A 115343-nucleotide genomic window follows, 5' to 3' on the forward strand; every position below is an offset into this window, starting at 1 on the left:
CTGAGAGGGAGTAATACCTGTTGTATTCTTAAACTGTGTACTAAGATGTGCTACACTGGAATAGTTAAGCTTATGAGCAATCTCGGTAAGATTAAGCTTATTATTGATAATCAATTCTTTCGCATATTCTATTTTCTGTAGAATAATGAAATTTTCTATGGAAGTATAAGCTACTTCAGAAAACAGATTTGATAAATAACCATAACTATGGTTCAATTTTTCTGAAATATAAATAGATGCTTTAACGGCAACAATATCTTTAGAAAATACCAATTCTACAATAGCATCTTTTATTTTCTGTACCAATGCTATCTTTTGGCTTTCTATAATTTCGATACCATAATCTTCAAGATTTTTCTTAAAAATAGTATGTTGTTCTTGGGTAAATGCTTCGTAAAATTCGACTTCCCCAAAATTTAATAATCTATATTTTAAGCCTTGTTCCTTAAGTTTTTCATCCAACACTTTTTTACAAAGAGCATTGAAATCAAATTTCACGTACATTTTCATCCTAGTATAAGTGTGTTAATTATTTTGTAAATATAATATTTTATTTCATATAAAAGTGAAATAGGTTAAAAAATTTAAAATAAAATTCACAAACGCAAAAAACTCCTGTATTAATGAATACAGGAATTTAAACACTAAGGATGAAAAAAATATACTGATAAAAGCTAACAGCTTAAAACCAAGTATATGAATGTATTATTTTGAAGTGATTTGGTTCTACTGCAAATATCAAGCTTATATACAGGTCACCCGTTATAGAATTATAAGATAATGTTACAGAATTATAAGTCTATTATTTGTGAATTATAAACTCCATGAGATAGTCGTCCATCACGAAATTATTTCCAATATCAAAAACCCCTTCATCATATATTTTATATCCTTGGGATTCATAGAATTTTCTTGCTGCATTAAATTTATTCACATTCAGGATAATTCTATTATCTCCATTTTCAAGTGTTTTCCCGGCTAGAAATACTAGTGCTTCTTTTCCAAACCCTTTTCCTTTACTTTCAGGAACAAGATAAATTCTGTGAAGCTTTGTGGTTTGATTTTCGTAACCGTGTTCATAGCCAACAAATCCTTCAGGCGAATCATTAACTTCATCTAATATTAGATAATAATGATACTTTGGATTCTTCAGATGATTCGAAATTTCATCGGCTGAATACATTGTACTAAGCATATAATCCATCTGTTCTTCTGAAAGAATTTCTGCATAAGCATTTTCCCATGACCTTCTTGCCAAATCCTGTATAAGAGGAATATCTTTTTCAGTTGCTTTAATTAATTTCATGTCTTTTTATGATTAAAAAAAGTGAAAAGCCGAAGCCTTTCACCTTATGTTATTTATTACTAATAAGAACAAACATTTTATCGACTCATAAATTGATAATCAGTTTACTCAGCTTTCTTAAATATTGATCATTTCTGCTTTTATCTTGGCATACAATCCTTCAGAAGCTGGAACAAGTGGAAGTCGCAAAAAGTTTTTAATAATTCCTTTTTCAGTTAAAATAACTTTAACTCCACATGGGTTTCCTTCAGCAAAAATTAAGCGCGTAATCTCAACGAGTTTGTTATGAATCTTGTAAGCTTCTTTCACTTTTCCTTCAAAAGCTAACTGCACCATTGTTGAAAATTCTTTTGGATAAGCCTGCCCTATTACAGAGATCACTCCATCTCCTCCTGCCAGTGTAACAGGTAATGCATATTCATCATCTCCTGATACCAGTGAAAAACCTTCCGGTTTTTTTCTTAATATATCAAAATACTGAAGAATATTAGGTGCTGCTTCCTTAATCAAGATTAAATTTGGGTACTCCTTTGCTAAACGGAGTGTTGTCTCAGCTTCAATATTCTGTCCCGTTCTGGAAGGCACATTATAAATGATAATTTTTTTTCCTGTAGATGCCAGCACTTTATAATGCTGATAAAGCCCTTCCTGATTAGGCTTATTATAATATGGTGAAACGGATAAAATTGCCTCAAAAGCAGACACATCTGTTTCTTCAATTTGTTTTTTTACTTCTAGGGTATTATTTCCCCCAATTCCTAAAACTAAAGGAAGGCGTTTATTATTTACCTTAATGATATGATCTATAACCTGTTTCTTCTCTTCTTCAGAAAGTGTTGCAGCCTCAGCTGTAGTTCCCAAAACAACTAAATAATTGGTTCCGTTCTCAATATTGTATTCAACAAGTTTTGTTAAACTATCAAAATCAACGGATAAATCTTCATTAAAGGGTGTTACCAAAGCTACACCTACTCCTTTTAAAATGCTCATCTGTTAGAATTATTTTTTCCAAATTTAATAATTTAGACTAAGAATTTATAATAAATAATAATGTTTTATTATACATATAATTATATTTGCATATACTAAAAGAAATTATGAAAAATAAATTCTTATTATTAGGAATTGCTTTGGTTTCCCTTACCTCTTGTAAAACAACTTCTTTACAAGTTGCAAATGTAGAAACTCAGAAAAATATTTCTATTAATAAAGAGCTAAAGAATGATGAAGCTTTTGTAAAGGTTATTGAACCCTATAAACTGAAACTGGATAAAGAGATGAATCAAAAGATCTCTCATACCAACGTAGATCTTACAAAACAGGGAGATAACAGCAATCTTGGAAATCTTTTAGCTGATTACACTTTCAGTGGAGCAGATGAATGGGCAAAGACTCATCTTAAAAAAAATGTTGATGCTGCATTAATTAACATTGGTGGAATTCGTACTTCGATTGGAAAAGGTGATATTTTACTTAAGAATGTCTACGAAGTAATGCCATTTGAAAATGAAGTGGTTATCGTTAAAATGAAAGGATCTGATCTTGAAGGTCTATTTGAATACTACGCAAAAAAACAGGTCAACAATCCTGTTTCCCATTTATACATAGAAACCGACAACGGAAAACCAGCCAAAACTTTAATTAATGGTAAAGCAGTGAATTCTAATCAGGATTACTATATTGCAACCTCAGATTATTTGGCACTGGGTGGAGATAATATGAGCTTCTTTGCAAAAGGAGAATCAATTCCTACTGGAATAAAAATGAGGGAGTTATTTATTGATTATTTCAAAAGAAACTCAGAGGTTGTACCCAACACAGATATTCGTTTAAATTTTATTGGTAAGAACTAATGGATAGAAAAAGTTTTTTAAAAGCAATAGGTGGTGGAACTTTAGCAATGGCTTTAGCTCCCAATATGATGATGGCAGAGGAATTAAAATTGAACAGTCTAACCTCGACAAACAAACTTACTATTCTTCATACCAATGATCAGCACAGCAGAATAGAACCTTTTGATGAAAGTTATACAAAGAACCCTAATCAGGGAGGGTTTGCCAGAAGAGCAAGTTTAATTCAACAGATCAGAAGCCAGGAAAGTAATGTATTGTTATTAGATTCCGGAGATATTTTCCAGGGCACTCCTTATTTTAACTTTTTCGGAGGTGAGCTTGAATTTAAATTAATGTCTATGATGAAATATGATGCATCCACAATGGGTAATCATGATTTTGATAATGGACTTCAAGGTTTTTTAAAGGTCTTGCCTAATGCTCAATTTCCGTTTATATGCTCAAATTATGACTTTAAAAATACTGTTTTAGATGGAAAAACTTTACAGTATAAAATTTTTAATAAAGATGGAATTAAAGTAGGAATCTTTGCCGTGGGAATTCAGCTAGAAGGTCTGGTGGGTAAAAAACAATATCAAGAGACCGTTTATTCTGATCCAATTGATGTTGCCCAGCATTATTCCAATTTTCTAAAAAATGAACAAAAGTGTGATCTTGTGATCTGCTTATCTCATATTGGTTATGATTATCATGATGAACCTAATAAAGTGAGTGATAAAATATTGGCTGCCAATACAGAAAATATTGATATCATTTTAGGAGGCCATACCCATACTTTTCTATCAGAACCTCAAAGTTTTAAAAACAGACAGGGCAAAAATGTTTTGGTTAATCAGGTTGGATGGGCCGGACTTTTATTAGGAAGAATAGATTTTTACTTTGACAACAACAAAAACGTACAACATATTTCTTGGAACAATCAGGTTATAGACAGCAGTATAATAGCATAATATGAAAAAACTCTCCATAATTTCCCTTGGTATTTTAGCATCCATACAATTCGCAAATGCACAGGTTATTTCGTCAAAGAAATGGTCGGATATATTCTCTTACAATAATGTGATCGCTATGAAAGAAGATCACGGAAAAATAATTGCAGCAGCAGAAAACGGACTTTTTTATTATACCATATCAACAGGTGAAATTACAAAGCTGTCTAAAGCAAATGGTCTACACGAGGTTGGTATATCTGCCTTCGACTATAATCCACAAACTAAAATAGGACTGATAGGTTATCAAAATGGTTCTTTAGATGTTGTAACTCCAGACGGGGTTACTTATGTGGTTGATATTCCTATTGCTACCGGATACAACGGAAGTAAAAAGATCAATCATATTTCTATTACTGGAGACAAGGCTGTTGTTTCAGTTGGATATGGACTTTCAATTTTTGATCTGAAGAAAAAAGAATTCAATGATTCTACATTTTTTCTTGTTGGTGGAGTTTATCAAGCGAGTAACGAGGCAACAATTGTTGGCAATAAAGTATACTGTGTAACCACTACCGGATTTAAAAGCCATGAAATGAATACTACCTTTCCGATATATTCTACATGGACTACTGAAATGCCAGGTTCATTTACGCAAATCGATTCAGAATCTGTACTAAGTTTTTCTTCTCCGACAACAGCATATCTCTACGACAACGGTGTAGCTACTCCACTTTCACAAACTTTTGGAAAAGTTAGCGATATCGTAGTAAATCCAAATAATATCATTGTAACCGATCAAGCCAGAATTTATTCATTTAATACTAATGGAAATTTCATGGGCGCTGTAAGTCTTGGTGAAGAATGTAACACAGCAACAACAGTGAACGGCAAAATGTATGGTGGATCCATATTATCAGGGATTAAGGACGAAGCCAGTAACTCATTTAAACCAGATGGTCCATATTTCAATAATGCATACAAGCTTAGTTTATATGGTGAAAATCAACTTTTAATATCAACAGGTTCCAGAGATGCAAGATTTAACGGGCCTGTAATCAATCCTAAAAACCCAGGTTTTTATTATTTTAATGGAATGCAGTGGATTTATCCATCTTATTTTATAGGAAAATCCCAAACTTTTAATGTTTTGGATGCTACTTCTAATCCTAGTAATCCTGATGAGGTTTTCTTTACCAATTACGTCTTTGGAGGGCAAGGTATTTACAAGATGAAGTATAATGCTGGTAATAAAGATTTCGATTTTACTAAATATTACGATTTAGCTGCACCTAGTGACTTTGTACGTCGTCCAGTTGGTTTAACATATGATGATCAAAATAACCTCATTGCTACTATTGCATTCATGGATACAGGTTCCATCGCAATAGCTCCCTATGATAAAGCAGCAGATAATTTCATTGTAAAAGATCTCGGTCTTTTAAGTAATGGTGTTCAAAAAGCATTATACTATGAAAATTTATTATGGATTCCCATGCCAAGAACAAATAACTTCTTGGTATATGATTATAAAAAAACACCTACAAATGTATCTGATGACACGCCTTATTTGTTAAGTCAGTCCAATGGACTTCCAACCAATTCTAACGGAAGTATTTCTGTCGCTATTGATAAGGCAGGAGACGCATGGATTGGTTCTGATAGTGGATTAAGAGTGTTCTCAAATGCTGTATCAGCAATTAAAGAACCTAATCCTGCTGTAGAACCAATTATTATTGAGCAAAATAATCTTGGAGAAGAGCTTTTTCGTGATTCTCAAATCTTACAAATAGAAGTAGATGCAGGAGATTACAAATGGATCTCTGTAGACGGCGGTGGCGTTTATTATATGTCTTCAGATGGACAGCGTACCATCAAACACTTTACTAAAGAAAACTCGCCATTACCCACCAATAGTATCACAGACATTAAAGTAGACAGGAAAACAGGAAAAGTATATTTTGTTTCCTATAGCGGAATTGTTACTTATCAGGGCGATGTGGCTGATGTAACTTCCAATTTTGGAGATGTTGTGGTTTATCCAAATCCTGTGGTATATTCTAACTTTAAAGGAAAAGTAACCATTAAAGGTTTAGCTGAGAAAACGAATATCAGAATTGCAGATGTAGCTGGAAATGTTGTTCATTCAGCAGTAGCAAGAGGTGGTTATTACGAGTGGGATCTCAATAATCAACGTGGCACGAGGGTAGCATCAGGAATCTATTTTGTATTAATGACCAATGAAGATGGTTCTGATAAGGCTACTGCTAAAATAGCTGTGGTTAATTAATGAATTCACAAAGAGCATTTTTACTTTCATTTATAAAATATGGTGAGAATGATGCGATTCTGCATTGTTTTACGGAGGAAGATGGTTTTCAGACTTATTTCCTAAAGGGGATATACTCTAAAAGAAATAAGAAAAAGGCACTGTTACAGCCGTTGAATCAACTGAATATTTCCATTAGTATGGGAAAAAGCAGCGGTATACGATCCATTTCAAAATTTGAATTGGTAAAAAATAATGATATTTATACAGATATCAAGATCAATACGGTCATCTTTTTTGTCTCAGATTTTTTAAATCAGATTCTAAGAAATGAAGATAAAAACCTGATCTTATTTTTTAGTATTGATGAATTTATAGGTAAGCTATCTTCACTAAACTATCAGTCTCATCTTATTTTTTTAATTAAAATATTAAAAATACATGGGATTACACCTCTGGTAAATGTATATGATTTTCTGGATCCAGAAACGGGAACTTTTTCACTCTCTCAGACTCATCAACTATTTAATCATGAGGTATCCTCACTCTGGAAGTCAATTATTTCTTCTGAGAATCCATATGAAATAAAGATCAATTCTTCCTTCCGGAAGGATTTCCTTGATAGCATATTGGTCTACTATCATTATCATATCAGTGATTTTAAAATACCAACTTCTTTGGAAATCATTCAGCAGATTTTTGAATAACCTGCTAAATTGTGAAATTGAAAGATCAATTTTTAAGATTTTACATCTTCAGGCTTCTCTGTTTCAGATTCTGCGATTTCTTTCTTAGGAAACTTCGGTTGAAGAATTTTTGCTATCAAGCCTGTCCATCCTGTTTGATGGGAAGCTCCTACTCCACGCCCACTATCTCCATGAAAGTATTCGTAAAACAGAATATAATCTTTAAAATCAGGGTCTGTCTGAAACTTTGGATATTGTCCATTAACAGGGCGGTTTCCATTTTCATCTTTTAAAAATATCTTGGAAAGCCTTTTACTCAAGGCATCTGAAATTTGATCCAGATTGGAATAGCTTCCACTTCCTGTTGGATATTCTACCATAAAATCTGGGCTATAATAGAAGAAAAAGCTTTGAAGGCTTTCAATAATTAAATAATTAATAGGAAACCAAATAGGCCCCCTCCAATTGCTATTGCCTCCGAATAGTCCGCTATCACTTTCCGCAGGGGTATATTTTACAGAATAGTCAATTCCATTCAGGCTAACTGCATAAGGATTCTGTTCATATACTTTAGATAATGCACGAACTCCATAATCACTTAAAAATTCATTGGCATCAAGCATTCTGCTAAGTAATCTTTTTAGACGATGTCCACGGAGGAGTGAAAGCAAATGTTTGGAATCATGCCCTTTTACTTCCCAATGAGAAACCAGAGCTGCCAGTTCAGGTTTATTTTTCAATACCCAATACATTCTCTTTTTAAAGTTCGGGAGTTTTTCAATTACCTCATCATCAATTACTTCAACAGCAAACATCGGAATAAGCCCCACTATGGTTCGTAGTTTCAGGTACATATGATTTCCATCCTTAGAGGAAATTGCATCGTAAAAGAATTCATCCTCTTCATCCCAAAGTCCAAAGTTTTCATCTCCCATATTATCGAGCGAGTGGGCTATTGAAAGAAAATGCTCAAAAAACTTCATTGCCATTTCCTCATACACATTATTATACAAGGCCAATTCCAGTGCTATCCTCATCATATTGAGAGCAAACATGGCCATCCAGCTTGTTCCATCGGCCTGTTCTAACTGTTCACCATTAGGAAGCATACTGTTTCTATCAAAAACACCTATATTATCAAGTCCTAAAAATCCGCCTTCAAAAATATTATTTCCATTATTGTCTTTTTTGTTTACCCACCATGTGAAATTCATTAATAGTTTCTGAAAAGCACTTTCCAGAAATTGCAAATCAGGCTTATCATTAAGGTATTCATCGATTTTAAAAACCTTGAAAACAGCCCAGGCATGAACAGGAGGATTCACATCACTGAAATCCCACTCGTAGGCAGGAAGCTGACCATTTGGATGCATATACCACTCAAATAGGAAAAGTTTTAACTGATACTTTGCGAAATCGGGATCAATTAATGAAAAGCTAATGGCATGAAATGCCAGATCCCAAGTAGCATACCATGGATATTCCCATTTATCGGGCATCGAAATAATATGTTCATTATTAAGATGTTTCCAATCATAATTTCTTATTTTTTCTCTGGATTTTGGAGGGTTTACTTCTCCAGGATCTCCTTTTAACCATTTTTCTACATTATAATGGTAGTACATTTTGTTCCAAAGCATTCCTGCAAAAGCTTGTCTTTGCACCATTTTTTCGTCATCAGACTGCATTCCTTTCTGAATTTCATTATAAAATTCATCGGATTCTTTTTTCCTTCCATCAAAAATTTCTTCAAAATCTTTAAATGGTTCGGTTAAGTCTTTATCAGAAATCCTGAATTCAAATGTTTTTGTTTCTTTAGCTTTAAAATTTTCATCAATAAAAAAACAAGCCTTTGTTCCAATATCATTGGGATTTATTGCTGATGAATTATTATTAATAATGAAATCATTGATTCCGTCCTTACAATATCGGGAGAGATTAGATGACTGATAAAGCCTTTCATTATTAGTCTCATTATCACAAAATAAGGTCTTCAATGACTGCTTTGCATATACATTTTTGACGTTTAGATCTTTATGATGAACCTTGATAGTTGTTGCTTCGTCAGAGCTCAATTGAGGCTTATAATCATCATATCCCCAATTCCAGGTATTTCTAAACCAAACACCAGGCATGATATTAAGAGAGGCTTCATTTTCTGATTTATTGATAATTGTTAGTTTCACTAAAATATCATTCTGACTTTCTTTAGCGTATTCAATAAAAATATCAAAATACTCATTCCGGTCAAAAATTCCTGTATCAATTAATTCATATTCTGCATCACTCTTACTTCTTTCGGCATTTGTTTTTAGCAAATCTTCATAAGGAAAAGCATTTTGAGGATATTTGTATAACATCTTCATATAAGAATGCGTGGGAGTAGAATCCAGATAATAAAAATATTCTTTTACATCTTCACCATGATTTCCCTGTCCATTACTTAGACCAAAGAAACGCTCCTTCACCATCTTGTCTTTTTTATTCCAGAAGCCTACAGAGAAAATCAGTTTCTGCCAATCATCACAGATTCCACAAATTCCTTCTTCTCCCCAACGATAAGTCTTAGCTTCAGCAGTATCATGATTGGTATAGTTCCATGCATCTCCATTCGCACTATAATCTTCACGAACGAGTCCCCACTCCCTATTGCTTACATAAGGACCCCATTTTTTCCAGGTAACATCTGAAAGCCTCTGTTTTTCTGTCATGTTGATATATTATGAATGATAAGTAATTAGATCTTAATTCTACAGTAATCTATCAGAATTAAAAGATGAGATTCTTCAATTTGTTGCTACATTTTGAATGACAAATTCTATCCTCCAGTAGAAAAACTCTCAAAAGTGGTCATTCCACCATCTACAAAAACGCTTGTTCCTGTAATGTAATCGGCCAAATCACTGGCTAAAAATGCAGCTAAGTTTCCGATATCTTCCGGTTGTCCAATTCTGTTATATGGAATGAGATGAAGAAGATTATTTAAAGCCTCAGGAGTGCTCCATGCATCCTTATTAATAGGGGTTTGAATTGCTCCGGGACAAATAGAATTAACCCGTATCTTATCAGCTCCATGCTCCTGAGCTAATGTCTGCATCAGCATTCTTATCGCACCTTTACTGGATGCATAATTAGCGTGACCAGCCCATGGGATAATTTCATGAACAGAACTGATATGAATAATTTTCCCACAAGCTTTGGAACGGGAAAGATCGATACCACGGCGTAGAAATTCTTTTATAGCTTCTCTGGCACAAAGAAATTGCCCGGTTAGATTGACACCAATTACAGCATTCCACTGATCGATGGTCATTTCTGTAAATTTAGAATCTTTTTGAATCCCTGCGTTGTTCACCAGAATATCTACAGTTCCGAATTGCGAGACTACTTCCTGAAACATTTTTACAACCTGATCTTCTTTTGAAACATCACATTGATAGGTTATCCCTTTTCCACCGGCATCAGTAATATCCTTTAAAACTGCTTTAGCCTCATCAGTAGATCTTTCTGAAGAATGATTAACAATAACCGTAGCTCCTGCCAAAGCAAGAGATTTAGCAATTCCGGTACCTATTCCGCTTGATGCACCAGTAACAACTACTACCTGATTACGAAGTGATATTTCCATATTTATTATTTGATGTTACTCAAAGTTAAGGGAAAGATCACGCTGAGAATAAGATTTTACTTTAAAATTTTCTTAAAGTTTTTTATACATGAGAAGTTGTGGCCCACTTCTGCCTATTCTGGTTTTACCATCGTATCGGTATCCTACTTTTAAATAAAGCTCATAGGCTGAGGTATTATTTTGATTCACTGCTAAAACAATTTCATCGCAATTCTTGAAATTTCTTCTGATAAAATCATCCACATGAATCATCGCTGCTTTACCAATTCCCTTTCCCTGAAAGTCGGGGTTTATAGACAGTGATCTCAGTAAAACCGAGTTTGGATTATCAGTAAGATCAAATTTATCATCACCAAAGTCCAGGGCGAAATAACCTGCAGGTTTATCGTCATCAAAAATGGTGATAGAAAAACCTTTCCCATCATTACGCTCTTTGATCCTTTCTATAGCGAATTCTGCGGTTGATGTATACTGTGATTGGATTTCATCCAGAATATAATTAACTTCAGAAAAGTCTTCTGGTTTGTAAAAGTGTAGGTTAACCATTTTTTAATGATGATAAATATCGTTATACATTACTCCTGCACGAATTTCTACAGGAAGCTTATTTTCTTCGGGAACGATCGGACAATTGTAATCATAGGCATTGTAAGCACAATAAGGCTGATATGATTGATTAAAGTCCAGAATAATAGTATTTCCTTTCGGAATTTTCAGATCCATATATTTCCCACCACCATAGGTTTCCTTTTCATTGGTTGCATCACGAAAAGGAAGGAAAAGATAATCTTTGTATTTTTCCTGCTTTAATAAGTCTAGGCTTTGATACAATGTCAGGGTATAAGGCTTTCCGTCCAATTGAAAACTAGCCTTTCCATATTCTTTGTATTGTTTTGTTTTCCCCGATGAAGTGGGAATTTCAAAAGGTTCAGAATTTTCTGTTTTAACGAAATTTGCAGTTACTCTGTATTTTAAATCAAATGGAAAGAAAGGATGTTCTTTGAAGTTGGTAAAATTATCACCGCGTAAAGGAGTTTCTTTAGAATTTAAGTATTCTTCATTAAGCTCTTTCTGAAATTTCTTTACTTCTTTCTCTTCTTTTGAAATCGTCTTTTGAGAAAAGACTAATAATGGAAATAGAAAGAGTATTAAAATATATTTTTTCATGAATATCAAAATTAAAAGAATAAAACTATGAATTTTTTAGAGGATGAACAGTATAAGTGCGGTAAAAATTGGGCAATATTTTAAATATAATTTATGACTTTTTTTGTTTTTCTAGCATGCTTTTTGAGAAATAAGGATCATGGATAGAAAGAAATTCATTACCACCAGTGCCTTAGGAATATCGAGTCTTTACTTCCTGAGTACTCATCTTCTTTTTGCATCACAGCCGAAAATTAAGAAACAAAGGAAAACATTAGAATCTCCTATCATTATTATTGGTTCCGGATATGGCGGAGCTGTCGCTGCTTTACGTCTTTGTGAAGCAGGAAAAAAAGTACTGATGCTGGAGATGGGTCTTAATTGGGAAAAATCGGGACTACCATTCTCCAATTTATTAAAGCCTGGAAAAAGTGCAGCCTGGCTAAAAAAGAAAACGATAGCTCCTTTTATGAACCTCTTTTCTTTAACTCCTTTTACAGGAGCTTTGGACCGATTGGATTTTGAACACATCAACATCTGGGTAGGAAGAGGTGTGGGTGGTGGATCCATCGTTAATGGCGGAATGGCAGTAACACCTAAGGAAAGCTATTTTAAAGAGGTTTTTCCTCAATTAGATGCTGAAAAATTTTATCAGTTTTATTTCCCTTTGGCCCGAAAAGAATTAAAGGTAAACGTTATTGATGAACAGTTTTTAAATGACTGTCCTTATTATAAATTTACAAGAGTAGGTGAAGAAGAAGCTCATAAAGCCGGCTTCAAGACCATCAGAGTTCCGAATGTATATGATTTCAAATACATGGAAAAGGAATTTAAAAATGAAGTTCCACGATCTGCTCTTAACACTGAAGTTATTTACGGAAATAATTATGGTAAGAACAGTCTTGATAAAACCTATCTCAAAAAGGCACTAGACACTGGAAATCTTGAAATCCTAGATTTACATTGTGTTGACTCTATTGAACTAAATGAAGACAAAAGCTATACGCTGCAGGCTCGTCACATCAATACTTCGGGAGATCTTGTGGCAGAAAAAGTCTTTCATTGTAAAAAACTGATATTATCAGCTGGAACCATAGGAACATTAGAGCTTTTAATGAAATCGAATTTCAGGAATCAGTTTCCTCTTGGAAAAAATGTCGGTGAGAATTGGGGCAATAACGGAAACTTTATGACGGGCAGAAACTGGGTGAGACCTTTATCCGGAGGTACCGGAGTTCAACAATCCACAATTCCAGTAGGCGGAGTTGATAATTGGGATGATAGGGAACATCCTTTCTTCACAGAGATTGCACCACTACCGATGGGAATGGACGTAGCCACTGCGTTGTATTTATTAATCAATCGCGTTGATAAAAAAGGAAAGGTTTCTTATGATCCTATTGCTAAAAAACTTGCTATTGACTGGAATGAAAGTCATACTGAAAAAATGAGAGCCAATGCTGATTATTTTATCAAAAAAATGAATAAAGCAAATGGTGGGACAAGAAGTCATTTTCTTTTTAAAAATGGTTTTGGACCTAATATATGCTACCATCCATTAGGAGGTTGTGTATTAGGCGAAGCAACGAACTCCTATGGAAAATTAAATGATCATGAAAACCTTTTCGTTCTGGATGGTTCTTTAATTCCCGGAACAATCGGAGTAAATCCTTTTGTTACTATTGTGGCTATTACCGAGTATTGTATCGAAAATTTAATCCAACAAAACGAATTTGCTTAGCCTTGTAACCTAATTTCAATCAGGTATTTTCTTACTTTATTTTCAAGCTCTTCAGGATAAACTGTATTGATCTTTGTTGCAATATCAATCCCTATTTCATGAAAGAGATCTGCATACGCAAATATTGCATTCCAGTTTTCCTCGATATTATTTCCTGAAAAAGTTGCTTCAACTTTCTTCCAGAGTTCAGGAGACAAATATCGCTTGAAAAGTCTTCCATGTTTATTGGTAGTCATATTATTCCATCCCTGTTCACTGGCAATATACCATTCCAATAGAGGAACGAAATAGTCTGTTCTTATGACATCCTCGCTCATGAATTTGGCATAGAAGATCTCATCACGCTTTAAACATTTTGCAACATAAGTTGTATCCCACCAGAAATCATTGATCAGCTGCTGAAACCTTTCGGGTGTAGGTTTCTGAATCATGATCGATTGATATGTTGGAGCTTTTAAATCTTTTGTAAGCTGATCCTTATCTACCAATACTTTATATCCCACATCCCAATCTTCAGGAAGTATTTCTTCCTGTACTTCTTTTATAAATTCAGATTTTTGATACAGCTTAAAATCAACTTTTACGTGGTCTTCATACAAAACCATTTTCATCGCATGCCTACCTTCAAAAAAAGTCTCATCTTCCTCCACCATAGAAATAGGCACTCCAAAAAGTTCAACCCATTTTTTATCGGATTCATAAGATGCCATATTTTCAAAAACTAGCTCTACATCCAGATCACTGAAATCATCAACAGGAGCGTAGGGATTCACCAATGAACTGGTTAATAAAACGACCCGGATATCCTTATTCTGTTCAGCCCAGGCTATGATCTGCTGTAGCTTCTCTTCCCTTGTTTTCATTAATAAGATTCTGAAATTTTCACCCGATATACATCCATAGAATTTCTCTTAATAGATTCCACAAAGAATCCTCCTTCTTCAGGAATAACTTCTTTAAGGTCAAAACTTTTACAGCCTTTAGGTAAACCAGAAAATATCAAAGTAAACCAAAAATCCCGCATAAAAGGAACCGGGGTCCAATCCGGAAATATAGAAATATTTTCAGCATGGATCAATTTGCTCTGATGTTCTGAACTATTATCCAGAAGATACGTTGTATTCCAAATCCTGATCAGATTACCTAAAAAAGGTGATGCCGGAAAACAACAATGCACAATGACCTGTTTCTCCTCCTCTATCTTCGTTTTAAGAGATTCCAGAAGTTCTTTAGCAATAATAGGTTTTACAATGATTTCTTCCACAGCTTTTATAGTAATTGGTAATCAGTAATGAATAGTCTGATACAAATTTATTTAAATTTAAGTTGATATGGATATTTTGAATGGATTATGATTGTGTTAAGAATTTTATTTAATGGAAAACAAAAAGCCAGCTTATATAAGTTGGCTTTTTAAATGATTATCAACTCAAAGTGATAAGCAGCGCGCACCTAAGAATTCTAAAGACAGAGACAAGATTTTTATCATCAATATCTTTTATCTAAACTAATACTCCAGCTCCAGCTTCTCCTTCGTATAATTTCTCACTTTCTCTGTAAGTTCTGGATTGCCTGCCAGCTTTTGTCCATAGGAAGGAATCATCTCCAACAATTTATCTTTCCATTCTCCATGAAGTTTTTCTCCAAAACATTTTTCAAGAACGCTGAGCATTGCATATGCTGCTGTGGAGGCTCCCGGTGAGGCGCCTAATAGAGAGGCAATCGTTCCACTTTCATTCACTACCACTTCGGTTCCGAATTCCAACTTCCCACCTTCTTTTTCATCTTTTTTAATCACCTGAACTCTTTGTCCTGCTATTTTTAATTCCCAATCTGCTTCATTTGCATCTTTTACAAATTCTCTTAAATGCTGCATCCTCTGAGCTTTGGTCATGGCAACCTGCTGAATAAGATATTTAGTTAAAGGAATATTATGCCACCATGCTCCGAATAGGGATCTGATATTTTTAGTATTGACGCTTTCAGGAAGGTCAAGATAACTGCCCTCTTTTAAAAACTTAGTTGAGAAACCTGCAAAAGGTCCGAAAAGAAGTGCCTTCTTTCCATCAATGATTCTTAGATCCAGGTGTGGAACAGACATCGGTGGTGCATCTACAGTAGCTTGGGTATATACTTTAGCCTGATGTTTTTCTACCAACTCCGGATTATGAGTGACCAACCATTCCCCTGAAACTGGAAAACCTCCATAACCTGCGCTTTCTTTAATATCCGAACTATCCAGTAATGGAAGTGCGTAGCCACCTGCTCCGATAAAAACAAAATCTGCTACCACTTCCTGTTTATGATTGTGGATCCTGTCTTTCACTTTCATTTCCCACTCTCCATTTTCTCTAGGATCGATATCTTTTACTTCATGGTATAAGAATACCTCAACATTAGAATCTTCCAATAAATGTCTTCCCATTTTTCTGGTAAGGCTTCCAAAATTCACATCGGTTCCTAAATCCATTTTTGTTGCTGCCATTACTTCAGAAGCATTCCTTTTGCTCATTACCAAAGGAATCCATTCTTTCAGTTTTTCATGATCTGTCGAAAACTTCATTCCGGAAAATAAAACAGAACCGATCATTGCATCGTGACGTTTTCTCAGGTATTCAGCGTCTTTATCACCAAATACCAAGCTCATGTGTGGGCAGGAATTGATAAAATCTTTAGGTTCCTGGATGTAGCCTTTCTGAAGCAGGTATGACCAAAACTGTTTTGAGATCTCAAACTGTTCCGCGATACTTTCCGCTTTCGAGATATCAATGGTCCCGTCTTCTTTTTCTGGGGTATAATTCAATTCGCAAAAAGCTGAATGTCCGGTTCCTGCATTATTCCAGGCTGCGGTACTTTCCTTGGCAAACCTGCCTAACCTTTCGAAAATTGCGATCTCAAGATTGGGATCAAATTCGTGGAGTAATGTAGCTAAAGTGGCACTCATGATACCACCACCTATGAGTACAACATCATATTTTGGTTTCGGTGTTCTGCTTGTAAGCAAATGTGACATAACATTAAATTTAATACTAATTTCGGGAAAAGTTTTAACAACAGGAACGTGTTTAACGATTTTAACATGTTAATTTTTAGATTGAAAAAAGTTTCAGATTTGACAAGAAAATGCAATCGAAAGTATCAATCTAAATCAATTAGCTTTAACCATTAAAGTGATATTTCATATGTAGATGTAAATCATTTTATAATCCTCAGAGTTGTAACCAATTCTCTTGCCGCAGCACTTCCAGCTCTGTTTGCTCCAATAGTGGATGCAGAGGGTCCATAGCCTACCAAATGAATCCTCGGTTCTTTTGCAACTTCGGTTGCCAATCTTCCAGACATGATGACACCACCGCCCTCTTCCTTAGGTAAAATAGCATCCAAATGTGACAGTGACGATCGGAAACCCGTATTCCAAAGAATAACATCAGCTTTTTCTTGCCTTCCATCTTCCCATTTAACGCCTTCTTCAGTGATTTCACTAAACATTGGAAATCGTTTAAGAACACCTCTTTTTTCCATATCTTTAATTTCATCAGTAACAGGCAATCCTGTTACCGAAACAACCGACATTGGTAATAATCCATTTCTCACTCGTTTGTCAACCATCGCAACCGCCAAACTCCCTGCCATATCATCAAACGGTCCTTCCCGGAATTCCGGAGGTCTTCGTGTAACCCAAGTAGTAGTGGTTATTCTTGAAATCTGATCAAGCAATTGAATCGCAGAAATACCGCCACCAACAATGATTACATGTTTTCCTTTGAAATATTCGGCATTTTTAAAGTTTCGGGTATGCAGTTGTTCACCCTTAAAAAGCTCAGCACCCGGATATTCCGGAATATAAGGATTTTCCCAAGTTCCTGTAGCATTGATGATACCTAATGCAGAAAATGCAACAGACGATGTATCAATGTAGAACCTTTCTCCATTCAAGCTCACTTTCTCAACTTTCACCGGTCGATAGACCTGTATTCCGAATTTTTTCTCGTACAAATCATAATAATGTGGTACGGCAATATTGGCTCGGACTTCAGTTTCATCTCCCTGAATAGTTTCTTCGAAAGACATTCCCGGCAAATCATGAATGCGATTTACTGTACTCAAGGTCAATGAATCCCATCGGGATTGCCAGGCACCACCGGCAAAAGGAGCAGCATCTAAAATAATAAAATCCTGACCGATTTCCAATCCCATTTTTTTGAGATGATATGCGGTAGAAAGTCCGGCTTGCCCAGCTCCAATAATTGCAATTTTTGTTTTATACCAAATTTTTCCTGCCATTTTCCCTTTTTTAACGCCAGCCCAGTTCAGGAGCAACATATTTCAAAATGGATTCAAGTACATGTACATTGTAATCAACACCCAATGTATTGGGAATTGTCAACAACAAAGTATCTGCCTCCTGAATAGCTTCATCCTGTGCCAATTCTTGAATTAGCTGTTCTGGTTCAGCAGCATAACTTCTTCCGAAAATAGCACGTTGATTTCCTTCTAAAACACCTATTTTATCAGTCCTATCTGCTTCCTGTCCAAAATAGTATCTGTCCTGATCATTGACTATGGCGAAAATGGATCGGCTCACAGAAACTCTTGGTTCCCGTGTATGTCCAGCTTTTTTATAAGCTTCTTTATATAAACGAATCTGTTCGGCTTGCTGAATATGAAAAGGTTTTCCACTTTCATCAAATTTTAAGGTGGAACTTTGCAAATTCATACCAACTTCCCCTGCCCAGACTGCAGTAGCATCTGAAGCAGACCCCCACCAAATACGGTCACGTAATCCTTCAGAATGGGGTTCTATCCGCAATAATCCGGGTGGATTAGGAAACATCGGATTAGGGTTGGGCCGCGCGAAACCTTCTCCTTTTAACAAATCGAAAAACTCCAAACCCTTAAGACGTCCCATATCTGTATCAGTTTGACCTTCTTCCAAATCATATCCGAAATATCGCCAACCATCAATAACCTGCTCAGGTGAACCTCTACTAATTCCTAATTGTAACCGACCTTCGGAAATCAAATCTGCAGCGCCAGCATTTTCTACCATATAAAACGGGTTTTCATAACGCATATCAATGACGCCTGTTCCGATTTCAATTTTTTTAGTTTTAGCACCAATAGCCGCCAACAAAGGAAACGGCGAAGCTAACTGATTAGCGAAATGATGCACCCGAAAGTATGCGCCGTCAATTCCTATTTCTTCTGCAGCCACCGCCAAATCTATGGATTGTAACAGAGTATCACCTGCTGTTTTGTTGTCATATGAAGGATGGTTTCCCCAATGTCCAAACGATAAAAATCCTATCTTTTTCATTTACCTAATTTACGAAATGTAATCTCTTGGAATATTATCATATGGTAAGTTCGAAGTGAAGCTACTTGTTGCTCATTGCAAATAAGTATCAAATATAAAGCAGACAATGTTTTCAGGTGATGAAGACAGAAATTGTTTGAATGTCTGAACTAAAGATCAACAAAGTTGTATTTTAACTAAATATCCAACAAAAAACATCAGCAAATTTGCTGATGTTTTTTGTTGGTTTATAACTTTCAAGTTGTTTTAGTTCAATTTTGCAGTCAGCTTTTTAAATTGCTTTTCAGCATTTTTCCCTTCATACAAAATCCCATAGATTGTGTCTACGATTGGCAGCTTAAGCTTTTTTTGTTTTGCTGTTTTATAAATAGAATCAGCTGCGTAATATCCTTCTGCAACCATATTCATTGATTGAATCGCAGATTTTACGGTATATCCTTTTCCGATCAGGTTTCCTAAACTTCTGTTTCTTGAGAATAATGAATATGCTGTTACCAGTAAATCACCTAAGTAAGCACTTTCATTTACATCTCTAGGTGCTTCATAGATGGCTTCCAGGAATATTTCCATTTCACGGATCGCATTTGATACAAACACAGCAGTAAAATTATCTCCATAACCCAATCCACTTGCAATACCAGCTCCGATGGCAAAAATATTTTTAAGGATCGCACTGTATTCATTTCCTAAGATATCTTTGCTGGAATGCATTTTAATAAAATCTGAATTGAAAATGCCCAAGAGCTTTTCAGATACCTCCTCTTCTACTGTGGCAACTGTAAGATAAGAAAGTCTTTCCATTGCCACTTCCTCAGCATGACAGGGTCCCGCAATAACTGCCTGATTTCTAAAACCGATCTGAAACTCATCTCTCAGATAATGTGCTACCACATCATTCACTTTAGGAATGATCCCTTTAATCGCAGAAACGAAAATTTTATCTTTATACTCACAGGTCATTTTTTCCAGTGTATCTGAAAGATAAATGGAAGGTGTTGCTAATACGACAACGTCGCATGCAGAAACCAATTCATTGATATCTGTGGTCAGTTTTAAATTTTTAAGATTGAAATTAACTGCCGTTAAATAGGTAGGATTATGTCCACGAAGCTCAATAGCTCCTTTTACAAACTCACTTCGTACACACCAATGTACTATTTTACAGTTTTCAACAAGCATTTTTACGATCGCAGTTGCAAAACTTCCACTCCCAACAACCCCTACCGAGACCTCATTATTATTCTTTTTCGGATTTGAAGATTCTGAAATTGTTTTCTTTTTCGCCATAATTGAAATGTGAACTGCAAATATATTAAAACAAAAAATTAGGATCTCTTTCACAGGCATGATAAAACCCAATTTTCTGAAAAAATTAACACTTTCATACAATTAAATAGGTAAATCGACGTTAAATATTGAAATAAGTAAATTTTAATTAAAAATAATTCACAAAACCAATTTTTAATTAAATTTGCACTCTTAATACCGTTTTAATACTAAGTGAAAGAAATATGAAGAAATTTCTAAACAGTAAAAAGAACGTAAATATCCTCTTAGGTGGACTTTTACTAGTAGTTTTTGCTCAAGGCATTTTTATAGCTAAACTATCTTCCGAAAGGGATGATAAAAAATATGAAGTGAACCTTGTAAAAATAAACACTGAAAAAGATAGTGTAGATTACTTAAAAATGAAAACTGATCTCACTTTAGTAGATCAAACCGTTGCACAGCTTAATTCATTTCTAAAATCAAAGGATGTTCCAAGTGAAAAGCTGATGTTCTTAAGTAAAGACAGTATTTCAAATTCTGTCTATCTGGCTAAACAAGCCAACCGATACAGCCAATATTTAATGGATTTACAAAAAAAACTAATGCAGGTTCCGTTAGGAATGCCTACAGATGGTTATATTTCATCCAATTTTGGAATCAGAAAAAATCCTATCCCTTTTAAAACCGTATATGCATCGGTAAAAACAAGCATGGCATCCAATTCTAAACCAACTGTTGCCGCTGCACCAAAACCGGAAGTAAAGGCAGAACCTGTTGAAAAAATCATTGAACTTACAGACAGCTACGGAAATAAAAGAGAAGTAAAAGTAATGGTTACTCCAAAAACAACCAGTAGTGCTCCTGCTCCTTCAGCAACCAGTTCTACAAAATCTGTTGCAACAACCTCTTCCTCCTCCTCATCTAAAACAGCTCCTATGGAAAGAAATAACCCACCAGCTGAAGCTGACCAGATGCAGTTTCATAAAGGACTCGATATTGCCGTTGCATATGGATCTGATGTTAGGGCTTCCGCTGCTGGAACAATTATTTTTTCAGGACAAAAAGGAGGTTATGGAAACTGCGTGATCGTTTCTCATGGAAATGGTTTAGCAACCTTATATGGACATTTATCCGAATTGATCGCTAAAGTAAATGATAAGGTAAAAGTGGGTCAGGTGATTGCCAAATCCGGAAACTCCGGACGTTCTACAGGGCCTCATCTTCATTATGAAGTACACAAAAACAATACGCCGGTAAATCCGAAATTGTTTATGAATTTATAAAAAAATAACGGCTGTCAGATGACAGCCGTTATTTTTTATTTTATATCAATTTGAATTTATTTCAGAATAGTAAGCTTTCCTTTAAAATGATTGAATGATCCATCTTTTGATGCAATATTAGTGTAGACTACATTTTTATTATAATCCTGAACGTGACTTACATTATCTCCTGTTTTAGGTTCATGCCAATATACCATAAATACATTGCTTGCCACTTCTGTAACAGTGTATTGAACAGTATCTGCAGCTCCTTTAAAAGCACCATTCGTACCTGTAAAAGACATGGTCTTATTATCTTTATAATCCAGAACAAACTTTCCAGTACCGAAATCAACTTCAACTTTTCGTCCTATGGCTGGATAAGGAGATCTTAAATCCCAGTTCATTTCGCCTAAAAATACCTTTACTCCCATTTCAAGTTCATCTTTTCCCGGAAGATCAGGATATTGAGTCACCATAAATTTTACGATCGTATCTGATGTTTTATTCTCAGTAACCGCTTTCTTATAATTCTCCAAATATCCTTTAACAAAATCCAGTGACTGAGGAGCTAAATTTAATTTTGCAAAATGTGATGGAACAACTTGCTGTGGTTGTAAAGCCTTCATAGCGTCAATTTGTCCGATCCATTTATCAATAGCTTCTTTGTTTTGTGTATCAGCCATCCAGATATGAGAATCTACTGAAACTGAAATTCCGCCCACTATTGTTTTTATTGAAGGGATCCAAATAAAGCTATGGGCAGGATCATCAGGATTTTGTTTGATCTCTATCTTATTCCCTTCTAAATCGGGAATTGAAGTCACAGCTTCTGGCACGAAAACCTCTGATGGAGCATCTCCTTTCAATTGAGGATTCCAGACTGCCAGTTTATCATCCTTCGATGCTGAAATCAGATAAGCAGTCTGAGCTGTTGAAATGATCTTTACATTCGGAAAGGCTTTTTTAATAACATCCAATCCAAAGTAAAAGTCGGGATCGCTATGTGAAATGAAAACAATTTTAAGGTTTTTTCCTGTTGCTTTTATTTCCTTAACCAATTGCTCAGCATATTGTTTCTGAAATTGAGCATCCACCAATATGGCATCTTTATCTCCATAAATAATTGTTGAAGCGATTGGGAAAATAGCCTTCGTTCCAGGATTATATACTTTGATCTTAAGATTGCCCGCTAACATTGAGCCTGTAAAACCTAACAAAATGAATAGTGATAATAATTTCTTTTTTAACATCATTATGTATTTTTAATTAATAAGCCGCTGTAAAACGTTCACGAATATGATTATTTTGCTCTAATTCATCTACTAAAGCGACAGCAACATCTTCTACTGAGAGAATACTTCTTCCATTATCATCAAAAACCGGAGTTTCCAAAGAAGTTCTGTATTTTCCTGTTCTGGCTCCTACATTTGCCTGATTCATTTCAATCGCTGGGCTAAAGAAAGTCCAGTCAAGGGTGTTATTTTCTTTGATCTTATTCAAATAATCCCTTGCTGCCGTTGCTCCCGGCTTATACGCTTCCGGGAAATCCGGTGTATCGACGATCTGAACATTATCCGGTGTGTAAAGACTTCCGGCACCACCTACAACGATTAATCTTTTAACACCTGATTTCTCAACTGCTTTTTCAATGTTCTCAGAACCTGTAAGGAAATCATTATAAAGGTTTGGATTTGTCCAACCTGCGTTATAAGTACTGATTACAGCATCACTTCCCTGTAGTCCTTGAGCCAGCTCATCAATGTTATTCACATCAATACTTTTTGCTTTTACATTGTCATTCTGTTCAACTTTAGAAGCATCTCTTACAATTGCTTCAACTTCATAACCTCTGTTTGCTAATTCTTTCACAACATGTGAACCTACAAATCCTGTCGCACCGATTACTGCTACTTTTTTCATAATATTTATTTTTAATTAAACTGTAATAACTTTTGTTACATTTATGGTTAAAAAATTTTTATGCGAATTGGTCACAGAACTCCTGTAATGATTTATCGCCCAAAAACTGAATAACCAATTTTTCTGTTTCACTGAATAATGTATTCAAATGATTATTGATCTCTTTGCCAACGGTACACGCCGGATTTGGATTTTGATTTTTCTTTCCAAGAACTTCGGTATTTTTTACCGCTGAGTAAATTTCGGAAATATTAATTGATTCGGCACTTCTTGCCAATTGGCTTCCACCTTCTTTTCCTTGTCTGCTTGTCACTAAACCAGCAGCTCTTAAAACACCTAATTCTTTACGAACAACTACAGGATTTATATTAATACTACCCGCCATCCATTCAGAAGTTAACCATTCCTGTGGACTTTCCGCCAATAAGGTCATAATATGTACTGCCGTAGCAAATCTTGTATTGTTCATTATAATTACATGACAAAGATAAAACAAATTTTTAACTGTAACAAAATTTATTACAGTTAAATTTTTCTTAAAGTACTAATTTATCCAGATCCAACAGTAAATAATTGATATTCTGATTGATCGTTCTGGTTGCAGATTGCATCTGATTAAGCATTGCCGCACGATTTTGTAAATCATCAGCACGATAAAAACCACCATCACTGAAAATAACTGATGTATCAGCCTCGTTCTGGTTATCATCAAACTGATAATGCAGCCATCTTTCCTTCATGTTCTGAATAATGGAATGCGATTCTTTATTGGAAAACTTTTTCTCAGTATACATATACCAGATAAAAGGTGGAAAATTGGGTGATTCCAACTTCTCATGCCAGACATCCCGTAGGAGATTTCTCTGATGGATAAACTCTACTTTTTTTCCTTTGGGGTTAAGTGTCGCCAAACCGAAACCTGCACCTAAAGCACCTCCGCTAATATCTATTGCACTACTCCATCCTTCATCTTTTACAATCCCGCCGGCAATTGATGCTGCTGCTCCTGCAACAATAGAGTATAAAATCAATTTGTTATTTCTGGAAGCATTAAGGTTGTCTACATAGCTTCCGATCTGAGCTACACGTTCACCTTCACAGTCGAATTCCGCAGCCACAGCATCCAATTCTGTTAAAGCAATGGTTATTTTACTGTTTATTCTCGTTTTAAGTTGTAGAACTTTAACCTGGGAACTTAATGAGGTATCTTTTTTCAGTTCCATAATTTCATGTACCTCATCCAGATTATCTAAGGCATTTAAAATAAGAATACTCTGATCGGAAAACATTCCTTTCAGTTCTTTATTTGCAGCCAAAACAGAATCAGAATTATATGATGGAAGCTTCTTGCTGTAATTATATTGAAATGGAGCTTTGCAGTAGCTATCTTTTAATGTCAGAATATTTTGTTTAATCGCTTGATTTTTCTTAGAAACACACGAAGTCAGTAAACTAAAAAAAGCAAAAAGGTAAAGTAGTTTTTTCATCCAGTATATTTTTATGCAATGAGTCAATCGCAAAAAGGCTTCCTATTTTATTCATGATAAAATATGATAACTGCTGAATTTGCAGAAAATTATTCCGCCTTATGATCAATCTAAAGTACTAATTTAAGACAAATAAAAAAATTTACCTGACATGCAGGTAAATTTTAATTCATATTTAAGGTTATCCTATTTTATACCCAATAATTCAACTTCAAAAATAAGCGTACTGTTTGGACCTATTTCTTTGCTGATCTGCTCTTCACCATATGCCAAATTAGGCGGAAGGAATAATCTCCATTTACTTCCTACAGTCATTAATTGTAAAGCTTCTGTCCATCCCGAAATCACACGATTCAAAGGAAAAGATGCCGGAGTTCCTCTTTTCACTGAACTGTCAAATACATCACCTTTGATCGTTGTTCCATGATAGTGACATTTTACGGTATCTTTTGCTTTTGGCTGAGCTCCGCTTCCCTCTGTTATGATCTCATATTGCAGACCACTTGGCAACGTTACCACACCATCTTTTTTGGCATTTTCTTCCATGAAGGCTTTTCCATCATTAAGGTTCTTTTCAGCCAATTCTTTTTTGCGTTTAAATAACATATCTGCTACTCCCATTATTTAATTTTTTTACAAAGATAAACTTTCTGAAAAACACTGAAAATCTAATGTTAAGGAGATAAAACACTAAAATAACATTATCTTAACATGCAATCCAAAACTTGGTGTTATAATTGAATTTAAAAATTAATGCCAATCCCAATACTATATAATAAGAAATTCAATGAACTGACGGAGGATGAAAAAGAACTCCTTAAAATCAATAAAAAAAGTATTTCCGATTTTGTTGAACAGTCATCTATCATAAGTGATGTAAATTATGCCACACGAAATGCGCACGCAAAAACGTATGCCGTTTTAAAAGGAGAATTTATAATAAATCGTGATCTGCCGGATCAACTACAGCCTTTCTTTGATAAAGAAAGATATGAGTTGGTTATACGGTTTTCCAATGCTCACTTGAAAATTAAGCAATCTAAAAAAGATATTCCTGCGTATGGCTTTTCAGTAAAAATAAAAGATGACAATGGCGAGGTATTAGCGAATTATCCATTGGTTAATTTTCCTCTGTTTCCGGTAAACTCTGTAAGTACATTTCTGAAACTATTTACTTCAATCAACCATTTCTTCATCAAAAAGTGGAATAATTTATTCCCACTCCTTATTCAGATTGTAAAAGCAACACCTTCTTTATTTACCTTTTCATTTTTAAAAAATATAGTCAGATTGATTGGGCAGCGGAATCATTTCTTCCTGTCATTTGACTACCATTCTATTGGAGCCTACCGATTAGGGGAATATGTGATGAAAATACAGCTCAGTCCAAAATCCGTGGAAAAGAATTTTGGCAGGAAAATGAACACCCGTGAGGCTATTGAAAGCTATTTTACAACCAATGATTATACTGCGGATGTATTCATTCAGCTCTGCTATGATTTAAAGGATCAGCCGATCAATAAGTTGAACCGGGAATGGAAAAACTCACCATTAATCAAAGTAGGAGAAGTTAAAATCGAAAAAAATTCTATACTAGAGCGTACCTGTGAAAATGAATTATTATCCTTTAATCCTTTTGAAAGCAAAACCATCTTTCAGCCTGTAGGCAAAATACAGAAACTCCGGGATGAAACATATAAGGTTTCTGTGCAAACCCGGCGTAAGATCAACAAGTTGTTGCATGGATAACCTAAGTGGAAATCCTTTCTATGATAAAATAAAAAAGCCTTACTTTTCAGTAAGGCTTTAATCGTTATTTTTCTTCTAATTTCTCTTTTTCATCTTCCTTTTTCTCCGGGAACATGATTGATAAAAGAACCGAGATCACCAATACTCCACCTACTATTCCCAATGAAATAGGAGAAGAAATATGGATCCATGGTGCAATTAACATTTTAACTCCAATAAAGGATAATATAATCGCCAGACCATATGGCAATTTGCTGAACATATGAATAAAATTCGCTAATAGGAAATAAAGTGATCTTAGTCCTAAAATGGCAAAAATATTTGATGTATAAAGAATGAAAGGATCATCTGAAATGGCAAAAATCGCAGGGATTGAGTCTACCGCAAAAAGAACATCGGTAAATTCGATAACTCCTACCACTACTAAAAGTGGCGTTGCCATTTTTATTCCATTCTGGATTGTGAAGAATTTATCACCATCATAATTATCTGAAACTTTCCAAAAGCTTTTAATTAATCTTGCTCCTGCTGTATTGCTATAGTCTTCATCATCATCGTCATCTCCGTCACCCCATGATTTAATACCTGCATAAACAAGGAATAAACCGAACAGCATCATAACAATATTAATTTTAACAGCCTCACCGAAAATATTCATTTCAGGCAAATACGTTAAGTTGATAAGACCAACTCCTGCAAAAATAAATATAGCCCTGAACAGTAATGCTCCGATAATCCCCCAGAATAAAACTTTGTGATGTAAATATTTTGGAACTTTAAAGAATCCGAAAACAAGAATAAATACAAATAAATTATCTACAGAAAGAGCTTTTTCAATCCAATATGCTGCCTGATATTGTGTAAACTTTTCTACGGCCAGAGCATGGCCATCGGATTGGTTGAAAACCCAATATACTACTCCTGAAAAAATCATGGATAATGAAATCCATACAACTGACCAGATCGTAGCTTCTTTAGATGAAACCTCGTGACTTTTTTTATTGAAAACTCCTAAATCCAGAAGTAACATGACAACAACTGTTATCGCGAATCCCCACACCAAACCTGGATGCAGTTCTAAAATACTTTGATGTTTTTCCACTTTTATTATGTGTTATTATACGATAAAAGCAATAGCTGTACAAAGTACAATTATTGCTGTTTTTTTTCTGAATGCATAGATACAATTAATTTCAATAGCAATCTTTCGAGTAATTTATTTATAAAAATAAAAACCCGACTTGTACCGAATATCAATTACTTCTAAAACAATTTCTATTTTACAGATATTTCTGCTGTACTGTCTGAATCGTTTGCTCCAATTTTTTATCCGCAGTAGGATCTCCAATCGCATTGAATTTCCATTCTCCGTTTCTCTTATAGAAAACTCCCATTACCATGGCAACGTGTCCACTAAATGATGCATCATTAGCAATATCATATTTAGCAAAAACCTCTCTTACATTGGTAGGTGTTCCTTCATAAATACGGATTGAAGCAAAAGGAATAGTTCCGAAATCCTGTCCTCTGTAGCTATTTAATACCATAGCAACATGTTCAACACTTGCATCCAACTGACTGAAATCTACAGTGATTACCTCATTATCAAGACCATCATCCCCATCTACATCTCCTGTAAGATCATCCCCACTGTGTTTTACGGATCCGTTTTTAGATTTTAAATTTCCGAAGTAGATCACTTCAGTAGCATTTTTGTTTGAGTCATATAAGATACAGCTCCCATCTAAGTCTACTGCTTCTTTTTTACTTCCGCCAAAAAAACTTTTTTTCTCTATCGCACCCCAGTTGATACCAACACAAGCTTGCGTAAGAGCCGTTCCGTTTTCTTTAGTAAGGTTAATTCTTTGACCTTTTTGTAAGTTAATAGCCATCTTTTTATGTTTAGTTATTTTTTATTGTTTGGTTAAAAGATGAATTTATTTTTCACCTATTTACCTTCTTTAATTATTCAAATTCAAATTGAGCATTGCCCTAAGAATATTGGTTTCTTCGTTAACATCAAATATTTTGCTCATAATATCAACACTTTCCAGGTTTCGCAGATAGTCTTTTAAAACGGATTCCACATCATCCGGCAACGCTCGTTTCCTTTCGTCTATGGATTCTTCCAATTCTTCATTTTTATTTTTCAGCTGATTGATAATCAAAATCTGATTGGATTCGTTTTCAGAAGTATTTAAATATGCAAGTTCATCATCGATCAGATAAAGTCTTTTCTCTTCAACATTGAAAATAAAATGTTCATCGGATTGAAAGATCTTAAACAACTCATATTCGTTCCTATCGATGCGATATCCACACATAAAGCGAACTTTAAAATTCTGTATATTAAGCTTACCCAATAGCTTTCTTTCTATCGAATAATCCTGATACTGATAAGAAGGAACCTGATGAAACTTAAGTTTCGATTCATCTGCTTCCGTTCTATAAAATTCTGCTCCATATTTTTTTTGAAAATATAAAACATCATTCCAGTTCAGGGTAAATTTGTCTTCTGTAAGATCTTTATACAAATTCTTCAGATGCTTGGAAAATATACCACTGTACATCTTCCTGTCTATTTCAAAACTATCAACTTTCTTTTCCTCAAAAGCTGAAATATATTGGTTATTGATATTGATCTCGTTAATAACAGCCAATAAATTGTTTTCCTTTTTCTTTTTAATTTTGGTCAGCAATTCTATCAGACTGTCGGTATACTGCAGATGAAAAAGCTCCAGTTTACTATAATCTAATGCTTTATTTTCATTGAATAAGTTATGTATAATATCTGTTTTAATGTAAATCGATATTATATCAACATTTTCAAAGAAGTTAGAAAGAAGCTTAAGCTTTGTTAATCTTCTTTTACTTTGAGACATTATGATTACTGCTTCATCATCCACCGGTATATCGTATTATTAACCTCTAATATTTGCTTTCAATTCGCTTTCTAATGTCTGTAGATCCTGATCCAGTTTTCTTCTGTTTTCGGTACCTTGTTTTTGGATCTGCTTCACTTCATTCAATGTATTGATCAACATTGCTGTTGTTTCTTTCAGTGTTTCAGCAGAAACAATGGTCTGCTCATTAGCTTTAGCAACATTTCTTGAATTCTGACCCAGGCGCTCTGCATTTTTTCTAAGTATCTCTTCTGTCGTAGAAGATACTTTCTGCTGAATTTCAATATTCTGCTGTTGTCTGTGCATTGCAACAGCTAAGGAAAGTTGGTTTTTCCATACTGGCAAAGTCGTTGTAAGGATAGTCTGTGCTTTCTCAGCAATAGAAACGTTATTGTTTTGAACCAGTCTGATCTGTGGAAGAGACTGCATCATGATCAAACGTACTACTTTAAGATCAGCTAATCTTCTGTCTAATCTGTTGATAAAATCTCTTTTATCAGCAATTTGATAATCGGCATAATTCTGAACATTAGCCTCCATTTCTGCAAGTTCTCCCGATGCTCTTTCCATTCTTAAATTCCCAGCAATCACAAGATCTTCAATTTGCTTGATAGAATTTACGTTACTGTCAAAAATAGTCTGTAATACAGCATTATCTTTTGTAGAAGTAATGATTCCAGCATTTACTTTATACGAGATCTGGTCGATATTATTAACGATCTTATCATACTTCGCAAATAAGTTTTCTACCTGGGTGATCATCTTTTTCATGAATGGCAAACGACTGAAAAAGCCTTTCACTTTATTGCCACCGTTGATTTCATCAACATCCACATAATTAAGTTCGACCAATAAATTATTGATCAGCTCTCCTACTTCGCCAGAATTTGATCTTCTTACATTATTTAAAAAACTATCACTTTGATTAGCTAAAGTTTTTTGAAGTTCAGAACCAAAATTCACGATAGAACCAGGATTGGTCTCATCTATAGCATTAGCTGCAGTTTCATATTTCTGAAGATCTGCACCTTGTATCTGGGTTAGATTTACATTTCCGTCTCTATCAACTAGAACCGGAGGTACTCCCTGAGCTGGTTGACTCTGCTGATTGGGCTCAAAGGTTTTAAGAGGTTCAATCGGCTGAATTGGGTCATTGGATTGATTTGATTGGTTATCCATAATAGATTATTGATAGATTGATACAAATTTTTCAAGACCATCTCTTTGTCCACTTCCTACAGCTTCAAATTTCCACTCTCCATTTCTGTTGTATATTCTTCCGAATTCAACAGCTGTTTCGATAGAGAAATCTTCATCTAATTCATATTTTAAGATTTCTTCATTCGTATCTGTATTGAAAATTCTAATGAAAGAATTTCTTACCTGTCCGAAGTTTTGTTTTCTGGATTCTGCTTCATGTATCGTAACAACTACTGTAATTTCTTTTACAGCATCATCAATTTTAGTTAAATCAATCTTGATTTGCTCATCATCTCCTGCTCCATCTCCTGTTAAATTATCACCTGTGTGAATAACTGCTTTATCCGGAGACTCAAGATTGTTATAAAAAATGAAGTGATTATCTGAAACTAATTTTTTGTTTTCTCCCAATAAAAATAAAGAAGCATCTAAATCGAAAGCACCTCCCGTAGATGTATTATTGATATCCCATCCTAAACCTACTGTGAATTTAGGTGCATTTATATTTTCTCTTTGTCCTTTCTGTAAGTTAATAGCCATAATATAATTCGGTTTGTGTTAAAGTGTTTATGTTATTTTCGTATTCTTTTATTAAATGATAATTGTTGCTGATAGCTAATTCCAGCAGATCATCCATATGTTCCTTTTTTACTTTAGACGTAAGATATTCAAAATTACTTGATTCTAACCCTAAAATATATTTTACAATTCTTGTATTGAACTGAAAACTGGGCTTTATCATGACCTCTACAATGTGCTCGACATTTTTTACAGCGTAGTAATTGAAGTAATTTTCGATAGTCGGATCAATATCAAAATTCATCAACTCAGCATAATATAAGAATATAAAATCCGCCTGTACAGCATATTCATCTAATATTTTGTTCACTGTATGTTCGTGACTTCCTGTAATTTTTATATCATCTATAAAAATACAAAGTTTTCCGCGTAAAAAATCCTTATCGATATAATAAGTATCATTGGCAATCAAATTTTTACGATCTTCAAAACTAAGATTTCCATAATCTGTGGTATAGGTATGATTACGGTTTATCTTTGAGAGAATACTTGATTTCTTTCCTCTCTGAAACAGATAAAAATCCAAGCACTTTTTAAAGTAGAAGCACAAAAAATTAGAAGCTGTAGGAATTGCCATATAAGGACTTGGTAAAATCACAATCTCTTTATCGACATTGAAAAGTCCTTCGTTATGAGAAATAAACCCATCGAATAGTTCCTTAGCAAACTTTTCGGCATAAGATTTATCTCCATACTTAAAATAACTGTATTCTGCAGGGGAAAAAGTAAACTCTTTTGCAGAATGGATATGGTGTAAACTGTACCTCTTGTTCATGTTATATTGAGTATTTAAGTAAGTGTGCATTGAAACCAAAATTTTTTGCTCCATTAAAATCAGCGATCAGATTATCACCTATGTGTAGAATCTGATGCAGTTCTAAATCTTGATTTTTAATTTTATTTTTCACTTCCTGAAAAACGATCGGATTAGGTTTTGAACAATTAATTTCATCGGAATAAATATGGAAATCGATAAATTCATCAAGGTTCTCTTCAATCAAAAATTTCCGGAGTGTTTTTCCTTTAATAAATCCCGTATTACTTAATATATTAATGGTCTTTCCCTGACTTTTAATTTCGTTAAAAAATTGATGTACATTTTCGAAGATAATAACTGGTTTATATTCGAGAAATAATTCTTCACTTTCAGTGTAAAATCTATTTAAATCATCCCTGTTTAATTCTTTTATATCAACATTTAAAGCATTTAAAATCAGCAAATAGATTTCAAAAGTATCCACATTCCCACCTATAACCTCATTGATGGTATTGCATAAATCATCATAGTATTTTACAGTTTTTGCAACCTCTTCTATGGGTCTGTTGATATTGAAAAATGAGGAGAACAGCTCAACTCTTTTTGCTTTAAATTCGGGATGAGATTTTATTAAAGTGAGCCACAGATCAAAAGAAAAATGATAGTGGTTATGGATGTCGATATCTGCTTTCAAAATGGTACCAATTATAATTTACATTAAGCTCCTCTTGAAAAAGATTGCTTATATAATTTCATGTTTTTGTCGTTAGTTTTAAGCTGAATTATTCAATTCCTTCCAAAGATAATTTTTTTAAAATTAATGTCTGTTTTTTTATAACTTTTTAAGATTTAACACTAATAATTAAGAAAAAATTGAGAAAACTAAACCACAAAAAATTGAATTGACATGAAATACTGTCCATATATATTAGTACAATATGTTCATCGTTAACCTATTGATAACCTAAAAAGACAAGGACTGTAAATATTTCACAGTCCTTGTTTGGTTATTTTTATCTTTCAGGCATCACTTTATAAGTAGGATCATCCTCAATATTAACATCAATGACTGCTTCTGCATTTTTCAATACCTTTCTACAATCCTCACTTAAATGACGCAGATGCAGTGTTTTATTAAGATCATGGTAACGTTTCGATAATTTATCCAGAGCATCAATGGCGCTCATATCAACAATTCTGCTTTCTTTAAAATCAACAATTACATCATTAGGATCACCAGCAGGATCAAATTTATCTGTGAAGGCCGTTACAGAACCAAAAAATAAGGGTCCAAATATTTCATAGTGCTTTGCTCCATCTTCGTCAATATATTTTCTAGCTCTGATTCTTTTTGCATTATCCCAAGCAAACACGAGAGCAGCAATTACAACCCCTACTAAAACTGCAAGAGCCAGATTATGCAATACAATTGTTATTAAAGCAACTACCACCCCAACAAATATATCGGACTTTGGCATTTTATTGACAATCCTTATAGAAACCCATTGGAAAGTACTTATCGCCACCATCATCATTACCCCAACCAATGCTGCCATTGGTATCTTTTCAATAAATGGAGCTCCAAATAAGATAATAATTAAAATAGTAAGGGATGCAATGATCCCCGATAGCCTCGCCCTTGATCCGGCATTAAGATTGACTAAGGTCTGTGCCACCATTGCACAGCCACCCATCCCGCCAAAGAAGCCGTTGGTAATATTTGCTATTCCCTGAGCCACAGATTCACGATTGGCATTTCCTTTAGAATTGGTAATTTCATCCACCATAGACAATGTAAGGAGAGATTCTATAAGGCCAACGCCTGCCATGATCAAAGCATATGGGAAAATAACATTCAGTGTTTCCAGGGAAAATGGGATATGGGGAATATGAAAAGAAGGAAGGCTTCCGCTAATATGAGCAATATCGGCAACTGTTTTTGTGTTAATATTAAACCCTAAAACAATTCCGAAGACCATTAAAATAGCGACTAATGAAGCTGGAACAACTTTAGTGATTTTTGGTAAAAAATAAACAATAGCTATGGTAAAAATGGTAAGCCCTGCCATAATATATAAAGAAGTCCCCTGTAGCCACTGAACGACACCATTGCTGTCCACAAATTTAAATTGCTCGACTTGAGCCATAAAAATAATAACAGCCAAACCATTCAAAAAACCGTACATGACAGGCTGTGGGATCAACCGAACGAACTTTCCTAATTTAAAGATACCCACAAGCATTTGAAAAACCCCCGCCAGTATAACAGTAGCAAACAGATATTCAACACCATGAGATTTAGCTAATGCGATCAAGACAACAACAGTAGCACCCGCTCCACCGGAAACCATTCCTGGTCTACCACCGAAAACAGCCGTTATCAACCCCATTAAAAAGGCTGCATACAAACCCGTTAACGGAGAAAGTCCCGCTAAAATAGCAAATGAAAGAGATTCAGGAATCATAGTCATTGCAACTGTAAACCCTGCAAGTAATTCATTTTTATAGTTTACCTTTTTAGAAAAATCGAAGATCTTTATATATGTACTCATAACTGTGGACAAAGGTAAATACTTGAAACATTATATACAATAATCGAATTTTCAAAATAGCATAAACGAATAAGCATTATTCGTAATAATTCATATATAAATTTATATTGTTAAAAATATAAAAATTTAACACCCTAATTTTTTCGTTAAAACCATTTTTTAACATTATTTATTACTATATCTTTTGCTTCAATTTCTATTTTCTCTATATTTGGGAACCAATAAGTTGATTATTTCTTATATATCTTTAAATTAAAATAAGATTTTACTAATTTAACTTTAATATAAAAAAGTAATCTATCAGTAGAACAAAATAAAGAGAAATTACATGAAAGCGCTTTAGATAATGTATTATTACTACTACAGTCGTAAAATCTGATATTTATAGTATTTTATTAGACGAAATGAAAAATAAATAATCGCTAAAAGCATCGATGGAAGTTGGAAGGATACTCAATTAATTCTTTAAATACTCAAAAGCCAGCAAATAGTAATGTAAAAGATTTTACAAATTTTGCATTTTACCATCATTATAGCTCAACAGCATCTGATTACATATTTCATATCATATTCTATTATCATTATCTATTTCAGAATACCAATAAAAATTGTAACACACTATTTACTTACACATATTATTAATATAAATATTTATCTTATAAATGTTATACAAAGAAATACATATAGGACAATTCATAAAAGAGCGAGTTGAAGACAAAGGAATTACAATAGAAAGGATTTGTAACTTCCTAAACAAAGATGAAGAGTTTGTTGAAAACATGCTAAATAGCAGATCGATCGACACAGAAGTTCTGTTAAGATGCAGTAAATTATTAGAGTATGACTTTTTCAGACTGTATAGTTCTCACCTTATTCTATACGCTCCACCAGCAGCAGTAAATAAGAACACCGAAAAATCCGAAAAAATACCTTATTTCAGAAAGAATATCTACACTCAGGAAATCAAAGAATTTATTATCAAAAGAATTCAGTCCGGAGAGATGAGCTTGAATGACGTAATAAAAGAATATTCCATTCCAAAAAGTACGCTTCATCGTTGGCTCCAGAAAATAGACACCCCAAATAAATAAGATATAATGCGACCAAATTACAGCAAAATTTATCATGACATGCTCAGACTTGAACATCCTGATAAATTAGAAGAACCGAAAATTAAAGAATTACTCAAAAGACTTAATACTTCAGATGATGTTCTAAAACTTAATGAAAGGCTTTTTGAACAATCAAAAGAAAGTGCAAAAAACAACCAGAAACTAAAAACATACGATAAGAAAACAATGCTGAAGCTATTGCAATATCAGAGAAAGCATGGTTTTTCTACAAGTTATATGTCAAAGAAGTATAAGATCAGCAGAACCACTATTGCGAAGTGGAAAAAGAATTTTGAAGAAGAACTCAACTAAAGTATAAGCCGGTAAATAAATATTTATCGGCTTTTTTATTCGACATTCTAAATTTTTTAAGTTATAATATCTATCACTCTTTTTTTATAAAGGAATTGGTGAAATATCATTTTTGAGGAATTGATTTATACTTTTGTTATTACTTATAACATTTAATACGACAATTATGATCAAAGGATTATATGAAACACATATTCAGGTAAGTAATTTAGAAAATGCTATTCAATTTTATACTGAAGTTTTAGGACTAAAACTAGCACATAGAGATGAAACCCGACCGATTGTATTTTTATGGGTTGGTGAAGGAAAAGAGTTTATGCTCGGCCTATGGGAACAAAAAGAAAATTTACAACCCAGGCATTTTGCTTTTTCGAGCGATAAAGAAGATATTCTGAATTATTCGGTTGATTATTTAAAAACAAGAAACCTAAAACCTTACAACTTTCTGAAAGATGGGATGGATAAGCCGATGGTCTTTGCATGGATGCCAGCTTTAGCCATTTATTTTAATGATCCGGATGGAAATAGTTTGGAATTCATCTCTATTCTCGATGGTGAAGGCCGACCTGAATTGGGTGTAATATCTTATGAAGACTGGTTAAATTATATGAATGCGAAATGAGCTTCTGTTTTCACAGAAGCCCATTTCTATAGTAATAGTTATTAGTTTTATTTTGCAAAAATCTCTTTTAGCTGAGAAACAATATTACTGTTTCCGGAAACGGTAATATCTCCAATCTTATCTGCAATCTTCTCCATAAATTCCATTTCTTTCAACTTCCACAAGACTTCATTTTCCTCCATTAGTTTCGCTGTGTTCAGTAAACTTCTTGTAGAAGCTGTTTCTTCACGACGCATGATGCTGTTGGCCTGAGCTTTTTTCTCTGCAATCAAAACCTGATTCATGATTTCCTTCATTTCTCCTGTTAGGATCACATCCCGGATTCCAGCATCTGTAGCCTTCAATCCAAGATCGTTGGCTTTATGTCCAAGATTCTCCAGAATTTCTTTTCCTACAGAATCCTTTTTCAACAGCAATTCATCTAATGTCAAAGCACCCACAAACTCGCGAAGAGCCAACTGCATCAGTATATACAATTGTTTATCATACTCTTTATTATCCATCAATGCTTTCACGATATTTTCCACTTGATAACGAACATAAAAATTGATACGAAGCATCGCTTTATCTTTCGTTAAAAGCTCCTGGCCGGCAATTTCCATTTGCTGCATACGAGTATCTACACTTTTTACTTCAACGGAAATTTCATTCACCCAAAAATAATAAGTTCCTGCATCCAGCACTTTCGTTAGCTTACCATCGATGATTAACAAACCTTTATGCTGATTAGTCACCACAAATTTTCTGGTAAGGTTTTTCAATTTTGCATTTTCCAGAATGGTTTTGGAAATCTTTTCTGTAATATCAACTTTCGTCAAGTCAGCTTTTAGAAATTCTCTGTTCATCACACCCTTCCAAATGACATATTGACCAACATGAAGTACCTCTTTAAAGATTCCGTTCTCATAAACCAATACAAGTTCACCATCTTTCACCTCCACGATTTCCAACATCGCATTTAACTCTTCATTTTTCAATAAAAGAATCAAATCGTCATTAGCTTTCAACAACGTCTTCATTTCATAGATTTCCACAAATTTACCACCAAAAACCCAGTGATTACCTTCTTTCAGGATTTCAATCAGGTTTCGGTTTTTAAATACCAAACCTACTTGGTATGCTTCAATTTGTACATTTTTTATCATCTTATTTATATTTTAAAGGTTATTAATTTTTAACAAAAGGAAAAAACTGAGGATCTCTCTTCCAAAAATGGCGGAAGTAAAGTATTTCAAAAAATTTCATCCGTTTAAGAACAGGCGTTTCAAAATTATTTTCCAATCATTCAGATCTTGGGCGTGCCCCTTGCCATTGCAAAGACAACAGCTTGGGTCGCTACGTTCACTTCTATCTTTTTTGTAAAACAAAAAAGGATATCCACTACCATCGCTCACGCAAAAACTTCCTTTTTAGAAAATGCATTCAATCGTCGTTATTCCTCAACTGAATTTTATTCTCAGAAAATATCTTTTCTTACAAGCTTTTTCAAACTGCTGATTAAACAACTGAAAAACCTCAGACTTTTCCATGGCAAATGTTTTTTAAGAGAACATCCAAAACTCGATCAAAAATAGATTTTAAGTCTATTCAAATGATACTACAGTGATCGTGTAGCGCGTCAACCATTCCGCCTTACCAATCGAGTTGGCAGTGGGATTCGAACCCACACATCATAAAGCTATTACTCTAACCTAACTGAGTTATATTCCCCAATGGAAATAGAAGGATTCGAACCTCCGACCCATAGCACATGGTAGAAGTTTTTTGGAAAACTCCTCAAACCTTCAAGTCAAGCTGGACAGAACGAAATCATGTTTCTCAACAAATTCTTCTGCAATGGTGATATACCGAAACACACAACAAGACTTCCCTGATATTTTAATTAAAGTTTATTTCTCAAAACTGTAATATTGTTTCATTTTGATAATGCAAAGTAACTGCACAAGTGCGCAGTCTATTTGCGTCATGAAATTATTTTAAAAAAAAGTGACTATTTTTAATTAAAGAGAATACGCAAATGATCACATACCGCACTATTAACTAGAATAAAACTCAAAATAACTCCGTGTATGAAGTATCATAAAAACTATCTAAAAAATAAAAGCTCCATTTATAAGAGAGCTCATTCTGAAACATTGAGAATTTTAATAATTCTGAAGGCACCAATACAAAATCTTGGCAATATTTTTGGCATCATCAACTCCTCTGTGATGAGTCCCTTCGAGCTTGAAATTCAATTCCCCTAAAGCTCTACTCATCCCTACACTTTTCCTGATAGTCGGATGCACTTCCCCAAATAATGTTTTCACATTGATATGGTCATCACCTAATGGATAATCCACATTAAACCTTCTTGCCTGGCTTTGAAGCATGTTCAGGTCATAATTGCCATAACTCGCCCAGGTTAAATCTTCAGAATCATATTCTGCTCTGAGAATATCTAATGCATCGTCAAAGAAAATACCTTCCTCATCCAACATTTTTTGAGTAATTGTAGTAAGTTCCGTACAAAAAGGGCTTACTTTGGAATATTGGGGTTTTACTAAAATCCCTTCATTCTTTGAGATCTTACCGGTTTTCGCATCCATGATGCAAACGCCGATTTCGATGATCTCACTTTCCTGACCTTTAGGGGGTCGGTCATCCCAACACGTGGCTTCAAGGTCTATAATTAATATATTGTCTGTTGTTTTCATTGTTTTAAAAATTGCTTGTTTAATAATTACTCCAAAATCTTTCTCAAAATTTTGGCAGCGTTGTAAGCATCGTCAGCTCCACTGTGATGATTTCCTTCAAATTCCATTTTCAAATAATCCAGGGCTCTTTTTAGACCCATCATTCTTGGAAGACTAAAATGGTCTTTAAATTCATCCATCACATTAAGATAATCGTAAGAAAAAGGAATTTCTATTCCAAGCCAATCACATTGTTCAAAGATTTGCTCCTTATCAAAATTTCCAAAGCCAGCCCAGGTTAATAAGGCTGGATTGTACTCGTCAATGATTTTTTCACAGGCTTCTTCAAAATAGATTCCTTTTTCTTCTATCAGTTGTGGCGTAATTCCCGTCAGTTTTGTACAAAATTCATTGATTTCAGACCTCTCGGGAATTACATATACACTTTGCTTCTTAGAAATCTCTTTTGATGTTAAGTTCAATAAGCAAATTCCTATTTCTATAATATCGACTTTTTGCCCAATGGGAATTCTGTCATTTTCCCAACACGTCGCTTCCAGGTCGATAATTAATATTTCATTTGTTGTTTTATTTTTCATACTACATAGTTTTTCTAATATCATTTACATTTTGTTACTCAATTGATAAGTGGGATGAATTTGGAAAAGAAATATCCAGGAAAGAAATACTTTTAAAAGTCTATGCAAAGAAAAACCACAAGTACGCAATCTTTTTACGTGATATAAAAAAGTTCCGGTAAAAAATTACCGAAACTAAACTTTAAGATTTTTTATTAGCTTTTTTAAAATTTTCTAATAGGTTAAGAATATTCTCCTTCCCAACCGGGTTCATGGAATGGCTGTAAAACTCCGGTAGGTCCAGCCCGTTATCCATACAATATTCAATCAGCCACTTGGCACAATCATAACCTGTCTTTTCAGTAAAATCTAAAGAATTCTGCTCCAGATAATGGATATCTGCAAGGTCATGATCAAAAGAGATCATCTCTGGAAGTCCTTTCTCCATAATTCTGTTGATAAACTGTTCGTAATTCCGAACTATATCCCAATCTTTCTCTAAGAAAATATCCTGTTTTGTATAATAATAGGCTTCGATCGGATATCTGATATCATCCAGAAACAAAAGCTTTTTTGCCATTTTCATAGGTTGAATATCTGAGATTACAATTACACCATCATATCAGCGCAGTTGGAACTTGCAAAAGCATGTGGCTTAGCTTTAAAAACATATCCCATTCCCAGAATATATCCCATTGCATCTTTTAATGCAACATTGGATTTAAATTCAGGATCCGTATTGATATCTGCGTGTACTTCCATTTCCACCCCGTAAGTATCCAAAATAGAACAGATAGCATACGCAATTTCTACAGATTTGTTCACTTCATTCAGCATTCGTTCTTTGATACTGATGGTTTGTACTTCTCTTTGTTTTCTAATAAAAGTAAACGCTCCTTTTCCTTCGCGAATAAATACCACTGCTGTAGCGTAGCTGATATCATCACCATAAACGTGGGAATCTGAACCCACACAAACTTTCAGTCGGTATCCATTAGCCTGTTCACGGATGATGGCTTCTTCTACCAATTGTATGATAGGTTTGTGGAAAAATTTTCCAGTCATATTCTGCCATGTTTCTTGTTGCGTTTCCATTTTTTTTACATTTTTTAAAATTCTACATACTTGTTTTAATTGATAAATAATTTGCTGATTCATCAGGGCTCGAACCTGAACAACAAGAGTCAAAGTCTTGTGTGCTACCCATTACACTATGAATCACTGTCCTGAGTGATCAGTTTTGAGTTTACTCATATTTTGTGGAACAGACAGGAATTGAACCTATACCTCTAGTTTTTCAGACTAACGTGCACACCTTGTACACCACTGATCCAAATGTTGATTATAAATGATCATAGATAAGCGATAATTGATTTTGAATACTATATTTTCATTTATCTTTTTGTTAATTAACATTGTACAGGAAAAGGGAGTCGAACCCTCAATACCTTGATTCTAAATCAAGTGCGTCTGCCAGTTCCGCCATTCCTGCAGGATTATAAGTAATAAACAATGTGTAATTAGTAATGTTGAAAATTAATTTTCACAATAAACGTTCATCGCTCATTACTTATTATTTATTACTTATGTTTAAGGTTGGAGAAAGCTTGTCTATATAAACTTTTGCTTGTTAGTGTTTGTAAAGATCTTCTGCGCTTGACAAACCTTTCTCTTTCCTTGTTAACTTTGTACTCCATAAGGGAATCGAACCCTTATCAACTGCTCGAAAGGCAGGCGTCCTAACCGTTAGACGAATGGAGCATTAATAAAATCAACTGACTAGGAATCGAACCTAAGCGACAAGAGTATAGTTCCTGCATGCTGCCATTACATTATCGGTTGATTTTTGTGGAAGTGGTAGGATTCGAACCTACTTAGCTCTAAAGCAACAGAGTTACAGTCTGCCCCGACTCTCCAACTCCGGCGCACTTCCTTTTTATAAATGATGATTGATAAAAGATGAATGATATCAAGATTGCATTCTAAATTCTCGTACCTAACCTCTATTTTGGAGTCAGAAAAAGCTTGTCTTTATTTTTTTGTTTGATATAAGAACTTCTACGCTCGACAAACTTTTACTTTTTCTCCGGAACTAATCTCATCTTAGTTATTTGAGATGGTTATGGGATTCAAACCCACTCAGCTAATGCAACGGTTTTGCAGACCGCCCCGACTCTTCCACTTCGGCGAACCATCAGATATATTCATTGTAATTGATCAATGATTATTGATAATTGATCAGAAACTTTCAAAATTCATATTCAATTTTTCATTTAATAAATTGTCTGGAAAATAGGATTCGAACCTACGACCTCCCGCGTCCAAGACGGGTAAACAACCACCGTTATCTTTCCAGTTTTTCGGTTCAGTTTCCAATTTCTTTTCCGAGAGACAGTCGGAGCTGAAATTTTCCGTGAACCATTGCGGTCTATGCGAGAATCGAACTCGCAGTGCCCAAGAGACAGTCGGGCAGGTTAGCCATTACCTCAATAGACCTTTTTGCGGAGACTGAACCTTCACTACTGTTGTAGAACTCATTAGCAGTAAGCCGCAACAAACCAATATCTGCCTACTCTCCTTTTGTAACCCCAGAAGGAATTGAACCTTCAACCCCCGGTTTAAAAGACCGGTGCTCTAACCAATTGAGCTATGAGATTATATTTTGGGTTTCTCCGGGGATCGAACCCTGTTCTCCGGTGCCACAGACCGACGCTTTACCAAATAAGCTAAAGAAACCATAAAAAAAGCACCTCTTTCGGGAGGTGCTGTATATATTTTGACGTATCAGATCATTAGCTGACCCACGTATATAAGCACCTTTCATCTATAAATTCACTATCAAGAAGACATACACATCCCTTCGGCTCTTGTGCCTGTAGTCCCGAATACTGATTAAATATGTAATGTAATTGTTTCATTATATTTTTTGTTTTAAACATTTTTGGAAATCCTGAAAACCTGTTGCTTTCAATTTTCGGTTGCAAAGTAAATATGATTTTTTTTAATTCGCAAATAAATTTTAATTACAACTAACTGATAAACAGAAAGTTACACCAAAATAAAAGAAACAGGAATTCCTGTCCACAATATATTGCAGATGCCTTAACTACCTAAATGACTGTCTCTCACCGGTTTGCTTATCACTCTATTTTGTTATATTAAAATTCCATTGTTAATTAAAAATTTTCACTTTTCTGGTTATTTTTTTTCATTCTAAATAATTTCTGCCTTAAAAACACAAAAAACGCCTCGACAATCGAGGCGTTTTGCAGTATTTTGATTAAATCTTTACGAGTTTACAGTAAATAATTTCCAAAGTCAGCACATTTTGCCCCATTCCATATCATACATTCATATCCAAACGATCCCTTTAGTATCGGGCTATCGCATAGATTTACATTGATATGTGCTCTTTGTTTTGTCATAATTTTGTTGTCGCAAAGATAATATTTTTCTTAATTAGTTGATTAATTTCACGGATAAGAGTCTGTATTAGGAGTGGTTTCGAGAATATTTTAAAATCTTTTACCTCCCTATCGAAACATCTTATTCCTACCCGTTTTATACCTCGAAATATCTTTTAAAATAACCTGATCATCAGGATTGAAATGCTTTAATTCATTTACAATTTCAGAATGTGTTTCCACTTTTTCCGAAATAATCTGGTACGCAATATTTCTCGCCACAGACTTTAGTTTTGGATCTTTTTTAAATTCATACTTCATCGCTTCCAGGTACATGATCTTTTTATCTGTGGGAGTATCTTTATATAAAACCTGAATTTGATTTTCCAATTGTTTAACATCAAAAATATTAGCAAAATAATTATTCAGACAGTTGAATGCATCTTTATTTTCTTCCCAGCCTTTTAACAAAACTTTCTGGGCTTCATGTGGCGATTCCATTTTTTTGCGATAGATCAATGACGCTTTTACCATCTGGTTGTTTCCAACAAAATCATCCGCCACCATTTGATAATAGATATGAGCATTTTTCACATCATTCATCTCTTTATAAAGATCGCCTACTTTTTCTTTCTGCTCCAATTCTTTATAAAGATCAATCGCTTTTCTGTATTGTTTTGCTTTTTCATAGCAGATTGCAGCATCAGATTTATTATTTAATTTTTTAAGATAAATAACTGCTGCTTCATTATATAATCCCCCGTTTTCCAATGTTTTGGCTGCCCTGTAATTATCCTGTAAGAGATTCATATATACTTTTGCAGCTTTTTTATAATCTCCTTCACTAACGTATTTTTCAGCAAGTTCTTCATATTTACTTCGGATTCTGTCAAAAAGTGAATTTTCAAGATAAAAGCTTCCACCTGAACCCCCTCTTTTCCCCAGGCCTTTATCCCCTCTTTCTTTATCCTTCAAACTAACCATGACCAAAAGGATAATTATAGCAACGATGATAAAAATACCTAAAGTTCCTAAAACACTCCAAAAGCTTTGATGAAAAAGCTGAGCAATAAGACCTAATATTTTAAGAAATATCAGAATAAAAAATGCTCTGATAAATTTGTCTATAAACTTCTGCTTATTCATCTTCGTCGGATTTTAAAATGGTTTTATCTTCACTGAACAAACGATAGATCAGTAAGATTACACAAATAACCAGAAGCCATACGAACCAGTTGTAGCCATACATCTCAATCAGCGGATAGAAAAGATAGATCAGCATGCCAACCAAGACAATGACTAAAAATATTTTGATTCCTCCCGGAACGTTATTACCGCCAATGTTTAAGGATTTTTTCCTGAAGAAATAGGAATAAAGGCCTACACTTCCTATAATTAGAATTACTAACCAGACAATTTCAGAGAATGAAATCTTTTTGGCCGAAGAATCTCCTGAACCTGAGGTTTTCTTTGTATTGGCATTTTGATCAGATGAAAAATGAGGTTCAATATTTCCAAGTGTTCCGTAAAGACGTCCCAGAGAGTCCTCCATTAAAACCTGTTTTTTCCTCCAGACACTTTTTACAACCCCTTGGTTGACTGGCTTATTTGGATTTACCTTTTTAATGGAATCGGAGATCTTCCGCTGATAATCTTTGGACTTGCTTTCAATATGCTGAGCTATTTTCTTATTGTATATTTTCTTAAGAAAGTCTCTTGTTTTATTTTCTTTCGTTCTGTATTTCTCGACTTTCTTTTCAACCTCTGCAACCTCTTTTGCGTTTGGGCCTTTAGAAGCTGCCGTTGCATATTCTTTCATTAGATCTCTTCTCTCATCGTTGTATAGAGAATCAATTTTCATATCAATCTCAGTAAGACCGGATTCAAAAGCTAATTTACCGGGATCCTGATTTTTTAAAGCATCTTTAGAAATTACATTTCCTGAAGAAACAGGGGTTTCAGTCTCAGGTGTATCTTTACTAAAACCGATAATAATCCTTCCAACGATAATTACAATCCACAATGCAAGCAATACCCATCGGTAATCCCTGGGTTTACCATTTCCACGACCGCCACCCAACAACCTGCTCAACCAACCATTATCGAATTTAAATTTTCCAAAACCATCACCTCTGGAAGTTCCCAGAATATCCAAAGGAACTCCAAGATCTATCGCACGGTCAGGGTATTTTTCGATGTACTTTAAATATTTTTCAATTTCTCTTTTATTTCCCGCCATCACTTTCTTCATATCAAAAGGAAGATTTTTCATCCACTCTTCTTCAGTCTGTGATTTTTGGAGTGATTCCATCATTTTTTCATCATCGATCTCTACGGTATAGCTTTTAATTTCCTGCGGAATATAGACTCCGTTTGAAGGTTTCCTGATAAAAAGTTTAGCCTTTTCCGGTTCTTCAAGCACTAAGATCCAGTCGATCTCCTCTGATAATTTAACCAAACCAAATTCAGGATGCATTACCAGAAATCTAGAATCTATATTATGCCAGTCTTCGGGATTGATCTTGGGATAAAAAGTGGTATTCTCAGGAATAAAAAGAATCTCGTCGATACATTGAAAGTAAGAATTCTTTCCAATTTCCAGTGGAGCATGATCCGTAAAAATAATGAAACATCCGTATAGAATATTAGGTTCATTAGAAGGAATAGCAAAAGTCTTTACCAGATTAAGATCTATCTTCAACTTATCCATTTCTTCAAACCATACCAATGGTGAAGAACCTTTAATCAGAACTCCTTTCTTGGGATAGTTATTTTTTGGAAAAGGTTTTATTCTAAGCTCCATATTCCAAAATTTGATTAATAAAAGGTTCCAGATAATCAGAACACATATCTTCTATCGTTTTCATTTTAAGCAAAGTAGTTTCTGGCAGATAGTATTCTGCTCCGCCAAATTCTGTATTTGTTGCTAGAGACAGGAAGCCATGCTCTGTGGAGGGGATATAAAATACCGGAATATTTTTATTACTGCTTTTAAATGTTAATATTCCACGGGTATCAGTTATAACCTCACTTCCATCTGAAAAAGTAAATTTATTTTTATATTGATTGGCTGCAATCTTTATCTCGTGATTATTTTTAAATAAAGTCAGTGAGTTATCATATACTTTAGTCAGTCGGTTGTTTGAAATCACCAGGCTATCTTCCGCATTAATCCCAATATTATTAAAGTTGTTTAAAATTTTTATTCCACTATTCGATAATTTCCTGATCTCTACTTCCACTTTTGAATCATTCTTAGCGATCTCTCTGTCATTTTTTACTGATTCAAAAGAGATGTTTCCATCGATATTGATATGATAGATCCAGATAGATTCTGCATTGTAGAGGTAAAAACTTTTATTGAAATAAACCAATTTATAATCATCGGGAATATTTTTCCCAGTGAGATTTAGCTCTGAATATTCTTTTGTAACAAGGTTAAGTTTAGAAATCAACTTTTTATCAACCTGATACTGACATAAAATAAAATGCTGCTGTTTATTTTTCGCCAAAGCAAACTGTCCCCTGGGCTTAACAGAGATATCTTCAATTAAAACCTCACATCCTCTATGTATTCTATAACGGTCATAATAATCTTTATTATAATAATTATCGGACAAATAGGTTCTTAGCAATTGTTTCTTATTACTTAAAATAAAAAATTCCCCTTCATATAAAAAGGTAGCTATTTTATTGACTGGAGTTGGAAACAGAATAGGATAATTTTTTGGAACATCCGTTTTCTTGCCACTTGATAAATGACTATCCCCTTTTTGTTTTCTTTGTGGTGGATTAGCCCATAATTCCTGTAACGGAAGTATAATTTTTTGAATATGCTTACGGGCACCCTTATGGTGTTTAAAAAAATTCAATTCGCCATCAGTAGAGGTTGTTACCAAAAATTTCAATCGATCCCTGTTTTCATGAATTACCTTTTGTAAGTTTTCATTACTGAGGTTTTCCTGGTTGGTGATAAAAAATACTTCAATATCCTTTTCTGTATGTTCTTCCTGAAAAAATTTATCTAATGCCTGGGAAACTTCCAAAACCGGACTTACCTGGTTTAAGTGATCTATTACATTCTCCACTTTATCCAGAGAAATAGGAATATTAGTCTGTCCGACTGTGAAAACTTTGCATTGTGAATTGGCTTTTGGATGCTTGATCACAGCAATCGCAGATGCATAAGCTAAAACTTTTGGGGTTCCCCAGTTTTTCAAAGAAGTATCTATTAAAATAATTCTCTCGAAAACATTTTCTTCAGGAGGTATTTCCCTTTGAATATAAAGGGTCTCGCTATTAGCTACCCTGCTCATGAAAATCTCATCCTCATTGGCAAATTCTGATAAAAGCATTCTGTGGAGTTCTCCTTTATTCGTCATATCGGATATCCCCCCAATTGGCTGCTCCCCCGGAGAAAGATGACGCATGGGAATTTTAAGTCCACTCCAGATCCTTTTAATTAAACTTCCTACCTGAAATGTTTTAGGATCCTCTATTAATTCCTGAATAAAATCTTTATTCGATTCTACTGTTGTTTCTTCCTCTACAATTTCATCTTCCAATTCAGGCTCATCAATAAAGCCTTTCATGGCACCGATAATAGATTCTGAAGTCGGAAATTTTTCATTGAGCCAGACTAAAATCCGGGTATCTTTTAGTATAAATAATGGTGTTACCGCTATTTTTTCGGCACTTTTTGAAAGAGTATAAGGACTTTTTGCAAACTTTTTTAAGAGGAACTCACTGGAAACGGCTGATAGCCTGTTGTGACAATTATTAAACAGTGTCTGTAGCAGCAATATCTTATTTTGTCCTTTTTTAAAAGACACTCCCAATCGATTTAAATTTTCCAGGAAATTCATGATCGAAGCAATTTCCAGATCTGTTTTTGCCTCCTCTTCCAGCTTTTTTAGGTAATAAGAAATACCGTCAAAATTAACATATCCTTCCTGTGTAGCATACAATACCAATAGCAAAGCTCCAAAAGGAGGAATTCCTTGCGGTTGCAATTCTTTTAAAACTTCAATAATATAAGGTCTGTATGCAATGGCTCCAACATTTGGAATCGAAACAAGATTATTCTCATGATATCCTGTGTCATCACGTACATCTTCATCTGTCATCCATTCCCAAAAATATCCTTCATAGGATTGGAAATATACATTTAGATCCATTCTTTCGCTTTTTCAGTAAGACGGTATGAGCTTGCAGATAATCTCCGGAAGTCTTTTTTATTAATAGATAGATAACTTCCATCTTCCTGCCATAAAAGCCATTGATCCTGAAGTTCATTATATTTTCTCTGTAACAATAAACTCAAATTTTTAAATTTAAAATCAAAACCTGTTGGCAAAAGATGTCCATTTTTTTCCCAATAGGTCTTTCCCGGAAAACTTAATAATGGCGTTCCCAGAAATAATGCTTTATCTTCAATAATGATCCATTCATTTTTTTTAAGCTTAAAATTAGGTAATGCAGTAACCATTCCTTTAATTTCTGACATTGAACATAACAAAGCTGTTGCGGGTTGTTCTTCGGCACTCGATTTTAGCTTCACCTCAACTTTTTCACTGATTCCAAAAAAATTCTGATTGGATGGTGGTAAAACCAGACGTAAAGCTTTATCAATTGGAGACCATAATAGTGCAGTTCTCATTTTCTTAGCAGGTACTAAAGCATCCATTCTGAATAGCAAACCATCTCTCAACTCATACAAAAGGAAATTGGGCAATTGCTGAATTTCAGGAGAAACAACCTGTTCTTCTGTAAAACCTTTCAGCCAAATAACCTCATCCTCTAAAGCAATCTGAACATTTTTCCAGTCTCTGACAGACCCTAAAAAATCTTCATCACCACGAGGCAGTTCTGCCCAAAAGTCTTTTATACGCTTTGAAGGATCTTCTGCCATAAACTTTCTATTTCCTGTTGAATGTATTGTTTTTGTTCAGGATTTTTGATCCAGTCACAACGTGTCTGCAGGTATCTTAATTTATCTTTGATCACGTTCTGCTCTTCAAAAGTAACTTCTCCGCTATTCCATTTTTCAGTAAGAATTTTTACATCTTTCATTACTTCCTCCGGATTCGGGGTTTTATTGTGTAACGCCTGAGGATGGGTTTGCGGATTTTCATCTTTTTCTATTGTTCTGTTGATGATCCCTTCCAGGATTTCAATCTGTTCTTCCGTATCCCAGATGTGCTTCAGTACCCAAAGATCAGAAAGAATAGCTTCATTTCTTCCGCAGATCAACGCACTTGCAGCAATAAGATTCTGAAGTTTTACCGCCCTACGGTCAGAAATAGCAATTCCTGTATTCCGAAGATTAATAATAGTATTTAAATACACTTCATAAATAGGTTTCAGATCTACTGTTTTACATAGGTTCTGAAGCTCCCTTATTTCATCAGCCTGAATTCCGGGAATATCTGTTTCAACAATATTTTCCAATTTCCGTCCTGCCAAAAGTACTTGCTGAAGAAGCTCAGGATTTACATAATCTACATTAATCCTGATCAGAAAACGGTCAAATAAGGCATTCAGTGCTTCATCTTCCGGCAAAACATTACTTGCACCTACAAACATTAGAGCAGGCAGGTGCTTTGTTTCCTTTCCACGTTTGAAAATCTTTTCGTTCAACGCCATCAAAAGGGAATTCAAAATCGCGGAATTGGCATTAAAGATTTCATCTAAAAAAACCATAGATGCTTCCGGCATCATTCCCTCGGTATTGGTAAGAAGCTCGCCTTCTTTTAATTTTCTGATATCAAAAGGTCCGAAAATTTCATTCGGTTCGGTAAAACGGGTTAATAAATACTCAAAATTTTTACCGTCTTTCACAGTTTGTGACAATGTTCTTACGATTGCCGATTTTGCAGTTCCCGGAGGTCCATATAAAAATGCATTTTCTCTTGCCAAAAGACATATTCCAAGCAGGTCAACTACATCGTTTTTACCTACGAAAGTATCTTTTACATAATTGAGTACTGTATTAAGTTTTGTAATATTTGGAATCATTTATTTTCTTCTTCGTTAATAATTTTTAATTCTCGCCACAATTCGTCCTTATGTAAGCCAAATTCAGCAATCAGTAATTGATTAATATAGGGAATTTCAGCCAGTCGGTAGGCTCTCTTTTCTACAATTCTTTCGAGATATAATTTCCGGAAGCTTGGATCTTCCAGCTCCTCTTCCCAATTGATTTTTCCAAGATCAAGATCATATTCTACACCCGAATAATGAAACTGCGAAAGAATATTCTCCAGTCGCCCAATTAAAGGATCGTTTGGATCTAAAGTTTGAAGAGCGGTAATTATCTGTGGTAAAAATCTCAATGACAGGTCAGCAGATAGTAAGGCTGATACGTTCTTCTCTCCTCTAAATTCAGGAATTAACTGATCCAGGTCTTTTGCTGTATTCTCTCTCACCAGATACAGTTGTGCAGCATGATAAAACACTTTTGCTGCCCAAACGGCTGTTTCCTTATCACAAATCAGGTAGTCTGATAAAAACTCCAATCTTTCTTTTTCAAATTCGGATTCAAAATAATCTGCTGCATCCTGTTCTTCTTTTTTTGATATGGTTTGAATATTTGAAAAAATGGTGATACACTCCTCTTTACGAAGGAGAAAGAGCGTATCCAAAAATGGAGATGTATTTTCGACCATCTAACAAAAATAAAATTATTTCTTTGAGAATAAAATTTTTATGTAAATGATTATGAATTAAATAACATTTACTCCTAAAGTCAGTCGTAAAGACACAAAAGAATAAAAAAAGAATGTTTTTAAGACACAAGGATTTTGTCTGCGATAAAAATTGATTGTGTAAATTCTTTCACTTTGTTCAGAATAACAAATATTGTGTTGTTATGTAGAAAACAGCTATATTATTCAAATTATTGTTCTATTTACTATCCTTTTTCTATTGAGATTGCTTTGTCGCTTTGCTCCTCGCAATGACATTGTCAATGTAAAAGTTATTATCTTTGCCGTCATTCAAAATAATATTATGAGTATTCACATTAGTGCAAAAAAAGGAGAAATTGCTAAAGTAATATTACAGCCGGGGGATCCGCTTCGTGCACAATATATTGCCGAAAACTTTTTGGAAAATGCAAAACTGGTAAGTAAAACAAGAGGAATCTTATATTATACCGGTCTCTATAAAGGGAAAGAAATTAGTGTAGGAGCAAGTGGAATGGGATTCCCAAGCATCGGAATTTATTCTTATGAATTGTATACAGAATATGATGTAGAGACTATTATCAGAATCGGAACTTGTGGTGCCTACACTACAGATCTGAAAGTATTTGATATACTTAATGTTGAAAATGCTGCAAGTGAGAGTACCTACGCAAAATTTGCCTGGGAAATTGAAGACGATATTCTTTCGCACCAGGGAAATATTTTTGATACCATTAATGCAACTTCCGAAGAACTATCTTTGAAAACCAAGGCTATTAATATTCACAGTAGTGATATTTTCTACAGAAAGGATTTAACTATTCCCGCAATTGCTACAAAATATAATTGTCCGGCTGTGGAAATGGAAGCTTTTGGATTATTTGCCAACGCTAAACATTTAGGAAAAAATGCAGCGACCATTCTTACGGTAACTGATATTATTCCGACTCATGAAAATATTTCAGCTGACCAAAGAGAAACAGCATTGAAGCCAATGATTGAGCTGGCTTTGGAATCAGCATTAAAAGCTATCTAAAAGCTGAAAACAAATCCACGGCTTAACAAAAATAAAAAGAGCTTTACTTAATCAGTAGAGCTCTTTTTTATAATTTGAAAAATTTCCTGATGACTTCTGTTGTTTCTTCTGCCACTTCAGCAATGCTTATTTTCTTCAAATGGGCAATGGTCTGTGCAATATAAAGAAGAAATGCAGGTTCATTACGACGATTTTGATTTCGTGCTGAAATATTTTTAGGCAACATGAAAGGTGCATCTGTTTCAATCATCATTCTATCCAAGGGAACATATCTGATCACTTCTTCGAGATGTTTAAATCTTCTTTCATCGCTGATCGCTCCTGTAAATCCAAGATAAAATCCCTTATCCAAATAGGCTTTTGCTTCTTCTGGTGTGCCAGTAAAACAGTGAACAACAGCTTTAGGAAGATGGGAAAGATAGTCATCCGTAATTTCATTAAATCTTTTAAAAGCAGATCTTTCATGAAGGAAAAGAGGTTTATTAATTTCTATAGCCAATTCAAGTTGTGCCTGATAACACTTTTCCTGTATTGGCCTCGGAGAAAAATCACGGTCAAAATCAAGTCCGCATTCTCCTACTGAAATCACATGAGAAAGCGCTAATAGTTTACGGAGTTCATTCATACTCTCACCATTAAAAGATTTTGCATCATGAGGATGGATTCCAGCTGTAGAAAATAAGACCTCCGGATATTCCCCTGCAATTTCAGCAGATTCTTTACTTCCACGTACACTTGTTCCGGTAAGGATCATCTGTTCTACTCCATTATCCAGAGCACGGTTAATTATTTCGTCGTGTTCATTATTGAACTGTTTATTGGTCAGGTTAATGCCAATATCGATGTATGTATTCATTTTTCTTTTTTTGTTTTAGTCATATAAAAATACCTTATAACATGAGGACTGTTTACAGCACTTCTAAAAGATCTTTCGCTGTAAAATTTTTTGTGGTTAGAGCGTATTCTACCATTGACTTCTTTAGTGATCTTTACCCAGATCGATCTTTGCTTTTTCCTTCTGAGCTTTCGGAATCTAATAGATTCACACAATTGATCTTCTATTTCAGCTTGTATAGTTCTACGCCACTTCTTGTTTCCATACTTTTTCAGATAAGGTCCAATCTTACCATATTCATACGATCGGAATGTTCCCTTATTATAGATATTTTTCATTTCTAAAAAATTTCAGCAAAATAAAGAACCTAGTACGCAATCTTTTTACGTTGCATGAAATTATTCATTGATAAAAGGTTCCAGAAAGCCAATTAATTGGGTTTCTCCATGGCTCCAGCGAATACCATGACCGTTTTTCTCTCTTATTTCATAAACAAGCTCATGCTTGTAATGAAAGAATACATTCCACCATGTTTTATTTTCAATGACATCATTGATCTTCGCCATTACTTTTTCCTGTTTCTGTAGATTATTCCCTGATATTTCGCCCCAAAACATATCTTCCGTCCTTCCAAGGTGCTTTTCCCATGCTCTTTGAGCAATTGTTATTTCTTCATTAAAAGGTTTTTGACAGCTATCGATCAGGATATGTTTAAGAGGTGGAATAGCTCTTTCATCACGAATACTTGCAGAGGTAAGTCTTTGTCCCAGAATATCCAACCAATACTCAAATGGAATTGCCTCCAACTTCCGAACTTTTCTTTCTTCTGAATCGTTTTCTTCAAAAATATTGATGAAACTACTAAAGCTCTGATCACGATCTGCTTTTATCTCTTCATTAAAATAAGGTACATCCCAATTTAAAGTCTCGTTCTTATATGCCAGAATATTTTTCTCTAAACTTTGCAGATGTTCATCCGATAAAATAGTCCCATATTTTTCTTTCCATGAATTTGAAAACAAAGAACACAGTTCGAACATAATTATATAATTTTTTATAAAAATAACAGATTCTCTAATAATGCTAAAGACAAGCTATTATGTTTTTTGAAGGTTTGGAATATTTGAATTTGAACAAAAAAAATCCTCATCAATGATAAGGATTTTTGTTTTATTCTTTCTCAATTTCTAATCATTATTCCTCAACTGTGCTAAAACAACCGACAAATTATTAATCCCCCAGTGTTCAGCGTATTTACCGTTTTTAAGGCGCACAATATCAATAACATCAATACTTATTCTTCTTCCAGACGGAGCAATTCCCATGAAATTTCCGGTATGAGTTCCAGAAATATTTTTCCGGGTGGTAACCAGATCCCCCTCTGCAATCTGTTGAAGAATCGTAACCTGAATATCGGGCATTGCAGGTCTCAAAACAGAGTTAAATGTATTAATCATTCCCTGTTTTCTATTGTCAGCCCCTTGTGGGGCAGAATGATTAATGAAATGATCATCCATTAATTCTTCGAAGACCTCAACATTACCGTTTTCAATTACTTCTTTATTAAAACGCTTAACGACTTCTTTGTTTTTTTCAAGTTGTAAATCCATACCTTATGATTGATAATTTTCATCAATATGTAAATTTACGATAAAACATCTACTCGCTCCATGGAGAATGTAAGATACAATTGCAGAAATTTTTTCTTTCGAAATTAGGAATCATAAAGGCACAGACATCGGCTTTAATATTTCCGAAAGTTGTCTCTGTTTTATGTTTAAATCCATCGAAGAATGTTGGGATAATTTTATTTTTGAAATCATTTCTTGGGAATGCCTCTATAATTGCATTTCTATTGGTCTCACTAAGATGTTCATAACCTTCTCCCATCACGTCCAGTCCTACTCCGGAATACATCAGAGCAACTTCGTTTTCTTTATGTTCCGCAATTCCAATTGTGGTATGAAATGCTATCGTATCCCAAACCAATTGCAGCTGATCTTTTGGAAGACCGTGACTTTTTAGAAAATCTCTGGCTGCATTGGCTCCATCAACTTCAAATCTCAGATCCGCGCTGCTGTAATGTGAAACCAAACCCAGGTCATGAAAGACTGAACTTACATAAAGGAGCTCTTGGTCATATTCCATATTTCTCCTCTTCCCATTTAATGAAGAAAAAAGAAAAACCCTTAATGAATGATTATAGATAAATTCTGTTCCGTGTTCTAATAACAATTCGGTAGCTTCTGTAGCGATTTTACTGTCGGGAATACTAATTCCGGCCACACTTTTTAATCTTTGAACTGACATATTTTTATATTTTATTGAATACAAAAATAGGTTTAGACATCCTTGTATGGAATGTCAGAATCTTCGTATTACCTGCCAATATTTACAAAGATCTTTCGATAATCCAAAGGCGAAGTATTGGTTTGCTTTTTGAAAAAATGGCTAAACTGCTCTGGTGTACTGAATGAAAGCTGATAAGCAATTTCCTTGATTGTTTTAGCTGAAAACTGCAGCTGCCGTTTCGATTCGGCGATCACTTGTCCGGCTATGATTTCCTTAGCACCTTTTCCACTTTTCTTTTTAGATATTTCAGAAAGTTTACGAGGAGTAACCATTAACTGGTCTGCATAGTATGAAACATCATGCATTTGATTATACTGTTTATTAACCAATTCCAGGAAACGACGATAGATCTGGTTATCAAAATCGTCAAGGCTTTCCTGAAAAGCTGGAGCAGCATTAGCAAGCTTAATCATAAGAATTTTTAAATAAGCCGCCATCGCATCAAGCTTATTGGGATAATCATTGCTTATACTTTCTTTTAAGAGAATTTCACAAATAGCATTCAGTTCATAAAAATCTTTTTCTTTTAAAGATAATCTCTGATGAAGAGCAGCATCATTGAACAGTAATAATTTACAATTAGAAGCACTTGAAGGTGCCCTTTCCCAGAAACAGTCACCGAAGCTTATTTCAAATCCCGACCATTTCGTTTGGTAAGAAAAAGAAAACACCTGTCCTTTTGATATAACAAATACTTCTGATCCTTCTATATCAAATTCATTATCATCAATAATAAGTGTGCCTTTTCCTTCATGGATGATCAGTACCCGATTATAGGTAACACTTATTACATCAGCTTCCCCGAAAACCGATTGGGTAAGTTTTTTTACCTGAAAAGAATCCTTTATCTCTTTATCAAGGATAAGTGTTTCATCATACATACTCTATGTCATCTTGAATATTCAAATTTACAAATATCAAATGTATTAGTGATTATAAGTTATAGCTTTTGACGTATCAAAAAATAGCAACAATCAATGATACTTTTTACAACAAATGAGATATTTCATACAATTTTTTGATTTTTATATAGAATAAGTTTGCTCTGTTTAAAACCTATCCATTATGAATGCATTAAAAAAATTATGTTATCTCTTAGCAATGTTTGCTTTAACAATTACCGCTGCATCATGTTCAGATAATGATGAAGAGATCGTAGTTGTAGAACCTGAGCTTACTCCTTCACAAGTACTGGCTTCTACCCCCTGGGAAACGACAAACGCTAAAAATCAGAACGGACAGTCTGTTCCCTTAACAGATTCAAACGTAGCTAATTTTGTGGGATTTGCCTATTTCAAGGCAGATGGAACATTTACGATGTACAACCTGGATAACTCTCCAAAGATGCATGGCGATTGGTCTATTTCTGCAGATGGAACTACAAGAACCATTGTTGCAAAAGACAATAATGGGAATGTTCTTTTCACGAGAGTCGTAAAAATTACGGTATTAACGAAACAGGAATTTACCTATAGAGTGTTTCCTGACGCAAACAATCAGTCAGTGTATTATGATATTATCCATACACCGACAACTCATCCAGAGCCATAATGGTTCTATTTTTTTATAATAAGCGAAAGGCTGTCTCAAAAGACAGTCTTTTTTACTTTATTCTTCAAACCAATTATCTTCAAGATCGTCACTATCCAAATAAGCATTATTTTTTTTTCATTTTTTCACAAACTGATGTAACATATATCACAGGTCGGTTGTCTTATCAATTGAAACGCCCCCTTGAAAATGAAAATAATTATATCTACAATCGCGATATTAACCGCTTCTTTATCTTTAGCTCAGGTAAAAAAAGATTCGGTTAAACAAAAAGACATAGAAGCTGTTACCCTTGTTGTCAGAAAACCAACAGTAGAATCTAAAGTTGACAGAACTGTTTTTAATGTAGCCAATAGTTCTATCCTTGCAGGAAATACTACCTGGGATGTTCTTAGAATGACTCCTTTGGTTAGTATTGATAATAACGATGTTATAAAAGCTGAAGGTGAAAAGGTTACTGTTTATATCAATGACAGAAAATCAGTTTTTACAGGAAAAGAGCTGAAAGAATATCTGGCTACGATCCCAGCAGACAACCTGATGAAAATAGAAGTGATCACCAGTCCTTCTTCGCGTTATGAAAGTGCCGGATCGGTAATCAACATCGTATTGAAAAAACGTGATGATGAAGGGATGAAAGGAAGTGTTACCCTGAACAACAGACAAAATAGAAAAAACTCACAATACACCAATTTTAATCTTAATTATCATAAGAAAAAATTTACGCAGACCCTTATTGGAAGCTACAGTGATAATACGTGGTCACAAAAAAATTCCAACACCCAGTCTTTATACAAGGATAATGATGTTACCTCCATCAATATCATAAATACGGACCGAAACAAAAGCCCTTCTTTATCTTCTACTTCAGAATATGAACTGAATGATAAAAATAATGTTGGGGTTATTCTGGAATACTATCAGAGCAAAAGATCTACTTTTTCAGATGCAGAAGGAATACATTACGCAAATGATGTTTTTAAGGACTCATATAACCGAAATCAGGATTTAACCGGCATGAGCCGTACCCTGGGAACCAATGTTTTCTATAAATATTATGATAAAGAAAAAAATAAAATTTTAGATATTAATATCGGTACAAATTATGATTCTCAAAAAGACACTAATGATCTAATAACAAATTACAGTAATAAATCCACGTTGGATCAAATAGGAATTAATTCTCATAATCAAACCCGTAACTATTATCTAAAAGTAGACTATACGCAACCTTTAGGGAAATCAGGAGCAACATTTGAAGTGGGTGGAAAAATGGACTTCAATAACAATGTAGCTCCATATGATCTGTCTGGAAATATGATAGACAGCAGTTTAAGAACAAATGATAATTTCCATTATCAGGATAATATTAATTCCGTTTATGCCAACTATAGCAAAACCTTTTTCAAAAAGCTGGAAACCAGAATCGGAATCCGCTATGAATATATTAGTTTCAAACTGCGACAGGATATAGCAGGTACTTCAAGAAAAGATTCTTATGGTACTTTTCTTCCCAACATATTGCTGAAATACAATTTTTCAGATAAATATGATTTGAGTTTGACCTATAACCGTAATATCTGGCGTCCGTGGTATACGGAATTCAATCCTTTTCTTATCCCTAATTATGATGGATTCTATTCCAGAGGAAATATGGATTTACAACCCAATCCTAGTGACAGACTTTATATGAAATTCGGAATTCTGAAAAAATATTTTATTTCTGCAAGGTATATGTATACCAATCAGGACTATTGGACAACTTATACTACTGAAGAAAATACACCGCCACAAAAAGACAAGACAATTACCTACCCAGGAAATTTTAGCGGCCGGGTTCAAAAGTATTATCTTTTTGCCAATACCAATCAGACCTTTCTGAAAAACAAACTAAGTGTGAATGTCGGATTTGGATGGTACTATATTGACAACAGCGATTTTAATACAAAAAATGATTTGAAGGGAGCTAAGTATATCAGTTATTGGGGTGGATCCACTAATATCTCTTACACCAATCTTTTTAATAAGAACATCAATCTGAGTGCATGGGTAGAAGTATCCAATCAAAACAACGGAAATTCTTATGCGAACAACACGAATGTTTTTCATAATATTTCTGTAACTAAAATATTTCCTAAAACACAGATGGAAGTCAGCCTACAGCTGATGAATATTTTCCAGAGACCTAATTTTGATTCAACTACCTTCAGTCCGGTCGGAGCCTTTAGAAATTCTACACAGTCGGATTGGTATGGTTTCTCACTTTCATTCGTAAAAAGATTTGGAAATCAAAAAGTAAAGACAAACACCAAAACCGATGTTGAGAAAAACGGTGGCGGCGGAAAATAAATAAAATTTTAATTGTTAATAACAGAAACGGACTTTTTGAGAATTCAAAAAAGTCCGTTTCTTATTTAATAAAATCAAAGAATTGTCTTAAAATTTATTTCTTTTTATTTTCTTTTGGTTGATAACCGGGAAGTCCTAATTGCCAGGCAACAAAAGCAAAAACTTCTCCTACATTGGCATATGCACGCGCAAGATCAGCACCACCCATATGTCCACCTTCGTAATCTACTTTAAAAAGTATTGGATTGTCAGAAGCGTCATTTGCCATTAGTTTCGCGGCAAATTTAGCGGGCATCCATGAAACAACCCTGCTGTCATTAATCCCGGTTGTAATCAAAGTAGCAGGATATTTTTCTCCTTTTTTTATGTGGTGGAAAGCATCCATTTCCAATAAAGCTTTAAATTCATCAGGCTTAGTTACTGTTCCAAACTCAGGAATATTTCCAGGGCCATTAGGTGTAATTTCACTTCTGATCGTATTAGTAGAGCCTACATCAACAATCACTGCTTTAAATAGATCTGGTCTCTCTGTAACAGCTCTTCCAACAGTAATTCCACCTGCACTACCTCCCCAGATGGCTACCTTTTCCTTTGAAGTGTAGCCTTCTTTAATCAGATATTCAGTACAATCTATTAGATCTCTCCAGGTATTGGGCTTCGTTTGTTTGTAGCCTGCTTTATGCCAGATTTCCCCTTTTTCACCACCGCCTCTTACGTGGGCAATAGCAACCATACCGCCTTTTTTAGCCCACATACCAAAGCTTCTTGCAAAGAATGGACTATACGACATTCCGTAGCTTCCGTAAGACTCTATCAAAACAGGAATATTTCCGGTTTTTTTAATATTTTTATCATAAACCAATGTCAAAGGAACTTCTACCCCGTCTCTTGCTTTTATACTTGTTTCTTCAACAACTACACCTTCAAATTCAGGATAAGCAATCAATGGTGCCAGATTTTCTTCTTCAAACTGATTCGTTTTCAAATCATATTTTAATCTTCTTGTTTCATTGGCCCAGCCGGAACAATAAATCCAGACATCAGAATACTCTTTACCTTTTATCTCAATAGAAACACTTCCTGCGACAAAAGGTAGTTTTATTGGAATATCTTTTCCATTTCTATACAGATAGAATCTTGCATCAACACCATTTTTGGTTGTTGTATAATACATTCCATCTTTTGTAATTTCAAAACTTTTAATGGTTTCATCCTTTTTTTCAGGAACCAGAATTTCAGGATTTTTAAAATCCGGTTTTTCAAGATCGGTTTTACAAAGTTTAAAGTTTGGTGAGTTATATCCCGACATAAAATAGACTTCTTTTCCTACCGGTTTTTTCTCATATACCTTATCTGCCTTATAGTAGAGGGGTTTCCAGCTTTTAATTCCTTTTTCAAAATCTTTCCTGCTGATGATAAATGTATCGGTAAAATCATCTACATCACCCAGATTCCCAATAAAATAAGGATCATTCTGATTGAACTGAACAATCCCCGGGAATCGGCCTTCATCAATATTTAATTCTGGATTATTTACTCTTGAAAAAACATTTTTACGTTTTTTCGGATCTTCACCCAATCTGTAAAAAGTTACTTCTGTATTTTTTGTGTACTCCGGAGAGTTTGAATCTGTCACCGGAAAATAAGTGTAAAAGAAGCTGTTATTATCTTCCAGCCATTTTACCTGACCAACAGTTGTAGGCTCAAGATTGGTAATTACCTCCGGATAGATCTGTTTTGTCTTTACATCCATGATAATGACTTCAGAAATTTCCTTTCCATTCTCGGACATCGAGATTGCAATCTTACTCCCATCCCAGCTTGGACTCAGAAAATTAATTGTGAAATTATGTTTCTGTGTTGAACCCGGATCGAAGGTGGAAATAAAAGTTGCAGGATCATATAAAAACTCTTCTTTTCCCTTAAATCCTTTTCTGTAGTATAATTTTTGATATTTGTCGTCTGCTGCTTTTTTTAAATAAAAGTATAAGTCACCGCCCGTTATTTTTAAAGTTGATACTGAATATCCAGTCCTCTTGTCAAATTTCAATCTCTCATCCACAAAATATTTTTTGTACGGGAGTTCACCAAGTACAGAATCGGTATAATCAGCCTGAGATTTCATCCAGTTAATTGTAGCCGGATCTTTTAAATCTTCTAAATTTCTGTATTCATCTACTATTTTAGTTCCGAAATATTCATCAGTAACTGGTGCTGAAGGTGCTAAATTTGTTTTTTGAGCATTAATCAGTGTACAGGAAACCAAATTAACGGCTATAATAAAATATGTTCTTTTCATTGATCTTTTAATTCACCATACAAAGAAAGCAAATATGATTTATATTCCAAAAACAATCTAACAATGGGATTTGATGATCTATATTTTCAGCATACGATCGATACATAAGTACAAAAAAACGCTCACATTTCTGTAAGCGGTTTTATGTATTTATTTCAATTAAATCCTTAGTTTAATATTCCATTCATTTCTGTTAAAATGATCGGCTTCCCATCAGTAACCACAATAGTGTGTTCATGTTGTGCCATATAGCCTCCGTTATTACCTACCATGGTCCATCCGTCATTTAATTCTACGGCGAGATTTGAAGAGGTCGAGATAAATGTCTCTATCGCAACCACGGAATTTTTTTTGAACCTCCGGGAATCAAAACGGTTTTTATAATTAAATAATTCGTCAGGCTGCTCATGCAAACTTCTTCCGATACCATGTCCTGCTAAATTCTTAATCACTCTAAAGCCTCTTTTTTTAGCTTCAGTTTCCATAAGAAATCCAATATCTGCTATTTTGACTCCACCTTTTATATTACTGATTGCTTTTTCTAAAATAGCTTTAGAAGCATCCACTAATTTCTGATGCTGGTTGATATCCTTTCCAATAATAAAAGATCCTCCATTATCCGCCCAGAATCCATTGAGTTCCGCTGAAACATCAATATTTATTAAATCACCTTCTTTTAAAATCCTTTCTTCGGTCGGAATACCATGACAGAATTCATTATCTACACTGATGCATGTCCACCCCGGAAATCCATACGTCAGATAAGGTGCAGATTTCGCTCCAAAGTCGGATAAAATTTTTGCTCCGTATTCATCAAGATCCTTTGTTGTCATACCTGGCTGAGCATAATTGATCATTTCCTTTAAAGTATAGGCAACAGCTTCACTTGCCTTTTGCATTCCTATTAATTCAGATTCGTTTGTTATGGACATTGCTTTATTTTTTGTTCTTATAAATTCCCACTTGTGCTATCAATAACAAAATATTACTTCTACGATAACCCTTGGAGATTACAAAGTTAGCAATTTAAAATCTTTCTTTACAGAGAACGGTAAGCGATAGTTTTATAATATCTTACTAAATAATCATAAATCACCATCTCAAATACTCTTTGATTGGAAACAAAAAGTCGATTGATATTCATGTGAAAAATACTTTGAAAGAAAGTATGCAAAGGTATTTCTAAAGACTTATTATCATTGTGAAATTTAATGTTCTGTAAAACGGCTGCACTTTCTTCAACATTAGAAATAAGAAAATGTCTTTCCTCCGAAAATTCTTCTGATTTAAGAAAATCAATAAATTTTGGCTTAAATTCCCGGTATTTCCTATCTAACTGGCTGTTAAGCTTTTTATCTGCATTAAATTCCTTTTTAAATGCATCATTAAAAACTTTTATCCACTCAAGTTTCTCCTGAATATTAAGATTAATTCTATTTAGTACTTCATCAATGTAAAAAAGGCTGACAATTATTTTCTCTTCGTCATCAAAATGCAAACATTGTAATGTGTATTCACTATTGATACAGAATAAAGCTTCCGCATCTTCAATAGTATTCTGTCCATATCTTTCAACTTCCCTATTGTAGACATCAACTGAAATATTTGAAATTTCTCCGCTATCAATAAATTTTTTAAAAACATTACTGGCCTTATTTAAGACTTCATTGTAACTCTTAGTATTTTTTAATTTAATTCTAAGTCTTATATGTGGTTTTGGATCATTGTATCGAATAAAAAAAAATTGAGAAATATAATTTCTTTCCTTACACCATTCGATGACTGGTATAATAGCAACTTCCAAAAGAATATCCGAAATCTTTATACCTGCATAAATTTTCAGATACAGCCATTCATCTTCTAGAAAAAATTGTCTTTTTACCATAATCTACAGTTTCATGTTTTTATATATTGAAAAAACAAACTCGTGCTTATAATCATCATTTTCATTGTATAAAAATTCACTAATGATGATTGATTTTTCTTTTCTTATAGTTTGGATAAAAATTCTTACCATATCATAATTCTCTAAATTTATAGGTAAGGTGTTATCATATTTTACCCATTGAATCCATTGAGGAATATTTCTTTTATTTCTCCAGATTTTTAATTTTGACAATACTTGTTCTTTATCTTCTATTAACACTTCCAAAGAGTCAATATCCTTATCAATAATATTCCACTGAGCTTTTGACAGAATGACATTGTTATATTCTATTCTAGGTAAAAATTTATAAATCTTATTCAATCCGCCCCAATTAAAATATAGTTCTGTACGGCTATTTTGGGAATGGAGATCTGATAAGAAATGATAAATAGGTAAAGTATCCGTATAGTAATTATGAGCATTAGTTAAACAAGGTATAATTTCTTTATTTAATTTCTTGGAACGCAAAATGATTCTATCATTTCTCAAAGATATATATAGATCGTTAATAGATATCTGGTTCTCTGGTGGTAAAATAGATTGTGCCAGATAAGGGATTTCATAGCTTCTTAATGTTGGTCGTCTTATCACATTGCCTAATCTTGCTTGTGGTAAGTGAATTATTTCTGCTAAAAGAGAATCAGTATGAAAATCTTCTTCTTTTTCAGTTATTTTTTTTGTTAAACCCTTTACCTCCGATTTTTCGGAACAGAATCTTCCAAGAAGATTTGCAGCACTACTTCCCCCTCCACTTCCTATATATAATTTTTCATAACTATTTTCAGATATTATTTCTGCCATAAAAGACATGGTATTTGGTAAATCATCCCAATTCTCCTCAAAGCCTTTAAAATCCTCATCATATAACTCAATTGTAAATTTTTTATCCAGTAAAGCTTCTTGTAATTTTTCATTAAGAATTTTTTGGATAGGAGTAAGCTCTATCTTAAGATTTTGTTTATCCGGAAGAACAGGAAACACCAAATCATCTAAATAGGAATGAATACCTTTTGCCGAAATATCCTGCCTGTACCCAATTCCTATTTCTGTATCTAAAACATAAGATAAGGGCATTTCCCGAGTTTCAAATCTCTCATAAAATGCTTTTTTAAATTTATTGAGGTGAGTGTCTTTATAAGGTTGTGTAATTTTATTTAGAAAACTAATCCCTTTTTTAATCTCTTTTGTCCAATAAACAGGAAGCTCTACTGTATTCTTAAAATACAGATCTGTCTGGAAAAGATATTTCTGTTCATATTTAGCATGAAAAGATTGAATCAATTTTTCAATTTCCAAATATTGAGAAATAGGATTTCCTATGTTTAAATCCAACGCATCCAGTTTATTTTTTATAGAAATCAAAATATCTTCTTCCTCCCTAGCCTCTATTCTGTTTAAAACACATAATATAACTTCTAAAAAATCTTCTCCTGAAACGTTCGGTTCCAGCTCACTTATCAAAACTTGGTTATCAATTAACTCATTTATAAATACCTGAGCTTCTTCTTCTTTTATTTCATTATTAACAAGACTTTTAACAATTTCCCCAATAGTTTTTCCTTGTTGAGAAAAATCCATCACATGTTCAAGTTCGTGTGAAAACGGAGCAGAAGAAATGATATAGTCTCTTTTTCCATTGGTATACTGATATTCAACATAGCGAATATTATCTCCTACTCTATAAATACTGTTATTGGGAGAATAAAAAAGTTGATTTTTATAGGAAGGAATGTCTGTCAGATACTTTGCTAAAGAAACCAGAAAATGCATATCAAGTTTTGTGTCTCGGATTTTCGCTGAATCAGAGAGCTTTTGATTATTTTTTTTATTACTTTCCGTTATTTCCTTATTAAATATACCTAACCCAATCCCTGAAAAAAGCCCGAATGGCGTACATCGTGTACTCATTCGGCTATAATATTTAATTATGGTATTTTTAACTTTTAGATGCTGGTCTGGTGATAATTCCCCATTTGAATTCAACCATTGCCTGAGTTCCTGATAAAAGTAAGGGGATGCTAAATAAATAGCCTCTTGAAAGATTGGATCATTACAAATTCCTTTCAATTCATTACTTGATAATTGATCTTTTTCTAATTTCATTCGAAATTCTCTAGATGAAAATAAAGGAGTTCGAACTATATACTCATTAAAAAAATAATAAGGAAAATGAGACATCTTAATTTTTTGTAATGGGAAGTTCTATATAGCTATCATTGTACCACTTTATTTCTAATGGCTCTTTAGCATCTTTAATAGTTTCACTACTTACATCTTTTCCTGTTCCATAATTTATTTGATAATCTGGACTTTTATTAATGCCAAGTACTAAAACCAGCCTGCTCCCTTTTTCTATTTTTCTACTCATAAAAAAAGTATTTTTTATTGGAATAGTTTCTATGGTATTTGGCTTTAACAATTTTCTTTTGTTGCTATCAACTGAATAACTTGCCCTTGCAAAATATTCATGTGATAGTTTCAAATATTGACCTGTTGATAATTTTTCGTAAATATTTATATTGACGTCTATATCTTTTTTATTAATAAGTACCTTTAATTGTCCAGCAATACTTCCGCTTATTTCAAAGGGAGAATTAAAAACATCACTTTCATAAATAAGTTTATCTTTTAAATTTCCTCCAAGTATTAAACTGTCAAGTATTCTTTCATTATCAAAGCCTTTTAAAGTATCTTTTCTATCTAAAAAATCTATTTTTTGCGAAATATAATCTACTTTAGATTTTGATTCCTGTAACTTTGTCTTGTTTAAAAACAATTTTAATTTTCCATTACTTACTTTATCAATACTAGGAGAGCTTTTCCACTGGTTAGAACCCATAACCTGATAGTTCACTTTATCCTTTAGAAATTCGGGCTTCTTACCTCCTTTCAAAATATAATCAAACCATTGATAGGAAATATCTTCTGTACTAATTTTAGCAATAGGATCAATTTTATAGCCTTGATATTCTCCTGATATGCCAGAAATGACATCACTGTGACCATAAGGACCTATTACTAAATAATGATCTGCATTTTTATTATACTTACTATGTTCATTATAATAGTACATCGCTCCTCTTTGATCAGCATCATAATAACCTGTAAATGTTAAAACCGGAATATTAATTTTAGTAAAGTCTTTTTTAGACGAAGCTTTAGATTGCCAAAACTTATCAAAAGAAGGGTGTGTTAACCATTTTTGGAAAATAGGATTAGTTTTTCCATATATGCTATCTAACTTATTAAACGCTATTCCATTTTTATAATAAGAATTATAAACTGAAAGCCATTTTTTGTCATCATTAAAAAGTTTATAGTCTGTTTCTTTCTTTACATAGCTCAGCCATCTCAACATATAAGGGCTAAAGCAATTATTATACATTGGGAAATCTGTTCCAAAACCTACAGAAGCAGAAGGAATTATGGTTTTTAAAGCAGGATGAAGATTTTTAGCAGCCGCCCATTGACTAAACCCATCATAACTTCCACCGATCATCCCTACCTTTCCATCACTCCAAGGTTGTTTTATTATCCAGCTAATTACCTCATTTACATCTTCGACTTCAAACTCAAAAGGTTCAACTTTATCATTACTTAAATAAATACCTCTACTATAAGCGTAAACAATTGTAAACCCTTTCATAGCATTAAGCTTTTCAATATGGCTAAAACTTCCTCTATTATAAATACTAAAATTTAATATTGTTGGTACTTGTTTTTCTCCCTTCCTGTATCCAATAACTCTTAATGAAACCTCATTTCCTTTTTTTGTTTTAATAACAATACTATCATTTACATTATACTGTTGGAAATCTACTTTCTTTATTAGAGGTACTGCAATATCATTTGTTTCTTTTACAATAACGTAAGATGTGTAATAACGGCATAATGTAACCGCGTCTGCTAAAGAAATACTATCATTTTTGATATTAGTCTTTAAAAATGATAGTATATTATCTTTTAATTTATCTTCCGTAGATGTGAAAAAACTAGCCAAATAAACTTTTGTCTGATCTGGTATAGTAGATAATTTTAAATTGAAAGTTTTTTCATATTTATCTTTATTAGAAATCCTCTCACTATTTAATTTGTATAATGAATAAAGTTCAAAAGGAATCCCTATTATTTCTTTATACTTAATATCTTTATAGATTGGAGAACCTCTTAGTTCATTTAAATAATAAAGCCCTTTTTCATAATCTCCATTAAGAATATAAAAACGAAACATATTATCATAAAACTTATTCTTGTCATCATTTTTATATACCTGCAAAATTTCTTTATTTAACATCCTTATCTTACTATCAAAAGAAGGATTCTCAATATTACCGTTAACTTTAAATAAAAAATTTTGTGCGTAAATATTTAACGAAAGCAATCCAATTACAAGTAGGATTGCTTTTGTTAAATATTTATTGGTATTTACTGTCATTCTGATATTATTAAACTATCTTATAATCTGGTATCTAAACCTGCCTGGCAATTTTTACTCCCGGTTGTATCACCGTTTGTTCCGCCATCATTTCCACCAACTTCTCCAATTAAATTCAAATTTCCAGCACCTCCTCTAATTAAATTCAATTTAACAATTTGTAATTTTTTCAAAGATAATTTTTTCTCGATTTCGTTCTCTTTTTTCATGCTTTAAAGTATTAATATAATTTACTTTTACAAAGTAACTCACTTTATTAAGTTTTTCAAAAATATTGCCCTCGAAATTTACCAATTTCGTATCATAAACCCCCGTAATACAATCATTATCAACATCATAATTTCTCATTTTCTTCTCGCAGCAATTTGATGTAGTAGGAAGGTAAAGTTCCAGTTATTTTTCTAAATGCATTAGAAAAAGATTCTGAATTATTGTAACCGATATCGTCAGCAATAGCTGAAATTGTATACTTTCTTAACTTGTCATTCTTATTTAATTCCTCCACAATATAATTAATCCTTAATTCATTCAGATACTGTGAAAAATTCTTTTCTTTTAGTTCATTTACTGATTTTGACAGATAATCACGATTTGAATCAAAATCCTTAGCCAAACTATCAACTGTAATATTCTTTCGCAAAAACTCTTTATTATTTTCAAACAATTCCAGTTTCATTTTTATATCCTGTAATCTTTTATCGGACAACGGACTTTTCCCTTTTTGTTCTATGATATTACTTTCTTCTTTCCGTCTCTTATAATCAACAGCTAAGGATACGGTTATCCGTGATTTTTCTAATAATTTATTGGCCTGTTTTTTATATTCTGCTATTTTTTTCACATTTTGAATATATAACAACAGTAAAACAAATATTATTAATGTACCTATTGCTAAATATATATACAGCAATGAATTTTTACTATTTAAATCAGCAATTAGTTGTTCTTTTTTCTCTATAAGAATTGGGGTATCATATTTTTTATATATTTCCTTTGACAAATATTGTTTACTATTGTTGATAATACTATCTGCAAAAAATAGTTTATCAATAAATTTCAGTTGACTTTTTTTATCTCCCTTTTTTTTATAATAGTCAATTAAAATTTCATAACTATCCCTGGTAATAGGATCAAAATTTCTGGAAATCGATAAAACAGAATCTGTCTTAATAAAATATTTTACAGCAGCCTCTTCATGATGAGTATCGTAATTATTTTTTCCTAAAAAATAATAAGTAATTGCTAAATTCCAATAATCATTATTCTTAACAAAACTTTTTTCTGCCTCCAAATGACTATCAATAGACTTCTTGTAATTTTTCAAATAATAATTGACAATTCCAGTACCAGAGATAAAATAAGGATAGTGAGTATAGTCCTTATATTTGTTACATTCATGAATTCCTATATTGATATAATCTTGAGCCTTGATATATTGCTTTGCTTTATTATAGCAATTTGCTACTGAAAAAATCGAACCGATATAACTTTTGATATCTTGATCTTTTGTATTTATTTTTTGTTTTTGATAGTTGTAATACTCTAAGAAAAGAGGAAGTGCATCTTCATTTTCACCCGTTGCTGTTTTGAGAATTCCTATTAGTTTTTTGATATAAAAAAATTGGTCTAAGTTCTTATCCTTGGACAGTTGTTGAGCTTTAATATAATAATTTAATGCTTCTTTGTATTCAAATTCATAATTCAGTAAGATCCCTTTGAGAATATATGCCTTCGCTGGATATTCTTTATTATTAACATTTTTTGTTATTTCTATTAAGCTATCGGCATAAGGATGACCGTTTTCAGATGTTAATCCTTTTATATGTGCTATTTTGTAATAACCGTCATAAATAAAGTTTTCATTTTTTTCTTTCTTTCCTTTTGCTAGAATAACATTTGCATATAATCCTGCTTTCTTATTATTTATCCGAAAAACTTTATTATAATTCTCTTCTAACTGATTAAAACTCTTAGTCTTTAAAGAATCCGGTATGTGAAACCCTCTTATACTTTGTGAAAAACACAAACTCTGAATAAGAAAAAACAGGATAACGAAGGGGATTTTTTTCATATTTATTTTCAAAATACAATATTACATATTTTAAGATTCTTTTCATATTATTTATCCAAAATGCCAATCAAACATTTAAATACCAGGCAATTAAAATACAATTCATTGGGTCTATATTTATCAATCTTGGGTGATATCAATCTGAAATTGATAAATTCCGACATGCTTCATTTGTAAGAAAAAAAAGACAGACGCATATTTGTCTTAGCAAAAACAAAGATATTTTGTTTTGTATGTGTACAGTACAAAATGTAAGTATAAAAGCTGATCAGCTAAAAAACCATGTCAGGGTTTGTATGACAAAGAAAATTATTAAATTTAAATAATCAAAAAAATGAAAAAAGTAATTTTAGTTGCTGGTATTTTAACAGCAGGCGTTATAAGTGCTAATACAACTTCATCAAATAATGAAAAATTAAGTACTTTTAAAAGTGAAAAAGTAATCACATCAAAAAGTTTGAAGAAAAATTCTCAATTAAAGAAATTTTATCCAATCTACTATACTACAAGTTGTGGTATACCTGCAACAACAAATCAAACAAATTGGACTGGAGCGCAAATCATGGCTTGGGCAGAAGCACTTGAAACAAATTATTGTAATTAATTTTTAAATTATCTATTGCACTTATAGTAAATTTAGCTATAAGTGCAGTTTTTACTACTTTATAACAAATCTTATGAAGAAAATATCAATATTTTTAACATTCTTTTTATTTGCTTTATTTTATTCTCAAGCAGATAAAAAAGACTCAATTAATGCTGATTTTACATATTTATTAAAGGCAAAAATATATAAATCGACTCCCAACTATATACACCAAGAATTTTTTTCATTACAAGTTTTAAACGATCGAGCATTTTTTGTTAGTGAGAAAGCTTTAAAATTCGACTCTATATTTCAAAGTGAATTTCAAAAAGCTGCCGTGAGTGGTTCTACAAATATAAATTTTAGCGGAAAATCTTTTCCAAAGACAAAATTCCCATACACAATAATACAAACCAATAAAAATATTCAATATTTTGAAAAAGTTGGTATGGCATTACTATCTTATAAAGAATCTACAATAAATAATTGGAATCTTATTAATGAATCAAAAATAATAAATTCATTTAACTGCAAAAAAGCTGAAGTCAGTTATAAAGGAAGAAACTGGATAGCGTGGTACTCTACGGATATTCCTCTTACCTATGGTCCATATAAATTTACCGGATTACCGGGATTAATCATCAAAATATCAGATCAAAATGGAGATTATGATTTTGAACTTGTAAAATCTGTATCAAGTGGAAAATTAAAAGGCAGAGTTACAACAATTAGTAAGCGTAGATATGAGAATGCTAAGGAAACCTCTATAGTGGACTTACAGGAAGCAAAAAAGAATTTCACTAATAACATGATTGGAACACTTGAAAGTATGGAAACAACTATAGCACCTGAACAAAGAGAAAACTTACGACAAATACAAAAACAAAAGCAACAAAATATGAATGATGAAAATTCTATTGAACAAGTTAAATAGTTGAAAAGACATGATGTAATATTGCAAAAGTGATATTTAATTGGAAACATTCGCAAAAAAACGAAACAGACAAACATATACTACACTTTCAGACCCACGCTAAAATACCAATTCATTAGTTTTGGCACAGTGGGATGTAAAGCGCTTTGATAAAACATTGAACCTGTTTATATGTTACTATAAATCACAAATTTGATTATTATGTTATATGCTATTCTTAGAATATTCTTTGAGATCATCAATTTCTTATAGAGATATTGCAAAGGATCTAACTTACATTTGAAAGAAGTTTGACAGTCTTCAACTTCTCTTATTTTAAACCTAATTTCAGTAAAAAATTAAGACTAAGGAGACCTTTCCATCAATAAGAGAAAATTTGCATATAATCCAGCACTCTTTTTATTTATCCGAAAGACTTTATTAAAAAACCTCTTCTAACTGATTAAAGATCCTGGTCTTTAAAGAATCCGGTATGTGAGCCCTCTTATATTTTGTAAAAACAGAAACTCTACTTGATCTATATTTATTAATTCTGAGTGATATTAATCCAAAATTGATAAATTTCGACATACTTCACTTGTAAGAAAAAAAAGGCAGATGCATATTTGTCTCAGGTAAAAACACAGATATTTTATTTTTGTATGTGTACAGTACAAAATGTAAGTATAAAAGCTGATCAGCAAAAAACCATGTCAGGTTTTGTATGACAAAAGAAAATTATTAAATTTAAATAATCAAAAAATGAAAAAAGTGTTATTTATTGCTGCCATTGGTGTAGCAGGCTTAGTGAGTGCTAAAGGAAATGTAGAAAAAGTAAGTTCTAAAGCAAAAAAAATTACAGATGTAAAGAAGTCGAAGAAAAAACGTGAAGTGCAATGTGCAACTTTTCAAGCAAGCTGTACATCTGCCTATACTTGTCAGGATTGGACTGCTGATCAATGGATACACTGGGGACAACAAATTCAAAATAATTATTGTCAGTTATAACTTACTGAGTATTGTAAATTAATTAGAGCCTGCAACTGAACTAAGGAGCAAGCCTTAATTAATTTTATTAATCAAAAATAATAAAGAAATCGTCCAAAGAATAATTTTGTTTGGACGATTTATCGTTTTTAAAGAAACCACTATGAATTTTACAAAAAAGCAAATTTTAACAATTATATTGTTATTCTTTTTCTCTGTATCATTTTCTCAAACGGCTACGGGTGATTCGTTACGAGGCGAATTTACTTATTTACTTCAATACAAGCCGAATACCCTAAACAATGATTATAAACAGAAGGAAATTTTTTCATTGCAGATAAGTGATAAACGTTCTTTCTTTATTAGTGAAAATAGATTGAAATTTGATTCCATTTTTATGGAGCAATACAACAATAGAAAGGGTGACAGTTTTAATATTGATATGAGAGGTTTGCCATCATCAAAATTTAATTTTTTAATTATCCAAACAAGTGATAACTCACAATTTTATGAATCAGTTGGTATGACTCTTCTATCGTATAATAGTCCTGTAATTAATAATTGGAAACTGATTAATGAAACAAAAGTAATTAACTCAATTGCTTGTAAAAAAGCAGAGGTACATTATAAAGGAAGAGAATGGACAGCCTGGTACTCAACTGATATTCCTTTTCCCTATGGCCCCTATAAATTTAGTGGTCTTCCTGGGTTAATTGTGAAAATAACTGATAAAACAGGAGATTATGATTTTGAATTGGTAAAATCAATATCAAGTTCTAATTTGAGAGGAAAAGTAGTAACAGTAAATAAGGCGCGATACCGCAATCCTAAGTTAGTTACAAAAAATGAATTGACCCAGGCTGCAATAAGTTCTAGACAAAATGCTAAATATGAATTAGAAAAAATGGGCACCGTATTTTCACAAGAACCCAAAAGGCAAACCACAAATGTAACAGAAAAAAAAGGATATAATCCTATTGAATTAGAGGATTAGATATATTGAAAAAAATTAAAGGATAGTAAAATACAACGACTATTTTCAATTTTTTTTTTTTGTAAGATAAAATACTTCATAAACAAATCCGTCCAAAAAATGAGACGGATTTGTTTTTATTGTAGTCTAAGAGCAAATTAATCAATCACAAGAATTTATAATTTGGAAATGAATTTCTTAATATAACAACAATTTCTCCAGTTAAAAATGATTAACAAAGATGAATTTTAAAGATGCTTAAAATATATTAAAGCACATATGGCCGCTTGCCATCGATTAACATCCATAACCTAGGATAACATAGATTGCTTTTTTCTTTTTTTGGCATATCTTTTAAAATCAAAATCATCCTTCCTAAATCTAAAATCTAACATCACATACATATAAAGGAAAATGATGATTAAGAAGATACTATTCTGAATTATATAATTACACATCATTTAACTCAATCATTTTTATAGATTTTCTCTAAGTTTTTGTTTGTTATAAAGCAGATAATTTTAACCTGCCCTTCAGTAGTGTTCGAATGTTTCACCCAATAAAACAAAAAACCACTCACATTGCTGTAAGTGGCTTTTATATGTGGTCCCACCTGGGCTCGAACCAGGGACCACCTGATTATGAGTCAGGTGCTCTAACCAACTGAGCTATAGGACCTCAAAACTTGGTTAAATTTTGTGCTTGCAAAAATAGTAAAATTTCTTTCACTACAAAACTTTTTATTACTTTTCTTGACAAAGTTCTACCAATACTCCATTGGTGGATTTGGGATGAAGGAATACAACTAATTTGTTATCAGCACCTTCTTTCGGCTCTTCGGAGATAAATTGGAAGCCTTCTTTTTTTAACCTTTTTACTTCCTCAAGGATATTTTCAACGCCAAAAGCCAGATGATGGATACCTTCCCCTTTTTTATCAATGAATTTTGAGATCGGACTTTCAGGATTACTGGCTTCAAGAAGCTCAATTTTGCTTTCTCCGGTTCCATAAAAAGAAGTAACCACGCCTTCCCTTTCTACGCTTTCCTTTTTATAAGAAGGTTTTCCTAAAAGTTTTTCAAAAAGGTCATCTGAAATACCGAGAGATTTTACGGCAATGCCGATATGTTCTAACTTCATAAGTAAAATACTATAATTAAATCGTAAATTTGATATACCCATTAAATTTCAAATGAGCAATTCAAACAAAAGTAGTAAATTTGCATAAATTATGGAAAGTAACAGACAAAGAAAAGTAGCACAGATTATACAGGAAGATTTCGCAGAATTGTTCCGCAAACAGGCTGCAGATAGCAAACAGAACTTTTTAGTTTCTGTTTCTGATGTTAAAGTAACTGCGGATTTAGGAATCGCAAAAATTTATTTAAGCATCTTTCCTCAGGAATACCGTCCTAATATTATGAAGGAGATCGAGGAAAACAAAACCCAATACAGAAATTTCATTGGCCAGAAAATGGCTAAGCAGGTTCGCATTATCCCACAGCTTAATTTTTACCTTGACACATCTCTTGATGATGTTGAAAAACTGGAAAAAGAGTTAAGAGGTGAAGGTGACAATCCTGTATTATAGATTTTGAAAAACATTGCATTTTATATCGCTTCCCGATACCTTTTATCAAAAAAAGGGAGCACTGCCGTTACCTTTATTACATGGTTATCTGTAGGAGCTATGATGGTGGCTGTGACTGCAATGTTTGTCATTATTTCTGTTTTCTCAGGGCTGGAAGATCTTAATAAAGATCTTATCTCTAATCTTCATGCCGATCTTACAATAAAAAGTTCTTCAGGAAAAACATTAAAGAATTTAAATAAAATTGAAGGGGTTCTTAAAAACAATAAAGAAATTCTCAGTTTTTCAAGAGTTATTGAAGAGAAAGTATATATCAATTACAATGGCAAAGGCGATATTGCCTATCTGAGAGGTGTTGATTCTGCCTATACCATCGTAAATCCAATTAATAAAGATGTTTTTTACGGAAGCTATCCAAGTTTCGACTACTCAAACGAGGTCTTAATGGAAAATTCCTTAGATAACAGATTATCGATTCCGGTTGCTTCTTCAAAAGATTATGCCACTATCTTTATGCCTAAACCCGGCTTGGGGATCATTAATAAAGAAGAAGATATTTATAATAAAAGAGATATTCTTGTCACCGGTATTTTTCCTGGAAAAGATCAGTTAGACAGTTATATCATCTCTCCTATTGAACTTACAGAACAGCTACTGAGTCTTCCAAAAAACTCTGCCTACCAAATTGTAGTCAAATTAAAGAATTCAGAAAATGCTGATCAGATCAAAGCTAAACTTCTTACCACGATTGGCAAAACCATTGACATCAAAACCAAAGAAGAAGAAAATGCTGCTTTCTGGAAAATGATCAACACAGAAAAGCTTTTCATCTATTTGATTTTTGCGTTGGTCATATTTATTACCACCTTTAATCTTGCTGGTGCAATTATTATCCTGCAGCTTGACAAAAAAGAACAGGCAAGATCATTGATCTCTTTAGGATTTCCATTAAGCCATTTAAGAAGAATCTACTTCTATACAGGGCTTCTTATTGTGGTTTCAGGAATTATTTCAGGACTTATTATGGGAACCGTATTGTGTTATTTCCAATTGTTCACCGAATTCTTTAAAGCCAACGAAACCCTTCCATTCCCGGTAAAAATCGTAGGTAAAAATTATCTCATCGTAGCCGTTACAGCATCCCTTTTCGGGTTCCTAATTTCATGGGTATTTTCAAAAATAAGCAAGGAGTATATTACTAAAAATTAATACACATAGGATTCATTTTTCTGTACCTTTGGCGTCCAATTTTTATACAATGAAACGAATTTTATTCTCTTTTTTATTGGTATTTGCATGTATTAATGCATTTGCTCAAATACCAGCAGGATACTATGATGGCACTGCCGGACTGACCGGAGCCACTCTAAAATCAAAATTGAAAGAAATTATCACCAATGGACATGAAGATCATGGATATGGCGGATTATGGACAGGTTATCAAACCACAGACCGTGATCAATTTTATGAAGGTGACGGAACTATTTTAGACATCTATTCCGAAAACCCAACTGGTGCAGATCATTACAATTTTACGTATGGAACCAATCAATGTGGAACATATACTAATGAAGGAGATTGCTACAACAGAGAACACATTGTGCCTCAAAGTCTTTTCAATGAAGCTTTTCCAATGAAATCTGATATCAACTTCATTCGCGCTACCGATGGTAAAGTAAATGGAATGAGATCCAATTATCCTTTTGGAACAGTAGGAACAACATCTTACACTTCTTTAAATGGCTCTAAGCTAGGAACTTCTGTTTCTCAGGGATACTCAGGAATCGTTTTCGAACCTATTGATGCTTTTAAGGGAGATGTTGCCAGAATGATTCTTTATTTTGTAACAAGATATGAAACTCAGCTATCTGGTTTTAGCAGCGGAAATATGCTTGGTGGTTCTGCTTTCCCTGGGCTTCAGGCTTGGGAACTGAATCAATTATTAACCTGGAATATCCAGGATCCTGTGTCTCCAACAGAAGTTTCAAGAAACAATGCAGCTTATGTTTATCAGAAAAACAGAAATCCATATATTGATCACCCTGAATATGTTGCCTTAATCTGGGGAGCTCCAGTAGTGGATAACCAAGCTCCAACAGCAGCTACAAACCTTGTCGCCAGCAATCCGACATCCAATTCAGTTTCTTTAAGCTGGACTGCTGCTACTGATAATATGGGAGTGACAGGATATGACATCTATGCTAACAACACTTTAAAAACAACTGTTTCTGGAACTACAACTGTTGTTTCAGGATTATTATCTTCTACAGCCTATAGCTTCTATGTGATCGCAAGAGATGCTGGAGGTAATTCTTCGCCACAAAGTAATGTTGCTACAGAAACTACATTACCTGGGCAAACCGGTGGCACAAGCTGTGGAACAGAAACATTTGATACAATTCCAACAGCTACTCCCAGCTCATACGTTAATAGAACATGGACTAATAATGGTATTACATGGGATGCAACATTCGCAAGAACAGATGAAACCATTAATGGAAAATCAATTACGATCCGTAATGGAACACTAACGAGTTCTACAATTTCAGGAGGGGTTCAAAGTTTAACATTAACCACACAATTGAAATATAGTGGAACAGCAGGAACAGTGAGTGTTGAAGTTAACGGAAATATTGTAGGTACAATACCATACAGTGCAACAGCTACAACAACCACCATTAACAATATTAACGTTACCGGAAATGCAGTGATTAAAATTATCACTACATCATCCAGCAGTAATAGGATTGCAATGGATGATCTTAGCTGGACATGTACTTCAACTTTAGGAACGACAGACGCTACGAAAAGCCAATCTTCTTTTGTTGTTTACCCTAACCCGGTTAAGAACAGTGAACTTTATGTAAAGGGTGATCACCTGAGCAAAATTTCTAAAGCAGAGATCTATGACCTGTCAGGAAAATTAATAGAAGTGATTGTAAATCCATTCAAAAACTCTAATAAAATCCAATTAAAAGGTTTGGCTAAAGGAAATTACATCCTTAAAACAGATCATACTTCTACAAAATTCATTGTAGAATAATCATAAAAATATTTTAATCATTAAAGACCGATTTATTCGGTCTTTTTTTTATTTTTGATAGATGGATTCCAATAAAAAATTAGGCTTGATAGGAAGAAATATTTCTTATTCTTTTTCTAAAAAATACTTCGAAAATAAATTCCAAAAACTGATGCTCAAAGGGTTTTCTTATGATATTTTTGATCTTAAGGAAATCGATGAAGTAGAAGGTTTATTCTCAACACCCGGGCTCTTAGGTTTTAATGTAACAATTCCCTATAAAGAAAAGATCATTGACTATCTGGATGAGTTAAGTGAAGAAGCAGAAAAAATTGGGGCTGTGAACTGTGTATTAATTCAAAATGGAAAGAAAAAAGGTTATAATACAGATGCCGTTGGATTTGAAAAAACATTACTTCTTCATAAAAAGCCACATCACAACTCAGCATTAATTCTTGGAAACGGAGGTGCTGCAAAAGCAGTAAAATATGCATTAGATAAAAATGGGATTTCCTCAGAAATTGTTTCAAGGAATTCTATATTAAATTTTGATAATCTTAGCGCAGAGACCGTTCAGAATCACAAGCTGATTATTCAGACTACTCCGGTGGGAACCTTTCCTAATACCAAAGATTGTTTAAAATTTCCTTTTGAAGGATTGTCTAAAGAACACCTAATCATCGATTTAATATATAATCCCAATTACACCCAGTTCATTATTAACGCTTCGGAAAAAGGAGCAAAAACAGTGAACGGATATTACATGCTTGAGCAGCAAGCAGAAAAAGCTTGGGAAATTTGGAATTTTCAAAAAAAATAACATAAATTAGTGCATTAATTGGCTTTTTAGCTACATACAACAGATATTAAACGCCACTCACATAAAAGATTTGCTATGACAACAGAAGATAATTTTTCTGAAAACGAAGAAAATAAGAATTCTACAGAAGTATCACAAGAAGAGACCTCAGAAAACACTGTGCCTCAGGAGGAAATTCAGCACGATGATGCTGAACATCTGGAAGAGCATGCTGATGCTGATATTTCTTTAGCCGATGCATTGAAAGAAATGGAAAAAATCATCAACTCAGCTAACGCTGGTGAAGATGTTAAAAAATTCAATCAATTAAAAGAAAAAGCAAGTCATTACATCCATGATGAAGTGGAAGACAAAAAGCATGAATATGTAGAAGCAGGGAATGCTTCAGAGAATTTCAGCTACGAGCATCCTTCACAATCAAAACTTTCTGCTTTAGTAAGTATTTTCAGAGAAAAACATGACAACTTCCAGAAAGGTCAGGAAGAAGAGCAGAAGAAAAACCTTGATCACCGTCAGGGTATTATCGAAAGACTTAAAAATCTTTATACCAATTCAGAGCCCAATACCAACTTGTTTAAATCTATCCGCGAAATCAAAGAAGATTGGTCAAACGCCGGGCAGGTGGCAAAATCTGAATTTAAAATTCTCAACAATAATTACTTCCACCATTTGAATCAGTTTTATCAAATGCTGGATTTAAATAAAGAATTCCTGGAGCAGGAATATGGTCATAATCTTGAAAAAAGACAACATATCATTGCCCGTGCTAAGGAACTTGAAAATGAACCTGTCATCCAAAAAGCATTAAATGAACTACAGTATCTTCATAAACTTTGGAAAGAAGAGGCAGAACCTGTAGCTGAAGAATTCCGTGAAAAAACATGGGAAGAATTTAAAGAGATTTCAAACAAAATTCACGAAAGAAAATCTGAACTTTCGGCAGCGATAGAATCTGAACAAAATGACAACCTTGAAAAGAAAAACAAGGTTATTGCTGAGATTAAAAAATTATCTGAGCCTGCTGAAACGCCAAATCATAACTACTGGCAAAATGCAATAAAAAGAGTTGAAGATCTTCGTTCTGAATTTTTAAAGATAGGAAGCGTTCCAAGAAAGCTATCCAACCAAAACTGGAATGAGTTCAAGACTATTTTAAGAAGCTTCAATACAACAAAGAACAATTATTATAAATCATTAAAAGGCTCCCAGCAAACGAATCTTGATGAAAAATTAAAATTGATCAAGACCGCTCAGGACAATATGAATAATGAAGAATGGGATATCTCTGTTCCATTGTTTAAAAAGCTTCAGGAAGACTGGAAAAAAATTGGTCACGTTCCTAAAAGCATGACCAATAAAATTTGGGATGAATTCCGTGATGCTTGTAATACTTTCTTCAATAATTACAGAGAGAAGAGTAATGCTTCTACTGATAACTGGAAGGAAAACCACAAACAGAAAAAAGAACTTCTTGAGGAATTGAAAACCATTTCTAACGACGAAGGAAGTATCGAAAAGATCGAAGCTATAAAAACAGCGTGGAATAATATTGGAAAGGTACCTAGAGATAAGATCGGCATCAATTCTGAGTTCAATAAAACTTTAAGAGAAAAGTTAAAACTTAATAAGATCAATGAACTTGAGTTGAAAGAAGAAGGTCTTTCTGAAAATCAATTGACAGATAAGGCTAGAAAAATGAAGAGCCAGATCTCTGACCTGGAGTCTGAAATTGTAAAATTAGAAAACAATTTAGCATTCTTCAACAAGCCGTCAAGAGACAATCCTTTATTAGCAGATACTTTCAACACAATCGACGAAAAGAAAGCTCATCTGGAAACTTTAAAACAAAATCTTCACAATATTATTGTTGGAGACTAATTGATAAAAAAAAACAATAAAAAGGCGAAGCAAAGAAATTTGTCTTCGCTTTTTTTAATACTATGCAGGACGAATTATATATAAAAAGATGCATTGAACTGGCTCAAAAGGCTTTGGGAAAAACGTATCCTAACCCATTGGTAGGAAGTGTTATTGTGCATAATGGTGAAATTATCGGAGAAGGCTACCATCATAAAGCCGGAGAACCTCATGCTGAGATCAATGCCATCAATTCTGTAGTCAATAAAGATCTTATCCCTGAATCTACAATTTATGTTTCTCTTGAGCCCTGTGCACATTACGGAAGAACTCCTCCTTGTGCTTTAAAAATTAAAGAACTAGGATTCAAAAAAGTAGTTATTGGTGCGATGGACTCTCATGATAAGGTGAATGGAAAAGGAAAAAAAATCATTCAGGATGCAGGAATAGAAGTAATTTCAGGAGTTCTAGAGAAAGAATGTATCGAACTTAACAAGAGGTTTTTCACTTATCATGAAAAGAAAAGACCCTATATTATTTTAAAATGGGCCGAATCTGCTGATGGGTTTTTGGATAAAGATTTCAAACCCACTTCAATTTCAAATTCGCTAGTCAATCAATTTGTCCATCAGTTACGGGGAGAAGAGCACGCCATTCTCGTGGGAACTCAAACTGCATTAAATGATAATCCTGGTTTAACTGTAAGAAATGTTGAAGGAATAAATCCTGTAAGAATCTTAATCGACTTTGATTTAAAAGTTCCCGGTGACTTTAAGATCTTCAACAATGAAGCGAAGACTTTTGTTTTTAATTCTATTAGAGAAGGATCTGAGAACAATATCCATTGGATCAAAATTGGAAAGGAGAATTTTCTTTCAGATCTAATGAATGCTTTGTATAAAGAGCAAATCCAGTCAGTTATTATTGAAGGCGGCCGGTTTACTTTACAGCAATTCATTGATTCCGATCTTTGGGATGAAGCAATGGTTATTAAGAATGATAATTTAAATCTTGAAAATGGAACAAAGGCTCCTGAATTAAATCCAAAACCTATTAAAATACAAACAGTAAGAGATAACACTTTGTCTTTTTATTTGTCTAATATTCATTATTTCTTTTTATAATAATCACAGTTATTTGAAATAATATGATTAATTTGGTTCAAACTAAACTATACATATTATGAAAAATTTGAAAAAAATGTCCAGGGTCAATTTAAAAACCATAACCGGTGGAGTTTTTGTAACATGCACTTTACCTAACGGGGATCTTACAAGCTGCAGAGACAACTGTCCGACAGATTTCTGTGGGCCAACAAGTTATAAATGCCTTCTCCCTTTGGACTATTGTGGATAATAATCCAACTTATATCGAATAATTCATTAGTTTCAACTAAACATTTTATTATTATGAAAAATCTAAAAAAAATCACAAGACAGAATTTAAGAAAAGTATCCGGAGGAATGAGACCGCCGTTATGTTGTACTACTTATCCGCCATCTTTACAAATGCAATGTTGTAATAATTCTCAGGATATGAGCTGCCCGCCAGCTTGGGTTGAAGGAAGTTTTCCTGAGGCGTGCTAACAACATTAAAAATGATATTTGATTATAAGAGCGGAAACGCTCTTTTTTTTATGTAAAATCTTAATTTTGTAAATCCTAAACGATACCAGGTAAATGCACGAATACAAAACGATAGAAAAACCCATCGAAAATATTTTAATAAAAGAAAAAGGAAGCAAATTCATTGGATTTGCTTATCCCGTACATAATGACAATGAACTTAAGGATGCTTTAGAAAAAGTAAGAACAGAACACCCGAAAGCAACTCATCACTGCTATGCTTTCAGAATGGGTTTAAATGGTGAAAATTATCGTGCTAATGATGATGGTGAGCCATCCGGAAGTGCAGGGCTACCAATTTACAATCAGTTACTAGCTCATGAAATTACCAATGTATTGGTGATTGTGGTTCGCTATTATGGTGGAACAAAATTAGGTGTTTCAGGATTGGTAAAAGCTTATAAGGAATCTGCAAAATTCACTTTAGAAGAAACTAACATTATTACCAGAGAACTAGAAACAGAAATTGAAATTCACTTTAATTTTAATCAGCAGAATACGATTTTTACCTTACTATCGAAGTTTGATGCTAAAGTTTTAAATTTTGATGCTAACGAAAATTGTATTCTTACCGCTTCTTTAAAAACAGCTCAAAAAGAAAACATCTCAGATAAATTATCTGAGATGCAGTATATTTCTTTTGAATTCAAAGATTAATTTCGTCTTCCACCCATCAATAAAGAAACCCAATACAGAAGTTGTACCAAAGATCCAATAGCAGCCACGACATAAGTTCTTGCTGCCCACTTTAAACTATCCTGTACTCCCACATATTCTTCAGCAGTAACTGTTCCGGTATCTTTCAACCATTTCATCGCTCTGTTACTTGCATCATATTCTACAGGAAGAGTTATAAACGCGAAAAGAGTGGTAACGGCAAATAACGCAACACCAATTGCTAATACAGTGGCATTCCCATTTGGATTTTCAATAGTCCTGCTTGCAAACATAACAGCAATACCTGCCATAATTACGAATTGCATCAAATTAGAACTTATATTAACAATAGGTACCAATTTTGATCTTAGCTGAAGCATAGAATAACCCACTGCATGCTGTACAGCATGTCCACATTCATGTGCCGCTACTGCGGCGGCCGCTGCATTCCTCTGCATGTACACCCCTTCTGAAAGGTTAACTGTTTTATCCCCTGGATTATAGTGATCTGTTAACTGTCCGGGAACTGAAATTACCTGAACATCATTAATTCCGTTATCTCTTAACATTTTTTCAGCCACTTCCTTTCCAGAAAGGCCATTTCGAAGGTGTACATTGGAATAGTATTCAAATTTAGATTTCAATTTTGATGAAACATACCAGCTCACCAGCATTGTAATCCCAATAATTACATAATAACCAATCATTTTTTATAAAATTTTATAGATATTTTTAACCTGTAAGATGTAAAAACTGTGCCAAAGTATTACATTTTATTATTTATCTTTGTCTTTTAATTACCCTACACAACTATGTCAAAAGTTTCAATTCTAGAAGTAAAAACCCAGAACGAATTAAAACAATTTGTAAAATTTCCAATGGATCTTTATAAAAACAATCCATATTATGTTCCTTCGTTTATAAAAGACGAAATGAAGATTTGGGATGCAAAGGAAAATCCGGCATTAAATTATTCAGAGTCTAAACAATACCTTGCCTATAAAGACAACAAAGTGGTTGGAAGGATTGCGGTAATTATCAATCATAAAGAGGAAAAAGAATTAGGGATCAAGAAAGTCCGTTTCGGTTGGATCGACTTTATTGACGATAAAGAAGTTTCTGAAGCATTAATTCAAAAAGCAAAAGATTACGCTAAAGAGCATAATACCAATATGATCGAAGGACCAATGGGTTTTACAAATCTCGACAAAGCAGGAATGCTGACAATGGGGTTTGACAAATTGGCAACAATGATCGGAATCTACAACCACGAATATTATCCAAAGCACCTTGAAGATCTTGGCCTAACTAAGGAAAAGGAATGGGTAGAATATGAAATGAATTTCCCAAAGATCTTACCTGAAAAAGTAGAAAAATTCAGTGGATTAATTGCTCAGAAGTATAAGCTTAAAGTTCTTAACTTCAAATCAAAAGAGGAAATTCTACCTTTTGTTGAACCGATGTTCAAACTATTAGATGAAACCTATAAACACCTTTCTACTTATACACCGATTTCAGATGAACAGATAAAAACGTACAGGGAAAAATACTTTCCTTTTATTGATAAAAACTATGTGATTTGCGTAGTTGATGAAAATGAGCAATTGGTTTCTTTTGCTATTACAATGCCTTCGTATTCAAAGGCTTTACAGAAAGCAAAAGGTAAATTATTTCCTTTTGGATGGTGGCATTTCTTACAAGCCAGCAAGAAGAATGACCGTGCGAATTTCTATCTTATTGGAATTCATCCGGAATACCAGAGAAGAGGAGTTACAGCGATTATTTTTAAAGAAATTTTTGTGAGATTTACCAGTATGGGAATCGATTTTGCTGAAACAAATCCTGAATTGGAAGAAAACAAAAGTGTACAGGTTCTTTGGCAGGATTATAATCCAACGAACCATAAGAGAAGAAGAACGTATTCGATGATCATAAACGAAAACTAAAGTTTCGGGATTTGTGTTACAAGATTTGAGTAAAAGATGCAAGAGAACATACTGACAATCTCAATTTTCTACTTCCTCCAACTCGAACTACACATACCGTACCTTGTAAGTCCAAACAGCAATTCAACTCCAAACCTACAACTCTCGTCCCATGAAACCACATCTTATCGTCTTTGCAATCCTCATCGCCGGATTTATCATTTACAATTTCTTTTTTCAAAATGGAGACGATAAAACGAACACGGTCATTAACATTGCTTATGCCAGTATTCTTTTTGGCTATATTTCATTCATGGCCTATTCTCTTCTGAAAAAAATGAAGAAATAAATACCCTTACAGACTATTTTTCGTTTGTTAAAAATATTTTTTTATTTTTACCACACACTAATACACTGTATACCATGAACTTAATATTAAAAACAGTTTTTTTGAGCCTATTTTTTATTTCTATAAAATTATGTTCACAGGAATTTTACATAAGCTCTACTTTAAACATGTCCAGTACTGTAAACAAAGTATATAAACTTAATGTTTCAAATGCAAGCCAAATAGAAGAAACTTTCTGTGTGCCTACAAACCCTGTGAACGAAGTTTATACGGATATTGCTATAGACGTTTCCAACAATCTATATTATGTAACTACTTCGGGATCATTATACAGGAAAAACAGCTCCAATGCCACATGTGAATTTCTTGGGGATTTCACTCCTTCGCCTGGTGCAATTAGGGCTTTAATTTCTGATTCCGGCCCCTACTTATATGCCGTAGGAGCTCCATCCAAGCTTTACAGATATGAAATTAGCACTGGTACATTTTCGTATATGGGCGATTTGCCTTCCGGACAGTATGTAGCAGGAGATCTCTTTTTTTATGATAGGAGGCTCTTCGTAACTACTTTAACGGGCATACTTGAAATCAATATGAATACACCTTCCGCAAGCTGCCCATTCGTCAATTTCGGAGCATTATCAAACTTCTTCTCAGCCTTTTCAATTAATCATGGAAGCTACTCCAAGGTTTATGTTATAGCTTCTACGGGATGGAATTCTACCCTACATGAGCTGGATATGATTAATAAACAAGTTGGGCCACCAATCAGAACGTATGGTTATCAGATTAACGGTGCAGCAACGTACTATGACTTAACTGATGTGAAATCCACATGTACTCCTATTTTAGGCGTTCAAGAGACGAGTACCGCAGGTATTTATTTCGACGTGATTAATCCAACAAAAAGCAGCATTATCTGTAACACCAACCTTGAACGCCAGCAAATCATCTCAATACAGCTGTTTGACAATTCTGGAAGACTTATTAAAGATTTTTCAAATCAAAACAACATAGAAAAAATGGATGTATCAAATATCGCTGATGGACAATATCTTTTGACGGTTGCTACTAAAAAAGGAGAAAAATACACAAAAAAGATAATCATCACTCCCTAATTTTTATTCATTCTAAATTACCAGTTTTCCTTATTTTAACTCCACATTTAAGGTTATTAATTTCATGCTTTCTTGTTTATTCGCTAAATTTGCAAATTGAGATAATAATGCAAAAATGAATTTACCTGAAAGTTATATTCCAATCCTTATTCAAGCCGGCGTTGCAATTGGTTTTGTAGCTGTTTCGTTACTTGGAGCGCATTTCTTAGGACCTCGTCAGAAGAAAGGAAATTCTGTGAAAAATCAAAGTTGGGAATGTGGTATTCCGGTAGAAGGAAATGCCAGGACCCCTTTTTCCATCAAATATTTCCTTACTGCGGTATTGTTCGTCCTATTCGATATCGAAATTGTATTTTTTTATCCATATGCTGTTAACTTCAGAGAATTCGGATTTGAAGGATTCCTTGCGGTTCTAACATTCGTTGCTATTTTCTTCGTAGGATTTATCTATGTATGGAAACGTGGAGCCCTTGATTGGGATAAATAAAGTAAAATTATGAATGATGAATTTTGAATCCAGAATTTAAAATTCAAAATCTAAAATCAAAGACAATGTCAGATCAAAAACCAATAATAAGAACAGATGCACCGGCTCCGGAAGGATTTGAAGGAGAAGGTTTTTTCGCAACGAAATTGAGCAGTGTAATCGGGATGGCAAGAAAGTTCTCTCTTTGGCCGTTACCGTTTGCAACCTCTTGTTGTGGTATCGAATTTATGGCTACCCTAAACCCAACATATGACGCATCAAGGTTTGGAATGGAAAGAAACTCTTTCTCACCAAGACAGGCAGATATGTTGATGGTTTGTGGAACTATATCTAAGAAATTAGGCCCAGTCCTAAAAGAAGTATACACTCAGATGGCAGAGCCAAAATGGGTGGTTGCAGTAGGAGCTTGCGCTTCTAGTGGTGGTATTTTTGACACCTATTCTGTTTTACAGGGAATTGATAAAATTATTCCGGTAGACGTCTATGTTCCTGGATGCCCGCCAAGACCAGAGCAGATCATAGAAGGCGTAATGCAGGTTCAGGCTCTTGCCGAAAGCGAAAGCATCAGAAGGAGAGATATGCCTGAGTACCAGAATTTATTAGATTCTTACAACATAAGCAACTAAGCGGAGATGACGAACGAATTTGTATTAGAAGCAATAACAAGAGAATTTCCGGAAACTGTAATTTCAAGTTCAGAACCTTACGGAATGCTGACCATCGAAGTTAAAAAAGATGATATCAAAAAGGTGGTTCATTATCTTAAAGATTCTTCTTTAGAAATCAATTTCCTTACAGATATCTGTGGAATCCATTATCCTGAATTCCCTGAAAAAGAAATCGGAGTGGTTTATCATTTACACAACATGATGACCAATTTCAGAATCCGTCTTAAAGTATTCATGTCGAGAGAAAATATCGAAGTAGATTCTCTTACAGAACTATATGCCGGAGCTAACTGGATGGAGAGAGAAACTTTTGATTTCTTTGGAATTAAATTTAAGGGACATCCTGATCTAAGAGCTATTTTAAATATGGAAGATCTTGGATATCACCCAATGTTGAAGGAATATCGTCTTGAAGATGGTACCAGAACTGACAAGAACGATAGCATGTTCGGAAGATAAAATAAAAATATAATGATTACTGATGATTGATTACTGATCAATTATCGCCTATCAATTATCAATTATATATTATGAAAGATAACTCATTATCTAATATACTTAACCAATACGAAAGTAAGGAGCAAATTGACGGTCAGTTATATACCCTCAATTTAGGTCCGACCCACCCTGCTACTCATGGGATCTTTCAAAACGTCTTAACCATGGATGGAGAAAGAATTCTTCATGCTGAGCAAACCGTAGGATATATTCACAGGGCATTTGAAAAGATTTCTGAAAGAAGAAATTTCACCCAGATCACTACCCTTACGGATCGTATGAATTATTGTTCTGCACCTATTAACAATTTAGGTTGGCATATGACTGTTGAGAAACTGATAGGAATTGAAGTTCCTAAGCGTGTTGACTACATTCGTGTTATCCTTATGGAGCTGGCAAGAATTGGAGATCATTTGATCTGTAATGGAGTAACAGGTATGGATGCTGGAGCAATTACGGGACTTACCTATATGTTTATTGAAAGAGAACGTATCTATGATATTTATGAGCAGATCTGCGGAGCAAGGATGACAACCAATATGGGAAGAATCGGTGGTTTCGAAAGAGATTTGACGCCAAAATGTCATGAATTAATTAAAGATTTCTTAAAAACTTTCCCTAAAAAGTTTGCTGAATTCGGTCAGCTTTTGGAAAGAAACAGAATCTTTATGGACAGAACTATTGGAGCAGGAGCTATTTCTGCGGAAAGAGCTTTAAGTTATAGTTTTACAGGTCCTAATTTACGTGCAGCAGGTGTAGATTATGATGTAAGAGTTGCGCAACCCTATTCGTCTTACCAGGATTTCGATTTTATTATTCCTGTAGGAACTGCAGGTGATACTTATGATCGCTTTATGGTTCGTCAACAGGAAATATGGGAATCTCTTAAAATCATCGAACAAGCATATAACAATCTTCCTGAGGGTGATTTCCATGCTGATGTTCCTGATTTTTATCTTCCTGAGAAAGCTGATGTTTATAATAAGATGGAAGCTTTGATTTACCATTTCAAAATTGTAATGGGAGAAACTGAAATTCCTAAAGGTGAGGTTTACCATGCTGTAGAAGGCGGAAATGGAGAATTAGGATTCTATTTAGTGAGTGATGGTGGAAGAACGCCTTACAGGTTGCACTTCAGAAGACCATGTTTTATCTACTACCAGGCGTATCCTGAGATGATTACAGGTTCTGTGATCTCTGACGCGATCGTAACAATGTGTAGTATGAATATTATTGCAGGAGAATTAGACGCATAAAATAAGATGTAAGACATCAGATATCAGATGTCAGACTCTTAGCGCTATAGATAAATTAAAATCTGATGTCTGAAATCTGACATCTGAAATCTTAGATAAAATGAGCGAAACAATAGCTTTTAAACCGGAAAGTTTAGAACAAGTACATAAAATTATCGCGAGATATCCTGAAGGAAGACAAAAGTCTGCTCTTCTTCCTGTTCTGCATTTAGCACAGAAAGAATTCGGAGGATGGCTGGATGTTCCAGTAATGGATTATGTTGCAGAATTATTGAGTATTCAGCCAATTGAAGTATATGAAGTAGCTACTTTTTATACGATGTTCAATATGAAGCCAGTTGGTAAATATGTTTTGGAGGTATGCAGAACGGGACCTTGTATGGTTTGCGGAAGCGAAAAAATCCTAGACCATATCAGAACTAAACTGAATATTAAGGATGGACAAACTACTGAAGACGGTATGTTCACATTAAAACCCGCTGAATGTCTTGGTGCGTGTGGCTATGCGCCGATGATGCAGTTGGGAAAATTCTTTCATGAAAATTTAACGATAGAAAAAGTAGACGAAATCCTTGATCTTTGCAGAGAGGGACAAGTTGCTTTGGATTAATTAAAATATACAATGAGTAAAAAACTTTTACTTAAAGACGCACATATAGAAGGTATTCGCTATTTCGAGACTTACCGTAAACAGGGAGGTTATGAAGCAGCAGAAAAAGCCTTGAAGATGACACCCGATGAGATTTTAGAAGAAGTAAAAACTTCAGGACTTCGTGGTCGTGGTGGTGCAGGGTTTCCTACAGGTATGAAATGGAGCTTTTTGGCAAAACCGGAAGGTGTTCCAAGACACCTGGTAGTAAATGCAGATGAATCTGAACCAGGAACTTTTAAAGACAGATATTTAATGGAATTTCTTCCTCATTTATTGATCGAAGGAATGCTTATTTCATCTTTCTGTTTAGGCTCTAATGTTTCTTATATCTACATCCGTGGAGAATATTCATGGATTCCGGATATTTTAGAAGAAGCTATTGAAGAAGCTAAAGCCGCTGGGTTTTTAGGTAAGAATATTCTTGGAACCGGTTTCGATTGTGAAATTTATGTTCAAAGAGGTGGTGGAGCTTATATTTGTGGTGAAGAAACCGCGTTGCTTGAATCTCTTGAAGGTAAAAGAGGAAATCCAAGATTAAAACCGCCATTCCCTGCTGTAAAAGGACTTTGGGAAAGACCAACAGTGGTAAATAACGTTGAATCTATCGCAGCAGTAGTTCCAATCATTAATATTACAGGAGCTGAATTTGCAAAAATAGGTGTTGGAAGATCTACAGGAACAAAGTTGATTTCTGTATGCGGAAATATCAACAAACCTGGAGTATATGAAATTGATATGACGATTACCGTTGAAGAATTCATTTATTCAGATGAATATTGCGGTGGTATTCCAAACGGAAAGAAATTAAAAGCCTGTATTCCAGGTGGAAGTTCTGTTCCAATCGTTCCTGCAAATCTATTATTAAGAACAGTAAACGGAGAACCAAGATATATGAACTATGAATCATTAGCAGATGGTGGCTTTGCTACCGGAACAATGATGGGTTCAGGAGGTTTCATAGTTTTAGACGAAGATCAGTGTATCGTAGAACATACCATGACTTTAGCGAGATTCTATAATCACGAAAGTTGCGGACAGTGTACACCTTGTCGTGAAGGAACGGGATGGATGTATAAAATTTTAAAGAAGATTGAAAACGGACAAGGAAAAATGGAAGACATTGATTTACTTTGGGACATCCAGAGAAAAATTGAAGGAAACACGATCTGTCCTTTAGGTGATGCAGCGGCTTGGCCTGTTGCAGCAGCCATACGCCACTTCAGAGATGAATTTGAATGGCACATAAAAAATCCTGAGTTATGTTTAACTCAAAATTATGGATTGGCTAATTATGCAGATCCTATTCCTGCTGTTGAAAATAATGCGTAATTACAATGAAAAAGTTATTAGTTGTTAGTTTGGTTATCTCAAATCTTGTGTTTGCACAGAAAACTAAAAATGACTCTTTAGAATATCAATCCGATTATTTACCTACCGTAGGTCCGGCATCTATTAAGAAGAAAGAAAAACCTTTACCTTTAAGCAAAAAAGGTCAGATGTTCATTTTTTATGGTTGGAACAGGGGCGCTTTTAGTAATTCTGACATCCATTTCACAGGAAACGGTTATGATTTTCAGTTGAATAATGTAGCTGCCAGAGATAAACAGACAAAGTTCGGAATCGTTTATTTTGATCCAAGCTGGTTTACAGTAACACAGTATAACTTCAGACTCGGATATTTTATAAAAGATAACCTTGCTATTGTTTTAGGGATCGATCATATGAAGTATGTAATGAAACAAAATCAAACGGTTGATTTTTCAGGAACAATTTCAGATCCTAAATATGCAGGAATGGTACATAATGGACAGGTAGATTTATCTGATACGCAGTTTCTTACTTTCGAGCATACAGATGGACTTAATTATGAAAATTTAGGTATTGAGAAATACAAAAATCTTATTCATAAAAAAAATATAGATTTAGTGTGGTCTTATGGAGCAGGAATCGGAGTAATGTTTCCTAAAAGTAACATAAAGCTTTTTGGAAATGAAAGAAGTGACCGATTTCATGTTGCCGGTATGGGGACCGATCTTAGATCCAGCCTTAACTTAGTTTTCTGGAAAAACTGGATGATTAGGGCAGAAGCTAAAGCTGGATATATCAATATGTGGGATATTAAAACCACATTGAATAATAAACCGGATAAAGCCAGACAGGATTTTGTTTTCGGGCAGGTTCTTGCAGGGATCGGGTATACATTTAACACGAAGAAGTATAATTAAAATATAGCTTAACGCCTTAAAAGCATAAGCGAAAGCATAGAATATGAGCGAAGAGGTTAAAAAATTCAAAATAACTATAGACGGACAGACTGCTGAAGTTTTGCCTGGGACTTCTATTTTGGAAGCTGCCAGACAAATTGGTGGAAAATCTGTACCTCCTGCAATGTGCTACTATAGCAAATTGGAAACCAGTGGAGGGAGATGTAGAACTTGCTTAGTAGAAGTTTCTAAAGGATCTGAAGCGGATCCCCGTCCTATGCCAAAATTAGTGGCAAGTTGCAGAACTAATGTAATGGATGGGATGGAAGTAAAAAATCTTACTTCTGATAAAGCTCAGGAAGGTAGAAAGGCGGTTACCGAGTTTTTATTGGTAAACCACCCGCTAGACTGTCCAATTTGTGATCAGGCCGGAGAATGTCATCTTCAGGATCTTGGTTATGAACATGGTGTTGTAGGTACAAGAACCGAATTTGAAAGAAATACATACGAAGCAGATGACCTAGGTCCTAATATTAAGCTGAATATGAACCGTTGTATTCTTTGTGCAAGATGTGTACTTACGGCTAATCAACTTACCAACACAAGAGAACACGGTATTCTTTTCAGAGGAGATCATGCTGAAATTTCAACATATCTAAATAAAGCATTGGATAATGATTACATCGGAAACATTATTGATGTTTGTCCTGTAGGTGCTTTAACAGACAGAACAGCTCGTTTTGCAAGCAGAGTTTGGTTTACAAGTCCTATGAATGCAACATGTAAATGTGATAAGTGTTCAGGAAAAGCTGTTGTTTGGATGAAGGGAGATGAAGTGGTAAGAGTTACAGCAAGAAAAGACCAGTGGGGAGAAGTTGAAGAATTTATCTGTGATACTTGTCGTTTCGAAAGAAAAGAATTGAAAGACTGGAATATTGAAGGTCCTAGACATATCGACAGACATTCAGTGATTTCACTTAACCATTATGAGAAGCCTAAGGATGAGCTAAGAGTTTTAGACAATCCAATGGCAAAGGAAATCAGCGAAAAAGACGAAAAATAATTTTAATAAGATATCGGATTTCAGATATTAGACAGCAGACTTTCTCAACTCTAATAGCTAACTTTTCATATCTAACATCTAATAAAAAATGGATTTAATTACATTTAAATTGATACTTGTACTAGCGCTCTTCTTGCTTTCATTAACGATAGCAGCCTACTCTACCTGGGCAGAAAGAAAAGTTGCTTCTATCATGCAGGATAGAATTGGACCAAACAGAGCCGGTCCTTTCGGATTACTGCAACCTCTTGCTGACGGTGGAAAATTTTTCTTTAAAGAAGACTTTACACCTGCCAATGCTGAAAAGTTTCTTTTTGTATTAGGACCAGCATTAGTAATGTTCATTTCTTTGATCACAGGAGCAGTTATTCCTTGGGGTAAAAGCTTAGATATTGGCGGAATGTCTTATGATCTTCAGGTTGCCAATATTGACGTTGGGGTACTTTTCATTATTGGAATGGCTTCCATTGGTGTTTACGGAATCATGATCGGAGGTTGGGCTTCGAATAATAAATATTCATTATTAGGTGCTATCCGTGCTTCTTCACAGATGATCTCTTATGAATTGGCAATGGGATTGGCTTTACTTTCTATCATTATGATGACAGGAAGTTTAGATTTAAAAGTAATTACTGAAACACAGACTACAGGAAAACTGTGGGGGCTTATTCATATTGATGGGATGAACTGGAATATTTTCTATCAGCCTTTAGCCTTCCTTATTTTCATGGTTGCTGCGTTAGCAGAAACAAACAGACACCCTTTCGATTTACCTGAATGTGAATCTGAATTGGTAACAGGATACTCTACGGAATATTCTTCAATGAAGTTGGGTTTATACATGTTTGGAGAATATGTAAACATGTTTATCTCAAATGCGTTTATGGTTGTTCTTTTCTTTGGAGGCTATAACTATCCGGGAATTGAGTGGGTAACGCAAAACTGGGGTGAAAATATTGCCGGAATCCTAAGTATTGTAGCATTTTTATCTAAAACGATAATTGGAATTCTGATCTTTATGTGGATCAGATGGACACTTCCAAGATTTAGATATGATCAATTAATGCATTTAGGTTGGAAAACATTAATTCCATTGGCAGTTTTAAACCTTGTTATTACCGGAGCTTTAATTTTAGCATTCGGACATTAGAATAGATAAGAATATATTTTTAATGCTGAATACAACTTCAGCCTAAAAAAATTACAATAAATGAAACTTACTAACAGATCAAAAGTTGTTTCTAATAAAGAAATGACCCTTGCTGAGAAAATCTACCTACCAGCGATTTTCAAAGGTATGGGGATTACATTCAAGCACGCTGTAAGAACCGTAGTAAAAGGTGCTCCTGCAGTGTATTCGTATCCAGAAGTACAAAAACCAAGAGCTCAGGTTTGGCGTGGTCAGCATGTTCTGAAAAGAGATGAGGAAGGAAGGGAAAGATGTACAGCTTGTGGATTGTGTGCTGTTGCTTGTCCTGCAGAAGCAATTACAATGACTGCTTCTGAAAGAACAAAAGAAGAAAAAGGTCTTTACAGAGAAGAGAAATATGCTTCAGTATATGAAATCAATATGCTAAGATGTATTTTCTGTGGTATGTGTGAAGAAGCTTGTCCTAAATCTGCTATCTATCTTACAGACAGATTAGTGGATGTAGAGACCAACAGAGGTTCTTTTATCTACGGAAAAGATAAATTAGTTGAAAAGATAAATGAAAGGATTGACATCACAGCAAGACAATCCGAGAAACAAAAAAATGCGGTAAAATAATGGATCAGTTTTTATTTTTCTTGGTGGCTTTTTTAGCAGTGGCTAGTGCAGTATACTTTGTATTTGCAAAAAATCCTTTGTATGCTATTTTGTCATTAATTGTTACAATGTTTTCAATTGCCGGAATGTATATTCTTCTGAATGCCCAGTTCCTTGCAATTATTCAGATCATCGTTTATGCCGGAGCGATCATGGTATTATTCCTTTACATTCTGATGATGCTTAATCTTAATAAAGAAGACGAAAGTAAAAAGAACAATACTTTAAAATTCATTGGTGTTTTTACAGCAGGTCTTTTATTGATTGGTGTTTTAGGGGTATTCAGAGGAGTACAGAGCAAATATGTTGTAGTAGAGAATGTAGACAGAGGAGTTGGTCTTACTAAAAATCTGGGTAAACTTTTGTTTAATGAATATGTTTTACCGTTTGAGCTTGCTTCCATCCTAATTTTGGCAGGTATTGTAGGTGCGGTATTAATCGGTAAAAAAGATTTATAAAATTATGGGAGAAGTAAATACATTTATACAAAGCGTCCCTTTAGAGTATTTCATCATTCTTTCTTCAGTATTATTCTGTTTGGGAGTGTTGGGAGTATTGTTGAGAAAAAACGCTATTGTAATTTTGGGTTGTGTAGAGCTTATGCTAAATTCTGCAAATCTTTTATTGGCTGCTTTTTCAGCGTATAAAGGGAATAGCGATGGGCAACTTTTAGTTTTCTTCATTATGGTGGTTGCTGCTGCTGAAGTAGCAGTAGGATTAGCAATTATTGCTATGCTATATAGAAATACCCGTTCTGTAGATGTGAGTATATTTAATAAATTAAGAGGATAAAGAATGGAAAATTTAGTGTATGCAATAATACTTTTACCACTTTTAGGCTTTCTTATTAACGGTTTATTCGGGAAAAATCTTCCAAAAATTTTGGTTGGAGGATTAGCAACTGCAGCGGTTTTCGGATCTTTCTGTATTGCGGTAAGTATTTTTATGAGTTTTAATTCTGAAAGTCAACCCATAATCGTAAAAGCTTTTGAATGGTTTAGAGTAAATGGAGTTCAGGTAAACTTTGGTTTCCAGATCGATCAGTTGTCTTTAATGATGATCATGATCATTACAGGTATCGGATCATTGATCCACTTGTACTCTATCGGATATATGAGCCACGATAAAGGTTTCTATAAGTTCTTTACTTATCTGAATCTTTTCATCTTCTCTATGTTACTTTTAGTAATGGGAAGCAATTACCTTATCTTGTTCATCGGATGGGAAGGGGTAGGTTTATGTTCTTATTTATTAATTGGATTCTGGTTCACAAATGAAGAATATGGTAAAGCTGCAAGAAAAGCATTTATCATGAACAGAATTGGTGACCTTGGTTTATTGATCGGTATTTTCATGATCGCTTCTCAGACCAACGCTATTGATTTCCTTTCAGTAGCTCAAAATTCTTCAAAATTTGAATTGGACGGAACTGTAATTATCTTTATTACGGCGAGTTTATTTATCGGTGCTACCGGTAAGTCTGCTCAGGTTCCTTTATATACATGGTTACCGGATGCAATGGCTGGTCCAACTCCTGTTTCTGCATTAATTCACGCAGCAACGATGGTAACAGCGGGGATCTATTTGGTAGTAAGATCTAACTTCTTATTTACTTTAGCTCCTACCGTTCAGAATGGCATCTTATTAATCGGATTCTTAACAGCAGCATTAGCGGGTTTCTATGCACTTCGTCAAAACGACATCAAAAAGGTATTGGCTTATTCCACAGTTTCTCAACTTGGATTTATGTTCATTGCTTTAGGATTAGGAGCATATACAACAGCAATGTTCCATGTAATGACACACGCTTTCTTTAAAGCCTTATTATTCTTAGGTGCTGGTTCTGTGATCCATGCTATGAGCAATGAGCAGGATATGCGTTTTATGGGTGGACTGAAAAAAGTAATTCCTATTACCCATGCTACATTCCTTATCGGAACATTGGCAATCTCAGGATTTCCATTACTTTCAGGGATGATCTCTAAAGATGAAATTTTAGTTGCAGCATTTGCAAAAAATCCTGTATACTGGGTAATGCTATTTATTCTAGCTGCCATTACAGCAACCTATATGTTCAGATTGTACTATTTAACATTCCATGGAGAGTTCAGAGGTACTGAAGAGCAGAAACATCACTTACACGAAAGCCCAATGAACATGACATTACCGTTGGTTGTATTGGCTATACTTTCTGTAATCGGAGGTTTCATCAACTTACCTCACTTTATTGGTCACGGTCATTATGCAAAATTAATGGAGTGGTTAAAACCGGTTCTTACGGAGGAAAGTTTCAAACAAATGGAAGCAACGCTTTCAGGTGTTGATTTTAATACAGAAATGATACTTTTAGCAGCAACAGTGGTTATGTTCTTCACGGTTTGGTTCATTGTTAAAAATACTTATGTAAATAAGAAAAAGATGGCTTTACCCGAACAGAATTATACAGGCTGGGAAAAGCTTTCTGCTAAGAAATTATATATTGACGAACTTTACAATGCATTAATTGTAAAAACTGTTGAAGGATTAGGACGTGGGGGTAAAATGTTTGATAAGGGTGTTCTAGATCGTTTTGTAGACTTCGTAGGCGAAGGTGCTGAAGATAGTGGAAGATCTATGAAACGTATTCAAAACGGAAATGTTGAGACATACATTCTTATCATGTCTTTAGCTGTGGGAATTATACTGATTGTTAACTTTATATTACAATAATGTCTGGTTTATTATTAACATTATTACTATTACCTCTAGTAGGTTCGGGATTAGTTTTTGCTTGGAAAGATAAATCCAGCAAATATTTGGCGCTAGGAATCGCATTGGTACAAATGCTTCTTACATTTTATATACTTTCGGATTTTGATTTTACTCCGACAGTAGATAGTGTATTACAGCATGAGATCAATTATCCTTGGTCACAATTTATCAAAAGCTCTCTTCATTTCGGCATTGACGGAATGAGTATGCTTCTTCTATTGTTGACCAATATTCTATCACCTATAATTATTTTATCTTCTTTTAATGAAAATATAAACTACAGAAATTCATTCTATGGTCTTATCCTGTTGATGCAGTTCGGACTTGTAGGCGTTTTTACATCTTTAGACGGTTTATTATTCTATATTTTCTGGGAAGTAACTTTGATTCCGATCTGGTTTATTGCCGGACTTTGGGGTCAGGAAAATAAAAGATTTGAATTTACAACGAAGTTTTTCGTATATACATTTGTAGGATCGCTATTCATGTTGGCAGGATTGATTTATGTTTATAATCACTCTGCGTCATTTGCTTTAACAGATCTATACAATGCTTCACTTAATGAGACTCAGCAAACAGTAGTGTTTTGGTTTATCTTCTTTGCATTTGCAGTGAAATTACCAATCTTTCCATTTCATACCTGGCAGCCTGATACCTATACTTACTCTCCTACTCAGGGATCGATGTTGTTATCCGGAATCATGCTGAAAATGGCAGTCTATGGTGTTATCCGCTACTTGTTGCCAATTACCCCAATTCCTATTATGGGAATCTCAGGGCAGATTGTAATTATTCTGGCAATCGTTGGTATCCTCCATGGTGCACTGATTGCGATCATCCAGAATGATATGAAGAGAATTATTGCTTATTCATCTTTCTCTCACGTTGGATTAATGGTTGCAGGTATTTTTGCTTCAGCAGTTGTTACGCTAAGAGGAACCTTTACTACGGAAGGTGCAGAAGGTGCATTAGTGCAGACTTTTGCTCACGGTATTAATGTGGTCGGTTTATTCTACTGTGCAGATATTTTATATAAGAGATTTAAATCAAGAGATATAAGACAAATGGGAGGTTTAGCGAAAGTGGCTCCAAAATTTGCGGTATTATTCTTACTAATTTTATTAGGTTCAATGGGAGTTCCATTAACTAATGGATTTATCGGAGAATTTATTTTGATTAAATCTATTTTCGATTTCAACGTATTAGCTTCTATTATTGCTGGTTTAACAATAATTCTTTCTGCAGTTTACTTATTGAGATTCTACGGAAAAGCAATGTTTGGGAAAGGAGATGAAGCAATATTAAGTACAGCAAAAGATCTATCAGGCGTAGAGTTTTCTGTATTAGCTAGTTTAGCGGTTTTTGTGATTGTACTTGGTATCTTTCCTCAACCGGTAATCGAAATGGTGAGTAGTTCGTTAAAGTTTATCTACCAATCAATGGTTAGTTAATTTGATATTTTAAGAAATGAGTGTTTTAATTATTGTTTTCCTAACGGCAGTTGCTGCGTTATTTTCAGGAGTTTTTGAACAAGGGAAATTCGCAAGATACATTGGGATTTTGGGGTTAATCATTGCATTATATGTTAGCTTCCTTCCTGAATGTTCATTTTTTGAGCATTACAGACACATGTATGAATATGGCTCTAATACTGCTCTATTCACAAAAATCTCAATTGTAACTACTTTACTATTGTTCTTTCTTGGAGGTTTTGCATTCAGCAACCATAGAAGCCATCAGTCCGAATTATATGCATTAATGCTATTCGCACTTTGTGGTGGTATTATTCTTTTTGGATTCCAGAATTTAGTGACCCTATTCTTAGGTATTGAAATTCTTTCTATTCCATTATATGTGATGGCTGGTGCTAATAAAACTGATCTGAGATCAAACGAAGCTTCGATAAAATATTTCCTGATGGGTGCATTTGCGACCGGATTCTTATTATTCGGTATCACATTCATTTATGGTAGTGCAGGAACTTTCGATCTATATAAAATTCATGACTTTGGGGCTGCTAATCCTAAAAATGTAATGTTCATCTTAGGAGTGATCCTTATGTTGTGTGCATTAGCATTTAAAGTGGCTTTAGCACCTTTCCACATGTGGAGCCCGGATGTATATTATGGTTCTCCTTCATTGATCACTGCTTTTATGGCAAGTGTTGTAAAGATCTCTGGATTTTTTGCATTCTTCAGATTGATGACGATAGGCTTTGCCGGAGTTACTCACGAATGGATCAATGTACTAGGTGTATTCCTGATCATCACTTTGCTTTTAGCGAATGTAATGGGTCTTGCACAAACCAACGTAAAGAGAATGTTAGCTTATTCATCCGTTTCTCATGCAGGATATATCGGATTGGTTTTCTTTGGAATGACGAGCCTTTCTACTTATAACCTTGCTTTTTACCTATTTGCTTACTCACTATCTACTGTTGGGGTATTTATGTGTCTGATATGGGTAGAAAAATTAAAAAGAGAAACATCTTTTGGAGCTTTCAAAGGATTGGCAAAATCCGAACCTCTTTTAGCAACTGTTGCTGCAATCTCTATGCTTTCAATGGCAGGAGTTCCTTTAACAGCTGGTTTTATGGGTAAATTTGCCCTATTCTCTCAGGCAATGAATGGAGCAGCATTCTTAGTATTGGTAGCTGTTTTAGGTTCTGCAGTTTCAATTGCCTATTACCTGAGATTAATTATTGCGATGTTCTTCTTTAAAGAAACAACATTCAAAACTTCAGAAAAAGTTACACTCACCTATAATATTGTTGCTGTAGTTATCATTGCTTCAATTGTTATTTTAGGTGTTTTCCCGGACATGTTTGCTAAACAGTTTGGTTTGTAAGAATCAACATAAAAATATAAAAGCACAACATAAAGTTGTGCTTTTTTTATAACTTTACTTTATAATTTTCAGCATTGTCAAATCTTTACAAAAAAGACGCCCCGTTCCAGGTTATCATATCATTCAAAAAATATTTGGATGTTCTTGAACATATTAAATACAATGACCGACTGGAGTACCGGGTAAATTATGCAGAGTCTCTAATTGACAAAACAAAAAAATTCCAGGAGCTTAAAGATGGTTTCCAGGATGTTTCATTATTGGAAAAACATGAAGAACTTATCCGGCTTTTGCTGGCAGATTTATTTCCAACGGGCTTAACAAATAATGAAATAAAAGCGGCAAGTATTCCACTTTCTAAAGTTACTTTTAATTATACAGAAAGGTTTAAAGACATTCTTAAAGATGCCGGAAAGGATTTTGAAATAGAGCTTAGAAATATTGGTGACGATGAATTTTATGTATTCTGTTGCTGTTTGATTGTACAGAGTTATTTTAAAAAAGATATTAGAAGTACGATGCCTTTGTATTATGATATTCCTAATAAACAGGGAATCATGAAGCATTACAAGATAACTGTTAATTCGGATTTTACCGATATTTATCCAACCCAAAAGGCTCAAATACCGACTGATGATATTTTGGACATGTTATTGGAAAATTTAGATGATTTCAGACTTTGGAAAAAATATTTTCCTCCAAAATCATGGATTCTGAAGGGATTCACCATTGTTTCATTGGTAGATTGTACAACGGAAGTTGCATTATCGGATCTCAAATCCAGCATGATACAAATAGATCCTGAAAACCTGGCACCTGATGAAAATTTAATTGAGATCTTTAAATCTTATTTTGATGTTGCCCAACTTAATTTTGGATTAATGCTTTTTAACAAAAAAGATCAGAGATTGGATAAAATTCCTATCTATGAAAATCTTTTTACCAATCATATTCTCGATTTCTGGATTAATACTTTTGATGAAGAAACCCGGAAGAATACTTTTGAAAATTTAAATAATAATTCAAAAGCAATTGTGATTTCGAACGTTGATAAAATGGAGCAGGAAATAAAGAATCAACCTTCTTTCAGTATTCTAAAAGAAAATAACATCAACAGTTTCATGGTAATTCCAATTATGAAAGATAATGAATTACTGGCAATCATGGAATTTACCTCTCCAATTCCAAACAGTTTAAATGGATTAAAGCTAAAAAAACTTGAGTTTTTTACTGAAATGATTCTTTTCTCTCTCAATAGATTTAGTTTCGAAAAGAATTATCAGATAGAAGCCATTATTCAGCGTGAATATACCTCTATTCATGACAGTGTGGTATGGAAGTTCAGAAATGAAGCCGAAAAGTATTTCAATGCTTCTCTGGCAAAAAAAATATATACTTTAAAACAGATTTCATTTAAAAATCTCACCCCATTATTTGGTTTCTCGGATATCCGTTCTTCATCAGAAAAAAGGTTTAATCTGATGCTTGAAGATCTAAATAGACAAATAGACTGCCTTCATGATATTTTCTCTGTGATCAATTCAGATTCCGAGAAATATTTATTGGCTTTGGAAATTTTTGAAAATGAACTCAATAATGAAATAAAAGCGGATACGGAACAACGTTTTCAAAGACTATTACGTGATGAAATTCATCCTTATCTGCAAGGTAAACTGGAAGTAAGAACAACTAAGGAGATAAAAAAACAAATTTCAGACTATTTCGGACAGGTTTTTACCCAAACTGATCTGTTTTATAACAGCAGAAAAAGTCTGGACGACTCTATTACCTTAATCAACAGAAAACTCGCAGATATGCTTGATGAAAGTCAGGCTAAAGCGCAGTTGATCTTTCCTCATTATTATGAAAGATTTAAATCAGATGGTGTGGAGCATAATTTATTTATTGGTCCTAATATCTCTCCGGACCTTCATTATACATCAAAAGTAGTTCACCAGCTTAGATATTGGCAATTGAAAACCATCTGCAGAATGGAACAGGAAATTCAAACCTTTAAAAAGGATCTTCCCATCCCACTGGATATTGCCTCATTAATTTTTGTCTATAATGAAAAAATAGATATCCGCTTCCGAATGGATGAAAAGCGTTTCGATGTGGATGGAGCTTATAATTCTTATTATGAGATCATCAAAAAAAGAATAGACAAAGCCCATATTAAAAACTCTACTGAAAGGATAACCTGCCCTGGAAAAATCACTATCGTTTATTTTGGAATGGAAAATCAAAAAGAATATCTTCAATATATCAATAAGCTACAGAAAAAAGAAATTCTTCAGGCTGATATTGAGTTTTTAAAAGTTGAAGACCTTCAGGGAATTACAGGATTATTGGCTTTGAGGGTTTCTTTAGTTTAAAAACCTAGTCTATAAAATAAGTATCTGGCTTTTTCAATTCACCTTGAGGAATTTCAGCTTGTTCAAAAATAGAAAACTCAATCGTTCTGCAGATACTGTTCAGGGCAAGATCATTTTCTTCCTCTCCAAAAGGCTCACCTATTTCCTGAATAATAGCATCTAATGCAATAAAAGTATAACTGATTAAAAGAACAATGAGCGGCATCATCCAGCCCAGGCTGTCAACCAATCCAAATGGTAGCCAAAAACAATACAGATAAACGGTCCGATGTAATAAAACACTATAGGCAAAGGGTAAAGGGGTGTTATAGATTCGCTCACAACCTCCGGAAATATTAGAAAACTGATTCAGCTGTTGATCCATAGAGGTCATGACTATGGTATCAATATTTCCTTTTTTATTCTGTTCTTTCAGCCAATCTGCAATGAAACCCAGAATAATGCTGGGAATAAATTTCTTACCATTTAATTTTTGTTCATATTCAGGAGAAAGCAAACGGGAAAGATGCTCTGTTCCTGATTTATCCCTTAACTGATAATTTAAAGACCAGCAAAATGCCGAAATCATTTTTACAATTTCTTTTTTTTTATCCGAAGCATCCGGAGCAGAATCGTCTACCAATGATAAGACCTGTCTGGTTAATGATCTGGTTTCAATGACCAGCAATCCCCATAGTTTCCTACCTTCCCAAAAACGATCATAACTTGCTGAATTACAAAATCCCATGAAAATGGCCAAAGCCAAACCTATTAATGTAAAAATAGTAGGATTGAGATGTACCTTATAATCATATATTTTACCCTTAAAAAGGTAGACTCCAATTGAAAACAAAGTAATAGCTACCAGCTGAACAATGATCTTCTTCAACACTGAACCCCGCCATATAAATAACATCTTCAGCCAATTTGTACGCTGTCTTACAATCATATTCAGCTAGATTTAATAATTAGAGCGTAAGAAATGCAAATGCAAAAGAAAGTACAGAAATAATGATTCCTGCCATAAAGATCTGGTATGTAATTGATAATAGTTTGTATTTTCTATCCAATACTTTTCCAAGATAATATAGATCTTTTACCATAGAATCATAGATGTAGTCCCTATCTTTAATAAGATCCCGCATTGCATTATGATAATCATCAAATATCATCTGATGGAAGTTACCAAAGAATAAAAGATTTACCTTCCTGTTTTCAACATCCTGATTCGTAAATTTAGTTTTTGTAACATTGGGTTTTGTAGATAAGATGGCAAAAATAATTGTCATAACACTTGATATCAGCAAAACAAAACTTGGAATGATAAGGTGAGCATTTTTGGGAGTATCCAATTTGGGAACCAATACCGAAAGGCAGACAGAAATGATAATTGCATTTACGGAAAGTAAGATATTCGCTTTACTGTCAGCAATATCACTTAGTCTGGTATGGTTATTCAATGTTACTCTGAATAATGTATCTACACTTCTATCTGATTTTGGTTCTTTCTTACTATCAGAATTCTCTTTTTTATCATCTTTTTTATCATCCTTTTTTTCTTCCTCTTTTTCCAACTTCTTTTCTATTTTCTTGATGTTCTTCTTTTTTAAAGGATCCCAGTTTTCTTTTGCATAATCTGTATAGTAATGATGTTTATTTTTCAACATATCCAAATTTCCTGCATTCCATTCGTCATTGGAAAAGCATCTTACATTAGTAAGTTCCCACTCTTTCCTTAAAGCATCAGAAATATCATTGTAATCATGACTGGCAAAATGGCTGCAATCTGCATCTTTAGCTATCTTTTCCAATAGATTCTGAGGCTCATAATTAATCTTTGTCGCTAAAATCAATTTAGAAATATCCTCAATATAATTTTCCGGATAATTTTCATTTGCAAGAAAATTTTTCATAATCTCAACACCCTTCTCCTCATGATTTTGAGCACAATCTATATAGCCCGTATCGTGAAACCAAAGCGCCAATATCACTTTCTCCTGGTCTTCTTTAGAGACTGGAGTATTCTTCATTATTTCTTCGGCTTTATTGACTGTATACGTGGTATGTATAAAATTATGATAGAAATATACCGAAGATAACTTATCTTTGAATAAGCTTTCAACATAATTTTTAACTTTTTGTAAAATATCCATTCCTGAATTTTAGTTAATGTAAATTTATGAATTTATCCTTTAAAACCCATCTAAAAAAAATATCTGTTCCATTTAGATTCTTGTTGGTATCAGGACTCTTATATTCTTGTGCTACCTATAACGTAAAAAAGGGTAAAAACTTACAAGAAGTTAAAAATTCTGACGCAAAATCTGAAAATGACTTTAAAATTTTCCTAGTCGGTGATGCCGGTAATGCAGATGAAGTCCAGGCGAAAAATACATTGAGTCTCCTTAAAAGTAAATTGGATTCTGCAGACAAGAATTCCATGCTTATTTTTCTGGGTGACAATATCTACCCGTCAGGAATGCCTAAAGAGGGAGACAAAGACTATCCTTTGGCAAAAGAAAAGATGGAAAACCAACTTGCTATCACAAAAAATTTCAAAGGCAAGACATTGGTTATTCCTGGAAACCATGACTGGTATCATGGATTGGATGGTCTAAATGCCCAGGAAGAATTCGTTAAAAATTATTTAAACGACAAAAAATCCTATCTACCCAAAAATTCATGCCCAATTGATGATATCAACATCACTGATGATATCAAATTAATTGTCATTGATAGTGAATGGGTTTTGCTTAATTGGGATCAATATCCCGGCATTAATAAAAACTGTACGATCAAAACCCGTGATGATCTATTCTATGAATTTCAGGATCTGATCACGAAGAACCAGGGTAAAAGAATTATTGTTGCTCTGCACCATCCTGTCATCAGCAGTGGAACACATGCAGGCTATAATTCCGCAAGATCTCATCTTTTTCCTTTTAAAGGTAATATTCCAGCTCCTGGGATAGCAACCCTTATTAATATCTTAAGGAATACCTCAGGCGCCAGCATGGAGGACATTAATAATCAGCATTATGCTGATTTAGCCAATAGACTTAAAAGTATTGTTCAGGACAAAGAGAACGTAATTTTTGTTTCGGGACACGATCATAACCTTCAATACCACTCTGAAAGAAATATCAGACAAATTATAAGTGGTGCTGGCTCTAAAGTAGATCCTGCAACAATAGCAGAAAAAACCGATTTTTCATATGGTGGGAATGGTTTTGCTGTTTTAAATATCAGAAAAGATCAGAGTTCTGATGTAGAATATTTTTCGACTACAAATAATCAGCTAAAAACACTATCACATATTAATGTAATTTCCAAACCGGAACCTTTCATTAATAATTATCCAAATTCTTTTCCTAGTACAATATCCTCAACTGTTTATCCTAAAAAATTAACGGAGAAAGGAAAGTTTTACAGATGGCTTTGGGGAGATCATTACAGAAAATATTATGGAATCCCTATTGAAGCAAAAACAGCTAATATTTCGACGTTAGACGGTGGCTATATCCCTTTTAGAGAAGGTGGCGGAAATCAATCCAACAGCTTAAGACTTAGAGCAAAGGACGGGCAGGAATTTGTAATGCGTGGTGTAAAGAAAAGTGCAGTACGTTTTCTGAATAATATGGCTTTTAAGAAAAGTACCTTTGGTGATGAGCTCAATAATACATTCCCAGATAAGTTCTTACTTGATTTCTATACTACCAATCATCCGTTTACTCCATTTGCAGTTGGAAATATGGCTGATAAACTGAATATCTTCCATAGCAATCCAAGATTATTCTACATTCCGAAGCAACAGGCTCTGGGAGATTATAATGAACATTACGGTGACGAAATGTATATGATAGAGGAACGTTATTCTTCAGATCCTAAAACACTTCAAGCCTTTGATAATGCAACAGATATTGTTTCTACAGATGACGTTATAAAGAACTTTGGCAAAAATTACAAATATTCCGTCGACAAAGAATCCTATATCAGAGCAAGAATTTTTGATATGCTGCTAGGTGACTGGGACAGACATTCTGATCAATGGAAATGGGCGGAATATAAGGATGGCGACAAAGTAATCTACAAGCCTATTCCGAGGGATAGAGATCAGGCTTTCAGTAAATATGATGGAGCCGCATTTAAATTAATTATGAACGTTCCAGCAATCCGTCACATGAAAACCTTTAAAGAAGATATTCAGAATGTAAAATGGCTGGCTATGGAACCTTACCCGTTAGATCTGGTATTCTTAAAAGGATCTACACAGGAAGAATGGGTGACGCAGGCAAAGTATATCCAGGAACATTTGACAGATACAGATATCAATGAGGCTTTTAATAATTTACCTAAGGAGGTAAAAGATGAAACAATTAGTGATATTCAGAGAAAGCTTAAATCCAGAAAGGAAAAATTACAGGATTATGCAAGTCAATATTATGATGTACTGCAGAAAAAAGTTCCGTTAGCAGGAACAGTAAATCAAGATAAATTTGTTATTACTAAAACTGGAAATTCAGTTGAAGTTAAACAATACAAACTGGATAAGAAAGGAGAAAATCCTGAGTTGGTATTTGAAAAAACATATTACGACAACAAAACAAAAGAGCTCTGGATCTACGGGCTTGAAGACGATGACATTTATGAGGTATCGGGAGAAGGAAAGCCAAAAATGACAATCCGACTGATTGGCGGTTATAATAATGATGTATACAATGTAAGCAACGGAAGTAAGGTAAAGATCTATGATTTTAAATCTCAGAAGAATACCTACAATGCGGATACTGCTACCAAGAATATTTCCGATGATTATGATATTAATACCTACAATTATAAACATCCGAAATACAATTTCTTTGCCGGATATCCTAATGCCGATTATAATCCTGATGACGGGGTTATCATAGGAGTTTTAGCGAACTATACAGTCAATAACTTTATCCGTGCCCCATACACCCAGAAACATAGTTTAAAGGCTAATTTTTACACAAATACGGCTGGTTTTAACCTTGTCTATAAAGGAATTTTTAAAAAAGCGATTTCAGGATGGGATTTTAATATTGATGCGGCATATACAACACCGCGTTTCTCAGAAAACTTCTTCGGATTATCTAATGAAAGTGAATATGATAAAGATAATACTGAAACAAAATATAACAGAGCTAGAATCTCAAAATTCAATTTTGCACCTTCAATTTCAAAAAAGAGCTGGCTCAATCTTGAACATAAATTCCAGCTTACATTCGAAGATAATAAAGTTCAAAGAAATGGAGACCGTTTTGTAGACCAATCGCCGGATGTAAATCCTGCAGTTTTCAAAAGTCAGCAGTTTGCTGGTGCTAACTATACCTTTAGTTTCAAAAATTTTGACAATAATGCCTTTCCTACTTTAGGATTGGAATTAATTGCAAATGCGAATTGGAAAACAAATATTTCTGATTTTGATAGAAATTTTCTAACCTTAAACGGATCTTTAAATGTCCATCACCGAATTGATAAGAGAGGAAACTTTGTTTTTGCAAACTCCAGTAATGTGATGTGGATCAACAATAACAACTTTGAATTCTATCAGGCTGCCAGTATTGGTGGAAATAATGGACTGCGGGCTTTCAGGAACACAAGATTCTCAGGAAAGTCTTACTTTGCAAATAACTCTGAGATACGTTGGGATTTTGGAAGGGTAAAAAATAATATCATTCCTACTAACATGGGTATTTTAATTGGTTATGATGTAGGACGAGTTTGGAATGATAACGAAAACTCTGACAAATGGCATCAGGCTGCAGGTGTAGGTTTCTGGCTAAGCGTTGTTGAAATGTTCTCAGCAAGATTAAATTACTTCTATGGTTCTGATGGCGGAAGAATTTCTGCAGGAATCGGAATGAACTTTTAAGAAAAATTTTTGCTTTAAATAAATAATCCTCAGAAAATTTCTGAGGATTTCATTTTATAAAGAATTGTAATCATGTTTTTTCCTGACTTAAAAAGAAAATTTATATACATTTCCACCAATCGTTTTATCCTTTTCATCAGCAATTAATAAAGTTTTATCATCAAGAAAAACAACGGCTTCTTTTTGTGAATTGTGATTCAATGGTATCTTCTGAATTTTCGTTGTACTAAAATCATTTTGAGTAAATCCAGTCAGTACATGAATATTTTTATGGCTCAGTAGTACAATCTGATCTTGCTTACTGTTAATGGATGCAGAAGTAATTGCAGCATCGGTATATTTTCCATTCAGCTTTAACCGCCCTATCAGTTTCGCTTCAAAGTCCCCTTCCTGATTAGGAATCTGAAAAACGAGAAAAGTGCCATCAAAACCTTTACTTCTATTCTTAGTAAAGAGATAAAAGTTTCCATTCATTTCTACAAAAGCTTCACAATCATACAGCCAGTTTGATTTCTTTGGTGGAAACTCTGTCTGTCCTTCATAATGGAAACGGGTAGTCTGGATTACTTTCGTTGTTTTTTGAGAAGCATCTTTTAAATCAATTTTCAGAATACCAAGATTTTGTCTACTATTATCATTGTTCCCAAAATCACCAATATAGATATTTCCTTTGTTGTCCTTAGTAATTTCTTCCCAGTCATTATTTTCAGCATTTTCAACAAGAACATCAGTAACCATTTTTCCCTGTCTGTCTAAACCATAAACGACATTCTTATTTCCCTGGTCTTCTATTGCCCAAATGGTCTTTTGATCCTGAGATAAGGTAATTCCTGAAACCTCCTTTAGCTTTTTAGGTAATGAAAACTCTACCTTTAAAGTATCTTCTTTAGCCAGTTCAGTTGGAGTTTTAGGATTACATCCCACTAATAATAGGGCTGTTACTGCACAAAAAATATACATTCTCATCAATTTTTATTTAACATTTTAACTTCGTCCCACAAAAGATCCATTTCTTCAAGGGACATATCTTGTAACTTCAAATTTCTTTCCAAAGCGATATTTTCCATTTTTTGAAATCTGGAAATAAACTTTAAATTGGTTCTTTCTAAAGCAGAATCAGGATTGATTCCGGAAATCCTGGCATAATTGATCAGTGAAAAAAATACATCTCCCAACTCCTGTTCTTTTTTAAGCAAATCAGTCTCAGCATGAAATTCCGCCAATTCTTCATCTACCTTCTTCCAGGCATCTTCAGCATTATGAAATTCAAAGCCAATTCCTTTCACTTTATCCTGAACCCTGTAAGCTTTTACCATACTTGGTAAACTTTTCGGAACACCGCCCAAAATGGATTTATTCCCCTCTTTTAATTTTAGTTTTTCCCAATTCTGTTTTACCTCTTCTTCATCTTTTACTTCAACATCTCCATAGATATGTGGATGGCGGAAAATAAGCTTTTCGTTTAGAGAATTAATAACATCTGCCATATCAAAGCTTTCTTTTTCAGAACCTATTTTAGCATAAAAAACCAGATGAAGCAATACATCACCCAATTCTTTTTTTATTTCCTGTAAATCTTCCTGCAAAATTGCATCCGAAAGTTCATAAGTTTCTTCAAGAGTAAGATGGCGAAGAGATTGTAAAGTCTGTTTCTGATCCCATGGGCACTTTTCACGTAGATCATCCATTATATCTAATAATCTTCCGAAGGCTTCCAGTTTTTCTTGTTTAGTATTCATAGGTAGTTGAGAATTCGAACTTATACAAATGTAAGGGTTATTTGATTCTAGTACAAAAGTTAGAAGTTAGAAGTTAGAAGTTAGAAGTTAGAAGTTAGAAGTTAGAAGTTAGAAGCAAAATTACAGATTACTGAGTATGCAGAGTCTTTTCTCTTTATTCTTTATCCTCTCTTCCCTTCTAATCATCAATAATTGTGCAAAAAAAAGCCTTGTCAGGAAAACTCTCAACAAGGCTTGATTTTATATTCGAATAAATGAATTATCCCATTTTTCTGTGTGTGCTTTTTGGAGCTGCTTTTGCTCCCGTTGAAGCTTTTACTTTAGGAGCAACTGGTTTATCAGCCTTTGGAGCTGCTTTTTTAGGAGCCTCCTTATCTGTTAAACTTACTTCTTCGTTTGGATTTGCAGGATCTAAAGTTTCAGCTTCAGCTTTCACAAAACTTTCAGGAGTAATATATCCTGCCTTGTGTAAAATGTTATACCATTGAGCTAATTTCTTGATATCAGAAGCATATACTCTCTCCGTATCATAATTAGGAAGAGATGTTCCCATAAAGTCTTTCAACTCATCATCAGTAGATTTGTGAGAAATAGTTTCCTTATAGTCATGGTTTTTAGCAATATTTTCAAAAACTTCGAACAAAGGAACCTCTTTATCAAAAGTAAACATAGCAATATTATCCAGCAAACTTACCTGACTAGAGTTTCCGATACTTACTTTTTTCTTTGTAGTTACATCTTCAATAATAAATCCGTTTCTTAACTGAGAAACTAATTTGAAAAGACCTGGTTTTCCAGAAATTGAAATTATTTTTTCTAACAACATAATTTTATTTTTTTTAATTTTAGTAATTGATGCAAGATCTATTACTGCCTATTATTTTTCTTATTTAATTATTTACACTACTATTTCGGAAATCTCATTTTGTAATTAATGCTTACATCACCCTGAGATATCTTTGTTAATTTACCTTTCACCAATTTCTTTTTTAAAGCACTTAAGTGATCCGTAAACAGCGTCCCTTCAATGTGATCATATTCATGTTGAATTACGCGGGCTCTAATATCGGAAAAAGTTTCTGTATGCTTCAAAAAATTTTCATCATAATACTCGATAAGAATCGTACTCTTTCTCTTAACATCCTCTCTTACATCAGGAATAGAAAGACATCCTTCATTAAATTTCCATTCTTCTCCGGATTCTTCAAGAATTTTAGCATTGATGAAAACCTTTTTGAAATCCCTTAATTCATCCTGAATATCTTCATAATCTTCATCTTCTGCCAAAGGAGTTACATCTATTACAAACAAGCGAATATCAAGACCAATCTGCGGAGCAGCAAGGCCAATTCCGTTTGCACTATTCATAGTATCGAACATATTATCTATAAGTTCTTGTAAATCGGGATAATTTTTGTCTATATCTTTGCCTATTTTTCTTAAAATAGGATCCCCAAAGGCTCTTATTGGTAGAATCATCTTGTTCTTTGTTCTAAAAAATTTTGCAATATAATAGTTGCACTTATCTTATCTATCAAACCTTTTTCCTGTTTCTTTTTTTTACTTTTCCCACTTTGAGAAATAAAAAATGATGCCATTTTGGAAGTAAACCTCTCATCAAAACGGAAAACGGAAATGGTTGGAAATTCTTTTTTAAATTCTTCTATGAATTTTAAAATATCAGTCTCCACTTCGGAAATATTTCCTTTTAAATCTACAGGAAGTCCGATTACTACGTCATCTACTCTATTTTCACTGAAATATTTTTTCAGAAAAACCAGTAAAAGTTTTGTTTCAACGGTCTCAAGGCCGCTTGCTATAATCTGCATATCATCCGTCGCAGCAAGGCCACAACGAGCCTTTCCATAGTCTATTGCAAGGATTTGTCCCATAGGTTTGCAAATTTAGTAAATTTTAATGATTTTATTCATAACGTAGTTTTTTTTATAAATGATGTTTCATTCCACATTTTTTTTTATAATTTTAATCTTCCAAAAAACAAAATTATGAAGAAACTCATTCTTGTGAGACATGCGAAGAGCGACTGGCCAGAAGAGACAGAAGACTTTGACAGACCTTTAGCCGACAAAGGTTTAGAAGATGCTATGAACATGTCCAGATTCTTAAAAACCAATAGTATTGCGATTGACTATTTAGTATCAAGCCCGGCAGTGCGTGCATTGAATACGTGTAAAATTTTCAATCAAACCTATCAGTTGAATTTCATGACGGATGAAAAGCTTTATAATCCTTCAGAAAAAAATTTTGAATCTGTTATTTATGACTTGGATGATAACCATAGCTCTGTAGCTTTTTTTTCCCATAATAATGGAATTTCCAATTTTGCCAATTCAATATCTGAAAATATTTTTCATTTCCCGACCTGTGGTGTTGCCGGTTTTGAGATAGACTGCGATTCGTGGTCTGAATTTGATGGAGCTAATAAAAAGCTTTTATTCTTTTACGAACCTGGTAAAATTAAAATTTAAAATTTCTACTACTCCCTTCATATCAAAAGAAGCAAAAGGTTAAGAGATAAACAAGTAAAACATGATTTACATTTAATCCAGAATAACTTCATTAAAATTCTCATTTATTTTAATGGGGAAAATATCATGTAATCTCTTTTGTCATTTCATTTAGAATAAAATATTTTTGCATTATATATAATTATTCTAAATAAAAACAACAATGAAGAAACAGTTTTACTTTCTATTCTTTTTCCTTGTATTATCAGGAAACAAAGCTTATTCGCAAATTACCGCCTCACAATTGATCGGAAATTTAGAAACTCCAAATCCAATGGTGATAGATGGTAGTGAAATGTATATAGGAGTTTACTATCAGGATAAAGTTATTAAGGTTAATATTGATGATCCTAGTATTCCACCGGTTGATGTTGTTACAGGAGTAAACAGACCTTATGGTTTAGCTTTAAAAGACAATATTTTATATATTTCAGAATTTGGAGGAAACAGAATTTCCAAAGTCAATCTTAATAACGTCAATCCTGCTCCTGAAGTTGTTCTAACCAACATAAACAGTCCATTAGGACTTGAATTTGTTGGAAATGACTTATATATGGCTCTTGAAGGTGACAATAAGATCGCTAAAATAGATATTACCCAATCCAGTCCGCAATTAATAGATATTACTTCAGCATCGTCACCATTCGATATCGAAATTATTGACAGCGAAATTTTCTTTACAGAGAGGTTTGCGGGAACTGTATCCAAATTCAAACTTAACAATTCTACTTTTCCAACTGTAATAGCACAAGGATTAAGCTACCCATCGGGATTAATATCTTATGGAAACGAACTGTTTATTTCTGAAGCTGGAGCTTCAAAAATTTCAAAATTGAATTTCACTATGGCTAACCCGGTAATTTCCGATGGCATTATTTCCACCGAATTCAATTATCCATCCGGATTAGCTGTAAAAAATAATACAATATACATTACTGATTTTTTTGCCGGATCATTATTAAAAGCAAATTTAGGTGCTTTGTCAGTCTCAGAACAGCAGCTCAAAAGCAAAGCGCTTATTTATCCTAATCCTGCAAAAGATATTCTAAGTGTTCTAAATACATCCTCAAAAGAATATAAAATCTTTGATATGGTAGGGAAACTTATTCTTTCAGGAAAAATTGAAAGAGGCTCTATTAATGTTGGCCACCTTACAAAAGGTGCATACATCATTCAGATCGGAGATCTCATCAAGAAATTTATTAAAGAATAATTGAGGTCATATTAAAAGAAAAAAGCTCTGACGTTTGTTAGAGCTTTTATTTTATTGACTTTATAGGGTATCGTAAGATATTATATTACTTTCTTCTCAAATCCAGGTCATCAAAATCAAAACTAAAGTCTGTAACATCAGAAATAGGTTTGAGTTTTGCAGACTCAGCTTTTCCATTTTCATTATAATCAAATATAATATATGCATCTGCATCATAACTTCTGTCATCCCATTTGATAATAAAACTGTTGTTTGAATAAGGTAATAATTCCCCTTTCAACCTCGGTGAGTTTTTACATGAAATCCTGTAGGTGCTTCCTTGTTGAACAATTTCCACATCACCAAACCAAATATCACTATACTTTCCTACAAATTGTTCTGCTTTAGGTTGTAGATTTTTATCTTTTTTAAAAGCATCGGATTTTGCAAAAGCTTCTTTCTTTTGTTTTTCATATTCAGCATTTACCTTTGCCATCCTGTCTCCATATGTTTTCAGCCAGTTTCTATCCGCTACTCCAAGATAAGAATCCTTCAGAGTATTTGTAATCGTATTAAATGCAGCTCCCGACTGTTGGTTTGTTAAAACTACAATTCCCAATTTCAGATCAGGAATTAAAGTAAACTGAGTTACTGTCCCTATTAATCCTCCAGTATGCTGAATTTGTTTATGTCCTTTTACATCACTTAAAAACCAACCCATTCCATATCCGTAGAAACTTGTATCATATGGATTTTTCATTGCTACACCGCTAGGAATCTGTAAGCTCCATAACTGCTGAATCTGTTTATCTGTAACCAATTTCTTTCCGTCTTTTGTGGTAAAGTTGTTTAAAAGAAATTCTGCCCAAGTGGTCATATCTTTGATATTACTTAAAATTCCTCCAGCTGCATTTCCGGTTTCATTCCAGTCATGAGGAACAGCAATTACTTTTCCATCTGCAGGAGCATGGGCATCAATCTTATTTGCAACAGCTTTAGCTCTGCTGTAACTTCCAAAACTTGAAGTCATCCCAACAGGTTTCATAATCCTTTGCTCAATAAATTCCGCCCAGCTTAATCCTGAAACTCTATGAATAATCTCTCCGGCAACAATAAACATGATATTATTATAATCTAAAGTTGTTCTGAAAGGATTTTCAGGCTTCAGATATCTGACATT

General features: G+C 33.9%; 109 protein-coding genes and 11 tRNA genes (2 of these 120 only partly in view). 48 read left to right on the top strand and 72 right to left on the bottom strand.

Annotated elements, in window-relative coordinates:
- The 3 genes from NG806_RS11355 to dapA form a co-directional block, all read right to left on the bottom strand.
- On the bottom strand, positions 1-510 hold the 5' portion of the coding sequence (locus tag NG806_RS11355) for a helix-turn-helix domain-containing protein (RefSeq protein ID WP_214828731.1). 72 nt of this gene lie to the left of the window's left edge; 510 of the gene's 582 nt are visible here — the first part of the coding sequence; its start codon is at positions 508-510; the stop codon falls past the left edge of the window.
- Positions 511-802: 292 nt separating this feature from the next.
- Complete coding sequence (locus NG806_RS11360; RefSeq protein WP_261509731.1) at positions 803-1306, bottom strand: GNAT family N-acetyltransferase; 504 nt, start codon at positions 1304-1306, stop codon at positions 803-805.
- A gap of 117 nt (positions 1307-1423) precedes the next feature.
- Positions 1424-2296, bottom strand: a complete 873-nt coding sequence (dapA, locus tag NG806_RS11365; RefSeq protein ID WP_261509732.1) for a 4-hydroxy-tetrahydrodipicolinate synthase — start codon at positions 2294-2296, stop codon at positions 1424-1426.
- 107 nt (positions 2297-2403) lie between these two features.
- Between dapA and NG806_RS11370 the strand changes: the two genes are divergently transcribed.
- Genes NG806_RS11370 through recO form a run of 4 tightly spaced genes read left to right on the top strand, consistent with a single transcriptional unit; the run spans position 2404 to position 7064 of the window.
- Positions 2404-3159 carry a 5'-nucleotidase C-terminal domain-containing protein gene (locus NG806_RS11370; RefSeq protein ID WP_214828722.1) on the top strand — a complete coding sequence of 252 codons (756 nt, stop codon included), beginning with the start codon at positions 2404-2406 and terminating at the stop codon, positions 3157-3159.
- The gene (locus NG806_RS11375) at positions 3159-4109 is read left to right on the top strand and encodes a bifunctional metallophosphatase/5'-nucleotidase (RefSeq protein WP_214828719.1); all 951 of its coding nucleotides are present in this window, start codon (positions 3159-3161) and stop codon (positions 4107-4109) included. Before NG806_RS11370 ends, NG806_RS11375 begins: the two co-directional genes overlap by 1 nt.
- A gap of 1 nt (position 4110) precedes the next feature.
- Positions 4111-6378, top strand: coding sequence for a type IX secretion system anionic LPS delivery protein PorZ (gene porZ / locus NG806_RS11380; RefSeq protein ID WP_261509733.1), 2268 nt, complete (start codon positions 4111-4113; stop codon positions 6376-6378).
- The gene (gene recO, locus NG806_RS11385; RefSeq protein ID WP_214828713.1) at positions 6378-7064 is read left to right on the top strand and encodes a DNA repair protein RecO; all 687 of its coding nucleotides are present in this window, start codon (positions 6378-6380) and stop codon (positions 7062-7064) included. Before porZ ends, recO begins: the two co-directional genes overlap by 1 nt.
- A gap of 32 nt (positions 7065-7096) precedes the next feature.
- Here recO and NG806_RS11390 read toward each other — a convergent pair whose 3' ends face one another.
- The 4 genes from NG806_RS11390 to NG806_RS11405 form a co-directional block, all read right to left on the bottom strand.
- A complete protein-coding gene (locus NG806_RS11390; RefSeq protein ID WP_261509734.1) occupies positions 7097-9754 on the bottom strand; it encodes an MGH1-like glycoside hydrolase domain-containing protein in 2658 nt (885 codons plus the stop codon).
- Between the two features lie 107 nt (positions 9755-9861).
- Positions 9862-10671, bottom strand: coding sequence for a glucose 1-dehydrogenase (locus NG806_RS11395; protein WP_261509735.1), 810 nt, complete (start codon positions 10669-10671; stop codon positions 9862-9864).
- Positions 10672-10743: 72 nt separating this feature from the next.
- The gene (locus tag NG806_RS11400; RefSeq protein WP_261509736.1) at positions 10744-11217 is read right to left on the bottom strand and encodes a GNAT family N-acetyltransferase; all 474 of its coding nucleotides are present in this window, start codon (positions 11215-11217) and stop codon (positions 10744-10746) included.
- A gap of 3 nt (positions 11218-11220) precedes the next feature.
- The gene (locus NG806_RS11405) at positions 11221-11838 is read right to left on the bottom strand and encodes a DUF1684 domain-containing protein (protein ID WP_214828699.1); all 618 of its coding nucleotides are present in this window, start codon (positions 11836-11838) and stop codon (positions 11221-11223) included.
- A gap of 139 nt (positions 11839-11977) precedes the next feature.
- On the opposite strand from NG806_RS11405, the gene NG806_RS11410 reads away from it, so the two are divergent.
- The gene (locus NG806_RS11410; protein ID WP_261509738.1) at positions 11978-13558 is read left to right on the top strand and encodes a GMC family oxidoreductase N-terminal domain-containing protein; all 1581 of its coding nucleotides are present in this window, start codon (positions 11978-11980) and stop codon (positions 13556-13558) included.
- Here NG806_RS11410 and NG806_RS11415 read toward each other — a convergent pair.
- The 6 genes from NG806_RS11415 to NG806_RS11440 all read right to left on the bottom strand — a co-directional run bounded on the left by NG806_RS11415 (position 13555) and on the right by NG806_RS11440 (position 20162).
- Positions 13555-14421, bottom strand: a complete 867-nt coding sequence (locus NG806_RS11415) for an AadS family aminoglycoside 6-adenylyltransferase (RefSeq protein ID WP_261509739.1) — start codon at positions 14419-14421, stop codon at positions 13555-13557. The two genes, NG806_RS11410 and NG806_RS11415, sit on opposite strands and share 4 nt — an antisense overlap.
- A complete protein-coding gene (locus tag NG806_RS11420) occupies positions 14421-14822 on the bottom strand; it encodes a hypothetical protein (protein WP_214828691.1) in 402 nt (133 codons plus the stop codon). Before NG806_RS11420 ends, NG806_RS11415 begins: the two co-directional genes overlap by 1 nt.
- Before the next feature lie 243 nt (positions 14823-15065).
- Positions 15066-16571 (bottom strand): malate dehydrogenase (quinone), encoded by a 1506-nt coding sequence (gene mqo / locus NG806_RS11425; RefSeq protein WP_261509742.1) that lies wholly within the window; start codon positions 16569-16571, stop codon positions 15066-15068.
- A 182-nt stretch (positions 16572-16753) separates the two neighbouring features.
- A complete protein-coding gene (locus NG806_RS11430) occupies positions 16754-17842 on the bottom strand; it encodes an NAD(P)-binding domain-containing protein (RefSeq protein WP_214828685.1) in 1089 nt (362 codons plus the stop codon).
- A gap of 10 nt (positions 17843-17852) precedes the next feature.
- Positions 17853-18875, bottom strand: a complete 1023-nt coding sequence (locus tag NG806_RS11435; protein ID WP_261509744.1) for an LLM class flavin-dependent oxidoreductase — start codon at positions 18873-18875, stop codon at positions 17853-17855.
- A gap of 246 nt (positions 18876-19121) precedes the next feature.
- Positions 19122-20162: an NAD(P)H-dependent glycerol-3-phosphate dehydrogenase gene (locus NG806_RS11440; protein WP_214828679.1), complete on the bottom strand. Its 1041-nt coding sequence runs from the start codon at positions 20160-20162 to the stop codon at positions 19122-19124.
- A gap of 224 nt (positions 20163-20386) precedes the next feature.
- Between NG806_RS11440 and NG806_RS11445 the strand changes: the two genes are divergently transcribed.
- On the top strand, positions 20387-21427 hold the full coding sequence (locus tag NG806_RS11445; RefSeq protein WP_261509746.1) for a M23 family metallopeptidase: 1041 nt from the start codon (positions 20387-20389) through the stop codon (positions 21425-21427).
- A gap of 56 nt (positions 21428-21483) precedes the next feature.
- Here the strand turns inward: NG806_RS11445 and NG806_RS11450 are convergent, their stop codons facing one another.
- The 5 genes from NG806_RS11450 to NG806_RS11470 all read right to left on the bottom strand — a co-directional run bounded on the left by NG806_RS11450 (position 21484) and on the right by NG806_RS11470 (position 25437).
- The gene (locus NG806_RS11450) at positions 21484-22662 is read right to left on the bottom strand and encodes an MBL fold metallo-hydrolase (protein WP_261509747.1); all 1179 of its coding nucleotides are present in this window, start codon (positions 22660-22662) and stop codon (positions 21484-21486) included.
- 13 nt (positions 22663-22675) lie between these two features.
- Positions 22676-23329: an NAD(P)-dependent oxidoreductase gene (locus NG806_RS11455; protein ID WP_214828674.1), complete on the bottom strand. Its 654-nt coding sequence runs from the start codon at positions 23327-23329 to the stop codon at positions 22676-22678.
- 58 nt (positions 23330-23387) lie between these two features.
- Complete coding sequence (locus tag NG806_RS11460) at positions 23388-23798, bottom strand: Rrf2 family transcriptional regulator (RefSeq protein WP_214828671.1); 411 nt, start codon at positions 23796-23798, stop codon at positions 23388-23390.
- Between the two features lie 67 nt (positions 23799-23865).
- On the bottom strand, positions 23866-24816 hold the full coding sequence (locus tag NG806_RS11465) for a hypothetical protein (RefSeq protein WP_214828668.1): 951 nt from the start codon (positions 24814-24816) through the stop codon (positions 23866-23868).
- Between the two features lie 186 nt (positions 24817-25002).
- Positions 25003-25437, bottom strand: coding sequence for an FKBP-type peptidyl-prolyl cis-trans isomerase (locus NG806_RS11470; protein ID WP_261509749.1), 435 nt, complete (start codon positions 25435-25437; stop codon positions 25003-25005).
- Between the two features lie 132 nt (positions 25438-25569).
- Here NG806_RS11470 and NG806_RS11475 point away from each other — a divergent pair, with 132 nt between their 5' ends.
- Positions 25570-26565 carry a catalase family protein gene (locus NG806_RS11475; protein WP_261509751.1) on the top strand — a complete coding sequence of 332 codons (996 nt, stop codon included), beginning with the start codon at positions 25570-25572 and terminating at the stop codon, positions 26563-26565.
- A gap of 64 nt (positions 26566-26629) precedes the next feature.
- Here the strand turns inward: NG806_RS11475 and NG806_RS11480 are convergent, their stop codons facing one another.
- The 8 genes from NG806_RS11480 to NG806_RS11515 all read right to left on the bottom strand — a co-directional run bounded on the left by NG806_RS11480 (position 26630) and on the right by NG806_RS11515 (position 34556).
- Positions 26630-27667 carry a TerC/Alx family metal homeostasis membrane protein gene (locus NG806_RS11480; RefSeq protein WP_214828659.1) on the bottom strand — a complete coding sequence of 346 codons (1038 nt, stop codon included), beginning with the start codon at positions 27665-27667 and terminating at the stop codon, positions 26630-26632.
- 178 nt (positions 27668-27845) lie between these two features.
- Positions 27846-28457, bottom strand: coding sequence for a TerD family protein (locus NG806_RS11485; RefSeq protein ID WP_214828644.1), 612 nt, complete (start codon positions 28455-28457; stop codon positions 27846-27848).
- A 69-nt stretch (positions 28458-28526) separates the two neighbouring features.
- On the bottom strand, positions 28527-29447 hold the full coding sequence (locus tag NG806_RS11490; RefSeq protein ID WP_261509752.1) for a hypothetical protein: 921 nt from the start codon (positions 29445-29447) through the stop codon (positions 28527-28529).
- Positions 29448-29486: 39 nt separating this feature from the next.
- On the bottom strand, positions 29487-30647 hold the full coding sequence (locus NG806_RS11495; RefSeq protein WP_214828638.1) for a toxic anion resistance protein: 1161 nt from the start codon (positions 30645-30647) through the stop codon (positions 29487-29489).
- Positions 30648-30653: 6 nt separating this feature from the next.
- Entirely contained in the window at positions 30654-31208 is a 555-nt protein-coding gene (locus NG806_RS11500; protein WP_214828635.1) for a TerD family protein, read from the bottom strand.
- Positions 31198-32022: a phosphoribosyltransferase family protein gene (locus tag NG806_RS11505; protein WP_214828632.1), complete on the bottom strand. Its 825-nt coding sequence runs from the start codon at positions 32020-32022 to the stop codon at positions 31198-31200. Before NG806_RS11505 ends, NG806_RS11500 begins: the two co-directional genes overlap by 11 nt.
- A gap of 1 nt (position 32023) precedes the next feature.
- Positions 32024-32698 carry an HAD family hydrolase gene (locus tag NG806_RS11510; protein WP_214828629.1) on the bottom strand — a complete coding sequence of 225 codons (675 nt, stop codon included), beginning with the start codon at positions 32696-32698 and terminating at the stop codon, positions 32024-32026.
- Between the two features lie 319 nt (positions 32699-33017).
- A complete protein-coding gene (locus tag NG806_RS11515) occupies positions 33018-34556 on the bottom strand; it encodes a SulP family inorganic anion transporter (RefSeq protein WP_261509756.1) in 1539 nt (512 codons plus the stop codon).
- 662 nt (positions 34557-35218) lie between these two features.
- On the opposite strand from NG806_RS11515, the gene NG806_RS11520 reads away from it, so the two are divergent.
- The 3 genes from NG806_RS11520 to NG806_RS11530 all read left to right on the top strand — a co-directional run bounded on the left by NG806_RS11520 (position 35219) and on the right by NG806_RS11530 (position 36602).
- On the top strand, positions 35219-35647 hold the full coding sequence (locus tag NG806_RS11520; protein ID WP_214828623.1) for a helix-turn-helix domain-containing protein: 429 nt from the start codon (positions 35219-35221) through the stop codon (positions 35645-35647).
- 39 nt (positions 35648-35686) lie between these two features.
- Complete coding sequence (locus tag NG806_RS11525; RefSeq protein WP_251040536.1) at positions 35687-35980, top strand: helix-turn-helix domain-containing protein; 294 nt, start codon at positions 35687-35689, stop codon at positions 35978-35980.
- A 166-nt stretch (positions 35981-36146) separates the two neighbouring features.
- Complete coding sequence (locus NG806_RS11530; RefSeq protein WP_261509760.1) at positions 36147-36602, top strand: VOC family protein; 456 nt, start codon at positions 36147-36149, stop codon at positions 36600-36602.
- A gap of 47 nt (positions 36603-36649) precedes the next feature.
- Here the strand turns inward: NG806_RS11530 and NG806_RS11535 are convergent, their stop codons facing one another.
- From NG806_RS11535 to NG806_RS11640, 22 genes are all read right to left on the bottom strand, one after another.
- Positions 36650-37747 (bottom strand): slipin family protein, encoded by a 1098-nt coding sequence (locus tag NG806_RS11535; protein ID WP_214828615.1) that lies wholly within the window; start codon positions 37745-37747, stop codon positions 36650-36652.
- A gap of 999 nt (positions 37748-38746) precedes the next feature.
- Positions 38747-39298, bottom strand: a complete 552-nt coding sequence (locus NG806_RS11540; RefSeq protein WP_261509763.1) for a 3'-5' exonuclease — start codon at positions 39296-39298, stop codon at positions 38747-38749.
- Between the two features lie 26 nt (positions 39299-39324).
- Positions 39325-39876 carry a 3'-5' exonuclease gene (locus NG806_RS11545; protein WP_261509764.1) on the bottom strand — a complete coding sequence of 184 codons (552 nt, stop codon included), beginning with the start codon at positions 39874-39876 and terminating at the stop codon, positions 39325-39327.
- A gap of 181 nt (positions 39877-40057) precedes the next feature.
- Entirely contained in the window at positions 40058-40435 is a 378-nt protein-coding gene (locus NG806_RS11550) for a cyclic-phosphate processing receiver domain-containing protein (RefSeq protein ID WP_390882512.1), read from the bottom strand.
- A 29-nt stretch (positions 40436-40464) separates the two neighbouring features.
- Complete coding sequence (locus tag NG806_RS11555; RefSeq protein ID WP_261509766.1) at positions 40465-40950, bottom strand: ribonuclease H-like YkuK family protein; 486 nt, start codon at positions 40948-40950, stop codon at positions 40465-40467.
- A 54-nt stretch (positions 40951-41004) separates the two neighbouring features.
- Positions 41005-41076, bottom strand: a tRNA-Gln gene (locus NG806_RS11560).
- A 39-nt stretch (positions 41077-41115) separates the two neighbouring features.
- Positions 41116-41188 (bottom strand) — tRNA-Phe (locus NG806_RS11565).
- Between the two features lie 85 nt (positions 41189-41273).
- Positions 41274-41347 (bottom strand) — tRNA-Leu (locus NG806_RS11570).
- 197 nt (positions 41348-41544) lie between these two features.
- Positions 41545-41616, bottom strand: a tRNA-Glu gene (locus tag NG806_RS11575).
- A gap of 88 nt (positions 41617-41704) precedes the next feature.
- Positions 41705-41788 (bottom strand) — tRNA-Tyr (locus NG806_RS11580).
- 181 nt (positions 41789-41969) lie between these two features.
- Positions 41970-42051: transfer RNA gene (locus NG806_RS11585), tRNA-Cys, on the bottom strand.
- Between the two features lie 88 nt (positions 42052-42139).
- Positions 42140-42211, bottom strand: a tRNA-Pro gene (locus tag NG806_RS11590).
- Between the two features lie 68 nt (positions 42212-42279).
- Positions 42280-42351: transfer RNA gene (locus tag NG806_RS11595), tRNA-Asp, on the bottom strand.
- Between the two features lie 87 nt (positions 42352-42438).
- Positions 42439-42512 (bottom strand) — tRNA-Lys (locus NG806_RS11600).
- 7 nt (positions 42513-42519) lie between these two features.
- Positions 42520-42592: transfer RNA gene (locus NG806_RS11605), tRNA-His, on the bottom strand.
- 559 nt (positions 42593-43151) lie between these two features.
- Positions 43152-43280 (bottom strand): penicillin-binding protein, encoded by a 129-nt coding sequence (locus NG806_RS11610; RefSeq protein ID WP_261509767.1) that lies wholly within the window; start codon positions 43278-43280, stop codon positions 43152-43154.
- Positions 43281-43388: 108 nt separating this feature from the next.
- Positions 43389-44405: a tetratricopeptide repeat protein gene (locus NG806_RS11615; protein WP_261509768.1), complete on the bottom strand. Its 1017-nt coding sequence runs from the start codon at positions 44403-44405 to the stop codon at positions 43389-43391.
- Positions 44398-46062 carry an APC family permease gene (locus NG806_RS11620; protein WP_261509769.1) on the bottom strand — a complete coding sequence of 555 codons (1665 nt, stop codon included), beginning with the start codon at positions 46060-46062 and terminating at the stop codon, positions 44398-44400. The genes NG806_RS11615 and NG806_RS11620 overlap by 8 nt, the downstream gene beginning before the upstream one ends.
- Positions 46052-48436 carry a hypothetical protein gene (locus tag NG806_RS11625; protein ID WP_261509770.1) on the bottom strand — a complete coding sequence of 795 codons (2385 nt, stop codon included), beginning with the start codon at positions 48434-48436 and terminating at the stop codon, positions 46052-46054. The genes NG806_RS11620 and NG806_RS11625 overlap by 11 nt, the downstream gene beginning before the upstream one ends.
- Positions 48427-49170: a hypothetical protein gene (locus tag NG806_RS11630; protein WP_261509771.1), complete on the bottom strand. Its 744-nt coding sequence runs from the start codon at positions 49168-49170 to the stop codon at positions 48427-48429. The genes NG806_RS11625 and NG806_RS11630 overlap by 10 nt, the downstream gene beginning before the upstream one ends.
- A complete protein-coding gene (locus tag NG806_RS11635; RefSeq protein WP_214828588.1) occupies positions 49143-50276 on the bottom strand; it encodes an AAA family ATPase in 1134 nt (377 codons plus the stop codon). Before NG806_RS11635 ends, NG806_RS11630 begins: the two co-directional genes overlap by 28 nt.
- On the bottom strand, positions 50273-50902 hold the full coding sequence (locus NG806_RS11640) for a hypothetical protein (RefSeq protein ID WP_261509773.1): 630 nt from the start codon (positions 50900-50902) through the stop codon (positions 50273-50275). Before NG806_RS11640 ends, NG806_RS11635 begins: the two co-directional genes overlap by 4 nt.
- A gap of 367 nt (positions 50903-51269) precedes the next feature.
- Here NG806_RS11640 and deoD point away from each other — a divergent pair, with 367 nt between their 5' ends.
- Positions 51270-51980 carry a purine-nucleoside phosphorylase gene (deoD, locus tag NG806_RS11645; protein ID WP_214828571.1) on the top strand — a complete coding sequence of 237 codons (711 nt, stop codon included), beginning with the start codon at positions 51270-51272 and terminating at the stop codon, positions 51978-51980.
- A 67-nt stretch (positions 51981-52047) separates the two neighbouring features.
- Here the strand turns inward: deoD and NG806_RS11650 are convergent, their stop codons facing one another.
- From NG806_RS11650 to NG806_RS11675, 6 genes are all read right to left on the bottom strand, one after another.
- Positions 52048-52836: a TatD family hydrolase gene (locus NG806_RS11650; protein ID WP_261509774.1), complete on the bottom strand. Its 789-nt coding sequence runs from the start codon at positions 52834-52836 to the stop codon at positions 52048-52050.
- Positions 52833-53153 carry a hypothetical protein gene (locus NG806_RS11655; RefSeq protein WP_261509776.1) on the bottom strand — a complete coding sequence of 107 codons (321 nt, stop codon included), beginning with the start codon at positions 53151-53153 and terminating at the stop codon, positions 52833-52835. Before NG806_RS11655 ends, NG806_RS11650 begins: the two co-directional genes overlap by 4 nt.
- 60 nt (positions 53154-53213) lie before the next feature.
- Positions 53214-53855 carry a hypothetical protein gene (locus tag NG806_RS11660; protein ID WP_261509777.1) on the bottom strand — a complete coding sequence of 214 codons (642 nt, stop codon included), beginning with the start codon at positions 53853-53855 and terminating at the stop codon, positions 53214-53216.
- Between the two features lie 147 nt (positions 53856-54002).
- Positions 54003-54425: an ester cyclase gene (locus tag NG806_RS11665; protein ID WP_214828548.1), complete on the bottom strand. Its 423-nt coding sequence runs from the start codon at positions 54423-54425 to the stop codon at positions 54003-54005.
- A 49-nt stretch (positions 54426-54474) separates the two neighbouring features.
- Positions 54475-55125: an HD domain-containing protein gene (locus NG806_RS11670; protein ID WP_214828545.1), complete on the bottom strand. Its 651-nt coding sequence runs from the start codon at positions 55123-55125 to the stop codon at positions 54475-54477.
- A gap of 68 nt (positions 55126-55193) precedes the next feature.
- Positions 55194-56048 carry a helix-turn-helix domain-containing protein gene (locus tag NG806_RS11675; protein WP_261509779.1) on the bottom strand — a complete coding sequence of 285 codons (855 nt, stop codon included), beginning with the start codon at positions 56046-56048 and terminating at the stop codon, positions 55194-55196.
- A 184-nt stretch (positions 56049-56232) separates the two neighbouring features.
- Between NG806_RS11675 and NG806_RS11680 the strand changes: the two genes are divergently transcribed.
- The gene (locus NG806_RS11680; RefSeq protein ID WP_261509780.1) at positions 56233-56718 is read left to right on the top strand and encodes a DUF4822 domain-containing protein; all 486 of its coding nucleotides are present in this window, start codon (positions 56233-56235) and stop codon (positions 56716-56718) included.
- A gap of 189 nt (positions 56719-56907) precedes the next feature.
- Positions 56908-59067 carry an outer membrane beta-barrel family protein gene (locus tag NG806_RS11685; RefSeq protein WP_261509781.1) on the top strand — a complete coding sequence of 720 codons (2160 nt, stop codon included), beginning with the start codon at positions 56908-56910 and terminating at the stop codon, positions 59065-59067.
- Positions 59068-59161: 94 nt separating this feature from the next.
- Here NG806_RS11685 and NG806_RS11690 read toward each other — a convergent pair whose 3' ends face one another.
- From NG806_RS11690 to NG806_RS11720, 7 genes are all read right to left on the bottom strand, one after another.
- Complete coding sequence (locus NG806_RS11690) at positions 59162-61366, bottom strand: prolyl oligopeptidase family serine peptidase (protein WP_261509782.1); 2205 nt, start codon at positions 61364-61366, stop codon at positions 59162-59164.
- A 167-nt stretch (positions 61367-61533) separates the two neighbouring features.
- Positions 61534-62298 (bottom strand): type I methionyl aminopeptidase, encoded by a 765-nt coding sequence (map, locus tag NG806_RS11695; RefSeq protein ID WP_261509783.1) that lies wholly within the window; start codon positions 62296-62298, stop codon positions 61534-61536.
- A gap of 107 nt (positions 62299-62405) precedes the next feature.
- Positions 62406-63251 (bottom strand): thiopeptide-type bacteriocin biosynthesis protein, encoded by an 846-nt coding sequence (locus tag NG806_RS11700; protein WP_261509784.1) that lies wholly within the window; start codon positions 63249-63251, stop codon positions 62406-62408.
- A gap of 3 nt (positions 63252-63254) precedes the next feature.
- Positions 63255-65396, bottom strand: a complete 2142-nt coding sequence (locus NG806_RS11705; RefSeq protein WP_261509785.1) for a lantibiotic dehydratase family protein — start codon at positions 65394-65396, stop codon at positions 63255-63257.
- A 76-nt stretch (positions 65397-65472) separates the two neighbouring features.
- Complete coding sequence (locus NG806_RS11710) at positions 65473-67728, bottom strand: CocE/NonD family hydrolase (protein ID WP_261509786.1); 2256 nt, start codon at positions 67726-67728, stop codon at positions 65473-65475.
- Positions 67729-67748: 20 nt separating this feature from the next.
- Positions 67749-67937, bottom strand: a complete 189-nt coding sequence (locus tag NG806_RS11715) for a hypothetical protein (protein WP_261509787.1) — start codon at positions 67935-67937, stop codon at positions 67749-67751.
- A 125-nt stretch (positions 67938-68062) separates the two neighbouring features.
- A complete protein-coding gene (locus tag NG806_RS11720; RefSeq protein WP_261509788.1) occupies positions 68063-69799 on the bottom strand; it encodes a helix-turn-helix domain-containing protein in 1737 nt (578 codons plus the stop codon).
- A 334-nt stretch (positions 69800-70133) separates the two neighbouring features.
- On the opposite strand from NG806_RS11720, the gene NG806_RS11725 reads away from it, so the two are divergent.
- The 4 genes from NG806_RS11725 (at position 70134) to NG806_RS11740 (ending at position 73279) form a co-directional block, all read left to right on the top strand.
- The gene (locus NG806_RS11725; RefSeq protein WP_261509789.1) at positions 70134-70403 is read left to right on the top strand and encodes a hypothetical protein; all 270 of its coding nucleotides are present in this window, start codon (positions 70134-70136) and stop codon (positions 70401-70403) included.
- 73 nt (positions 70404-70476) lie between these two features.
- Positions 70477-71319, top strand: coding sequence for a GLPGLI family protein (locus tag NG806_RS11730; RefSeq protein ID WP_261509791.1), 843 nt, complete (start codon positions 70477-70479; stop codon positions 71317-71319).
- A gap of 741 nt (positions 71320-72060) precedes the next feature.
- Positions 72061-72306 (top strand): hypothetical protein, encoded by a 246-nt coding sequence (locus tag NG806_RS11735; protein ID WP_261509793.1) that lies wholly within the window; start codon positions 72061-72063, stop codon positions 72304-72306.
- 142 nt (positions 72307-72448) lie between these two features.
- The gene (locus NG806_RS11740; protein WP_261509795.1) at positions 72449-73279 is read left to right on the top strand and encodes a GLPGLI family protein; all 831 of its coding nucleotides are present in this window, start codon (positions 72449-72451) and stop codon (positions 73277-73279) included.
- Positions 73280-73862: 583 nt separating this feature from the next.
- On the opposite strand, the gene NG806_RS11745 is transcribed toward NG806_RS11740, so the two are convergent.
- Together NG806_RS11745 and mce are read right to left on the bottom strand one after the other, a co-directional pair.
- A tRNA-Ile gene (locus NG806_RS11745) sits at positions 73863-73936 on the bottom strand.
- A gap of 65 nt (positions 73937-74001) precedes the next feature.
- Positions 74002-74397 (bottom strand): methylmalonyl-CoA epimerase, encoded by a 396-nt coding sequence (mce, locus tag NG806_RS11750; protein ID WP_214828526.1) that lies wholly within the window; start codon positions 74395-74397, stop codon positions 74002-74004.
- Between the two features lie 91 nt (positions 74398-74488).
- Between mce and rbfA the strand changes: the two genes are divergently transcribed.
- The 9 genes from rbfA to NG806_RS11795 all read left to right on the top strand — a co-directional run bounded on the left by rbfA (position 74489) and on the right by NG806_RS11795 (position 82829).
- Positions 74489-74848, top strand: coding sequence for a 30S ribosome-binding factor RbfA (gene rbfA / locus NG806_RS11755; RefSeq protein WP_214828523.1), 360 nt, complete (start codon positions 74489-74491; stop codon positions 74846-74848).
- A gap of 3 nt (positions 74849-74851) precedes the next feature.
- The gene (locus tag NG806_RS11760; protein WP_261509797.1) at positions 74852-76057 is read left to right on the top strand and encodes an ABC transporter permease; all 1206 of its coding nucleotides are present in this window, start codon (positions 74852-74854) and stop codon (positions 76055-76057) included.
- A gap of 49 nt (positions 76058-76106) precedes the next feature.
- Positions 76107-77891 carry an endonuclease gene (locus NG806_RS11765; RefSeq protein ID WP_261509798.1) on the top strand — a complete coding sequence of 595 codons (1785 nt, stop codon included), beginning with the start codon at positions 76107-76109 and terminating at the stop codon, positions 77889-77891.
- A gap of 61 nt (positions 77892-77952) precedes the next feature.
- Entirely contained in the window at positions 77953-78690 is a 738-nt protein-coding gene (locus tag NG806_RS11770) for a shikimate dehydrogenase family protein (RefSeq protein WP_214828488.1), read from the top strand.
- A gap of 75 nt (positions 78691-78765) precedes the next feature.
- A complete protein-coding gene (locus NG806_RS11775) occupies positions 78766-80568 on the top strand; it encodes a DUF349 domain-containing protein (protein WP_261509800.1) in 1803 nt (600 codons plus the stop codon).
- Between the two features lie 62 nt (positions 80569-80630).
- Positions 80631-81671: a bifunctional diaminohydroxyphosphoribosylaminopyrimidine deaminase/5-amino-6-(5-phosphoribosylamino)uracil reductase RibD gene (ribD, locus tag NG806_RS11780; protein WP_261509801.1), complete on the top strand. Its 1041-nt coding sequence runs from the start codon at positions 80631-80633 to the stop codon at positions 81669-81671.
- Positions 81672-81729: 58 nt separating this feature from the next.
- A complete protein-coding gene (locus NG806_RS11785) occupies positions 81730-81903 on the top strand; it encodes a bacteriocin-like protein (protein WP_261509802.1) in 174 nt (57 codons plus the stop codon).
- A 53-nt stretch (positions 81904-81956) separates the two neighbouring features.
- Complete coding sequence (locus NG806_RS11790) at positions 81957-82133, top strand: bacteriocin-like protein (RefSeq protein WP_214828479.1); 177 nt, start codon at positions 81957-81959, stop codon at positions 82131-82133.
- A 93-nt stretch (positions 82134-82226) separates the two neighbouring features.
- Positions 82227-82829 (top strand): IMPACT family protein, encoded by a 603-nt coding sequence (locus NG806_RS11795; RefSeq protein ID WP_261509803.1) that lies wholly within the window; start codon positions 82227-82229, stop codon positions 82827-82829.
- Here NG806_RS11795 and NG806_RS11800 read toward each other — a convergent pair.
- Complete coding sequence (locus NG806_RS11800; protein ID WP_214828473.1) at positions 82826-83536, bottom strand: zinc metallopeptidase; 711 nt, start codon at positions 83534-83536, stop codon at positions 82826-82828. The genes NG806_RS11795 and NG806_RS11800 overlap by 4 nt on opposite strands.
- A gap of 105 nt (positions 83537-83641) precedes the next feature.
- Between NG806_RS11800 and NG806_RS11805 the strand changes: the two genes are divergently transcribed.
- The 19 genes from NG806_RS11805 (at position 83642) to NG806_RS11895 (ending at position 102829) form a co-directional block, all read left to right on the top strand.
- Positions 83642-84775: a GTP cyclohydrolase gene (locus NG806_RS11805; RefSeq protein WP_214828470.1), complete on the top strand. Its 1134-nt coding sequence runs from the start codon at positions 83642-83644 to the stop codon at positions 84773-84775.
- 151 nt (positions 84776-84926) lie between these two features.
- Positions 84927-85103 (top strand): hypothetical protein, encoded by a 177-nt coding sequence (locus NG806_RS11810; protein WP_214828467.1) that lies wholly within the window; start codon positions 84927-84929, stop codon positions 85101-85103.
- A gap of 167 nt (positions 85104-85270) precedes the next feature.
- Complete coding sequence (locus NG806_RS11815) at positions 85271-86221, top strand: T9SS type A sorting domain-containing protein (RefSeq protein ID WP_261509804.1); 951 nt, start codon at positions 85271-85273, stop codon at positions 86219-86221.
- Between the two features lie 115 nt (positions 86222-86336).
- Positions 86337-86708: an NADH-quinone oxidoreductase subunit A gene (locus NG806_RS11820; RefSeq protein WP_089029016.1), complete on the top strand. Its 372-nt coding sequence runs from the start codon at positions 86337-86339 to the stop codon at positions 86706-86708.
- 65 nt (positions 86709-86773) lie between these two features.
- On the top strand, positions 86774-87334 hold the full coding sequence (locus NG806_RS11825; RefSeq protein WP_214828460.1) for an NADH-quinone oxidoreductase subunit B: 561 nt from the start codon (positions 86774-86776) through the stop codon (positions 87332-87334).
- 6 nt (positions 87335-87340) lie between these two features.
- On the top strand, positions 87341-87835 hold the full coding sequence (locus NG806_RS11830) for an NADH-quinone oxidoreductase subunit C (RefSeq protein ID WP_214828447.1): 495 nt from the start codon (positions 87341-87343) through the stop codon (positions 87833-87835).
- Positions 87836-87906: 71 nt separating this feature from the next.
- A complete protein-coding gene (nuoD, locus tag NG806_RS11835; RefSeq protein ID WP_214828444.1) occupies positions 87907-89130 on the top strand; it encodes an NADH dehydrogenase (quinone) subunit D in 1224 nt (407 codons plus the stop codon).
- 100 nt (positions 89131-89230) lie between these two features.
- Positions 89231-89740, top strand: coding sequence for an NADH-quinone oxidoreductase subunit NuoE family protein (locus NG806_RS11840; protein ID WP_261509805.1), 510 nt, complete (start codon positions 89231-89233; stop codon positions 89738-89740).
- 12 nt (positions 89741-89752) lie between these two features.
- Positions 89753-91111: an NADH-quinone oxidoreductase subunit NuoF gene (gene nuoF, locus NG806_RS11845; RefSeq protein ID WP_261509806.1), complete on the top strand. Its 1359-nt coding sequence runs from the start codon at positions 89753-89755 to the stop codon at positions 91109-91111.
- Positions 91112-91116: 5 nt separating this feature from the next.
- A complete protein-coding gene (locus NG806_RS11850; RefSeq protein ID WP_214828411.1) occupies positions 91117-92007 on the top strand; it encodes a hypothetical protein in 891 nt (296 codons plus the stop codon).
- Between the two features lie 43 nt (positions 92008-92050).
- Positions 92051-93049 carry a 2Fe-2S iron-sulfur cluster-binding protein gene (locus tag NG806_RS11855; RefSeq protein WP_214828396.1) on the top strand — a complete coding sequence of 333 codons (999 nt, stop codon included), beginning with the start codon at positions 92051-92053 and terminating at the stop codon, positions 93047-93049.
- A gap of 88 nt (positions 93050-93137) precedes the next feature.
- Positions 93138-94199, top strand: a complete 1062-nt coding sequence (gene nuoH / locus NG806_RS11860) for an NADH-quinone oxidoreductase subunit NuoH (RefSeq protein ID WP_261509808.1) — start codon at positions 93138-93140, stop codon at positions 94197-94199.
- 60 nt (positions 94200-94259) lie between these two features.
- Entirely contained in the window at positions 94260-94817 is a 558-nt protein-coding gene (locus NG806_RS11865; RefSeq protein WP_089029007.1) for a NuoI/complex I 23 kDa subunit family protein, read from the top strand.
- Entirely contained in the window at positions 94817-95314 is a 498-nt protein-coding gene (locus NG806_RS11870) for an NADH-quinone oxidoreductase subunit J family protein (RefSeq protein WP_214828390.1), read from the top strand. Before NG806_RS11865 ends, NG806_RS11870 begins: the two co-directional genes overlap by 1 nt.
- Before the next feature lie 4 nt (positions 95315-95318).
- Entirely contained in the window at positions 95319-95648 is a 330-nt protein-coding gene (gene nuoK, locus NG806_RS11875) for an NADH-quinone oxidoreductase subunit NuoK (protein ID WP_214828387.1), read from the top strand.
- A 3-nt stretch (positions 95649-95651) separates the two neighbouring features.
- Positions 95652-97565 (top strand): NADH-quinone oxidoreductase subunit L, encoded by a 1914-nt coding sequence (gene nuoL / locus NG806_RS11880; RefSeq protein WP_214828384.1) that lies wholly within the window; start codon positions 95652-95654, stop codon positions 97563-97565.
- Positions 97565-99058, top strand: coding sequence for a complex I subunit 4 family protein (locus NG806_RS11885; protein WP_214828381.1), 1494 nt, complete (start codon positions 97565-97567; stop codon positions 99056-99058). Before nuoL ends, NG806_RS11885 begins: the two co-directional genes overlap by 1 nt.
- A gap of 16 nt (positions 99059-99074) precedes the next feature.
- On the top strand, positions 99075-100454 hold the full coding sequence (locus tag NG806_RS11890; protein WP_214828378.1) for an NADH-quinone oxidoreductase subunit N: 1380 nt from the start codon (positions 99075-99077) through the stop codon (positions 100452-100454).
- A 74-nt stretch (positions 100455-100528) separates the two neighbouring features.
- Positions 100529-102829 (top strand): GAF domain-containing protein, encoded by a 2301-nt coding sequence (locus tag NG806_RS11895; protein WP_261509811.1) that lies wholly within the window; start codon positions 100529-100531, stop codon positions 102827-102829.
- A 4-nt stretch (positions 102830-102833) separates the two neighbouring features.
- Here the strand turns inward: NG806_RS11895 and NG806_RS11900 are convergent, their stop codons facing one another.
- Positions 102834-103757, bottom strand: coding sequence for a bestrophin family protein (locus NG806_RS11900; protein ID WP_214828372.1), 924 nt, complete (start codon positions 103755-103757; stop codon positions 102834-102836).
- 19 nt (positions 103758-103776) lie between these two features.
- A complete protein-coding gene (locus tag NG806_RS11905) occupies positions 103777-104961 on the bottom strand; it encodes a Pycsar system effector family protein (protein WP_214828369.1) in 1185 nt (394 codons plus the stop codon).
- 26 nt (positions 104962-104987) lie between these two features.
- On the opposite strand from NG806_RS11905, the gene NG806_RS11910 reads away from it, so the two are divergent.
- Positions 104988-108704: a metallophosphoesterase gene (locus NG806_RS11910; RefSeq protein WP_261509813.1), complete on the top strand. Its 3717-nt coding sequence runs from the start codon at positions 104988-104990 to the stop codon at positions 108702-108704.
- Between the two features lie 87 nt (positions 108705-108791).
- On the opposite strand, the gene NG806_RS11915 is transcribed toward NG806_RS11910, so the two are convergent.
- The 5 genes from NG806_RS11915 to ruvX all read right to left on the bottom strand — a co-directional run bounded on the left by NG806_RS11915 (position 108792) and on the right by ruvX (position 112335).
- On the bottom strand, positions 108792-109664 hold the full coding sequence (locus NG806_RS11915) for a hypothetical protein (protein WP_261509814.1): 873 nt from the start codon (positions 109662-109664) through the stop codon (positions 108792-108794).
- A gap of 5 nt (positions 109665-109669) precedes the next feature.
- Positions 109670-110443: a nucleoside triphosphate pyrophosphohydrolase gene (gene mazG, locus NG806_RS11920; protein WP_261509815.1), complete on the bottom strand. Its 774-nt coding sequence runs from the start codon at positions 110441-110443 to the stop codon at positions 109670-109672.
- 259 nt (positions 110444-110702) lie between these two features.
- On the bottom strand, positions 110703-111269 hold the full coding sequence (locus NG806_RS11925) for a DUF5606 family protein (RefSeq protein WP_214828360.1): 567 nt from the start codon (positions 111267-111269) through the stop codon (positions 110703-110705).
- A gap of 80 nt (positions 111270-111349) precedes the next feature.
- A complete protein-coding gene (gene def / locus NG806_RS11930; RefSeq protein ID WP_214828357.1) occupies positions 111350-111922 on the bottom strand; it encodes a peptide deformylase in 573 nt (190 codons plus the stop codon).
- Positions 111919-112335: a Holliday junction resolvase RuvX gene (ruvX, locus tag NG806_RS11935; protein WP_214828354.1), complete on the bottom strand. Its 417-nt coding sequence runs from the start codon at positions 112333-112335 to the stop codon at positions 111919-111921. Before ruvX ends, def begins: the two co-directional genes overlap by 4 nt.
- 114 nt (positions 112336-112449) lie before the next feature.
- Here ruvX and NG806_RS11940 point away from each other — a divergent pair, with 114 nt between their 5' ends.
- Together NG806_RS11940 and NG806_RS11945 are read left to right on the top strand one after the other, a co-directional pair.
- Positions 112450-112932: a SixA phosphatase family protein gene (locus NG806_RS11940; RefSeq protein ID WP_261509819.1), complete on the top strand. Its 483-nt coding sequence runs from the start codon at positions 112450-112452 to the stop codon at positions 112930-112932.
- A 202-nt stretch (positions 112933-113134) separates the two neighbouring features.
- Positions 113135-114184: a T9SS type A sorting domain-containing protein gene (locus tag NG806_RS11945; RefSeq protein WP_261509821.1), complete on the top strand. Its 1050-nt coding sequence runs from the start codon at positions 113135-113137 to the stop codon at positions 114182-114184.
- Positions 114185-114269: 85 nt separating this feature from the next.
- On the opposite strand, the gene NG806_RS11950 is transcribed toward NG806_RS11945, so the two are convergent.
- Positions 114270-115343: the 3' portion of a serine hydrolase gene (locus NG806_RS11950; protein WP_261509822.1), read on the bottom strand. Its footprint extends 471 nt past the window's final position; only the last 1074 of its 1545 coding nucleotides appear in the window; its start codon lies off the right edge, out of view; the stop codon is at positions 114270-114272.

The organism is Chryseobacterium paludis (assembly GCF_025403485.1).
In the GTDB taxonomy this organism is placed as follows: Bacteria; Bacteroidota; Bacteroidia; order Flavobacteriales; family Weeksellaceae; genus Chryseobacterium; species Chryseobacterium paludis.

Excerpts from the sequence above, each read along its gene's own strand:
- NG806_RS11360 (WP_261509731.1), bottom strand. The coding sequence starts at position 1,306 with ATGAAATTAATTAAAGCAACTGAAAAAGATATTCCTCTTATACAGGAT.
- dapA (WP_261509732.1), bottom strand. The coding sequence starts at position 2,296 with ATGAGCATTTTAAAAGGAGTAGGTGTAGCTTTGGTAACACCCTTTAAT.
- NG806_RS11370 (WP_214828722.1), top strand. The coding sequence starts at position 2,404 with ATGAAAAATAAATTCTTATTATTAGGAATTGCTTTGGTTTCCCTTACC.
- NG806_RS11375 (WP_214828719.1), top strand. The coding sequence starts at position 3,159 with ATGGATAGAAAAAGTTTTTTAAAAGCAATAGGTGGTGGAACTTTAGCA.
- porZ (WP_261509733.1), top strand. The coding sequence starts at position 4,111 with ATGAAAAAACTCTCCATAATTTCCCTTGGTATTTTAGCATCCATACAA.
- recO (WP_214828713.1), top strand. The coding sequence starts at position 6,378 with ATGAATTCACAAAGAGCATTTTTACTTTCATTTATAAAATATGGTGAG.
- NG806_RS11390 (WP_261509734.1), bottom strand. The coding sequence starts at position 9,754 with ATGACAGAAAAACAGAGGCTTTCAGATGTTACCTGGAAAAAATGGGGT.
- NG806_RS11395 (WP_261509735.1), bottom strand. The coding sequence starts at position 10,671 with ATGGAAATATCACTTCGTAATCAGGTAGTAGTTGTTACTGGTGCATCA.
- NG806_RS11400 (WP_261509736.1), bottom strand. The coding sequence starts at position 11,217 with ATGGTTAACCTACACTTTTACAAACCAGAAGACTTTTCTGAAGTTAAT.
- NG806_RS11405 (WP_214828699.1), bottom strand. The coding sequence starts at position 11,838 with ATGAAAAAATATATTTTAATACTCTTTCTATTTCCATTATTAGTCTTT.
- NG806_RS11410 (WP_261509738.1), top strand. The coding sequence starts at position 11,978 with ATGGATAGAAAGAAATTCATTACCACCAGTGCCTTAGGAATATCGAGT.
- NG806_RS11415 (WP_261509739.1), bottom strand. The coding sequence starts at position 14,421 with ATGAAAACAAGGGAAGAGAAGCTACAGCAGATCATAGCCTGGGCTGAA.
- mqo (WP_261509742.1), bottom strand. The coding sequence starts at position 16,571 with ATGTCACATTTGCTTACAAGCAGAACACCGAAACCAAAATATGATGTT.
- NG806_RS11430 (WP_214828685.1), bottom strand. The coding sequence starts at position 17,842 with ATGGCAGGAAAAATTTGGTATAAAACAAAAATTGCAATTATTGGAGCT.
- NG806_RS11435 (WP_261509744.1), bottom strand. The coding sequence starts at position 18,875 with ATGAAAAAGATAGGATTTTTATCGTTTGGACATTGGGGAAACCATCCT.
- NG806_RS11440 (WP_214828679.1), bottom strand. The coding sequence starts at position 20,162 with ATGGCGAAAAAGAAAACAATTTCAGAATCTTCAAATCCGAAAAAGAAT.
- NG806_RS11445 (WP_261509746.1), top strand. The coding sequence starts at position 20,387 with ATGAAGAAATTTCTAAACAGTAAAAAGAACGTAAATATCCTCTTAGGT.
- NG806_RS11450 (WP_261509747.1), bottom strand. The coding sequence starts at position 22,662 with ATGATGTTAAAAAAGAAATTATTATCACTATTCATTTTGTTAGGTTTT.
- NG806_RS11455 (WP_214828674.1), bottom strand. The coding sequence starts at position 23,329 with ATGAAAAAAGTAGCAGTAATCGGTGCGACAGGATTTGTAGGTTCACAT.
- NG806_RS11460 (WP_214828671.1), bottom strand. The coding sequence starts at position 23,798 with ATGAACAATACAAGATTTGCTACGGCAGTACATATTATGACCTTATTG.
- NG806_RS11465 (WP_214828668.1), bottom strand. The coding sequence starts at position 24,816 with ATGAAAAAACTACTTTACCTTTTTGCTTTTTTTAGTTTACTGACTTCG.
- NG806_RS11470 (WP_261509749.1), bottom strand. The coding sequence starts at position 25,437 with ATGGGAGTAGCAGATATGTTATTTAAACGCAAAAAAGAATTGGCTGAA.
- NG806_RS11475 (WP_261509751.1), top strand. The coding sequence starts at position 25,570 with ATGCCAATCCCAATACTATATAATAAGAAATTCAATGAACTGACGGAG.
- NG806_RS11485 (WP_214828644.1), bottom strand. The coding sequence starts at position 28,457 with ATGGCTATTAACTTACAAAAAGGTCAAAGAATTAACCTTACTAAAGAA.
- NG806_RS11490 (WP_261509752.1), bottom strand. The coding sequence starts at position 29,447 with ATGTCTCAAAGTAAAAGAAGATTAACAAAGCTTAAGCTTCTTTCTAAC.
- NG806_RS11495 (WP_214828638.1), bottom strand. The coding sequence starts at position 30,647 with ATGGATAACCAATCAAATCAATCCAATGACCCAATTCAGCCGATTGAA.
- NG806_RS11500 (WP_214828635.1), bottom strand. The coding sequence starts at position 31,208 with ATGGCTATTAACTTACAGAAAGGACAAAGAGAAAATATAAATGCACCT.
- NG806_RS11505 (WP_214828632.1), bottom strand. The coding sequence starts at position 32,022 with ATGAACAAGAGGTACAGTTTACACCATATCCATTCTGCAAAAGAGTTT.
- NG806_RS11515 (WP_261509756.1), bottom strand. The coding sequence starts at position 34,556 with ATGAGTACATATATAAAGATCTTCGATTTTTCTAAAAAGGTAAACTAT.
- NG806_RS11520 (WP_214828623.1), top strand. The coding sequence starts at position 35,219 with ATGTTATACAAAGAAATACATATAGGACAATTCATAAAAGAGCGAGTT.
- NG806_RS11525 (WP_251040536.1), top strand. The coding sequence starts at position 35,687 with ATGCTCAGACTTGAACATCCTGATAAATTAGAAGAACCGAAAATTAAA.
- NG806_RS11530 (WP_261509760.1), top strand. The coding sequence starts at position 36,147 with ATGATCAAAGGATTATATGAAACACATATTCAGGTAAGTAATTTAGAA.
- NG806_RS11535 (WP_214828615.1), bottom strand. The coding sequence starts at position 37,747 with ATGATAAAAAATGTACAAATTGAAGCATACCAAGTAGGTTTGGTATTT.
- NG806_RS11540 (WP_261509763.1), bottom strand. The coding sequence starts at position 39,298 with ATGAAAACAACAGACAATATATTAATTATAGACCTTGAAGCCACGTGT.
- NG806_RS11545 (WP_261509764.1), bottom strand. The coding sequence starts at position 39,876 with ATGAAAAATAAAACAACAAATGAAATATTAATTATCGACCTGGAAGCG.
- NG806_RS11550 (WP_390882512.1), bottom strand. The coding sequence starts at position 40,435 with ATGGCAAAAAAGCTTTTGTTTCTGGATGATATCAGATATCCGATCGAA.
- NG806_RS11555 (WP_261509766.1), bottom strand. The coding sequence starts at position 40,950 with ATGGAAACGCAACAAGAAACATGGCAGAATATGACTGGAAAATTTTTC.
- NG806_RS11610 (WP_261509767.1), bottom strand. The coding sequence starts at position 43,280 with ATGACAAAACAAAGAGCACATATCAATGTAAATCTATGCGATAGCCCG.
- NG806_RS11615 (WP_261509768.1), bottom strand. The coding sequence starts at position 44,405 with ATGAATAAGCAGAAGTTTATAGACAAATTTATCAGAGCATTTTTTATT.
- NG806_RS11620 (WP_261509769.1), bottom strand. The coding sequence starts at position 46,062 with ATGGAGCTTAGAATAAAACCTTTTCCAAAAAATAACTATCCCAAGAAA.
- NG806_RS11625 (WP_261509770.1), bottom strand. The coding sequence starts at position 48,436 with ATGGATCTAAATGTATATTTCCAATCCTATGAAGGATATTTTTGGGAA.
- NG806_RS11630 (WP_261509771.1), bottom strand. The coding sequence starts at position 49,170 with ATGGCAGAAGATCCTTCAAAGCGTATAAAAGACTTTTGGGCAGAACTG.
- NG806_RS11635 (WP_214828588.1), bottom strand. The coding sequence starts at position 50,276 with ATGATTCCAAATATTACAAAACTTAATACAGTACTCAATTATGTAAAA.
- deoD (WP_214828571.1), top strand. The coding sequence starts at position 51,270 with ATGAGTATTCACATTAGTGCAAAAAAAGGAGAAATTGCTAAAGTAATA.
- NG806_RS11650 (WP_261509774.1), bottom strand. The coding sequence starts at position 52,836 with ATGAATACATACATCGATATTGGCATTAACCTGACCAATAAACAGTTC.
- NG806_RS11655 (WP_261509776.1), bottom strand. The coding sequence starts at position 53,153 with ATGAAAAATATCTATAATAAGGGAACATTCCGATCGTATGAATATGGT.
- NG806_RS11660 (WP_261509777.1), bottom strand. The coding sequence starts at position 53,855 with ATGTTCGAACTGTGTTCTTTGTTTTCAAATTCATGGAAAGAAAAATAT.
- NG806_RS11665 (WP_214828548.1), bottom strand. The coding sequence starts at position 54,425 with ATGGATTTACAACTTGAAAAAAACAAAGAAGTCGTTAAGCGTTTTAAT.
- NG806_RS11670 (WP_214828545.1), bottom strand. The coding sequence starts at position 55,125 with ATGTCAGTTCAAAGATTAAAAAGTGTGGCCGGAATTAGTATTCCCGAC.
- NG806_RS11675 (WP_261509779.1), bottom strand. The coding sequence starts at position 56,048 with ATGTATGATGAAACACTTATCCTTGATAAAGAGATAAAGGATTCTTTT.
- NG806_RS11680 (WP_261509780.1), top strand. The coding sequence starts at position 56,233 with ATGAATGCATTAAAAAAATTATGTTATCTCTTAGCAATGTTTGCTTTA.
- NG806_RS11685 (WP_261509781.1), top strand. The coding sequence starts at position 56,908 with ATGAAAATAATTATATCTACAATCGCGATATTAACCGCTTCTTTATCT.
- NG806_RS11690 (WP_261509782.1), bottom strand. The coding sequence starts at position 61,366 with ATGAAAAGAACATATTTTATTATAGCCGTTAATTTGGTTTCCTGTACA.
- map (WP_261509783.1), bottom strand. The coding sequence starts at position 62,298 with ATGTCCATAACAAACGAATCTGAATTAATAGGAATGCAAAAGGCAAGT.
- NG806_RS11700 (WP_261509784.1), bottom strand. The coding sequence starts at position 63,251 with ATGGTAAAAAGACAATTTTTTCTAGAAGATGAATGGCTGTATCTGAAA.
- NG806_RS11705 (WP_261509785.1), bottom strand. The coding sequence starts at position 65,396 with ATGAAATTAGAAAAAGATCAATTATCAAGTAATGAATTGAAAGGAATT.
- NG806_RS11710 (WP_261509786.1), bottom strand. The coding sequence starts at position 67,728 with ATGACAGTAAATACCAATAAATATTTAACAAAAGCAATCCTACTTGTA.
- NG806_RS11715 (WP_261509787.1), bottom strand. The coding sequence starts at position 67,937 with ATGAAAAAAGAGAACGAAATCGAGAAAAAATTATCTTTGAAAAAATTA.
- NG806_RS11720 (WP_261509788.1), bottom strand. The coding sequence starts at position 69,799 with ATGAAAAAAATCCCCTTCGTTATCCTGTTTTTTCTTATTCAGAGTTTG.
- NG806_RS11725 (WP_261509789.1), top strand. The coding sequence starts at position 70,134 with ATGAAAAAAGTAATTTTAGTTGCTGGTATTTTAACAGCAGGCGTTATA.
- NG806_RS11730 (WP_261509791.1), top strand. The coding sequence starts at position 70,477 with ATGAAGAAAATATCAATATTTTTAACATTCTTTTTATTTGCTTTATTT.
- NG806_RS11735 (WP_261509793.1), top strand. The coding sequence starts at position 72,061 with ATGAAAAAAGTGTTATTTATTGCTGCCATTGGTGTAGCAGGCTTAGTG.
- NG806_RS11740 (WP_261509795.1), top strand. The coding sequence starts at position 72,449 with ATGAATTTTACAAAAAAGCAAATTTTAACAATTATATTGTTATTCTTT.
- mce (WP_214828526.1), bottom strand. The coding sequence starts at position 74,397 with ATGAAGTTAGAACATATCGGCATTGCCGTAAAATCTCTCGGTATTTCA.
- rbfA (WP_214828523.1), top strand. The coding sequence starts at position 74,489 with ATGGAAAGTAACAGACAAAGAAAAGTAGCACAGATTATACAGGAAGAT.
- NG806_RS11765 (WP_261509798.1), top strand. The coding sequence starts at position 76,107 with ATGAAACGAATTTTATTCTCTTTTTTATTGGTATTTGCATGTATTAAT.
- NG806_RS11770 (WP_214828488.1), top strand. The coding sequence starts at position 77,953 with ATGGATTCCAATAAAAAATTAGGCTTGATAGGAAGAAATATTTCTTAT.
- NG806_RS11775 (WP_261509800.1), top strand. The coding sequence starts at position 78,766 with ATGACAACAGAAGATAATTTTTCTGAAAACGAAGAAAATAAGAATTCT.
- ribD (WP_261509801.1), top strand. The coding sequence starts at position 80,631 with ATGCAGGACGAATTATATATAAAAAGATGCATTGAACTGGCTCAAAAG.
- NG806_RS11785 (WP_261509802.1), top strand. The coding sequence starts at position 81,730 with ATGAAAAATTTGAAAAAAATGTCCAGGGTCAATTTAAAAACCATAACC.
- NG806_RS11790 (WP_214828479.1), top strand. The coding sequence starts at position 81,957 with ATGAAAAATCTAAAAAAAATCACAAGACAGAATTTAAGAAAAGTATCC.
- NG806_RS11795 (WP_261509803.1), top strand. The coding sequence starts at position 82,227 with ATGCACGAATACAAAACGATAGAAAAACCCATCGAAAATATTTTAATA.
- NG806_RS11800 (WP_214828473.1), bottom strand. The coding sequence starts at position 83,536 with ATGATTGGTTATTATGTAATTATTGGGATTACAATGCTGGTGAGCTGG.
- NG806_RS11805 (WP_214828470.1), top strand. The coding sequence starts at position 83,642 with ATGTCAAAAGTTTCAATTCTAGAAGTAAAAACCCAGAACGAATTAAAA.
- NG806_RS11810 (WP_214828467.1), top strand. The coding sequence starts at position 84,927 with ATGAAACCACATCTTATCGTCTTTGCAATCCTCATCGCCGGATTTATC.
- NG806_RS11815 (WP_261509804.1), top strand. The coding sequence starts at position 85,271 with ATGTCCAGTACTGTAAACAAAGTATATAAACTTAATGTTTCAAATGCA.
- NG806_RS11820 (WP_089029016.1), top strand. The coding sequence starts at position 86,337 with ATGAATTTACCTGAAAGTTATATTCCAATCCTTATTCAAGCCGGCGTT.
- NG806_RS11825 (WP_214828460.1), top strand. The coding sequence starts at position 86,774 with ATGTCAGATCAAAAACCAATAATAAGAACAGATGCACCGGCTCCGGAA.
- NG806_RS11830 (WP_214828447.1), top strand. The coding sequence starts at position 87,341 with ATGACGAACGAATTTGTATTAGAAGCAATAACAAGAGAATTTCCGGAA.
- nuoD (WP_214828444.1), top strand. The coding sequence starts at position 87,907 with ATGAAAGATAACTCATTATCTAATATACTTAACCAATACGAAAGTAAG.
- NG806_RS11840 (WP_261509805.1), top strand. The coding sequence starts at position 89,231 with ATGAGCGAAACAATAGCTTTTAAACCGGAAAGTTTAGAACAAGTACAT.
- nuoF (WP_261509806.1), top strand. The coding sequence starts at position 89,753 with ATGAGTAAAAAACTTTTACTTAAAGACGCACATATAGAAGGTATTCGC.
- NG806_RS11850 (WP_214828411.1), top strand. The coding sequence starts at position 91,117 with ATGAAAAAGTTATTAGTTGTTAGTTTGGTTATCTCAAATCTTGTGTTT.
- NG806_RS11855 (WP_214828396.1), top strand. The coding sequence starts at position 92,051 with ATGAGCGAAGAGGTTAAAAAATTCAAAATAACTATAGACGGACAGACT.
- nuoH (WP_261509808.1), top strand. The coding sequence starts at position 93,138 with ATGGATTTAATTACATTTAAATTGATACTTGTACTAGCGCTCTTCTTG.
- NG806_RS11865 (WP_089029007.1), top strand. The coding sequence starts at position 94,260 with ATGAAACTTACTAACAGATCAAAAGTTGTTTCTAATAAAGAAATGACC.
- NG806_RS11870 (WP_214828390.1), top strand. The coding sequence starts at position 94,817 with ATGGATCAGTTTTTATTTTTCTTGGTGGCTTTTTTAGCAGTGGCTAGT.
- nuoK (WP_214828387.1), top strand. The coding sequence starts at position 95,319 with ATGGGAGAAGTAAATACATTTATACAAAGCGTCCCTTTAGAGTATTTC.
- nuoL (WP_214828384.1), top strand. The coding sequence starts at position 95,652 with ATGGAAAATTTAGTGTATGCAATAATACTTTTACCACTTTTAGGCTTT.
- NG806_RS11885 (WP_214828381.1), top strand. The coding sequence starts at position 97,565 with ATGTCTGGTTTATTATTAACATTATTACTATTACCTCTAGTAGGTTCG.
- NG806_RS11890 (WP_214828378.1), top strand. The coding sequence starts at position 99,075 with ATGAGTGTTTTAATTATTGTTTTCCTAACGGCAGTTGCTGCGTTATTT.
- NG806_RS11900 (WP_214828372.1), bottom strand. The coding sequence starts at position 103,757 with ATGATTGTAAGACAGCGTACAAATTGGCTGAAGATGTTATTTATATGG.
- NG806_RS11905 (WP_214828369.1), bottom strand. The coding sequence starts at position 104,961 with ATGGATATTTTACAAAAAGTTAAAAATTATGTTGAAAGCTTATTCAAA.
- NG806_RS11910 (WP_261509813.1), top strand. The coding sequence starts at position 104,988 with ATGAATTTATCCTTTAAAACCCATCTAAAAAAAATATCTGTTCCATTT.
- NG806_RS11915 (WP_261509814.1), bottom strand. The coding sequence starts at position 109,664 with ATGTATATTTTTTGTGCAGTAACAGCCCTATTATTAGTGGGATGTAAT.
- mazG (WP_261509815.1), bottom strand. The coding sequence starts at position 110,443 with ATGAATACTAAACAAGAAAAACTGGAAGCCTTCGGAAGATTATTAGAT.
- NG806_RS11925 (WP_214828360.1), bottom strand. The coding sequence starts at position 111,269 with ATGTTGTTAGAAAAAATAATTTCAATTTCTGGAAAACCAGGTCTTTTC.
- def (WP_214828357.1), bottom strand. The coding sequence starts at position 111,922 with ATGATTCTACCAATAAGAGCCTTTGGGGATCCTATTTTAAGAAAAATA.
- ruvX (WP_214828354.1), bottom strand. The coding sequence starts at position 112,335 with ATGGGACAAATCCTTGCAATAGACTATGGAAAGGCTCGTTGTGGCCTT.
- NG806_RS11940 (WP_261509819.1), top strand. The coding sequence starts at position 112,450 with ATGAAGAAACTCATTCTTGTGAGACATGCGAAGAGCGACTGGCCAGAA.
- NG806_RS11945 (WP_261509821.1), top strand. The coding sequence starts at position 113,135 with ATGAAGAAACAGTTTTACTTTCTATTCTTTTTCCTTGTATTATCAGGA.